The sequence below is a fragment of the Clostridium sp. AM54-37XD genome, from assembly GCF_003478225.1.
GTDB lineage: Bacteria > Bacillota > Clostridia > Lachnospirales > Lachnospiraceae > Coprococcus > Coprococcus ammoniilyticus.
Window position 1 is genome coordinate 58,268 of record NZ_QUEV01000002.1, and the last position, 115,343, is coordinate 173,610.

A 115,343-nucleotide genomic window follows, 5' to 3' on the forward strand; every position below is an offset into this window, starting at 1 on the left:
TAGGCACATATAACGTAAGCGAAGAGCAAACCGGAACAGCAGTTGCAAACTATGGCTTAGCAGTCAGTGGGGAAGGTAATGTCACCGTCACCAAGGATGCGACAGCAACAGCAACCGTAACGAACACTTATACACAGGATAAGGGAAGCCTGACGGTAGCCAAGGCAGTTGTAGGATATGACTTTGGAGCAGCAGGTAAGAACTTTACAATTTATGTAACAAACGCAAGTGGTGAATATGTTCTTGCAGATGGAAGCATAAGCGCAACCAAGACAGGAATCAGCGTACCGGCAAACGGAAACGTAACGATCAATGACATCCCGGTAGGCACATATAACGTAAGCGAAGAGCAAACCGGAACAGCAGTTGCAAACTATGGCTTAGCAGTCAGTGGGGAAGGTAATGTCACCGTCACCAAGGATGCGACAGCAACCGCAACTGTAACGAACACTTATACCCAGGATAAGGGAAGCTTAACTGTAGCAAAAGCAGTTGCGGGATATACCTTTGATTCCAGCAAGACATTCATGATCTACGTAACAAACGCAAGTGGAGAATATGTCAAAGAGGATGGAAGCATAACAGCAACCAAGACAGGAATCAGCGTGCCGGCAAACGGAAGCGTAACAATCAATGACATCCCGGTAGGCACATACAACGTAAGCGAAGCTCCAACCGGAACAGCAATTACGAATTATGATCTGACAGTCAGTGGCGAAGGTGATGTAAATGTAACAAAGGATACAGTTGTCAATGCAACCGTAACAAATACATATACATATCTGACCACATCCGTAACTGTTAAGAAAGCATGGAACGATAATAACAACAAGGCCAATAAGAGACCTGGATTTGTAACGGTACAGCTTTATGCCGGAACAACTATATCAGGAATTCCGGTACAGCTTGATGAAAGCAATGGTTGGACAAAGACTTGGGATAATCTTCCGAAATATGATGCAAACGGATTAATCCAGTATACGGTCAAGGAAGTAAATGTACCTAAGGAATATACCGACAGCATAACAACAGATCCTGCAACAGGTGAGATTACAATTACAAATACAAGAACCAGCACAAGGGGTAAACTTGTATTAACAAAGACCGTTGTTGGTGATGTCGATAAGGCAGAAGCTGAAAATGTGATCAAGTTCAAGATTACAGACGAAGCGGGTAATTCCGAGACATATGCACTGACCGATTTCCAGTATGATGTATCGACAAAGAAATATACATTAGAACTGGATAAGCCGGCTGGAACTTATACCATTGAAGAAATACAGTATGATATTGATGGATATGAAACAAGCAGCATCAAATACGTAGTAGGAACAGGCCTTCAGAAGATGGTAAGTCAGCAGAAGCAACAGTAGTTGTAGATGAAACAGTAAATGTTGCATTTGTCGATACATATGATAAGACAACTACAACAGAGAATACGACAGAAGTTACAACTACAACGGAAGATACAACAGAGATTACAACCACAACGGAAGATACAACAGAGGTCACAACTGAAACAGAAGATACAACTGAGACAGAAGACACTACGGAGATCACGACAACGGAAGACAAACCTTCCACTCCACCGGATACACCAAAAACCGGCGATGATGCTCCACTTATGCCACTTGTAATCCTGTTTATGCTCAGTGCAGCAGGAGTTGTAACAGTGATTGTTGTAAAAAAGAAAAATGATCGTGCAGATCGTAAATAAAACGAATCTATAAAAACAACAAGTAAAGGTCAGGCACTCTGGTATGCAGAAATGCATATCAGGGTGCTTTTCTCTGTTGCTTATGTCGAAATATAGTGAATGAATTCTAACTGAAAAAAGAAATAGTTGCACAATGTCGAAATATCGGTTATAGTAATTGCAATGCTAGAGAGATCTTGATGGAAGAAAACCAGATAAGGTCTTTCGAAAAACGGAAAAAAGAAAAAGGGGGGACGGTCTCGAAGGTGAGACTATAAACGTATGAGTAAGATAACATATGTCAGAACGCAACGGGATAAAAAAGTTGCATTTCTATTATTTCTATTTAGTGCTATTCTGATAGCGCTTATTATCTGGGGTGGGAATGTATTTTCCAAATTTGAACAATATGTTGATATATCCAGTAAGAATACGATCGCAGCAATGATGGAACAGGTAGAACATTCCTATCAAATGCAGATTAATTCAATGTATGAAGAAACAGAACGTCTTGAGAACTATCTGTTTGATGGCAAAACGAGGTCTGTTGTACTGGCAGATTATGAAGATTATTTTATAGCTATGGAGAATGATTCTGTACGGGATATCGTATTCGTTGATCATACCGGAAAATATATCTGTGATGATGGCAAAACAGGAACATTGGATTTGGGTGATACAAAGGGCACTCTGTTTGATGTTGGCGGTCAGTCTGTCCAATATTGTACCTGGAGAAACGGAGAAGAAATATTTGTTGTAGCAAAAAAATATGAAGCGTTCTATGTAAATGAAAATGAATATGAAGTCATAGCGTTTATTTATAATACAAATAGGGTAAATGATCTGTTTATTGATTCCGCATACGGGGGACAGGCAAAACTCTATGTGACAAATGCAGACAGCATGGTAACATATGCGGATCTGGATAATAACGAGGGTATTGTGCGCAATTATAATATCCTTGATCACTATCTGGATGAGTCGGTGATCGGAGAGGAACAATATGCACAGATCACAGAGGATTTCAGCGAAGGCAGACAGAATTGTGTTACCCTATATAAAGGAAAAAATGCAGAATATTTCTATTACCAGCCATTAGAAGGAACGGAGTTCTTTCTCGTATTTCAGGCGCCGTGTGCAGTGGTACAGAGTGTATTGACGGATTATCAGAAGAAGGTGTCACGTTCATGGATGGTTACGGTTGTGATCATTGCATGTATCATGTTAGTGCTGGCAGTAGGTACGGTCGGAGCGATCCATATGAGGACCTGGTATGAATATGAGCGACAGACGGCTGATATGCACCGGGAAAATAATGTACAGTTGCGGCGTATGAATGCAGTGATGGAGGAAACCGTCCGGGAGTACCGGTTAGCACAGGAAGGGGCTTTGGAAGAAGAAACCGAAGAGGAAGCGGCTGAAAGAGCGGCGGAGGAAGAACGGGAAAAAGAAAGACAGATCCGTGAAGCACTTCCAAGGGTCGCATTCGTAGGCGAACGTTTTCTGCTGGTCGATGATAATGATATGGAAGGACTGCTTTTGCAGGAGGCATTGACCAAAAGAGGAGCGGAATGTACCATAGCAAAGAGCGGAGAGCAGGCATTGAAGATGTTTAAACGTTCAAAGCATGAAAAGTTCCAGTATATATTGATGGACGCTGATATGCCGGATATGGATGGCTATCAGGCAGCCAGAAGAATCCGGCTGATGGATCATCCGCAGGCAAAAACGATACCGATTCTGGCAATGACTTATCACGCAACACCAGAGGCTATGCGGATGGCAGCTATAACAGGTATGTCCGGTCAGGTTGAGAAGCCGGTTAAAATGCAGACGCTTGCTCTGATCATAACTAAACTGAAGAGTAAGAACAGGGTTCATCCAGGATATGATTATGACAGAAAATAGCAAGAAACCGAAAAAACAGTATTTGTATTTTCTGTTGAAGTGTAATGAAAAAACTATTATTTACATTTTCTATTGAGATGTTATACTAATGCTATATGCAGTTAGAGATGGATGATGTTTTACAGGACATATGATATTACGCTGCATATATTGATATTAGGAAACGAAATGGAGTAAGACTGGAATGGAATTTGAAAATGATGTAAAAGCAGTCGTTGCAGAAATGGCTGAGGCATTAAATAAGAATTATTCGGAGCAGAAATTATTTGATCTGTCACTCGGAGAGCGACTTCCGCAAAAGGATGAGATCATTGATTTTGTGGATGAATTGCGGAAAGTAACATTTCCGGGTTTCTTCGGGAGAGAGAATATGGCATATGCTAATAAGGAGTATTTTGCAGGGCATAAGCTGTCATTGATATATGATAAATTATTCCGTCAGATCAAGGTGGCATTGAGCTATAAAAATGATGCTAAGAGCTATCAGGAGATTACAGAGGAAGCACAGGAGAAAGCTCTGGGCTTTATCCGTTGTATACCGGAGGTTCAGGCACTTCTTTGCAAAGACGTAGAAGCAGAATATAACGGAGATCCGGCCGCAAACAGCCGTGAAGAGATCATCTTCTCCTATCCGGGGTTATTTGCGATATTTGTATACCGATATGCACATGTGCTCTATCAGATGAAGGTGCCGTTTATTCCAAGGATCATGACAGAATATGCACATGGTGAGACAGGAATTGATATCAATCCGGGTGCCAATATTGGTGAATATTTCTTTATTGACCATGGAACCGGAATCGTTATCGGTGAAACAACCGATATTGGAAATAATGTAAAAATCTATCAGGGGGTTACCCTTGGTGCGCTGTCGACCAGAAAGGGCCAGCAGTTGTCCGGTGTCAAACGTCATCCAACTATAGAGGACAATGTAGTTATCTATGCGAACACAACCATTCTTGGTGGCGAGACCATTATTGGTGCAAATTCCGTAGTAGCGGGAAATACTTTCGTGACGAAGTCCATCCCTGCAAACACCAAGGTTGCCTCCACTATGCCGGAACTCGAAATCAAGACCTCAAACTAGGCGGACAAAACAGGTGGATTATCTCTAATAGCCTGACCATAATTGACTCGCTGCGATTTCTATTCGCTGCACATGCCTGATTCGTAAATACTCCTGTGCCAACTCGTCCTTCGGACTCAAACGGGCACCCGTATTTACTGGCACTGTGCATCTCATTACGAAATTCTCGCTAATGTCAATGTATAGTCAGGCTATTGTAGATAGTCCACCTGTTTTTGTCTTGCATACAGATATAAAGTCTGCGTATCTGGCTGCTATATAATAAACAATGACATTCATGTAGTTTCGTGATGAGATACACTCTAGCTGTCAGCACCAAGCCCATGTCTGAACCCGTAAGGGTGAGTTTGGGCGACTGCTGACAAATGGACGAGTGTATCGAGTAGAAACGAAATGAGTCATGTGTTTATATAGCAACCGGGTATGCAGACTTTATATCGTCATGAAAGACATTACAAATAGCGGAACATTTCTTTGGCATCCTCTTTTTTAGTGGAGTCGGCAATCATCGTTACCTCGACTTTGACGGTTTTGTTGCCGAAGCTAATCTCGATAACGTCGCCTACCTTCACATCAGTGGATGCTTGGCAACCTTGTCGTTTATCATAACACGTCCGGCGTCGCAGGCTTCATTTGCGATGGTTCTTCTTTTGATCAGTCGTGAAACCTTTAAATATTTGTCTAATCTCATTTGTATATCTCCTTTTGTATTTTAAATGATAGTGTTCCATATAGTCGTAAGAGTATTTTGTTGGAAGGCTTATGCCATTCCATTTACTGTTTTGTATTTGAAGAGCATTTCGGCGTGATTCTGCTCTTCGACCTGGATGTCAGCTAGAAGCTTACGGATCGCACTGTCACCAAATATGAATACATCACTGTTATATTCAGAGGATGCGAGCTTTTCGCTGGTGATACAGTCTGTTGCAAGAAAGGCATCATCCTTCTTATCCTGAGACTGTCCGAGCTGACTGTAGGTAGCTTTTGGGTCGTAGTCTCTGCCATCACTGTCATTGCAGTTGCAGCTTGGTACGGTTCCAGTCAGAACCTGCTCCAGACTGTCATAGTGCTTCTGTTCATTTCCCTTCAGCGTGGTAAATAATTCCTGTAACACAGGATCCTTTGCCTGGGCTGCATATTTGTCGTATTTGTCAATGCAGGCCTGTTCCAGTGTCTGAAGATCCTTGATCGCCTGTTTTTCCTTTTCTTTTAAGACCATAGTTATTGCCTCCTGCTTATTTAATGAATTGATACATATAACAGGTATGCAGGGACAACCGGCAGTACGCTGTTTTTTGCATCTATCAGAAGTATTGCCAGAAGACAATCGGGTTATTCCGGCAAATAATCATATCATACAAGACTGCAGTCCGATTATTCTGGAAAACAGAAAAGCAAAAGGGATGCTGATTTATACGATGCAGCATCCCTTAAGTACTTGATTCGTTCTATAAAAAACTAGTTAAGTGAATCCTTTAAAGCCTTACCAGCTTTGAATTTTGGAGACTTAGAAGCAGCGATTGTCATTGTTTCGCCTGTTCTTGGGTTTCTACCTTCTCTTGCTTCTCTTTCAGCAACTTCGAATGTACCGAAACCAACTAACTGAACCTTCTCACCCTTCTTTAATTCTTCAGCTACAACGTCTGTAAAAGCCTTTAAAGCCTTCTCAGCATCTTTCTTTGATAATTCTGTCTTTTCTGCTATAGCAGCAACTAATTCAGTCTTGTTCATCGAAAAAATCCTCCTAAAATACTCATAATATATTATCCTGGTGAGCTAAACCGGATAACTTCTGGCGTAGATCACGCCCCAACATGTATATTTATACCTAAAATGCCAGTATTTGTCAAGGTTAGAACGCCATTTTGCCTTGAAAAACCTTGATTTTTCGCCATTTCTCAAGGCAAATGACATAGAATTAGTTCTCCATCTGTTTTCCGAGAAAATTAGCAGCAATGATCGCGGTTTTCTGTTCAGTTTCCCCGAAACGCATTTTGTCATCTTTGCTCAATACAATGACCGCTCCGATCGCGTCACCTTCACAGATGATCGTCTGGATCACCTGTCCGGCATAGTCAGTGTCATCGGAAGTGATGTTGACATATTTTGTATCACCGCGGCGGGCAATTACAGCTTCCCGGTCATTGATGACATCCTCCAGATCCTTGTGGATGGATTTGCCGACCAACTCTTTCTTTGGCATGCCGGCTACTGCAATGATCTGATCGCGGTCAGTGACGCATACCGGACAGCCGAGGATCTGTGAAATGGAATCTACATATTGCTGTGCAAAGGTTCCGAGCTCGCCGAGCGGGGAATATTTTTTTATGATAACTTCGCCGTCTTTTCCGGTAAAGATCTCAAGGGGATCACCTTCCCGGATCCGAAGCACACGCCGGATCTCTTTCGGAACAACGATCCTGCCCAGATCGTCGATACGTCTGACAATTCCTGTGGGTCTCATACTTAATTTTCCTCCAATACCCATATTTTGTAAGAATGATTTTTTGTTGTAATAAAAATACATCCTTTTTTGCTAGGTTTTAGCTTTAGAGTTAGTATGTGGCAAATGTGGGGAATTATACTCTTACAAATACGAATGGATATAAATTTATGGCTAAGAGATGGTAAAGAACAAAAAATAAAAATCAGTCAAAACTGATCAATATCGGCAAGCTGGAAGAATTGTTTGTTGAGATATGGGATTGAGAATAGGTTCTACTGCAGGTATAAGCTTCATATACTGTTCTAACAGACTTAAGAAAGCTTCTGAAGGCTTTTTGGAAAAGGGGAATACATGGAGAAGGTACAGAGCACAGGAAATTCCGATGGACATAAACTGATCATGGATGACAGAAAGGAAGCAAAGATAACCGGAGTGGAAAAGGTAATCTCGTTTGAACCGGATCTGGTATATCTTCTCACAAAGGCCGGAAAGATGAAGCTGACCGGAAAAGATATGCATATGACGAATCTGGATATTGACAAGGGCGTTCTTGACATGAATGGAAAGGTTGACTGTATTTGTTATATGACAGATAAAGAGGACGGAACATTTTCGCTTAAGAGGTTGTTTAAATAATGACGGAAATGATGGAACAACAGTCAACCGCATTTGCCGTATGTGTGCTATGCGGCGTAATCATTGGTTTTCTGATAAGTTGTTTTTATGCTTTGAAAAAAGCGATAAAGATGCATGACGTCTGGATCGGTATTTTTGATCTGACGTTTTGGCTTGCATTATGTGCAATGGTTATTCTGGTGATGTTTTATTATAATAGCGGAGAGATTCGGCTGTATATTTTTTTAGGATTTTTTTCGGGAGCCGGGGTGTATTTTGCTACTATAAATTGGGTTGTTTCCAGACTGCTGGACTACATATTGTATGGGATAAAAATGGGGTTGAGAAAAGTGATTTTAAAGGCAAAAATGCTTGTTGACATAATTTGTTCGAGAAGGTAAAATTATGTCAATACACTTCGAAAGAACTGTTTTTATAGCAGAACAGGTCTGTTCGAAAAGAAGCAGGAAACAGGGGAAATGGACCATGGGTAGAAGCAATACCGGAAGAAAACAATCGAAGATCAGTACCGCTATTATTCTGATCACTCTTCTTTTACTGGTTGTTGTCGTGTTGGTGAAGTCGATTCAGTTAAGGGAGAAGAAGGCAGAGCTGCAGGTACAGGCAGCAGAGATTACTGCCCAGATTGAAGATGCACAGAACGAGCATAAGAAACTGGAAGAAAAAGAAGACTATATGAAGACGAAGAAATACGTTGAGGATGTTGCAAGAAATCAGCTTGGGCTGGTATATCCTGACGAAATAGTGATTCGCCCTGAAGAATAAACACAGAATTAAGAAAGAAATATAAAAAAGAGTCAAAGAAAAGTGATAGCTGTTTTCAGCTTTCGCTTTTTTTTTACGTTCAGTCTCCGTATAATGTCTGACACTTAAGGCAAAAAGGGAGGACATATATATGAAAGAAAAAAAGGTGAATCGGGTTTTGTTGTATCTGCTGGGCTTTCTGTGTGGCCATTCTGCGGTTGTTGGAATGCATCCGTTTATGGTTCCGATGCTGGCAGCGGTTTACAGCATCAGACAAAGTACGTTTGGGTTGTTTGCAGCTATGCTCTTTGGCGGAGCAGTTATGTATGGGATCGGCGGTTGGAATGCAGGAAACGTTTTTCAGATGGGACCGTATGTAATGGGGGAACAGCAGCTTCCGGTTACATATTTTCTGTTAAAATATAGTTTGATACTGATCGGTGTTCTGGTCGGTCTGAACCTGACGGAGGGAGTTCGGAGAAATCTGTCCGAACACACAGACAGAAGTGGAAAAAAGACAAAACGAAAAGGTGTGAAACAATCATATGGAACCAATATCCGGTGGATTCTGGCTGGCATATGTGCCATACTTGTCTTTGGAATCAGTACGGTCTGTGGTCTGATGGTCGAACCGGTGCAGAATGCCCTGCCGGCTGCCGGCTGCGAGGCGGTGATCTCGACAGGATTGATTCCTGCATTCCGCAAAGGTCTGGAGGTTATCCTGCTGCATAAGAGGGAACGGGATCATTATAATGAAGAATTGCTTGGAATACTGATAGTAGTTACAGTATGTATATGGGGAATGCCATATAAAATAGGCGGAGTTGTTACCTGGCTGCTGATGACCGGTCTGTATCTGTCCTGGTATACGTTGCATCGGTTTGGAGCCGGATATGGAATGGCGGTAACGGGTGTATGTGGTCTGATCACAGCGATCAAAAGCGGACAAGCAGAATTTGTCGGAAGTTTTTTTATCTGTGCGATCCTGGTGCTTGCGGGCAGAGCACTGTCGGATAAGAAGAAAACAGGCACTATTGTGTCAGTGCTGCTTGCATGTATATTGATCGGACTTACTTACGATCCATATTTTCTGACACCTGAGGGGATAAAAAGTGCTGGCAGTGCAGTGCTGTTATTTGCAGCGACACCAAAATGGATGCTTACCGTCAGGGATGGCTGGATCCAGTCGCAGTATAATTTTCAGACAGCAACGGAGATCAACCGGATAACGGCAGAGAAAATACGGGAATTATCCGGGGCATTTAAACGGATCGAATATACGCTTGCCGGATGTGGCCCGGCGGCTGCCAAGGTAGATCTGGGTGAGATCGGAGATATGATCGGAAGATTTTCCGATAATCTGGAAACGACAGAACCGGTTCCGTTTAACCGGGAGGAGCAGTTGCGGACGCGCTTTCTGGAACAGGGGGTGATCATGACGCACCTTTCTTCGATGAAGAATGAAATGGATCATGTACAATATTATATAACAGCCAGAACAAAGAATCAGAAAATCATGTTGTCAAAGGATGCAGCAGACATTCTTTCAGAGGTTTTTGATAAGCCAATCCGGGCATCCGAGGATACTTCAGCGATCATATCTGAAAATGACCGTGTGATCACATTTGAGGAATGTGCGAGGTATCGCTGCAGTTATTTTGTCAGAAGGATCAAGAAATATGGTTCCAATGTATCGGGAGACAATTTTTCGGTGAAGGAGCATGAGGATGGCAGACTTGTAATGATGATCTCGGATGGGATGGGAAGCGGAAGCCTTGCATCCTGCGAGAGTACGTTGATGATTGACACGATGGAAGAACTGCTGGATGCTGGCTTTGATCCTTCTTATGGAATTGCATTTTCCAATAATTGCATTTCCGAAAAAAACAGCGGACGGTGTTTTACAACCTTTGATATGGGAATCGTAGACCTGTACAACGGGGAGCTGACACAGTATAAGCAGGGGGCAGCACCGACATATATTATACATTCAGAGGGAATCGAGGTTCTTTGTGGGGCGTCACTTCCAATCGGAGTTCTGCCGGAGGCAGAATGTGATGTGATCCATCAGGAGCTGGAACCGGAGGATCGACTGGTGATGGTGAGTGATGGAGCATTTGGGGATGAAGAGGATATGCGTGAGATCCTGGAGAATCTGGATACGGAGGACTGCAAGGAAACGCTGGAGTATATCATTTCACAGGTGCTTCTGCGTTGTGAAGGCAGACTGGAGGATGATGTGACGGTGATCGTGGCAAAATTGGAAATAGCATAAACTTTCCGGTTTGTTACTTGAAATTTATAGCAGGCTTGTATTAAGATAACGAAGAAATGTATATGACAGATGTAAAATAACGAAGCTGCATATATCGGTGGATGTAGGATTTTAAAGAAACGCATATACAATATGCATACAAAGATACAGGTAATGAATATAGATGATCGAATATCCGAATCATAGAAGACGGACAGGTGTGGAAAACAGATGACAGAAAATACATTAGAAGAACAGATTTATCAATTTATAAAAGAAAAAAATTTGCTTAAAGCAGGAGATGCCTGCATCGTTGGTGTGTCCGGCGGAGCGGATTCCATATGTCTGCTGACGGTTCTGGCAGGGCTTCGGAAGAAAATGGATCTCAAGCTGTATGCTGTCCATGTTAACCATATGATCCGCGGAACAGAGGCAGATGCAGATGAATCTTATGTGGCAGAGTATTGTAAGAAGCTTGGAATACCATGTGACTGTTACCATATCGATGTGCCGCAGCTTGCAAAGGAACAGAAGCTGACGGAGGAAGAAGCGGGAAGAAATGCCCGGTATGAGGCATTTGCCCGGGCAGCGGACAAGTATGGCATCACTGATTATAAGGTGGCAGTTGCTCATAACAAAAATGATGTAGCAGAGACAGTACTGCTCAATATGGTAAGGGGAACCGGGATCGCCGGAATGGCAGGAATACCGGTAAAGCGGGACCGGATCGTGCGTCCGTTACTTTCATGTACCAGACAGGAGATTGAGGCTTATCTGGAACAGCAGGGGATACAGTACTGTACGGATTCCACAAATCTGGAAAATGATTATGCCAGAAATAAGATCCGTAATCAGGTGATTCCGGCACTTAATGAGATAAACACACAGGCAGCGGCACATATCAGTCAGGCAGCAGCCTATGCGGCTATGTATGATACCTATGTGACGAAGCAGGTAGGATATTTTCTGGATGAACATATGGAGATACGGAAACAGACTGGAAAAACAGATGCATATGTATTGGAAATCAGGAAGCTACGGGAACAGGATGAACTGATCGAGGATCTTGTGATCTTAGAATTGATTGGCAGAGTCAGCGGCGGAAGAAAGGATGTCGGTCAGAACCATGTAAGAGAAGTGAAGAAGCTGTATCAGGCAGCTGCGGGAAGCCGGATCATGCTTCCGCATGGTGGAATGGTATATCAGAATTATGGATACCTGTGTTTTGAGAAAACAGCAGAGGGCGCACGCGATGTCGACTGGCAGGAGATAGTTATAAAAGGTGCAGGTGAATATATCCTGCCCGGAATGGGAAGGATGAAGATTGAAATATTTGAGAAATCTGTTCATTTAGATTTAACAAAAAAAGAGTATACGAAGTTTGCAGATTATGATAGAATACAGAATGGCATTACTATCAGGAAATATATGGAAAATGACTATATGGTGATCGCATCAGACGGCTCAACGAAGAAGATAAACCGGTTATTTTCATCCTGCAAGATACCGGTGGCAGAGCGTTTGCAGATACCGCTTGTAGCTTCCGGACATGACATCATCTGGGCAGTAGGCGTCCGGTTGAGTGAGAAGTACAAGGTACGGCCTGATACAAAAAGAGTAATATGTTTAGAATATATACCAGAAGGAGAAAATGAAGATGAAAGAGCAGATTAAAGTCATGATATCTGAAACTGAAGTAGATAACAGAATCTCAGAGATGGCAGCAGCTATTGATAAAGCATATGCAGGAAAGACCGTTCATCTGATCGGAATATTAAAAGGAAGTGTATTCTTCATGTGTGAGCTGGCGAAGAAGATCACGGTTCCTGTAACCATGGATTTTATGTCAGTCAGCAGTTATGGAGATGATACGAAATCATCAGGAATTGTGAAGCTGAATAAGGATCTGGACGAATCAATAGAAGGAAAAGATGTGATCGTAGTTGAAGATATTCTCGATTCAGGAAGAACGCTGTCGTATCTGATCAAATTATTAAATAACAGAAAGCCGGCGAGCATGCAGGTAATAACTCTGCTTGATAAGCCGGAGAGACGTGTGATTCCGGTTGAATTATATATGACAGGATTTACGATCCCGGATCGTTTTGTAGTAGGATATGGACTTGATTGTGCACAGAAGTATAGGAACCTTCCATATATCGGAGTGATTGAACAGTAGATATCAGACTGTTTATATAAAAAGACAGACCAAGATGAAGGAGTAGACAATGAATAAGAAGAGAGCAAGAAGTGCTGTTGTGATCTATGCGATCATCCTTATTGTCGGATTCCTGCTGATCAACAAATGGCTGGGTGGCAGCAGTAATGTTGCGACCAATTACAGCTATACGGAATTTTCGGCAGATCTGAACGCGGGAAATATCGCAGCGGTAGATATTACACAGAATACAAATGTGCCGACAGCAACCGTGGATGTGGAGTTTGTTTCCGGAAAACAGCTTACATTCTATGCGGCAGATGTTAATGAGATTATTAAGATCTATAATGACTATGAAGCAGCAGTTGATAAGAAGAATGCGACAGCTTCTGCAGAGGATCAGGTAAAACTGGCAAAGTATAATCTGTATGATGTGCAGAAGGAAAGCATGCTTGGCATGTGGATCCCATATCTGATCATTATGATCATTATGGTCATTATCATGACATTCATGATCGGACGAATCCAGGGTGGTGGATCAGGCGGACAGATGATGAACTTCGGAAAGAGCCGTGCCAAGAAGAATGAAGATATCGGAAAGACGGTTACATTTAAGGATGTAGCAGGACTGGATGAGGAGAAAGAAGATCTGGAAGAGATCGTCAGCTTCCTTAAGAATCCGGGAAGATTCGTAAAGGTTGGAGCCAGAATCCCTAAGGGTGTTCTGTTAGTAGGACCTCCGGGAACCGGTAAGACATTGATGGCAAAGGCGGTTGCAGGTGAAGCCGGGGTACCGTTCTTCAGCATTTCGGGATCTGATTTCGTGGAAATGTTTGTCGGTGTCGGTGCTTCCCGTGTAAGAGATCTGTTTGACGAAGCAAAGAAGAATGCTCCATGTATTATTTTCATCGATGAGATCGATGCTGTTGCAAGACAGCGTGGTACCGGACTTGGCGGTGGACATGATGAGAGAGAGCAGACCTTGAACCAGTTACTTGTTGAGATGGATGGTTTTGGTGTAAATGAAGGAATTATCGTTCTTGCAGCAACCAACCGTGTGGATATTCTTGACCATGCGATCTTAAGACCGGGTCGTTTTGACCGTAAGGTATTCGTAAATCGTCCGGATGTCAAGGGCAGAGAAGAGATCCTGAAGGTTCATACAAAGAATAAGCCACTTGCAGAAGATGTAAATCTGAATGATATTGCAAGAACAACGGCAGGTTTTGCAGGTGCTGATTTGGAGAACCTGATGAACGAAGCTGCGATTTGTGCAGCGAAGGATAACCGTGCTTATATTGTAAAAGAAGATGTAGATAAATCATTTATCAAAGTAGGGATCGGTGGAGAGAAGAAGAGTCGTCTGGTACCGGAGAGCGAGCGCAGAATCACCGCTTATCATGAATCCGGTCATGCGATCCTGTTTCATCTGCTTCCTCATGTGGGACCGGTTTATACCGTATCTATCATCCCGACCGGAACCGGTGCAGGTGGATATACGATGCCGCTTCCTGAAAATGACAACGTATTCATGACAAAGGCAAAGATGTTAGAGGATATCAAGGTAAGCCTTGGCGGACGTATCGCGGAAGAACTGATCCTTGAGGATATTACAACAGGTGCTTCGCAGGATATCAAACAGGCAAGCCAGTATGCCAGAGCAATGGTTACCAAGTACGGTATGTCTGAGAAGCTTGGACTGATCAATTATGAAAGCGATGATCAGGAAGAAGTGTTCCTTGGACGTGATCTTGGTCACGCGAAGAATTACAGTGAGAAGGTTGCGGGAGCAATCGATAAGGAAGTTAAGCGCATCATCGATGAATGTTACGCAGATGCCAGAGCAATCCTTGAAGCACATGAAGACATCCTTCATAAATGTGCAACTCTTCTTCTCGAGAAAGAGAGAATTGACCGGGCTGAATTTGAAGCATTGTTTGAAGATGTACCAAATGCAAACTCTGCTGCAAACGCAGAGCCTTCAACAATATAGACAATAGTAACACGAACAAATTGATTGAAAACCAATAAAAAATTGTACATGTTGCACAAAAACGGCGTTTTTTGAATAATTTCAAAAAACGCCGCTCTCTGTTTTGCACAATAAAATTTTTAAAATAAAAAAATGTTTGGGCAGACTTTTAGAAGCATTTGTATATAATAATACTTGTAACCCCCCAATACATTATATAGTTTTGGCTACACCCCATAAGTAACAAAATACCTTCTCCAAAAGAGGCAGTCGTGCGTTGACTGTCTCTTTTATTTTGCTTCGGTGAAAGGACAACCCTTTTATGCGACCATCTGAATAAAAAAGCCCCACAGCATCCTCCACCGCTCCCCGGGGGTCTGCCCCTGTTATAAATACCTTGCTACGTTTTCTATTCACTGCACATGTCTGATTCGTAAATACTCCTGTGCTAACTCGCCTTCGGCTCAAACAAGCACCCGTATTTACTGACAATGTGCAGTTCATAACGAAAGCCTCGCAATGGTATTTATAACAGGGGCAGACCCCCGGGGAGCGGCGGAGGATGCTGTGGGGCTTAGTTTTGCCATTGGTTGTCAGCATAAAAAGGTTGTCTATTTATTAAAAAAGTATTAGAATGAAAAGGCATAAACGAAAGGGAGAGTTTTGAATGTCCGACAAATACACGAACGCAGAAAGAATTCATGATTATATATATGATCTGAAGCCGGTTATCAATGTAGGGGGATTGTTTTCCGATGGTTCTGAATACTACAGAATACCGCAGGAGCCTGGAATCAATGACCAGGTGAAGGTTAGATTTCGAACATGTGCAGATAATGCCGATGAAGTTTATTTGATCTACAATGGCGAGGAACTCGTCATGTCTGTTGAAGAATCCGATGATTTATTTGATTACTATACGGCGGTGATCCCCGCCGGAGAGAAATATATATCCTATTATTTTGAGGTCCATTCGGGCTGTGTGACCTGTTATTATAATAGGATCGGTGTACAGAAGAATGTGAATCCGGACTATAACTTTGAAATCTGTCCGGGCTTTGATGTACCGGATTGGGCAAAGGGAGCTGTCTTTTATCAGATCTATGTGGATCGTTTCTGTAATGGAGATCCATCGAACGATGTACTGGACAACGAATACTGCTACATCGACAGTCCTACCAGACAGGTGAAGGACTGGTATGAATATCCGGCAAATATGGATGTCGGACGTTTCTATGGCGGAGATCTTCAGGGTGTTAAGGATAAGTTAGATTATCTGCAGGATCTGGGCGTAGATGTTATCTATTTTAATCCGTTATTTGTATCACCATCCAACCACAAATACGATATTCAGGATTATGATTATATTGATCCGCATTTCGGAAAGATCGTTGTGGACGAGGGCGAATGCCTGCCGGATGGCGTAAAAGAGAATAAAAGAGCAACAAAATATATCAGCCGTGTAACCGACAAACGGAATCTGGAAGCCAGCAATCAGTTTTTTGCAGAACTGGTGGAGGAGATTCACAGCCGTGGTATGCGTGTTATCTTAGATGGTGTATTTAACCATTGCGGTTCCTTCAACAAATGGATGGATCGTGAGTGTATCTATGAGAATCAGGAAGGCTACGAGAAGGGAGCATATGTATCCTGGAGCAGTCCGTATAAGTCATTCTTTAAGTTTTATAACGAAGAGGTATGGCCGTATAATACCACCTACGATGGTTGGTGGGGGCATGATACACTTCCAAAGCTGAACTATGAAGATTCCCCAAAACTGGTGGAATATATTTTGAATATAGCAAAGAAATGGGTGTCCCCTCCATATAACGTGGATGGCTGGCGACTGGATGTTGCAGCAGATCTCGGACATTCGGAGGAATATAATCATAAGTTCTGGAGAATGTTCCGTAACGCAGTCAAAGAGGCAAATCCAAATGCAATTGTACTGGCAGAGCATTATGGAGATCCAAAGCCTTGGTTAAAGGGCGATCAGTGGGATACCGTTATGAACTATGATGCATTTATGGAGCCGATTACCTGGTTTCTGACTGGTGTTGAGAAACACAGTGATGAGTTCCGTGGTGATCTGTTGGGTAATCCGGATACATTTATGGGAGCCATGAATTATCATATGGCGAGATTCCAGCGTCCATCCCTTGAGATTGCAATGAATGAATTATCAAACCACGATCATTCCAGATTCTTAACCCGTACAAACCGGAGAGTCGGACGTACGCATACGATGGGGCCGCAGGCGGCAAATGAGGGTATCGATAAGAGTATATTCCGTCAGGGCGTTGTATTCCAGATGACCTGGCCGGGAGCTCCGACGATCTACTATGGAGATGAAGCAGGACTTTGTGGCTGGACTGACCCGGATAACCGTAGAACGTATCCGTGGGGCAGAGAAGATATGGAACTGATCCGGTTCCATAAAGACATGATCTGTATCCATAAGAACTATGAGGCTCTGATCCGTGGCTCGGTTATGTTCTTGCATGGAGCACATAAGATTATCGCATATGGACGTTTCACAGATACGGAGCAACTGGTTGTGATCCTGAATACAAATTATGAAGACATCGATGTGAAGCTGCATGTCAGACGGATCGGGGTCAAGAACCATGAGATCATGCGCAGAGTGATGCTTACAAATGAAGAAGGCTACAGTCTGGAAACCTGTGACTACAAAGTAGAGCATAATATGCTTTATATGAAGGTGCCGAAGATGTCAGCTATGGTTCTTGTAAATGTGGGAAGAGATGTTTAAAAGAGGAAACTAAAGTCTTGAAAAGTGATTTTGAGAGAAAACGGTTCATACAACGATTTGTGATCCTGGCTGTAATATTGCTGGCAGTGGTTGGAATCGGTATACGGTTCCTGTTCGGTGGCGATGAAAGGAGAATTGCAGTTATTTTGCTGATGTTAGCGGTTGGGCTTGTAATTCTGTTTTTCATCAGTTATCGGGAGATCGACCATACTTATCGGGAGATTGAGCATGTGTCGGATGAGATGCTTCGTGTGCTTCAGGGAGAAGATGAGCTACCGGAGGAAGAATACATGCAGGGCACGATCGGAATCTTATATACGAACTTTTATAAGATGGTGACATTTTTAAAAGAAAGCAAAGAGCGGGAAATGTCAGAGAAAGTATTCTTACGTGATATCATGTCAGATATCTCTCATCAGCTTAAGACACCGCTGGCATCCTTAAATGTATTCATCGATCTGCTGTTAGATGATTCCTTTACAGATGAAGAAAAACGGATGCGGGTGCTTAACGAATCAAAAAATCAGCTTACCAGAATGGAATGGATGGTATTATCTCTTTTAAAGCTTGCCCGGATCGAGGCGGGAGCAATCCAGTTTGACCGAAAAGAATGTGATCTGAAGCTGTTATTATTACAGGCAAGAGACAGCGTAACCTATCTGACGGAGAGCAGGGAACAGGAGGTTCATGTAATCTGTGAGGATGGCAGGAAGCTGGTCTGTGACGGAGACTGGCTCGTAGAGGCGATCATCAATCTTTTGAAGAATGCATCAGACTACTCACCGGAGAAGACAGAGATCACGGTTGAGGTAGAACACAATCCGGTCTTTACCAGGATCTATGTCAAGGATCATGGAATGGGAATCGCAGAGAAGGATCTCGGAAATATATTTAAACGATTCTACCGTGTACACCATGATGTGAATCCGAACAGTGTCGGAATCGGCTTATCCCTTACAAAATCTATCGTAGAAGGAATGGGCGGCAAGATCACGGTGCGGAGTGAAGAAGGAGCATATACCTGGTTTATCATTACATTTGTACATATAGATTAAGCTGATTCTAAAAAGAATTCTAAAGAAATTAATGTGAAGCAATAACAGAAAATACTATGGTGATGGGAATTGATGTAGGAAATTATCTCTTTCTTACAATATTGTAAGAAAAGAATACACAGATATTCACGGGAATGTAAGATAGAAGTGAGAAGATAGATACAACGAAGAGGTATCTATCTTTTTTTTATATATATCACGGGGAGGTAATGAATGACAGATTATAAAAAACTTGCACTTTATTATCTAAAAGCAGGTAAAAGGCGATGTATCGTTACGATCGTTGGGGTGATGATCACAGTGGCGGTGCTATATACAGCATTGAATTTTGGATATTCGTATGTGCTTCAGACACGGCAGGAAGTGAGGAAAGAAGCAGACTATGAGATCGTTTTTTTGTCAGAAGATACAGACAGATTAGCGCAGATCGCAGCAGATGACCGGGTACTTCAGGCATATAGCGGGGCGTATTCCGGTGAAGAATATGTCAGTGATGAAGAAAGATTTGTAGAAGTAAATTATAAAAATGCTTTATATGTGAATATCAGACATCCTTATCAGATGGAGTCGGTCATGGAGGCCATGAAAGCGGATTACGGAGTGGATGCAAGGCTGAATAATGAATTGGCTGTGTTATATCTTCAGGATTCAGATGGTCTGCTTGGTGTTGTATTGATCCTTGTTCTGTTGGTTGCTTATATCTTTGCAATCTTTGCTGTCGGAATGATCAGAAATACGGTTCAGATGTTCACGTTAGAGCAGGTAAAGGATTATGGAATCCTGCGGTGCATCGGAGCAACCAAAGGACAGTTGAACCGGATCATATACAGGATGGGAGCGGGCATGGAACTGACAGGCATTGCAGCCGGTGTACTGCTCGGAACATTCGTCAGTGTGATCCTTGGCTTTTTAAAGAATGTAGATGTTGGATTCCATATCGGCCCGGTTATTCCGATACTGATCGCATATCTTGGGGATCTGTATTTTGTAATGCAGGAGTGTTCAAAGATTGTAACGAAGATGTCACCGGTCAGTGCAGTCCGTGGAGAGTACCGGATCAAAAAGGAGAAGATCAAGATCCGTGGCAATGGTCTGATGGGACGGCTGTTCGGTATTGAAGGAGCCTATGCAAGGAAAAGCGTATTGCGGAACAGCGGGCGGTTTGCAAAGACGGTAACTGCTATGATGCTCAGCATAACTGCGACTGTTATATGTCTGAGTACCTGGGGTATGGTTCGTGATACGAAAAAGAATATTGATGATATGTATGGCAGGTATCTGGAAGAAAACCAATACCAATCGCCTGCCAGCATATTTAGTGATGTGGAATCGATACAGGGTGAATATTTGCCCTCTGTTGAAGAGATCAAAGAGAATTCTTTGCATTACTATGTAACAGAAACAAAAATGGTATATAGTGCCAGAGGAAATCTGGTAGATCCCGAAACCTATTATGGCAAGCTTAACAAAGATTATGCAGAACAGACGAGTTTGGGAAGTGGCATCGAAGCAATGATGCAGAGATGGAGAGAGCGGAATACAAAGGAATACAGCGAGAAAGATGATGTAGAATATGAAAAGGCTGTTGACAGTCTGGATAGTTCATTTATAAGCATTGAAGGTTGTGATCAGAATGATCTGGACTATCTGTCCGGGTTTATAGAGAGTGGAACTGCGGCGCTGGATGACGATGGTATTCTGGTTGTTGGCGGAGGAAGCGTAATGGATTATTCCGGAAGCTATGATGACGGAGTGACGTTGTATGATCTGGGAAAGCATTTTGATACATATGATCTGCAGGTAGGTGATACGATCCAACTGGTCGATTACAGGGAGTATAAAAAACGATATCAGGACGCTTATGAAAAAATGATGGCGGAAAGTGTTTTGGTCAGTTCTGAGAAAGATGCAGATGGCGAATATGTTTCGGAAGAACGGGCAACAAAAGAGGGAAGATCGACCGGACTGGAACAGTATGTGATCGCTGAACGCATCCGGCAGGAACTCATTGTGGAAGGATATTATCGGACTTATACGGTTCAGGGTGTTCTGGATTTTGGAGATCAGATAATTCCGGAATGGGCTGATATCTATATGAAAAGAGATTCTTATTTCGATCTGACCGGATTTGATGAACAGGATATGACGGGAGTAAAGTATGCGATCGATCTTGACAGTGTGCCGATATCCTATTTTGACATGCTATCGTCTGATCTTACGGATGTTTTGTATGGATATGCCTATGCCAGAAATGTAATGCGGTATGCGTTGGCGTTTGCTGCCTTTATATTTATATTAAGTTCAGTGAATATCATTAATACCACAGCAGGAAATCTGCATATGAGGCGAAAAGAACTGGCGCAGCTCCGGGTACTTGGAATGTCCAGAAAGAGGTTGATCCATACGGTCATGTTAGAGGGAGTGATGGCAACTGCCTTATCGAATATTCTTGGATTTTTATTCGGTACGATATTTACAATATATATCTATGAATATCTCAGCATGCTTTTATATATAAAACCGACCATTGCCTGGTGGGCATTTGGAGTCGGGTTTGCCACATCTGCATTGGTAATTTGTGGAAGCATCTATGTATCACTTAGGGATCTTCCGGTTGATATTGTGGATGACCTGAAGCTTGAGGAATAAAAAACGATAATGATGAAGAAAGGCCAAAGTTATCGGTGTGAAATAAAAAGAATAGGTGAGAAATGACAGACTATAAGAAACTTGCAGCATATTATCTGAAAGCCAGCAAAAAGCGGTGTGTGATCACGATCATCGGTGTAATGATCACAGTGATCGTATTGTATGCGGGATTGAACATTTTCTATTCTTATATGCTGCAGCAGCAAAAGAATGTAAGAAAGGAAGCGGACTATGAGATCGTGTTCCTGACGGATGATCAGAAAACTTTATCACAGATTGCGTCGGATGATCGGGTCACACAGGCATATACAGGAAAATATGCGGTGAGTGAGTGGGAGACAGTGAACGGAACGGATGGCAAATATGTAGAAAAGGTATACGACAATGCATTGTATGTAAATACCGGACATCCTTACAGGATGGCTAAGATCATGAACGAGATGATAGAAGATTATGGGGTGGATGCAGAACTTAACTGGAATCTTTCCACTTGGTATCTGCAGGACATGGAGGAAGGATTTGCCGTTATATTGATCGTGGTTCTGCTGATTGCATATATATTTGCAATCTTTGCAGTCGGAGTTATCAGAAATACGATCCAGATGTTCACATTAGAGCAGGTGAAAGACTATGGAATCTTACGATGTATCGGAGCGACGAAAGGACAGCTAAGCGGCATTATCTATCGGATGGGAGCTATGCTTGAGATAGCCGGACTGCTTGCCGGCATTGTGATGGGTGGAATTGTCAGCATGATCCTTGGATTTATATTTAAGATAAGCGCAGGCTTCCATATCATTCCGATGATACCGATCCTGATCACTTATCTGGGAGATATGTATTTTGTAATGCGTGAGAATGCCAAGCTGGTAACGAAGATGACGCCGGTCAGTGCGGTTCGTGGTGAATACAGGATCAAGAAAGAAAAGCTTCGTCGTCATGGCGGCGGACTGATGGGAAAGATATTTGGAATTGAAGGATCATATGCCAGAAAGAGTGTTCTTCGAAACAAAGGAAGATTTATAAAGACAGTAACCGCTATGGTGTTTAGCATTTCGGCGATCGTATTGATCTGCAGCTGTTGGGGACAGCTTCGGAAATACTGGAAGTCTACAGATGAAAAGTTTGGAGATTATCAGATCAATCTGACATCATATTCATCCGCTATAACGAGTCTGGAGGAAGCGCAGAGCACCTTGCCATCTGTAGAGGTATTCCGGGAATTGTCACGGAATAACAGTGTAGAAGAATCGAAGAAGGTATATGGCTGCAAGGCCGATCTGGTAGATACGGATTCTTATACAGGAAAGATCACAGATGAATTTCGAACCAAGGTTACGATGGGACATTATTACGGTGTCTATATGGATAAGTTAAATGGAACAGGAGAGGCATCTGATGATAAGGATCCGGAAGTTACCAGAAGTGTAGCGGAAACTATGGTAAACAGTACCGATGTGATCGGATGCGATGATTCAGATCTGAATCATCTTACAAAATATCTGACAGCGGGAACAACGGAGCTGTCAGAGAATGGTATTCTGGTTGTGGCGGGAGGAAGCTTTAACAGTTGGGATCTGGATGGAGATGCCTATGGGGATGAGGCTGATACCTTATATGACAAGATCTATCATTTTGAGACTTATCATTTTGAACTGGGTGATACCGTTCAGTTAGTCGATTTTGCTCTGTATCAGAAGGAATGTCTGAAAGCAAAGGAGAGGATCGAGCAGGAATTTGAAAAACTGCAGAAGGAAGCAGGAACGACACAAGACAGTGGCGAAATAGAAAATGCAGAAGGAAGAACGGCTATGCGCCAGGAGTATGTGGAATATGAGCAGATCAGAGATCAGCTGATCGCAGAGGGACACTACAAGACCTATAAGGTAGAAGGTATTCTGGATCTTGGCACACAGGTATTTGGTGAGACTGCAGACCGTCAGATCTATATGCGCCAGAATGATTATTTCGATCTGACCGGATATGGAGAAAATGACATTGCCGGAATGAAATATAAGGTCAATCTGGACAGTGTATCAGCCAGCTCTGTAACAGATATGCTTTCCTATATCGGTGATTCCTTATATGGAGAGTCTATGCAGCTCTGTGTATACCTGAAAAGCTTTGTCCGGTATGCAATCGCAGCGGTATTGTTCATCTTTGTATTAAGTTCAGTAAATATTGTGAATACGACAGCCGGAAATCTGCATCTGAGACGAAAAGAATTCGCACAGCTCCGTGTCATCGGAATGTCCAGAAAGCGCCTGTTGAAAACCGTTATGTTAGAGGGGGTTATGACGACAGTGGTAGCCAATGTACTCGGCTTTATTATAGGTATCGGGTTATCGTATGGAGTATTCATGTATCTTAATATGGTGATCGAGGCAGGAAAGTCCATTGCCTGGTGGGCATTTGGAGTCGGGCTTGTGGCATCCGGTCTGATCATCTGCGGAAGCATCTGGCTGGGGATCAGAGATCTTCCGGTAGCATGGTAGAAGATCTGAAGCTTGAAGAGTAGGCGTGAAAGGTAAGTTTGATACAGCAGATGAAAGGTGAAACGGAGTTGCTGTATTACAAGGTTAAAAAACAGAAATGCAATAAATATATAGATAAAAATTATAGATAGAAAGATCTGCGGGAAAGGCAGAGGAAAGAGGGTACGCTATGGAAATCGTAAAAATGGAACATGTAACAAAGATATACGGAGAAGGAAATACCAGAGTATGGGCGCTTGATGATGTGAACCTGACAGTGAATAAGGGCGAGATCGTGGCGGTTGTCGGTGCATCCGGTTCCGGTAAATCCACCCTGCTTCATGTTATGGGTGGTGTGGATACTCCAAATGAGGGAAATGTCATCGTAGACGGAAAGGATATTACAAGACTGACCGATGAGGAGATGTCAGTCTTCCGTAGAAGAAAGATCGGATTTGTATTTCAGGCATATCATCTGATCCCGGTACTGACAGTAGAGGAAAATATCAAGATGCCGATCCTGCTTGATCACAGAAAGCCGGATCGCGATTACATCGATCATATCATAGAGATGTTAGGTCTGAAGGACAGACGGAAGCATCTTCCAAACCAGTTATCTGGTGGACAGCAGCAGCGTGCAGCGATCGCAAGAGCACTGGCAAATCGCCCGGCATTGATTCTTGCCGATGAGCCTACCGGAGCACTTGACTCCAAAAACGGAAATGAAGTTATCACTCTGCTTCAGGATTCTGTTAAGAAGCTGGATCAGACACTGGTACTTATCACACATAATATCGATCTGGCGAGAGAGGCAGACCGTATCGTGAGGATCACGGATGGAAAGATATCAGAAGGAGAGGAGATGTAGAGATGAAACGAATACTAACAATCTGTATGGCATGTGTACTTGGATTCCTTGCTGTATTTGGATATAAGGACACGATAGCTTTTGTATCAGCAGCGGAGCCAAAGGTTATGGTAACCGATTATAAGATCAAAGAGAATGAAGTGGTGGCAGGCGGAACCTTTACACTTGAGGTTACGATCAAGAATACCGCAGATAAAAAGATCAGTAATCTGAAAATGGCAGTCGCTTCCGAGGGAGGCGAACTGATTCCGGCATCCGGAGCCGGAACCGGATATCTGGCAAGTCTGGAAGGCGGAGAGACTTATACATTTGAGTTCCCGATGCAGGCAGCAGCCAATCTGGAAGAAAAGGCTTATAAGCTGACAGTGACAGATGAGTATGAAGATCGCTATGGCAATCCATATACCGTGACAGATACGATCTATCTGCCGGTCACGATCAAACAGCGCGGTGAGATCACAGGCGTATATGCAGAGTCAGATGTGACACTCGGAGATTCTATCGAGATCATGGGAAGTGTCAGCAATCTGGGAGCATCTACCCTCTATAACGTAAAGGCAAAGATCGATACAAGATTTACATCTGAAGGTGATATCTATATCGGCAATATCGAACCGGGTAAGAATGGCTCGATCGATATACTTGCAAACACAACGAAGACGACAGGCACCGGCGGTGAGATGGGTAAGCTTATCGTTACATATGAAGATAAGTCAGGAAATGTAACAACACTGGAAGAAAATTTCTCAATCAGCGTAAATGCACCTGTCTATACAGATATTGAAAAGGTAAAGGATGTACAGAAGAAAGATTACAGTAAGATGATCATAGAGATCGTTGTTGCTGTGGTTGTTGCAGCACTTATTGTTATCTGGATTATCCGCAGAAGAAAGAGGAAGAAAGAGATATTGGAGGAGTTCTAAATGGGTTGGATCAGTCATTTATGTTTGATGAATATGAAAAGACGAAAAACCAGAACCTTTCTAACTATACTTGGAGTTGTGATTGGTGTGATCTCTGTTGTGACCCTGCTTGCAGTCGGTATCGGCGTACGACAGGTAATGATCAATACCATGGTGGATAGTGAAAGTATTTGCCGGATTCAGGTGACCGGAGCAACCGGCGGCAAGCACAAAGACCGGATGATCATGGATCAGACCGTGAAAACTTTTCAGGAGCTTGAATATGTCAGTTCCGTATATCCGACCTATGAGATGTATGTGACCATCACAAATGGAAAATATTCTTATGATGGTGCGATTACCGGTATTCCACAGTCGGAGCTTGCGAAGCTTAAGTATACAAAGATGTCAAAGCAGACAACATCGAGCGTGAAGCCGGTGCTTATTATGGGAAATAAGGTCACATCCTTATTCTATAATTCGGAAACGGAGCAGACCTATGATGTGACAGAGAAGAAAAAAGCAGAGACATGGATCGGAAAAAAAGTGGATCTGTCCTTCTGGGATTCACAGGAGATGACACCGGTAAAGATAGAAGTCGGAGCGGTTATTGACAGTGGAGAAGATACATATAACAGAGACTCACAGAGCATTTACTGCGATCTGGATGTGTTAAAGAGCTTTTTAGGCAGAGTATCCAGTGGGGGAACGCTGCCGGGACAGCCGCTTGATGCAAATGGAAATCCGTACAAGGATTTCGTATATTCCGGAGCGGTTGTGACTGTTGATAATATCGATCATGTCGATTCTATCGTGAAGAAGCTTCAGGATATGGGGTATACGACGGAAAATGAGAAAGAGTATCTGGATACGATACAGAAATATCTGAAGATGGTACAGCTTTTACTGGGTGGTATCGGAGCGATCGCACTGATCGTAGCGGTGATCGGAATCAGCAATACCATGACAACATCGGTATTTGACCGGATCAATGAGATCGGTGTATTAAAGGTTCTTGGTTGCGACCCGGATGAACTGCAGCTCCTGTTCCTTACAGAGGCAGGAATCATCGGAGCGGCGGGCGGTATCATAGGAGTGCTTTTATCGTATGGTTTTAAGGGTATCGTAGATAAGATCGCTATTAAAATGTTCGATCTGGCAAAGGGAACGCAGATTGCAATGATCCCATGGGAGCTTGCAGCCGGAGCCGTTGTCGGAGCGATTCTGCTTGCGATATGTGCCGGATATTTTCCTGCGAGATTTGCATCGAAACTGCAGCCGTTAGATGCTGTCAGAAACAGATAGAAAAAAAGGAAAAAAACGGAACAGTATTTTGTTGACTTTACTGTATCCATGCGTTATATTATAATCGTCCGCGGGGCAGTGAGATAAACATTTACTATATTTAGGAGGAATTATTAATATGTTCGATAAGGTAAAAGCTATTTTCGAAGAGCAGTTAGGAGTATCACAGGATGAGATGCAGCTTGATACTAACTTCAAAGATGATTTAGGAGTAGATTCATTAGATTTATATGAGATAGTAATGAAGATGGAAGATGAATTCGACGTTGAGATCCCTGCTGAGGAGCTTGAAGACGTTGCTACATTCGAAGACGTACTTAACTATCTTAAGAGCAAAGGTGTAGAAGAATAATTCACATCAGAAGCAGACAAGAGGCAGCGAAGATGTCTATATACCAGATTTGCCCAGCGCAGGTTGGTGGATGACAGACTGGCTGCTTCTTTTAGTATAGAGGAACAGACGATGGCGACAGTCAAAGAGTGAATGATGTTCGGCCGTTGTCAGTAAATATAAAGAATAGACAGGTGAGAAAATGGGTAAAACAGCAGTTATTTTCCCTGGCCAGGGCGCACAGTATGTAGGCATGGCTAAGGATTTCTATGACAGTTTTGAAGACAGCAAGGCAGTAATCGATACAGCAGACAGTGTGCTTGACATTGATCTGAAGAAGATCTGCTTTGAGGAAAATGAAGATATCAACAAGACAGAATATACACAGCCTGCTATGGTAGCAGCAGAACTTGCTATCTATGAGCATGTAAAGAATGCAGGTTTGAAGGCAGATGTATTCGCAGGTCTGTCACTTGGTGAGTACAGCGCACTTACAGCTTGTGGAGCTATGAAGCTTCCGGATGCGATTCGTACCGTAAGACAGCGTGGTATCCTGATGCAGAATGAAGTTCCGCTTGGTCAGGGTGCTATGGCAGCTGTAATCGCTACAGATGCAGATGTGATCGCGAAGGTTTGTGAAGAGACACCGGGTAATGTCCAGATCGCAAATTATAACTGCCCCGGACAGATCGTTATTTCCGGTGAGACAGAAGCTCTCGACAAGGCATGTGAAGCCCTTCAGGCAGCAGGAGCCAAGAGAGTGATCAAGTTAAATGTCAGCGGCCCATTCCATTCCAAGATGCTGGAACCGGCCGGTGAAAAGTTATATGCATACTTAAGAGATGTAGAGATTGCAGACGATTTCCTTCCGTATGTATGTAATGCTGATGCATGTTATGTAACAGATGCTTCAGAGGTTAAGACTTTACTGATGCGTCAGGTATATTCATCTGTCAGATGGCAGCAGAGTATCGAAGCTATGATCGCAGACGGCGTAGATACATTTGTAGAGGTTGGACCTGGAAAGACTCTGTCCGGCTTCATGAGAAAGATCAACAAGGAAATGAAATGCATCAACATCGCAACGGTTGATGATCTGAAGAAATTGGAGGAACTGAATGCTTAAGGATAAAGTAGCAGTCGTAACAGGTGCCGGACGTGGTATCGGCAGAGCCATTGCAAAGACATTTGCAGGATATGGCGCAAAGGTAGTTGTCAATTATAATGGCTCAGAGGAACGTGCAAACAGTCTCGTAGCAGAGATCAAGGAAGCTGGCGGAGAAGCAGTTGCTTATAAGGCAAATGTAGCTGATTTTGCAGAAGCAGAGGGACTTATCAAGTTCGCACTAGAGCAGTATGGCAGAGTTGATATCCTCGTAAACAATGCCGGTATTACAAAAGATAATATCATGCTCGGTATGAAGGAAGAAGATTTCGATCAGGTTATCAATATCAACCTGAAGGGTGCATTTAACTGTATCAAGCATGTATACAGACCGATGATGAAGCAGAAGTACGGCAGGATCATCAACATGTCATCCGTAGTCGGCATTGAGGGAAATGCAGGACAGATCAACTATGCTGCATCCAAAGCCGGAATCATCGGCATGACGAAGTCTGTAGCAAAGGAGCTTGGCAGCCGTGGTGTAACAGCAAATGCGATCGCACCGGGATTCATCAAGACAGATATGACAGACGCAATGTCAGATAAGATGAAGGATGCGATGCTCGACCACATCACAGTTAAGAGACTGGGTGAGGTATCAGATATCGCTGAGACAGCAGCATTCCTTGCATCCGACAAGGCATCTTACATTACAGGACAGGTTATCCGTGTAGACGGTGGCATGAGCCTGTAAGACAGAATAGAATATAGTTTAAAGAATATAAATGCCAGATACAAAGTATATATTTGTATCTGGTATTGTTTCGTTATAACATTTTTATTTTCCAAAAAATTGTATTTATTTTGAATTTTGTAATGAAATTATCATTAATATTGTTTTTTTATATTTGATATTGTAATATAAACATATAAAAGTAATACAATATATTGATATATCAATACAAATGCAATACAACAGCAAGAGTGAAGGAGGCGCTATATGGCAAGTACAATTCAGGTTAGAGTAGACGATGAATTAAAAAGAAAATCAGATAGTTTGTTCAAGGATTTGGGAACAGATACTACGACAGCGATAAGAATCTTTTTGACACAGGCAGTAGCCGCAAATGGATTTCCATTTGAGATTAAAAGAAGTAACAACATATATCAAAGTATGTCCGAAGAAGATGTACTGAAAAGACTGGAAGATGCGAGGAAACACGCAGAGCAGGGAACATGTATAGACGCAGATGCATTTGTGGCAGATATGAGGACAAAATATGGCATATAAGATTTTTATTACGATTGATGCAGCGGAGGAGTTGGAGAAGATTATTCAATATTTGATTGAAAAAAAGAGAAATCCACAGGCTGCGACAAGTTTATTAAATGATTTTGCGAAATATTGATAAATAATTATAAACTTGTTTTCCTTTCTGATATCCGTTACAATCAAACTTGGAGAGACGGAGGCAATATACAAAGCTAAAATATGCATGTTATTCTGTTTTATCGGGAAAGGAGATGAAATATGGATAACGAAATTGTATATTCCTCCAAGGCTACTGATCAGAAAGCACAGTATGATGCCAGTGCCAAGCGCTTGCTTGGACAGAAGATCATATTGGCGCATATACTGATCAGGGTAGTAGAAGAATTTAAAGGTATGGATGCAGATACGGTTGCGTCATTGATTGAAGGTGAACCGTATATCAGCCAGGTTCCGGTAGAACCGGGATTAACGAACAAAGAAACGGTGGATGCCAGAACCGGTGAACGGATTGTCGGACTGAATACAGAAAGTTCCGAAATTGATGAGGGAAAGATATATTTTGATATTATCTTCTATGTTCGGATGCGGGATGGACTGGCGAAAATGATCATCAATCTGGAAGCCCAGAAGAATGAACCGACGAAGTATCATATCTTAAATCGGGCAATCTTCTATACGGCAAGACTGGTGTCATCCCAGAAAGAGCGGGAATTTATAGGTTCTGATTATAATGAGATCAAACAGGTGTATTCCATCTGGATCTGTATGAATATGAAAGAGAACAGTCTGAGTCATATTCATATGGTAAAAGATGATTTACTTGGCGAACAGGATTGGAAAGGCAATCTGGATATCCCTAACATCGTGATGATCGGTCTGGCAAAGGAGATTCCACCAAAGGAAGAACAATATGAACTGCATCGATTGCTGGGAGCGTTACTATCGCAGACAATGACGGCAGAACAAAAGTTGAAGCTTATGAAACAGGAGTATGACATACCGGTAGACAGAAATGGTATTAGAGATGAGGTGAAAGTCATGTGTAATCTGAGTGAAGGCGTAGAAGAAATGGGATATGCAAAGGGCGAAGCCGCTGGTAGAGCTGCTGGCATGGTCGCTGGCAGGTCAGAGGGCGAAAAAATAGGCGAAGCACGGGGCAAGACTATTGGAAAATCGGAGGTTATCCTGAAAATGCATAAGAAAGGCTATTCCTTAGAGCAGATCATGGATGTAACCGATATGAGTGAGACGGAAATCAAGACAATTATAGGATAAGAGCATAGGCAGAACAGGTAATATGTATATTTTAGCAGAAGTCCGGATATGGCAGAAAGGCTGTATCTGGATTTTTTTGAAGACTATGTTAAAACTTTTTTAGGAGTCATCCTGTCTATTATAGTAGATGCATGACATTCATGATTATAAGCAAAGGAGAGATGATTATGGGAAAAATGAAAAGCAGATTAAAGCGGTTCGTTGTCTGGTGCATGGCGACAGTCATGTTATGCATGAGTGGACCGTTTACAGCAAATGCGGCAGCATTGGAAAGTGAGACACCGGAACTTGCGGCAGCAAAGACTGTAAAGATCAAAAATGCAAAAGTTGGAACAAAAGTCACGGTAGGAAATTATACCTATAGGATAACCGCACTGACCCCGAAGAAGAAAACGGTAGAGGTAACGGGATTTACAAAAAAAGCAAAAAAGAAGCGCACTGAGGTGATGGTGCCTGCTAGTATAAAGATCACGTCGAAGACGGGAAAATATAAAGGGACTTATAATTTTAAGGTTACGTCTGTTGGGAAAAAAGCGTTTTACAATAACAAGAAAATATGGAAGGTCACATTGGGAAATAACATCCGTACAGTAAAAAAACAGGCATTTTACGGATGTACCAATCTTCTGACTCTTATTTTCTATGATGCATCCAATCTGAAGGTATTTGAAGCAGGAGCATTTCAGAATTGCAGAAATCTGTATGAAACGAATCTGGACAATCAAAATCTGATAATGAAAAAGATCGGAAAAAATGCACTTAAAAACACAGAGATAAAAAACAATCCATATTTTATCAAAACGAGGAAAAAACCGAAAACAATCGATAACAATCAGATGATCATAACAGAGTCATACGAGGACGGCGGTGAAAAGATCGGCGGGCTGGATAATATGGGTGAGGGTGTTGTGAGCAAATGGAAAGGGCTTGTTGTCTATTCGAAGAAACCGGTAAATCCAAGAAAATTTATTGCGAAATATGGAGATTCATATGGATACCGAGAGGCTGATCTGCCGGTGCTTGATGGTTCCGGTGGGGCAACAACATATCTGCCAAATTACAAAAACATAAAGATTTTGTTCGGAGCAAACACCCATAAACTGGAATCGTCCATTTGGGAAGTTTTTGGAGAGATAAATATGGAATATTATAACGTTGCTCCTTATATAAATGCAGGATATAAATATATGACCTATATTTACATAGACAGCTTGGTAGAAAAACCATATGATCTTTCTATTTATTATGGAAAAGAAAAAGTAACGACACTTAAAATGGAGGGTATCACAAAGGCAGAGAAAAAAACAGCTTTGAAGAAATCGGTTTATACCTGGGGAACGCTGGCGAATACTTTAAAAGTAAACAGATTGATCAAAGAGCTGAGAGCGGGCTATGAAAAGAAGTATAACAGATCTGCAAAAAATCTTGATATGGGAGAAATGATACAGTTGCTGGATGCGTATATAGGTTCGTTTCCATATAAAGAATATAATTGCGGGGCGGTCTGGTATATGGTCGAGGCAGCAAAATACTACGGAGCATATGGAATGGTTGTATACAATGATTCGGAAAAAGAATATTATCGAAATCTGCAGCCGACCATATATGGTTCGCTCAAGAATTATAATGCGGTTCATGATGAACATACAAAGATGTATTTTCACACGATCGGAATGGTGATCTATGAAGGCGGCTATATGTTTGGAGAGCTAAATGGTAATATGGCGAATAATAAAAGTACATATTTGGAATGCCTGCCGGAGGATTATCATAAGATACAGAATTCAGAATGGATCAGACCCCTCTGACAAGTGTTGATGAACATTGTATCCAGATCGCATCGTATAAAAATGTTGCTGATTTCTGGCAAAAGAATTATAAGATAGATGTTCATACATTCGATCCGTATAATCCGGATACGTGGTATTAATTCGGAATTGTTAATATACGGCATCAGATACAGATAATAGAATTTATTTGTATCTGGTGCCTTTTTTTACGCATTGTGATGGTAAAAAATGCGGATTAATGCTACAATAAAACGAATGGGGAAACGCTTTGGCAGATACGAATGAAAAGGCTGAATGAGATTATACGAGAGGAAACGAGGAACATGAACAAACGAAACCGGTTGAAAACCATTCGGCCGCAGAATGAACGTGCGGCAAGAGCATTCCGTAAGAAGCAGAACATGAAGGTAGAGCTGAATAAAAAGTGGCTGCCTGTTGTCTATGTGGTGATGCTCGGCATCTGTATTTTACTGAATGTGACAAATGATAGTCTGGATCCGGCAAATGTGCTGATCAGTGTTTGTATGTTTGGAATTGTGGGGGCGATATTTGTCTATGCATATAAGCATCTGAAGCATATCGACCAGATGGGGGAAGATTTCCGTATAGCCATCAGCTATATCAAGGGCGACTATGCAAAAGAAAAGAAGCTTCTTTGGGATCTGTATCGTACCGAGACCCGGTATGGTATCTTTAATGAGGAACATCTGAGAAATTCCTATGTAGATTATGTAGAAGAAATGAAACGTCTGGAGCAGGATGAGGAAGGAAAATATGCCTGCGATATCGAAGATTTTATCAATTACCAGTTGATCGATGATGCAGTAGAAAAGGGTCGTCTGAGTCTGGTGCCGGGTGCCATGACCGGACTTGGTATTCTTGGTACCTTTATCGGTCTGTCAATCGGACTTCAGGCATTTAACACTGGATCAGCAGAAGAGATCACGAACAGTATCGGACCTCTGATGGATGGTATCAAGGTTGCATTCCATACCTCTATCTATGGAATGATCTTTTCCCTGACATTTAATCTGATCTTTAAGACGGTTCTGGAACAGGCATATCATAAGCTGGATGAATTTGTAGCAGAGTTCAAACGGTATGTACGTCCGGATGCGACTTACGATAACGGTAATCTGGAACTGGATTTCCAGAAGAAACAGTTGGAAGCAACGATAGCAACACAGAGGGCAATCGAAGAAACACTTGCATATCTGAAGTCCATGCATGAGGACATCGGAGATATCCGTATCCTGACAAAGGATCAGAATGATATCTTCCGTGGCAGATTGAACCGCCCGAGAGCGATCGAACAGAGCAGCAGGGAGGGATAAGGCATGAGTAAGAAACGAAGAAGACTGGAGGAAGAAGAAACCTCTTACTGGCTGTCTTATTCCGATATGATGGCAGCACTCCTTCTGATCTTTATTCTGATCATTTCTTTTACACTGATGCAGTCAAAAAGCCAGTATGAGAGTAAACAGGCGGAGCTTGATAAACAGCAGGAGATCATCAAAGAGCAGGAACAGCTCTTAAAAGACCAGCAGGCGGAGCTTGACCGTATCGCAGGCATCCGAAGTGATCTGGTGGCGGCACTCCGTGATGAGTTTGCAGACAGTTCGTTAAATGTAAAAGTTGATGAAAAAACCGGAGCGATCACATTTGATGCAAGCGTTTTGTTTGATGTAGCAGACAGTGATCTGAAGGAAGAAGGAAAGACATTCTTGAAAGAATTTCTTCCCAAATACTGTAAAGTGCTGCTGGATGAAAAATATCGTGATTATGTATCGGAGATTATTATAGAAGGTCATACAGATACGAATGGATCTTATATTTATAATCTTGAACTTTCCCAGCAGAGAGCCTTTTCTGTTGCGAAGTATTGCCTGACCGAGAGTAACGGAATCATAAGCTCCACAGATGTTGAACTGCTTCGAAGTGTGCTGACGGCAAATGGAAAGTCCTACAGCAATCCGATTTATAAGGAGGATGGATCTGTCGATCTGGAAGCATCCAGACGAGTAGAGATCCTGTTCCGGCTTCAGGATGAAGAAATGATCGCTGAGATGATGGATATTCTGAAAGAGAAATAGATATTTTGAAAGAGAAACAGACCAACACTTGCGGTTTTAAAAACGAGATGGTACAATGAGCATTGCGATGGGATGTGTTTGTACATACCAGCATAATGCGAAACCAACATTGAACCGACAGGTGAAATGGTACAATGAGCATTGCGACGGTACATATTTATATGTACTAAAATGGATAGATTGTCTTTGAAAGGAAAACGAGATGAAAAGAGTAGTTGTAACAGGAATGGGCGCTGTAACCCCGATTGGAAATAACGTAGAAGAATTCTGGGATGGCATTAAGAAGAATAAAGTAGGTATTGGCGAGATTACAAAATTTGATGTATCCGAATATAAATGCAAAATGGGTGCTGAAGTAAAAGATTTTGATCCGAAACAATATATGGATCCAAAGGCAGCCAGAAGAATGGAGCCGTTCTGCCAGTATGCAGTTGCAGCTACAGGCGAAGCAATCAAGAATGCCGGTATTGATCTTGAGAAAGAAGATCTGACAAGATTCGGAACCTGCATCGGTAACGGACTTGGCGGTGTATCTACGATCGAAAAGGAACATGCCAAGGTTATGAATGGTAAGGCAAACCGTGTCAGTGTAATGATGGTTCCTATGATGATCTCGAATATGGCAGCCGGAAATGTAGCGATTGCATATGGCTTAAAGGGCAAATGTACAGATGTTGTAACAGCATGTGCGACAGGAACAAACAGCATTGGCGAGGCATATCGTTATATTCAGGTCGGAGATGCAGATGTGATGGTAGCCGGAGGCGCTGAATCACCGATCTGTGAGACAAATGTTTCAGGATTTATCTCCATGACAGCTCTTTCAAGTGCAACGGAAGCAGATCGTGCGTCGATTCCGTTTGACAAAGACAGATGTGGATTCGTTATCGGTGAAGGAGCTGGAGTCGTAGTTCTGGAATCTCTGGAGCATGCGCAGGCAAGAGGAGCAAAGATCCTTGCCGAGGTTGTCGGATATGGTTCCACCTGTGATGCATTTCACATTACATCCCCTGCCGAGGATGGAGAGGGTGCAGCAAGAGCCATGACACTCGCGATCAACGAGGCTGGCATTACACCGGCAGACGTTGATTATATCAATGCACACGGAACAAGTACCCACCACAATGATCTCTATGAGACAAGAGCAATTAAGAAAGCATTTGGTGAAGATGCATATAATGTAAATATTAATTCTACAAAATCCATGATCGGTCATTTATTTGGCGCGGCCGGAGCAGTTGAATTTATTACATGCGTAAAATCTATCGAAGATGGATACATTCACCCAACAGTAGGTCTTCGTGAGACAGAAGGCGAGATCGACCTGAATTATACAAAGGGTGAGGGCGTTCATAAGGACATTACATATGCACTGAGCAATTCTCTTGGATTTGGTGGACACAATGCCAGCATTCTTGTAAAGAAATGGGAAGAATAAGATCCAGACAAAAACAGATATAAAAGAATTACACATCATAAATAATGTGAGCAAAAGTATTTGCACGAAAAAGTGTAAATTTACATGGAAAAGTGTAAATTTACATGGAAAAGTGTAAATTTACATGGAAAAGTGAAAATTTACATCAAAAAGTGAAAAAACGTATTGACATATTCCTTGTGTTATGGTAAAGTATCTCCCGATGAACTGCCGAAGACAGTAGGTGCCGGATGGCATAAGTTGAAAAACACCTACCGAGGAATATATCGTTAATATTATTTTAACTATATGCTCTCTGTCTTATCGACAGAGAGCTTTTCTTATTTTAGCAGAAGATGCTTTCTGTTAACTATGTGCAGTCATTAGTAAAACAAGGAGGCGCATTATGGCAAAGGTAGAGATTAAGAAGCCAGTAGTTGAAGAAATCAAAGCTAACTTAGATGGTGCTCAGACAGCAGTTGTAGTTGACTACCGTGGACTTACAGTTGAGCAGGACACACAGCTTCGTAAGCAGTTAAGAGAAGCTGGGGTTGTTTATAAGGTATACAAGAACACCATGATCAACTTCGCTATTGAAGGCACAGAGTTCGAGGGACTGAAGCCATGTCTCGAAGGACCTACCGGATTAGCTATCTGTAAGACAGATGCTACAGCAGCAGCCAGAATCCTGGCTAACTTCGCAAAGACTGCTCCGGCACTTGAGCTTAAGGGTGGCGTTGTAGAAGGTACATTCTACGATGCAGCAGGTATCGCAGTTATTGCAAACATTCCTTCAAGAGAAGTACTTATTTCCAAATTCCTTGGAAGTATCCAGTCACCTATTGCAAACTTCGCTCGTGTTATCAAGCAGATTGCAGAACAGAAGGAAGCTTAATTATTTGTGCATACAGGCACGTCGGCTTCTATTTAATAGAAGCAGCAATTATTAAACTATATTATATTAATGGAGGAAATAATAATGACAACTCAGGAAATTATTGAAGTAATCAAAGGTTTATCAGTATTAGAATTAAATGACTTAGTTAAAGCATGTGAGGAAGAATTCGGCGTATCAGCAGCAGCAGGTGTTGTTGTAGCAGCAGCAGGCGGAGACGCTCCAGCAGCAGAAGAGAAGGATTCATTCGATATCGAACTTACAGAAGTTGGTCCTAATAAGGTTAAGGTTATCAAGGTTGTTCGTGAGATCACAGGTCTTGGCTTAAAGGAAGCTAAGGACGCTGTTGATGGCGCTCCAAAGGTTATCAAAGAGGGAGCTTCAAAGGACGAGGCTGAGGAAGCTAAGACTAAGTTAGAGGCTGAAGGCGCTAAGGTTACATTAAAGTAATTTTATTCCTTGTATTTATGAATATCTTTCGACCTGGCGGGAGAATTACCTGCCAGGTCGTTTTTGTCAAAGTTCCGGCGAACTGATCATTTTTATCAATAAGAGCAGTTGAGACCGAATAAGTGATTTTAAGATTCTGAACACAGATACGACATGATATAGTCAGCGTTATGTATCTGTTCTGTAATAATACCGCTGCAGGCTGTTTCAAAAGAATGCAGAGGGGCATATAAATATGGATAAAAGTTCATATACAATTCTTTAATAAAAAATTCCAAATATTTCTTGACATATACCTTGAAAATGTGATACAGTGTAGGATGTCTATACTATGGGTTGGTTTGCGTTCAAACCAGACATATAATGACACGGCTAATATATTTCGGTTAAATGTAAGCATTTCAACAGAATATACGCTTAAAAATAAATTCCAAGGGGTGAATGTGTCGATGGAAAAAAACAGAATTAGTCCTGTTCAATCTGGTAAAGGTATCCGAATGAGTTATTCCAGACAGAAAGATGTACTGGAGATGCCTAACTTTATCGAAGTTCAGAAAAACTCATACCAGTGGTTCCTTACCGATGGTCTGAAGGAGGCATTTAAAGATATCTCTCCTATTACTGACTATACAGGACAGCTTAGTCTTGAGTTTGTAGATTTCCAGTTATGTAGAGATGATGTGAAGTACTCAATCGAAGAGTGCAAGGAAAGAGATGCAACATATGCTGCACCGCTTAAAGTAAAAGTAAGACTCCATGCAAATGACGCAAAGGAAATGTCAGAACATGAGATTTTCATGGGTGATCTTCCTCTTATGACCGAGACAGGTACATTTGTGATCAACGGTGCAGAGCGAGTTATCGTAAGCCAGTTGGTGCGTTCACCTGGTATCTACTATGATATTGCACATGATAAGATTGGTAAGAAGCTGTACTCCTGTACAGTTATCCCAAACCGTGGTGCATGGTTAGAGTACGAAACAGATTCGAATGATGTTTTCTATGTTCGTGTAGATAGAACCAGAAAGGTGCCTATCACAGTACTTATCCGTTCACTGGGAATCGGAACAAATGCAGAGATTATCGATCTGTTTGGCGAAGAACCAAAGATTTTAGCAAGTATTGAAAAGGATCCTTCTGAGACATATCAGGATGGTCTTCTTGAGCTGTACAAAAAAATAAGACCGGGTGAGCCTCTTGCAGTAGAGAGTGCAGAGAACCTGATTAATGCAATGTTCTTTGATCCAAGACGTTATGATCTTGCAAAGGTTGGACGTTATAAGTTCAATAAGAAGCTGGCATTCCAGAACAGAATCACAGGTCAGATACTTGCAGAGGATGCGATCGATCCGGCAACCGGTGAAGTGATCGCAGAAGCAGGCACGACACTTACAAGAGCACAGGCAAAGGATATCCAGGATGCTGCTGTACCATATGTTATGATCCAGACAGAAGAACGTAACGTAAAGGTGCTTTCAAATATGGTAGTAGATCTGTCCAAGTATGTTGGATTTGATCCTGCTGAAGTAGGTATCCATGAGGGTGTATACTATCCTGTCCTTGAAACCCTTTTAAATGAATATTCAGACGAAGAAGAATTAAAGGCAGCTATCGCAAGAGATGCATCTGACCTTGTTCCAAAGCATATAACAAAAGAAGACATTATCGCTTCAATTAACTACAACATTCACCTTGAATATGGTATTGGAACAAAGGATGATATCGATCACCTTGGTAACAGACGTATCCGTGCAGTCGGAGAACTTCTTCAGAATCAGTATAGAATCGGTCTTTCCAGACTGGAAAGAGTTGTAAGAGAGAGAATGACGACTCAGGACGTAGAGACGATCACTCCACAGTCTCTGATCAACATCAAGCCTGTAACAGCAGCAGTTAAGGAATTCTTCGGAAGTTCCCAGTTGTCACAGTTCATGGATCAGAACAATCCATTGTCTGAGCTGACTCATAAGAGAAGATTATCAGCCCTTGGTCCCGGTGGTCTGTCACGAGACAGAGCAGGATTCGAGGTTCGAGATGTACACTATACTCATTATGGTAGAATGTGTCCTATCGAGACTCCTGAAGGTCCTAACATCGGTCTGATCAACTCTCTGGCTACTTATGCAAGAATCAATGAGTATGGTTTTGTAGAAGCACCATACAGAAAACTGGATAAATCAGATCCTGCAAACCCTGTAGTTACAGATGAGGTTATTTATCTGACGGCAGATGAAGAAGATAATTACAGAGTTGCACAGGCAAATGAACCTCTGGATGCAGATGGTCATTTCGTAAATAACAACGTATCAGGAAGATACAGAGAGGATACAACAGAGTTCCCGAAATCAAGAGTTGATCTGATGGACGTTTCTCCTAAGATGGTATTCTCAGTTGCTACATCCATGATTCCTTTCCTTGAGAACGATGATGCAAACCGTGCTCTGATGGGATCAAACATGCAGCGTCAGGCAGTTCCGCTTATGCTTACCGAATCAGCCGTTGTAGGTACCGGTATGGAAGCAAAGGCAGCTGTTGATTCAGGTGTATGTATCGTTGCAAAGAGAGATGGTGTAGTTGAATATTCCACAAGTAAGGAAATCTGTATTAAGGCAGATGAAGATGGAACAAAGGATATCTACCACGTTATCAAGTTCGCACGAAGCAATCAGGGTAACTGTATGAACCAGAGACCTATCGTATTCAAGGGCGAGCATGTTAAGGCTGGAGAGGTTATCGCAGACGGACCATCTACTTCAGGTGGAGAGATCGCACTTGGAAAGAACCCTCTGATCGGTTTCATGACCTGGGAAGGTTACAACTACGAGGATGCTGTTCTTTTAAGTGAAAGACTTGTAAAAGATGATGTATATACATCTATTCATATTGAGGAGTACGAATGCGAAGCGAGAGATACCAAGCTCGGACCGGAAGAGATCACAAGAGATCTTGCTGGACTGTCCAATGATGCATTAAAGGATCTGGATGAGAATGGTATTATCCGTATCGGTGCTGAGGTTCGTGCCGGAGATATCCTTGTCGGTAAGGTTACTCCTAAGGGAGAGACAGAACTGACAGCAGAGGAAAGACTCCTTCGTGCCATCTTTGGTGAGAAGGCAAGAGAAGTAAGAGATACTTCCCTGAAGGTTCCTCATGGAGCATTTGGTGTCATCATGGATACCAAGATCTTCACAAGAGAAAATGGTGATGAACTTTCACCGGGTGTTAATAAATCAGTCAGAGTATACATTGCTCAGAAGAGAAAGATCCAGGTAGGAGATAAGATGGCTGGTCGTCATGGTAACAAGGGTGTAATTTCCCGTGTACTTCCGGTAGAAGATATGCCATTCCTTCCAAATGGCCGTCCGCTCGATATCGTGTTGAACCCACTGGGCGTTCCTTCGCGTATGAATATCGGACAGGTTCTTGAAATCCATCTTGGTCTTGCTTCACAGGTTCTCGGATTCAAGGTTTCAACTCCTGTGTTTGATGGTGCAGACGAGTTTGATATCATGGATACTCTTGAGATGGCGAATGATTATGCAAATACTGAGTGGGAGAACTTCTACGAGAAATATAAAGATTCTGTTTCAGAAGAAGTAATGAATTACCTCTATGAGAACAGAGATCACAGAGAAGAATGGAAGGGCGTTCCAATCGACAGAACCGGTAAGGTACAGCTTCGTGACGGTAGAACCGGTGAAGAATTTGACAGCCCTGTAACAATCGGTTACATGCATTATCTTAAGCTCCACCATCTGGTTGATGATAAGATCCATGCACGTTCAACCGGTCCGTACTCATTAGTTACACAGCAGCCTCTGGGTGGTAAAGCTCAGTTCGGTGGACAGCGTTTCGGTGAGATGGAAGTTTGGGCACTGGAAGCATACGGTGCATCATATACATTACAGGAAATCCTGACTGTTAAGTCGGATGATGTAATCGGACGTGTTAAGACATATGAAGCGATCATTAAGGGTGAGAACATTCCTACACCTGGTATCCCTGAGTCATTCAAGGTACTGCTGAAGGAATTCCAGTCACTTGGTCTCGATGTCAGAGTTGTAAAAGACGATATGACAGAGGTTGATCTCGGTGAGACGATCGAAGCGTATGACGAGAATGTTAAGAGCATGATCGATGATGATAAACGGGAAGCTGATGGACGTGAATTTGAAGAAGCGGGCTTCAGCGGAACAGATGAAAATGATGAGCTGACATCATTATCAGACGGAGAATATCTGGATGATTACAGCGATGATTATGATGACAACTCGGATGATGAATTTTAGAAAGGAGATTTTGTAAGATGCCAGAATTTAACATGGAAACTCCAGAACAGGAACAGGCTTTAAGCTTTGACGCAATTAGAATCGGACTTGCATCTCCTGAAAAAATCAGAGAATGGTCACATGGTGAGGTTAAGAAACCTGAGACTATCAACTACAGAACATTAAAACCGGAAAAAGACGGTTTGTTCTGTGAGAGAATATTTGGACCTAGCAAGGACTGGGAATGTCATTGCGGTAAATACAAGAAGATCAGATATAAAGGTATTATCTGTGATCGATGTGGTGTAGAGGTTACAAAGGCCAGCGTTCGTAGAGAGCGTATGGGTCATATCGAGCTTGCAGCACCGGTATCCCATATCTGGTATTTCAAAGGTATTCCTAGCCGTATGGGACTGATCCTTGATATTTCTCCAAGAGTACTTGAAAAGGTATTATACTTTGCATCTTATATTGTTCTTGATCCAAAGGACACACCGCTTACTTATAAGCAGGTTCTGACAGAGCAGGAATACAGAAAGGCTGAAGAGGACTTCGGATACGGCTCCTTCCGTGCAGGAATGGGTGCTGAGTCCATTCAGGAGCTCTTAAGAGCAATCGATCTGGATAAAGAAAGCGAAGAATTAAAGGCTGAGCTTAAGAATTCAAGCGGACAGAAGAGAGCCAGAATCATCAAGAGACTGGAAGTTGTTGAAGCATTCCGTAATTCTGAGAATAAGCCGGAGTGGATGATCATGGATGTTATTCCGGTTATCCCACCGGATATCAGACCTATGGTTCAGTTGGATGGCGGCAGATTTGCTACATCTGACCTGAATGACTTATATAGAAGAATTATCAACAGAAATAACCGCTTAAGAAGACTTCTTGATCTGAACGCTCCTGACATCATTGTCAGAAACGAGAAGAGAATGCTTCAGGAAGCTGTTGATGCGTTAATTGATAATGGTAGAAGAGGCCGTCCTGTAACAGGTCCGGGTAATAGAGCATTAAAGTCTCTGTCCGATATGTTAAAGGGTAAGCAGGGACGTTTCCGTCAGAACCTTCTTGGTAAGCGTGTTGACTATTCAGGACGTTCTGTTATCGTAGTAGGACCGGAACTTAAGATCTATCAGTGTGGTCTTCCAAAGGAAATGGCTATCGAATTATTCAAGCCATTTGTTATGAAAGAACTGACAGCCAGCGGCAGAGCGAATAACATTAAAGCTGCTAAGAAGATGGTAGAAAAGCTTGAGCCGGAAGTTTGGGATGTACTGGAGGATGTAATCAAAGAGCATCCGGTTATGTTGAACCGTGCTCCTACACTTCACAGACTGGGTATCCAGGCATTTGAGCCTATCCTTGTAGAAGGTAAGGCAATCAAGCTTCATCCACTGGTATGTACAGCGTTCAACGCCGATTTCGATGGTGACCAGATGGCTGTTCACCTTCCACTTACAGTTGAGGCACAGGCGGAATGTAGATTCCTGCTCCTGTCCCCGAATAACCTTCTGAAGCCTTCAGATGGTGCTCCGGTTGCCGTTCCTTCACAGGATATGGTCCTTGGTATCTACTATCTGACAATGGAGAAGGATGGCGATATCGGAGAAGGCAAGTTCTTCAAGTCAAAGAACGAAGCACTGCTTGCATATGAGAACAAGGAGATCACTCTCCACTCTAAGATAAAAGTAAGAAGAACTGTTACGACAGAAGACGGAACAGAGGTTACAGGTATCATCGATACTACACTCGGTCGTTTGCTGTTCAACGAGATCATTCCTCAGGATCTTGGATATGTTGACAGAACAAATCCTGACAATATCCTGAAACTTGAGATTGATTTCCATGTTGGTAAGAAACAGTTAAAGCCGATCCTTGACAAATGTATCAATACACATGGCGCAACCAAGACTGCTGAAGTTTTGGATGACGTAAAGGCAATCGGTTACAAGTATTCAACCAGAGGTGCTATTTCAGTATCTATTTCAGATATGAAGGTGCCGGACGAGAAGAAGCAGATCCTTGCAGATGCTCAGACTCAGGTTGACAAGATCACAAAGATGTTCAGACGTGGTCTTATGACAGAGGAGGAGAGGTACCTCGCTGTTGTTAAGGTTTGGGAAGAAGCCGATAAGGTTCTGACAAAAGCCCTTCTGGACGGACTTGATAAATATAACAACATCTTCATGATGGCAGATTCCGGTGCCCGTGGATCTAACCAGCAGATCAAACAGCTGGCTGGTATGCGTGGTCTGATGGCAGATACAACCGGTCGTACGATCGAACTTCCGATCAAGTCGAACTTCCGTGAAGGTCTTGACGTTCTGGAGTACTTCATTTCGGCACATGGTGCTCGTAAGGGTCTGTCCGATACAGCGCTTCGTACAGCCGATTCAGGATACCTGACCAGACGTCTGGTTGACGTATCACAGGATCTGATCATTCGTGAGACAGATTGTTGTGCAGGAAAAGCAATTCCTGGTATGGAAGTAGAAGCTTTCATGGAGGGAAAAGAAGTAATCGAATCCTTCCAGGAGAGAATTACAGGCCGTTACCTTGCAGAATCTGTATACGATAAAGATGGTAACCTTTTAGTTAAGGCAAACCACATGGTATCACCAAAGAGAGCAGAGCTGATCGTAAATCAGGGCGTAGATTCAAATGGTGTTCCGTTCCTTGATCCGGATACAGGTGTTACAAGACAGGATGCAAAGCTTAAGATCAGAACGATCCTGACATGTAAGTCACACCTTGGTGTATGTGCAAAATGTTACGGTGCCAACATGGCAACCGGACAGCCGGTACAGGTTGGTGAAGCTGCCGGAATTATCGCAGCTCAGTCAATCGGTGAGCCTGGTACACAGCTTACCATGAGAACATTCCATACTGGTGGTGTTGCCGGTGATGATATTACACAGGGCCTTCCTAGAGTAGAAGAGTTGTTCGAAGCAAGAAAGCCAAAGGGACTTGCGATCATCGCAGAGTTTGGCGGTAAGGTTCAGCTTCGTGATAATAAGAAGAAGAGAGAAGTCGTTATCACAAATGACGAGACAGGTGAATCAAAGGCATACTTAATTCCTTATGGTTCCCGTATCAAGGTTCTGGACGATCAGGTTCTGGAAGCCGGTGATGAATTAACAGAAGGTTCTGTTAATCCACATGATATCTTAAAGATCAAAGGTATCCGTGCAGTTCAGGATTACATGCTTCGTGAAGTACAGCGAGTATACAGACTTCAGGGTGTTGATATCAATGATAAGCATATCGAGATCATTGTTCGTCAGATGTTAAAGAAGATCAGGATCGAGGATAACGGAGATTCATCCTACCTTCCTGGAACACTGGTTGACGTTCTTGATTTTGAAGATACAAATGAGCAGCTCATCGCAGAAGGCAAACAGCCGGCAGAAGGCTCACAGGTAATGCTTGGTATTACAAAGGCATCACTTGCTACAGATTCCTTCATGTCAGCAGCATCCTTCCAGGAGACAACAAAGGTTCTTACAGATGCAGCTATTAAGAGTAAGGTAGATCCACTTAATGGTCTGAAAGAGAACGTTATTATCGGTAAGCTGATCCCAGCAGGTACAGGTATGAAGCGTTATCGTTCTGTAAAGCTTGATACAGAGATGGATGAGATCAACTTCTTTGATGATGATGACGAGATCGACTTCGGAGATGATCTGGAAAGCACAGAGTTAGAAGATGCAGTTGATACCGATGCAGATGCAGAGGATGAGGCGGAAGAAAATGCTTCAGACTTGGAAACTGTAGAGGCAGAGACAACTGATAACGAATAAATAAATTTGAAAAGTGCTTGACACGAATAATTTCAATATATATAATGGTAAGGCATGCGTGAGAACGTATGCCTTATATTATTTTTTATTTTGAAAGTAGGAGGTGAAAACATGCCAACATTTAACCAGTTAGTTAGAAAGGGAAGACAGACAGTAGAGAAGAAGTCAACTGCACCAGCTCTTCAGAGAAGTTTCAACTCATTAAAGAAGAAGCCAACTGAGACAAGCTCTCCACAGAAGAGAGGAGTTTGTACAGCAGTTAAGACAGCTACTCCTAAGAAGCCTAACTCAGCTCTGAGAAAGATCGCCAGAGTTCGTTTATCAAACGGTATCGAAGTTACAAGTTATATTCCAGGTGAAGGTCACAACCTTCAGGAGCATAGCGTAGTTCTTATCCGTGGTGGTAGAGTAAAGGACTTACCTGGTACAAGATACCATATCATCAGAGGTACTCTTGATACAGCAGGTGTTGCAAAGAGACGTCAGGCTCGTTCTAAGTACGGTGCTAAGCGTCCAAAAGATGCTAAGAAGTAATTAAAACCGTATTATTGGAAACATTCCAAAAAAATGTGCTGGTTAGGCCATGTTTTTGCTATGAGATAAGGTGTTGATGCATAAAATGCAGAAAACATCAGATAGATAGAAGAGATGGAAGTAACAGCACGAACACATTTTATAATGTGAGTACCGAAGAATTAATAAATATTAAGGAGGGAAGAACCGTGCCACGTAAAGGACATATCGCAAAGAGAGACGTATTAGCGGATCCAATTTACAATAACAAGGTGGTTACCAAGCTTATCAACAACGTAATGTTAGATGGTAAGAAGGGTGTTGCCCAGAAGATTGTTTACGGTGCATTCGACCGTATCGCAACTGAAACTGGTAAGGACGCTATCGAGGTATTTGAAGAGGCTATGAATAATATCATGCCATTACTCGAGGTTAAGGCAAGACGTATCGGTGGTGCAACATATCAGGTACCTATCGATGTAAGACCAGATAGAAGACAGGCTCTTGGACTTCGTTGGTTGACAACATTTTCACGTGCCAGAAGTGAAAAGACCATGGAAGAAAGACTTGCAAGAGAGATCATGGATGCAGCTAATAACACAGGTGCATCTGTAAAGAGAAAAGAAGATATGCACAAGATGGCAGAAGCAAACAAGGCGTTTGCTCACTACAGATTCTAATCTGTGCCGTCTACAGAATAATAAAAGGAGGACAATCCGTTGGCTGGAAGAGAATATCCATTGGACAGAACAAGAAACATTGGTATTATGGCTCATATCGATGCTGGTAAGACAACTCTTACAGAGAGAATCTTATACTATACCGGTGTTAACTATAAAATCGGTGATACTCATGATGGTACAGCTACTATGGACTGGATGGAGCAGGAGCAGGAAAGAGGTATTACAATCACTTCCGCTGCTACAACCTGTCACTGGACATTAGAGGATCATCACAAACCAAAGGCTGGTGCTTTAGAGCACAGAATCAACATCATTGATACTCCAGGTCACGTAGACTTTACTGTAGAAGTAGAGCGTTCACTTCGTGTACTTGATGGCGCCGTTGGTGTATTCGATGCAAAGGCTGGTGTAGAGCCTCAGTCAGAAAACGTATGGCGTCAGGCTGACACATACAACGTTCCACGTATGGCATTCATCAATAAGATGGATAAAATGGGTGCTGACTTTTTCTACTCAGTTCAGACAATTATTGATCGTCTGGGCAAGAATGCAATTCCAGTTCAGATTCCTATCGGTAAAGAATCCGATTTCATCGGTCTGATCGACTTATTTGAGATGGATGCATACTATTATAAAGATGATAAGGGTGAAGACATCGAGATCACAACGATCCCTGATGACTTAAAAGAGCTTGCTGACAAATGGCATGAGAACCTTGTAGAGAAGATCTGCGAGTTAGATGATGACTTAATGATGATGTACCTTGAGGGTGAAGAGCCTTCAATCGACGAAATGAAGAAAGTTCTTCGTAGAGCAACTATTGCTTGTGAAGCAGTTCCGGTATTCCTTGGTTCCGCATACAAGAATAAGGGTGTTCAGAAGATGCTTGATGGTGTTATTGAATATATGCCAGCTCCTACAGATATCCCTGATATCACAGGTGTAGATCCTGAGGGAAATGATGTAGTTCGTCATTCATCAGATGAAGAACCATTTGCTGCATTGGCATTCAAGATCATGACAGACCCATTCGTTGGTAAGTTAGCATTCTTCAGAGTATATTCAGGTACATTGAACTCAGGTTCATATGTATTAAATGCAACAAAAGACAAGAAAGAGCGTGTAGGACGTATCGTACAGATGCATGCAAATGCTCGTAAGGAAATTGATAAGGTTTACGCTGGTGATATCGCAGCTGCTGTTGGTTTCAAAGTAACAACAACTGGTGATACAATCTGTGATGAGCAGCATCCGGTTATCCTTGAGTCAATGGAATTCCCAGAGCCAGTTATCGAGCTTGCTATCGAGCCTAAGACAAAGAATGATCAGGGTAAGATGGGCGAGGCTCTTGCAAAGCTTGCTGAAGAAGATCCTACATTCAGAGCACATACAGATAAAGAAACAGGACAGACAATTATCGCCGGTATGGGTGAGCTTCACCTTGAGGTTATTGTTGACCGTCTGCTTCGTGAGTTCAAGGTTGAGGCTAACGTAGGTGCACCTCAGGTTGCTTACAAAGAGACATTTACCAAGGCTGTTGACGTTGATAGCAAATATGCTAAGCAGTCAGGTGGTCGTGGTCAGTATGGTCACTGTAAAGTTAAGTTCGAGCCAATGGATCCAAACGGCGAAGAGACATTCAAGTTCGAATCCACAGTTGTTGGTGGTGCTATTCCTAAGGAATATATCCCAGCAGTCGGTGAAGGTATCGAAGAAGCTGCTAAGGCTGGTATTCTTGGTGGATACCCGGTACTTGGTGTTCATGCAAATGTATACGATGGTTCATACCATGAAGTCGATTCATCAGAAATGGCATTCCACATCGCTGGTTCTATGGCTTTCAAGGATGCTATGGCTAAGGCAAATCCAGTTCTTCTGGAGCCTATCATGAAGGTTGAAGTTACAATGCCTGAGGAATACTTAGGTGATGTAATCGGAAGCTTAAATGCTAAGAGAGGTCAGATCGAAGGTATGGATGATATCGGCGGTGGTAAGATCGTCAGAGCATTCGTTCCACTTGCAGAGATGTTCGGTTACTCAACAGAGCTTCGTTCATCTACACAGGGACGTGGTAACTACTCAATGTTCTTTGAGAAATACGCTCAGTGTCCAAAGAGCGTTCAGGAGAAGGTTATCGCTGAAAAGTCAAAATAATAGTTTGACAACTCAGAAAGGCATTTTGCCGTGCCTTTCGACTTAAAAGAGTAAAATAAATCATATCAGCAGGTAAAAAGGTTGAAAATCCTTATGCCTGCTGGTATAAAGAGATAAAAAAAGGTTGAAAATCTTTTATATATTCTATATAATGAGTTTTAGCCAAGCATAGCCCTTAGGGGTACGAAATTTAAGGAGGATATTAAAAAATGGCAAAGGAAAAGTTTAATAGAAGTAAGCCACATTGTAACATTGGTACAATCGGTCACGTTGACCATGGTAAAACAACATTAACAGCAGCTATCACAAAAGTTCTTTCAGAGAGAGTAGCTGGTAACGCAGCTGTTGATTTCGCTAACATTGATAAGGCTCCAGAAGAGAGAGAAAGAGGTATCACTATCTCTACAGCTCACGTTGAGTACGAGACAGAGAAGAGACATTATGCTCACGTTGACTGTCCAGGACATGCTGACTACGTTAAGAACATGATCACTGGTGCAGCTCAGATGGATGGTGCTATCCTTGTTGTTGCTGCTACTGATGGTGTTATGGCTCAGACAAAGGAGCATATCTTACTTTCACGTCAGGTTGGTGTACCTTACATCGTTGTATTCTTAAATAAGTGCGATATGGTTGATGATGACGAGCTTATCGAACTTGTAGAGATGGAAGTTACAGAACAGCTTGAAGAGTACGGATTCAATGATTGCCCAATCGTTAAGGGTTCAGCTCTTAAGGCTCTTGAAGATCCAATGGGACCTTGGGGAGATAAGATCATGGAACTTATGGATACAGTAGATTCATACATTCCAGATCCTCAGAGAGATACAGATAAGCCATTCATCATGCCTGTAGAGGATGTATTCACAATCACAGGTCGTGGTACAGTTGCTACCGGTAGAGTAGAAGCTGGTGTTATCCACTTAAATGATGAAGTTGAAATCGTTGGTATTAAGCCAGAAATCCAGAAGACAACTGTAACAGGTATCGAGATGTTCAGAAAGCTCCTTGATGAAGGACAGGCTGGTGATAACATCGGTGCTCTTCTTCGTGGTATCAAGAGAGAAGATATCGTAAGAGGTCAGGTTCTTTGTAAGCCAGGTTCAATCACATGTCATACAAAGTTCACAGCTCAGGTTTACGTTCTTACTAAGGACGAGGGTGGTCGTCATACACCATTCTTCAACAACTACCGTCCACAGTTCTACTTCAGAACAACTGACGTAACAGGTGTTTGTAACCTTCCAGCAGGTACAGAGATGTGCATGCCTGGTGATAACGTAGAAATGACAATCGAACTGATTCACCCAATCGCTATGAGCCAGGGTCTTACTTTCGCTATTCGTGAGGGTGGACGTACTGTAGGATCAGGACGTGTTGCTACAATCATTGAGTAATCTTTGATTTCGTATCATAGAACTTAAATACAAGCCGTAATTCCTCATTTTATGAGGAGTTGCGGTTTTTTGCGTTTTAGCAATGAGAAATGCAAGAAAGCCGCTAAAACCAAGGGAGTGAGCTTGCTCATGACCTTTGGTATTAGTGGCTTTTCTTTTGTGCCGAATGCCACGACCGAGCCGTCAGGCGAGGCTGCATTTCTTAGAAAAGATTAACGAACATAGAAAATGCCCTTTTTAAGTTCTTTACTCAAAATGGACTTGTGATACGCGTGTGCTACACGGGTTTCTAATCTTTGGCGTGAGGCCAGTTAATCTTCCATTCAAAATACTCTTCTTTGGTAATTTTACTGGAGGCTAGGTCCTCTTTTTTCTTTTTCCAGGTATTCAGGAAATCATCCAACAAAGAATAATCAAAACCAACAGCGATATGTTTCTCGGTAGGGTCTTCGGGATTTGCAACTTCGTAGAGGGGCATATTGTAATGTTCATCCAATTCAAAGAGAGCATACATTATATCTTCCGCTGCGTAGAGGGAAGGCTCGTAGATGGAGCGGTAATTACAGTTTAGGGCTTTTGCCAGCTCTTGTATCATATCTTCCTTGGGTGTGCGGTTGCCGATTTCGTACTGACGGATTCGTACGTCGGATAAGCCAACAGCTTCGCCAAGCTGAGCTTGTGTCAGTTTACGGAAAGTTCTGATTCGTTTTATTCGTTCACCAATAGCCATCGTGTAACTCCTTCCAATTACATAGTAACAATATCGTTTCTGATAATACAATAACATAAATGTTACTGTATGGCAGTAAAAAAGTCTACAATTCAGGACAGAATGCAGAGCCGTGGATATGGGAATGTAAACTCTATAAAAAGAAGTATTTTTTATAAGTGATAAATATTTTTCGCTCATCTCTTGGCAGAAACATATATGTTACTATACAATCAAAAACAAACAGTAACAATATAGTTACTAATTAGATAACGGGAGGTGAGTGTCATGTGCAAGAGCGTACATAAGTTTTAGTGGAAAGGAGGAAGGAGTATGACGAATCGCTATTTATCTGCTAAGGAAGTCGCAGGGCTTCTGGGAATTGCAGAATCAACCGCTTACGTAGTTATCCGTGGATGGAATAAAGAACTGAAAGCACAGGGTTACTTTACCAAGGCAGGTTCCGTTCCGAGAGCCTACTTCGAAAAGAAGTGCTACGGATATGGCGAAGCGCAATAGATGAACTTTGATAACTGAATAAGCCATACCCGGAATAATGCCGGGTGTGGCGACTACAAGAAAGAGAGGTAATGAGTATGCCGGTTTATAAGGACGAGAAACGAAATACCTGGTTTTGTAAGTGCAACTATAAGGATTGGCTTGGAGAGAGTAAGTCCAAGATGAAACGTGGATTTGCTACCAAGAAGGATGCCCAGCAGTGGGAACGTGATTTCTTACAGAAGCAGAGTGCCAGCATGGATATGAAGTTTGCTTCCTTTGTGGAAGTGTACTTTGAGGATAAGGCACCGAGACTGAAGGAGCGTTTCATAATGACAAAGCGGACACTATTTGAAACTAAGATCATTCCTTACTTTGGTGAAAAGCAGATGAATGAGATTACTGCGGTGGATATTATCAAGTGGCAGAATGCACTTTTGAATCAGGATTATAAGCCAACGTATCTGAGAATGATACAGAACCAGATGACAGCACTTTTTAACCACGCAGAGAAGTTCTATGATTTGAAAGATAATCCCTGCAAGAAGGTGGATAAAATGGGGCGTCCGAATGCTAAGGAGTTGAACTTCTGGACCAAGGATGAGTACGAACAGTTTATTCAAGGTTTTAGTTCGGATGAGGAGATGTATCGGATTATCTTTCAGATGTTATTCTGGCTTGGATGCAGGGTAGGGGAGCTACTGGCACTTACCAGTCAGGATATTGATTTTGAAAACGGAACGGTGAACATCTCCAAGACTTATTACAGGAGAAATCAGACAGATTATATTACACCACCAAAGACAGAGAGTTCTAATCGCAAGATTACGATTCCGAAGTTTCTTGCAGAGGAGATGAAGGATTTTGTGGACAGGCAATATGGATTGACAACGGAGGATAGAATCTTCCCAATTACGGACAGGGCAATTCAGAAGAAGATGAAGCAAAAGACGGAGCAGGCTAAGCTAAAGCCTATCCGCGTTCATGATCTTCGTCATTCGCACATTGCTTTGTTAATAGAGAAGGGGATGCAGCCGTTGGTCATCGCCCAGCGGGTGGGACATGATTCCGTGAATACGACCATGAATATCTACGGACACCTTTATCCGAATAAGCAGAAGCAGGTGGCAGATTTACTCAATGCGGAGGCTACCGGGAAACTGGAAAGCAATCTGGTGGATATGGTTACAGAGATGCAGTTTCGAAAGGCAGGTGGCTGGTCATGAGAATGATAAGAGGATTTTACAACGAGCAGAATAATACGGTGAATGTGGTTCACTACGATACCAATCACATCATAAGTCTTGATTGTGGGAAATGGGAGCAGGGTCTTCGGACCACTCCAAACTCCCAAGGAAAGGTGGATGCACTGGCTATTGAGGACCCGGTGGAGTATGTGAGGTTAATGCTTAGTGGGGAGATGCAGGTGTGGCTGGATGCGTTGGATGATTTGAGTGTGTGGTAGAAAGATAAGCGGGGGTAGGACCGGCTGGAGAAATCCAGTCGGTTTTCTATGTGCCGAAATGGTATTTCTATATTATAAAATGACACAGGTGAATTTAGCAATGTCTTCTGACAGATACGCATTTTGGATATCCGGGGCAAAATGCTGCACTGGCTAGGGAAAAATCCCTAAAACCCTTTGGATATAACATAGGTACTCCACTTTTTGGAGCACTTTTGTAAAAATGGCTCCCCAAAGTGGAGTACCATCAGATGACAGATATTTTGATAATTTTGTAGTGGCTCCAAAATATGGAGCACCTATATGGAAACAGGGGTTTAGGGGCTTTGCACCCTGACTGAATGCACGAGGGGACCTGTGAGCACAAAGTGCGTATCTGGCGAAGGACTGGTGAGTGGCAAGAAGAATAACTGAGAAATGAGTAATAAGGAGTAGGTGGAATTTTGTTTTGCACAAGTAAGAGATTAAACAGCGGAAAATAGCGAAAATGGAGCTGAAATAATGCAGAAATTGCACGTTGGGCACCTCGCAAGGTTGTGCGAAAGTTTCTTGAAGGTATAGAATGGTTGTGATATAATGTTTAGTGGATTTTTTTAAGTTTTTGATGCATGATGGAGGACACATTATGGCTGTATCATACAACAGATTATGGAAGTTATTAGTGGATAGAAAAATGAGCAAAGCGGATTTGAGGAAACAGGCAGCAATAGCGCCTAATACAATGACGAAGCTTAGGAGAGATGAAGAAGTGACATTGGGTGTGCTTGGCAAGATTTGCAAGACGCTTGATGTGGACTATGGGGATATTATGGAGTATGTAAAGGATTGAGTACGGATTTTTGGACACCATTTTCTGTATAATAATATGTTGAATAAATAGTCTTTAATATTTTTAGACTTGGCAAGGAGGATAACCAATGGATTTGTTTGAAAATCTGTCTGATAATCAGATTGAAGCGGTAAAAACTATTGATGAGGACTTGGAAATAATTGCATGTGCAGGTGCCGGTAAAACCGGTGTTGTTACCCGTAGAATAATTAATATTTTAAAATCAAATCCAGATATTTTGCCTGAGAATATTGTCGCATTTACATTTACGGAGAAAGCAGCAGAAGAATTAAAGAGCAGGGTTTATAAATATGGTGAAGCAGTGTTGGGAAATACCAAGGGCTTTGCCAATATGTATATTGGTACAATACATGGTTTCTGCTTGAAGATATTACAGGAACATATTGTTCAGTTTCAGAAATTTACAGTTTTAGATGAAATTAAAACGAAGTTATATATTGAGAAAAATTATAACTTCTGTGGTATGCCGGATTTGGGGTTGAAAATATATACAGAGACCAATTTGTTTTTGAGTGTAATGAGCACATTAAATGAAAATTGGTTTGAAAGAGATAAGTGGGATGAAAAAACAAGAACTGCAGTTGATAAATACAAAGGAACATTCTATAGAAAGAAATATTTTGACTATTCTTTGATTATGCAGGAGATGCTTAATCAGTTGGAGAACAATAAGGATTTCGCAGATATCATCTTAAGTAAGATAAAGTATCTGACAGTAGATGAGTATCAGGACACAAATCCAATACAGGAAAGGTTGATTCACTTTATCAAACAAGGTGGATGTAACTTGTGCATAGTTGGTGATGATGATCAGACGATTTATCAGTTTAGAGGAAGTAATCCGGAGAATATACTCACTTTTAGAGAAAGATATGGAATCAATAAGTATATTGTTTTGGGAACAGATTATAGGAGTTCAGAAGCAATTGTCGATATTGGAAAGCGTGTTATTGTAAATAATGAAAAGCGATTACCGAAAGTAATGGAATCAGGAAAACTCGTAAAATATGAAGAAGGCGATACGGTTTATAGGGAGTTTGATGGGTGCGATGAAGAATATGAATTCATTGCGAAGCGTATAAAGGCATTACATGATTCGGGTGTTAAATACTCTGAGATGGCTGTCCTGCTTAGAAAACGTAAGCATGGACCGGATATTGCCAAAATGTTTGACGAGTATGAGATACCATACATTATTGAAGGCGTAAATGAGCTGTTCAGCACTGCCGAATGTCAGGCGGCAAAGGGAATATTTGATTATCTTGCCGGTACAATCGGAATGATGGAATTATTTCAGCTTTGGAAAAGTATAGATTATGAATTAGATGAAAAGGAAATAGCAGAAGCAATTGCTACGCTAAATGTAATTGATGTAAAATCCAAAAAATTCTATGGAGAGTTTGTATTACAGAAGGTATATCATGATTTTTTACGTAGAATATCAATTGTAGATGAGAGCAATTCATCAGAGATTATTTTATATAATTTAGGAAAGTTTAGTCAGGTAATTAATGATTTTGAAACGATTTATTACACCACAATACCTGCTAATAAGCTTAGTAGCTTTTGCAATTTCTTAAAATACACCGCAGATGGATATTATCCAGAAGGACATATTGCGAATACATATATTAGACCAGATGCGGTGAATATTATGACAGTGCATCAATCCAAAGGATTGGAGTTTACTGCGGTCTTTATTCCACAGATGAATCATAATAACTTTCCGTCAGCAAAGATGGGAGGAAAGAGTATTTGGCATGTGATAGAAAAGGATTGGATTCCAAATGCAGATAGATTTGCAGGAGGCGTAGAAGAGGAACGTAAATTGTTTTATGTTGCTATTACGCGCGCAAAGAAGTTTTTATTCCTAACCCGATCTCCTGGAAATGCAAGAGAAAAGAAAGTATCAGAGTTTATGGTAGAAGCGAAAGAATCTCCATATATGCTTGGCTTTGATGAAAAAATGGTATATACAGGGAACCATATTCCGCCTATGAGCGAGGATGCAGCCCCACTCAATCTTAATTTTTCTATATTACAGGATTACTTTGACTGTGCATACCGTTTTAAGTTATCCATGTTTTACGGATTTGTACAACCTATTGTACCGGCGTTAGGGTATGGAAAGACAATGCATGAGATTGTTATGAATATACATAGAAGATTCTTAAGTGGAGAAACATTGTCATCTGAGGATATTGAACAGATTGTGAATGACAGCTTTTACTTACCTTATGCAAATCCTAAGCTACAAGACAACATGTTGGAAGGTGCAAAAAAATCCATAGCTGGATATGTAACTAAAAATCAGGATGATTTTGCAAATATAACAATGGCGGAGACGGATATTGAACTGGATATGGGAGATGGAATAAAGGTAAATGGACGGATTGACTTGGTAAAACGTCGTGAAATATCCGGTGAAGAGAAAACTTATATCGTTGATTTTAAAACGGCTAGTCGAGAGGTTACAGAGTGTATAAATGCAGAACAGTTAAAAATATATGCATTGGGATATCAAAAACTAACTGGGGAAACTGCAGATTATTTGGAAATCTATAATTTGGATAATTCTGAAAGTGAACGTCAGAGAGTAACTGAAGGATTGCTTGAGAATGTAAGTCGTGATATCAGAGATGCTGCTTCAAATATTAGAAACAATGATTTGCCACGAAAATGTAGCAAGGAAAAATGTCAGAAGTGTTACTTGAACTACTTGTGTTTGAGTAAAAAGGAAAAACAGGAATATGAAGTATAGAACAGGAGAAACGTATGAGCAATTTGTCTAAAATCCGTCGGGATAAAATGATAGAGTTTTTGGAAACTTTAAAAGAACAGCATAGCGATGATGAGTCTTTGATTGCAATAAATCAGATTGAAAAAGAACTGCTATCAAAACGCTATGGACTTGTATGGGAAGAGCATGAGGAAGTTGTTGATGTAATGATGCGTGATAATATTCCGGTTTTTACGGAAGTAAAAGAACGCGAAATATGTATGGCACCGGGCGAGGACTATAATTTCCTGTTGGAAGGGGATAATTTGCATAGTTTACATTTACTTGAGAAAACGCATAGAGGAAAAGTGGATGTTATTTATATTGATCCACCATATAATACAGGAAACAAAGACTTTGTGTATGATGATGCTTTTGTGGTTAAAGAGGACACTTATTGCCATAGTAAGTGGCTATCTTTTATGTCTTTGCGACTTAATTTAGCCAGAAATTTATTAACAGACGATGGTTTAATTTTTGTTAGTATTAGTGATGTTGAACAAGCTAACTTGCGTTTGCTATGCAATGAAATATTTGGAGATAATAATTTTGTTGCGAATTTGGTCTGGGCCAATAAGGAAGGTGGCGGTAGTTCGGATAGTAAGCTATTCAGGATAAAACATGAATATATTTTGGTTTACGCCAAAGATATTACAATGATAGAGATAGCTGGAGTAAATATAAGTAATGAGGAACGTTATAAATGTAGTGATGAATATGAGAGGATCAGAGGTAAGTATTATCTACAGAAGTTGGGTATGGGTTCAATTCAGTATTCAGAATCACTAGATTATCCAATAGAAACTCCTGATCATACATATATTAATCCAAAAGATAATAATAGTGGTAAGAAAGCATGTTGGAGATGGTCAAAGGATAAATACATGTGGGGGTTAAAAAATGGATTTATAGAGATAAAAAAGGACGCAAAGGGAATTTGGACTGTCTATACGAAACAATATCTTAATTGTGATAATGAAGGGAATATTATTAAAAGAACCAATAGGCCAATGGGTATTATAGATGAATTTTCAAGTACGCAGGGGGCAAAAACTATAAAACAATTATTTGAAAATGTGGCATTTTCTTATCCCAAAGACGTTAAATTGATTAAATGGTTACTTCAAAGAATGGTTAAAAAAAATGTAACTGTGCTTGATTTTTTTGCTGGCTCAGGAACTACAGCACAAGCAGTTTTGGAGTTGAATAAGGAGGATGGAGGACATCGTAAGTTTATTCTCTGTACGAATAACGAAAACAATATTTGTGAAGATATAACATATCAAAGAATTAAAACAGTTATTAATGGTAAAAGACAGGATGGAAGTATATATTCGGAAGGTATTCCGGCAAATCTAAAGTATTACCATACAGATTTTGTATCAAAATCCGAAGAGTATTTAGCAGACGCTTTGCTAGATCATGTGACCGAAATGATTCAATTAGAACATGGTATTAAAATTGATGATAATTCTTATATCATGATTATGAGTGATGATGAGGCTGATGAATTAGAAAAAAAATGGTCTGAATATAACGAGATTAAAGCGATTTATGTATTTCAAGATGTGTTACTAACCGCATCGCAAGAGGCGCTTTTTGGAGCAGCGGATATGTATACAATACCTGACTATTATTTCGATTTTGAATTAAGAGAGGCGGGAGAATTATGGTAAAAGGGATAAAAGATTTTGAGTTTCAGAATGATTGCGTCGACTTCTTGATTCAAAAGACGGTAGAACGAGATAGCAAGAAAGTGATTACTGTCAAGGCTCCCACCGGTGCGGGAAAGACAATTATTCTGATTAAATATATTGATGAATATTTGAACAATACAGATAATAATACAGCATTTGTTTGGCTATGTCCGGGTAAAGGAGACTTGGAAGAACAAAGTAAGGAACAAATGGAACGCATTACACCACAGAGAGATACGAGAAATTTATTGTATTCCTTACTAACTGGTTTCACGCCGGGAAGCATCACTTTTATCAATTGGGAACTTGTAACTAAGCGTGGAAATAATGCACTTAAGGATGGCGAGAGACAAAATCTGTTTGATAGAATTGCAGATGCCCACAAAGAGGGAACAAACTTTGTAGTTATCATTGATGAGGAACATACTAATAATACCAGCAAGGCGAATGATATTATAAATGCTTTTGCAGCAAAGAATATTATACGTGTGTCTGCGACAGCAAATAAAGTCAGTCATCAGGAGTATTACGAAATACCGGAAGATGAGGTTATAAATGCCGGACTGATTACACGTGCGATTTATGTGAATGAAGGTGTAGATGAGGATAAACAGATAGTAAATGATTATGACTATCTGCTTGATTTGGCAGATGAGAAGCGTAAAGAAATTGCAGAAAATTATAAGTTGGTAGGAGCTAATATACGTCCGCTTGTTTTGATTCAGTTTCCTGCCGGACAACCTGAAACAATTAAAGCTGTTGAGGAAAAACTGGAGTCCATGGGGTATACATATGACAATGGAATGGTTAATATTTGGATGAGTGATGACAAGATGGTGTCAGACGATTTAACCGCTTTAGATGGTACACCTGCATTTTTGCTTATGAAGCAAGCTATATCTACCGGATGGGATTGTCCTCGGGCAAAGATACTTGTTAAGTTGCGAGAAGGCGGAAGTGAGGAATTTCAGATTCAGACAATTGGGCGTATAAGAAGAATGCCGGAACGAAAGCATTATGGGATAAATGTTTTGGATTTTTGTTATTTGTATACGCTGGATACAAAGTATAAGGAAGGGTTATTATCCTCCTTGGATAAGGCATATCAGTTGCGGCGCTTATTTTTGAAAGATGAAGTAAAGGGTTTTTCGCTTACCAAAGAATTGCGTAATTTGGATTATGATGGCCTGGGCGAACGGGAAACTCTTCTAAAAGTACATGAATACTTTAAAACTACTTATTCATTGACCGGGAATAAAGAAAATAACAAAGTTAATTTGGCAGGAGCAGGCTACAATTTTGATGAAGAAATTGATAGTCACATTTTGCGAGGAATTTTTCGTACAACGGAGGAATTGACAAAACAGGATGCACAACGACAAATTGTGATGAAAACGCAGGTGAACACTCATACGCATGGTGTATATTTACTGCATGCGATAGATGAAATAAAAAAGGTAACCGGTATGCAATCACAAAAGGTAAAGGCGATTCTGGAAAGAATGTTTCGTAAAGGAAAGAATAATAAATATAAATTTCTTGCATTAGATACGAACGCTTTTTATGCATTTATTATTAACAATACGCAGAAGTTAAAAATGGATTTTAAACATGTTACCAGTCAGATGAATGTTCAGCAATCCTTTGTTTTGGAACCTAAGACAGATAAGTTCACAATTCCGGAACAAGAGATGTATAAGTTCAGTGAAGTTAGGAAAGAACAAGAATTCCGTTTATATGCATATTGGAAATACACAACTGCATTTTGTACCGATAGAACACGATCTTTACCCGAGAGATTATTTGAGCGTTACTGCGAAAATAATCGTGAGGTGAAATGGTTTTACAAGAACGGAGATGCCGGGCAGCAGTATTTGTCAATCGTATATACAGATGCATTGCAGAAACAGTGGTTGTTTTATCCGGATTACATTGTACAAAAAGAAAACGGAGAAACATGGCTTATTGAAACAAAAGGTGGCGAGGCTTCCGGACACAGTAAGAATATTGATATGCAAATCGGTAATAAATTCTTAGCATTTAAACGATATGCTGAACAGTATGGTCTCAAATGGGGATTTGTAAGGGATGAAGATGAACAGTTGTATATTAATAATACCGAGTTTGCAGAAAGTATGGCAGATGAACATTGGGTAGCGATTGAGGAAGAGTTTTAATAATACAATATGATGTATATTAGGGTATGATGAGAGAGGGAGGTTTGTATGATGAATACAGATATATTTTTCGATAGCCCGTCTGAGCAATCAAAGATAAAAGCGAAAATTGTGTCAAGTTACTTTATGGCGTGGTCAAGAGTGATGTGTAATAATTGGTCTTCTTCTAGCGAGATAGGATATGTTGATTTGTTTAGCGGACCAGGAGTTTACCAAGATGGGAGTGAATCGGTTCCTCTACTTCTTGTTAAAGATGTGTTGAATAATCCTAGACTTTTAAATCGTATGTGGTTTTTATTCAATGACCAAAGTGAGGACAATATTAATAATCTAAGACAACATATAAAGAATGCAGACATTGATAATAAATTGGATAAACGTATACAGTATTCAACTAAAACCGTTGATGAGGCATTTGCTAGTGATATTAGAATTAATGCACAAGGACCAATTCTTTCTTTTGTGGATCCGTTTGGTTATAAGGGATTAACAATAGATTTGATATCTAAGTTAATAAATAATAATGGTTCGGATTGCATTTTCTTTTTTAATTACAATAGAATTAACATGGCATTGAGCAGTAATACAAAATTTGATGAGTATTTGGAAAGCATTTTTGGGGGTACAAAAGTATCTTCTCTCAAAGCTGAGCTAAGCGGACTGTCTGCAGAAGAACGTGAACCTATAGTACTAAATGCATTAGTTGCGTCTTTGAAGAATAATAATGCAAACTATGTGTTGCCATTTAAGTTTTATAGGACAGATATGGTAAGGACAAGCCATTTTATAATTTTTGTTTCAAAGCATAAGAGAGGTTGCAGTATAATGAAACAAATAATGTATGCTAATAATCTTATCAATATTGGTGAACGTGCTGGTAGTGGCGTGTCAAACATCTTTAACGTTTGGGCAGATGAAGGTTGGGAAGAACCGGTGATTGAGGAGAGATTTGATCCGGACAGAACGGTACTGTCGCTTTCTTTTAAGAAAAAAGTGACGAAAAAAAGTGGTGAAAAAAAGTGGCGAAAAAAAAGTGACGAAAAAAAAGTGACGAAAAAAACGCAGGAAAAATACGATGCTATTTTTAACGCTATGCAACCTGAATGGTGGTATAAGGCATCTGAATTTGAGGCTATTGCAGGTGTTAAGGAATCAAGAATTAAAGTGTTGCTTAAGGATATGTTGGAGCTAGGATTGATTGAGAGTACTGGCAGTACGAAGGGTAAGATGTACAAAAAGTTGAATAAAATATGAAAGGAATAAATATGAGAACTTCAATACTTGATGAATTGGTAAAAGCAAATCGTGTGCCTGTACTATTTATCGGTTCAGGCATTTCAAAAAGATATTTATATGGGTATCCGTCATGGGAAGAACTACTAGAAAAATCTTTTACCAAGTATGAATCGGATCCGTTTCAGTATCAAAAATACTTAGATGAATGTAGACGTAAAAAAATGTCGGATTTTGAAACTAATGTGTATATGGGAACTTTGATTGAAAAACAGTTTAATGAGGCATTTTATGATAGAAAAATCAAGTTGGGAATTGGAAATAATAAAAATCCCAGTTGGGTAAAGCGCGGTATATCTCCATATAAAATGTATCTTGCGGATTTATTTAAAAAGCAAAAATTAAATAAATCATTCAAGTTACAGGAAGAACTTGTGAAGTTCCGTGCATTAAAAAATAAAGTGTCTGCTATAATCACAACAAACTATGATACCTTTTTGGAAAATGAAGTATTTAATAAGGATTTTCAAGTGTATGTTCGACAGCACGAATTGTTTTCTGCAGATAGTTATAATATTGCTGAAATATATAAAATTCATGGAAGCGCAACGGATGCAGAGTCGATAATTATAACTGAGGATGATTATAATCACTTCAAGGACTCTAGAAAACTTATAATAGCGAAGATGCTTACACTGTTTGCAGAATCACCTATTATATTTATGGGGTACTCTATGACAGATGAGGATGTCAGAAATATCATTGAGGATTTTTTGAGCTGTTTGTCAGAAGAGCAATTGGTGGACATTAGAAAACATTTTGTTTTTATCAGTTATAAAAAAGATGAGGAAGAACTTATAGAAATAGAGAGATCCATTGTAACAAAGAATGGTGTAGAAATACCATTTGTGGAAATTCAGACGGACAATTATGTAAAAATATATGAAAAATTAGGAGAAATTACTCCGGGAATATCTCCGATAAGAGTGCGTGAGACTCGGAAAGTTGTTAAAACAATTGTTGATCAAAGTATGACATCGCTGGATGCTGAATCTATTATTGTTGGAATAGATAATCTTGATAATATAGATTTATCTACTAAACCATTAGCTATTGCTATCGGATATAAGGATAATATTTTGAATAAGTATGGATATGGTAGATTTGAAGATAAACAAATATTTGAGGATATTATCTTTGATAACAAAAATTTTGATTCAGAAGCGATGTGTGATGAACGGTTACGTGGAATTCCAATCAATAGATTGCTTCCTGTATTCAAATATGTAAAGGGACAAGATATTTCTGAGAATAGTAAATTATATAACTATATGCAGGCGCATAATACTATGGAAAAAATAATCTCAAGTACTGTTTCCAAGAGTATAAAAAATGTGCCGGAATTTGATACATATGGACAACTTGTTGGGTATATGGATACGCTTGATAATTGTAGAAAGGCAGCAATGGTCATACTGAAGAATATTGAAACGCTTAGTGTAGATGATTTGAGATTAGCATGTAAGTATTTGAATGAAAAATATCCAAATGATTATGCGACAGAAACAAATGCAAAACGTTGTATTATGTGTTTGGATTTTAAAGAAAACTATGAATAAAGAGAAATGCTAGTAAACTTTTCTTGGATAAACCAAAAACATTACTAGCATTCCTTCTTGTTATTAAAGAACATTTAATGTTCTATGTTCTCTTTTTATTATATGTCGCATTAAGTGTTTTATACACTTTGTTATCGACTTAGATATAATACAATTTTTTAGGATAGTTGTCAATGAAGAAATTGACGGGAATTTTTAGCAAAAAATCACTTACAAGAGAGCTTTTCCGTAAAAACTGATAGAGAAAGGATACAAAGGATGGAACATTTTGATCCAATACATGAAACCTCGTATTTATCTGTGCCGAATGCACCGATATATCGAAAAATCATGCGTTTGTTTTATCATGAATATGAAAAGATGCATTTTCAATTGTACAAAGAAGATGTATTCCGGTTGATTAGGCAGGATGATTTTTTTGCAGACTATACCATGGAGCAGTTAGTGTTGGATTTGGAGGTACTTGTTAAATGGAAAAATCTTACACCGATTCAAGATCCTGGACGAGTTTATACCATTGCTGAGTATAAAAATAAGCAGTATCGATATACTATGTCTGAATATGCCGTAGAGATAGAGCGATTGACAGTCAGATTGGAAAATGTTTTTCTGGAGTCGGGGAATTTATCTACAAATTTTTTCGTCCGCATGGAGAAAAGTCTTGAAGATGCTGAACGAATGGAACATGTAGGTTTGAAAGAGGTTAATGAATGGTGGAGCCTTCTTCAGGAAGATTTTAAGCGGCTCAATCAGAATTACCAGGATTATCTTCGGGATTTTTATTCGGGGAAGACGGATCATTTGATGAAATCTGTTGAATTTGTTATTCACAAAGATAAATTTATAAAATATTTGAATGAGTTTGTCCAAGCACTTCAGCAACATGCAAGGAGAATTGAACAACTTTTGGTGAAGGTTATTGCCGTTGTAGAAAATAGTGTTTTGGAGAAAGTGATACAAAGTGAATTGGATATACCACATGCGCTTTTGGAAATTCATGGCAATGCGGAGCCTAGTATAAGAGAAAATGTTATCGGTAAATGGAATTCTTTGAAAAACTGGTTTATTGATACGCCAGATCATAATTGCGAATGCAAAAAGGTTTTACAGATTACCAATGATGTCATTCGAAGTATCATTCAAAATGCAGCATTGATTGTTCAAATTCAAAATTGGGGAATCAGTAGAAAAGATGATTATAGAAAATTTTTGGAATTGTTTCTAAAATGTGAGAATCTTGATGAGGCACACAAACTGTCTGCTCATGTTTTTGGAATACAGAAAATACAACACTTTAAGACAAATGAACCTCGGGAGGAGGATGTAATTAATAATTGTGTGTATGATGAGGAACCTGCGGAATTTTTGTTAAAACCACATACAAGAAATTATAGGGAGAAAAAGGATAAGAGAGGTTTTGCAGATAAGTCATTAGAGAAATATATGCAGAGGGAATATTACTTGCAACGTGTCAGAAAGCAAAAAGAGATTGTCATGCATTACATAAAAGATAATCGGATTACCTTTTCAGAAATTAATGAAAAAGTGCCGGAAGATGTAAGAATAATATTTTTACAATGGATAGCACAGGCGAATATGAATTCCCAAAAGTTTGGAAGAACAGAATATGGACAGGAATATCAGCTTATCCGAGGAGATGGAGATTGCGTGTTACAATGCGAAGATGGTGCATTAACTATGCCGGCATATGTATTGGAGTTTAAGGAACAATGAATGAAGCAAGAATATTATTAGAAAATTTTTGGATTTGTAAAGATTGTGATAAGGAAACTTATTATAAGGTAAAACGAGACATTCCTAATTTTCAGAAATTTATCCGTGAACAATTGGGATGGAAATTGATTCACACAGAGAATCTATTAAAGTTGGAAAAAAAACCGGCGCATGCACAGAGCTTCATGGGAATAGAAGATTTTACGGACATTAGGGATTACTGTATTTTGTGTGTTGTATTAATGTATCTTGAGGATAAGGAAGAACAGGAGCAATTTCTCTTATCAGAATTGATTGATTATGTTGAAACGCAGCTAAAGACTTATATGGAGATTGACTGGACTTCTTTTACGCAGAGGAAATCTTTAGTTCGGGTCATGCAATATATGGAGAGACTACAGATGCTATGTGTATATGAGGGAAGCAGTGAGGCGTTTGGTCGAGAGGAGGGGCAGGAAGTTCTGTATGAAAATACGGGGTATTCCAAATATTTTGCAACCAGTTTTACTACTGATATTTCCTCATATGAATCATGGAAAGATTTCGAGAAAATTGACTTTGAGGAATTAAACGAAGACCGCGGAACTCTACGGATTAATCGCGTGTATAGACAATTGGCGGTTTGCCCGGCATATTATTGGGAAGAAAATGATGACGCAGATGCACTCTATTTAAAAAATCAGCGGAAATGGGTTTCAAAATATTTGAATGATAATCTGGGTGGAAACTTGGATATCTATAAAAATGCAGCATTTTTAACATTAGAAGCGGATGATTGTTACGGAATGGTACATCCAAGAGATGCTATGCTTCCGGAGGCTGTATTGCTTTTGTGTGCAAAGCTTCAGAAGAAACTTTATGATGGAAAATTACAGAAGAAAGAAAATGAGTGTATATATCTTTCAAGAAACGAATTTGCTGAAATAGTTTTTGATTGTCGTAATCAATGGAATGATGCATGGAGCAAGGAATTTCGGGAAATGGATGAGAAGAAACTGCTGGAGACAATTCTGGAGTATATGGAGCACTGGATGATGCTTGCATATGATGGAGATGAAATTACAATCTTACCGGCGGTTGGAAGGATGAAGGGCATTTATCCGAAAGATTTTGAGGGAGGTACAAAGAATTGACAAAACGATGGAAAATGAATCGAATAGGATTTGTAAATTTTTGGCTATATGATGAGGAAGATTTTGAATTTGTGGATGGAAAGCTCCTTCTCAGAGGTCAAAATGGTTCCGGTAAGTCAATTACTACACAGAGCTTTATTCCGTTTGTGCTGGATGGGGATCGTACACCGAGCCGTTTGGATCCATTTGGTTCAAGTGATCGTAGAATGGAATATTATTTCTTGGGTGAAGAAGGAAAGGACGAGTCTACAGGCTATCTTTTTTTGGAGTTTAGAAAAGAGGATACTGCCGAATACCGAACAATTGGAATTGGACAACGAGCAAAACGCGGAAAGCCAATGGATTTTTGGGGCTTTATTATTTTGGATGGTCGCAGAATTGGTTATGACATATGGTTATATAAGGAAGTTGGAACTACGAGAATTCCCTATGATAAAAGAGAAATGAAGACACAACTCGGAGAGAATAATATCTTTACGGATAGTCAGAGTGAATATAAAAAATATGTCAATCAACATATTTTTGGTTTTCGTAAGGCAGAGCAATATGAGCAGTTTATAAAGTTGCTTGTTAAAGTACGTGCTCCGAAGTTATCCAAAGAATTTAAGCCTACAAAAGTATATGATATTCTCAATGATTCTTTGCAGACACTTACGGACGAAGACTTACGTGTGATGGTTGATGCAATGGAGAAAATGGATGAGATCCAGGATAGTTTGGATATGCTTAAACGTGCATATACGGATGTTAAGGCGATTCGAAACGAATACATACGTTATAATCAGTATATGATTGCAAAAAAAGCGCAGGCGTATCTTGCAAAAAAGAAAGAGGTTGAAACGGAGCAGAGTCTGCTGGATACACAGAAACAGAAACGCTTGGATGCAGAGAATGAGCAACAGAACAAAAATGTCCAATTAGAGGAATTGAAAGAAAGCAGAAAATTGGTTGATATTGAACGAGCAGGGCTTTTGGATACGGATTTAGAGGGGGTAGATCGTAAGCTTGAAGAGGCAAGGAAAAATAAAAAGGAGTATGAAACTCAAGAAAGAAAATGGGATAAAAAGATAGAGGAAAGCAAAGAACGTATATTTGCTGGAGAAAGAAAACTGAAAGAAATAAAAAATCGTTTGGAATCAAAACAACAGGAATTGTTGGATGAAAGGCATGAGTTGGATGAACAACAGGAAATTTTACAGTGGAATCAGCATCAAATTGCAATTAAACTGATTGAATTGGAACAATATGAAGAAACTAATGAGATTGTTAATGGTTTGGATACATATAGAAAACTGATTAAGGAGTGCAAAAAAGTAATTCGGCGGTACGAAGAGATTGCTAAACAGTATGATGAAATCGAAAGCAGATTAGAGCAGATTAGACAACATAGAAGTTTATGTGAGCAAGAATTGGACATTGCGCAGGGAAATGTAATCAGTTCGATTGATCAATGGATTGTAAAGCTTTTTAATGCAAAGAAGATTTCCGAACAATGGAATCCGGAAGAGGTATTATTGAATGTAGTCGAAGAGAAAATCAGACAGTATCAATCCGTTGAAGATGCAGGAGTGGTACAGGAATTGCTGCGGACAGATTATGAAAGACAGCGTCAGACACTGACAGATGCAAGAAGTGATAGGGAGTATGAGTTAAATCATCAAAACGAGATTTTGATGAAAACAAAGGAGGAATTGTGTCAGCTTCAAAATCAAGAGGAATTGGAGCCGGAGAGAGAGGAAAGTACAAGGCAAACACGAGCTGCTTTGCAGGAAGCAGGCATTAGAGCAGTTCCGTTTTACAAAACTGTGGAATTTGCAGAGAAACTGAGTTCCGTTGCATGTGCAAGGTTAGAGGCGCAGTTGCAGAAAATGGGAATTATGGATGCTTTAATAGTTTCTCAGCAAGATTTTGAGAAAATTCGGAAGTCATGTCCACGATTTTTAGATACGGTTTTATATGTAGAGAAAAAAGGAAATTCACATTTTTCGGGGTTGGTAGTAAGTGAAACGTTAGGAAATGGACACCGGGAAATGGTCGAACGTATATTAAGTAATATTTTTGAAAAGAAGGGTTGCGGACAAGGCATCTTTCTTGGCGAGGACGGAAGTTTCCGTCAAGGTATTTTAGCCGGAAGGGCAGATAAGACAGGTGAAGCGGAGTTTGTCGGTTTACTTGCAAGAAAGAAACGAAAAGAAGAAAAGCTTCGGTTGTTACAGGAACAGGTTCGGGAATATACGAAAAATGTGGAAGATATCAATGAGGAGATTGATAAGATTAAGCAGTGTCTTGTTACTTTGCAGGAGGAGTATCTGGGATTGCCGGGATTTGCTGCTATTAATGATGCATTAGCAAAAGAGAAAGATTGTAATTTCGCATTGCAGAGAATATGTGAACAGTATAATCAGGAGGAAATACAGGAACGGAATTTTGCTCAGCAGAAAAATGAACAATATCAGATAATGTTGAAACAGTGTAAAGGATTTCCATACGCACGGACGAGAGAAGCTTATGATGAGGTAGGAGATGCACTTGAAGAGTATAATCGAATCTGGCAGAATGTGCGGGGGAACTTAGTGCAGCTTGGAACAGAACGTATGAGTTGCGGACATACTGAGGAACAGATAGCCATGGCAGAACAGGCGATGGATGATGCTTTTGTAGAGAAACGAAATTGTAGTACTCATGTAAAAGCATGCAATGTTCAGATCCAGCAGTTTGAGGATTATCTTAACAGACCGGAAAATATTGAGAGAGCAAATAGGTTAAAAGAGCTGAATACGGAGCTTGAACATTTGAATAAAGAGTATGATGATGTAAAAGAGGATTTGGCTCATTTGGATGAAAGAATTCAAGGATTACTCGAATCGGAACCGAAGCAGACGGAAAAACTTAAACAGGCAATCGCAGAAGAAACCTTTCTTAGAAAGTATTTTGAGGAGGAACTTTCTCTGAAACTTGTTGTTGAGCGAGGAAACCGTACGCTTTTCGAATGTGCTAAAGAAGCAGTGGGTGTCATTAGGGAAAATGATAAAAACAGAGAATCTTCAGATATGTTGAATGCGTTATATCAAGTATATCAGAAGTATAATGGAAGTTTAGCAAACTATGGTACATCTTTGGAAGAGTGCTTTGGAACAGTAGGTGACACATCAATAGAAACAGAGATGACCAATATGCTTCGAAAGCGTGTACAAGTTGTATCTACCTGGAATGGAAAAAAGGTTTATTTGGAGGAATTTTATGGAATCTTAAAATCAGCAATTGAAGAAACGGAATTGTTGATTCAGAAAAAAGACCGTGAATTGTTTGAGGATATTTTATCTCAGACTATCAGCCAACAGTTAACAGATCGAATTGAAGAGAGCAGAAAATGGGTTTTGGATATGTCAAAGCTTATGAAAGATATGGATACTTCTATGGGGTTGAGTTTTTCGTTGGAATGGAAGCCTCTCAAAGCAGAGAATGATACAGAGCTCGATACAGTTGAGCTGGAACAGATTTTACTTCGGGATCGATCACTTCTCACAATGGAGGATATTGAGAAGGTTGCAGCGCATTTTCGAAGTAAAATTCATACAGAAAAACAAAAACTTGAGGAAAATGGCAGTGTGATTAATTATATGGAAATGATAAGAGACGCATTGGATTATCGTAAGTGGTTTGGATTCCAAATGTATTTCCGACATGGAGAGGAAGCGAGAAAGCCATTGACAAATGCAGCTTTTAATCGATTTAGTGGTGGTGAAAAGGCAATGGCGATGTATGTTCCGCTGTTTGCAGCAGTCAACGCGCAGTACCAAAAAGCCGAAAACAAAGAACATCCTCGTTTGATTGCGTTGGATGAAGCTTTTGCAGGAGTGGATGATAAAAATATCAGTAGTATGTTTGAGCTTGTTCATAAGCTGGATTTTGATTATATTATGAATTCACAGGCATTATGGGGATGTTTTGAAACTGTAAAGGGACTTAGAATTGCTGAATTGCAAAGACCGCAGAATTCTCAAACTGTTTCCGTAATTCGTTATACATGGAATGGACATGAAAGGATACTGGATGAGCAATAATACAGAGTGTGCAAACTATTTTAAGAGTAAGAAAGAATATCATAGGTGTATGGAGGCATGTCGAGAAAAATGGAAATCCCTCGGGAGAGTAGGTGGAAGTATCACATTAAGTAACACAAATGACGAAGAACGTCGAGCAATAGGGGGAATTCTTGGAAAAAATTTTCAGGATAAGGATATCCGCTTTGATTTTAACAAATTTGAACAGGGATTGCAGAAGACGTGCTTTGCTCCGATAGATATGAAAGAAGTATTGGAAGCATATTTTGATGAACCGATGTATACCAATCAGGGAGAGAAAAAGGCGCAGGAGGAACAGAAAAGCGCTTTTTTTCAAGAGCTATCTGATAATTTGATTCATAGCATAGATGGTGAGTCAGTCGCAATTTTATGGGTTCAAGGGATGCTTTCAGATAAAAAATATGGCTATCAGCAGTTGGTGAGGGAATATAAAAAAGACAGCCATCAAGCAGCAATATTAGCAAAAAATGTAGGAAATGCACTCGTGCAACTGGAGAATACAAAGGAGAGCGATGCTGAGTCACCATTATCGGTATTTGCTGCAAAGATATCTGGAAATCCGCATTACTTTGATCGTGGTTCTACTCCTGGACAACTTTTACAACACGCAATATGTTTTTGGAAAAAATCGGAATTACCTAAGAACGCACATCAGTGGCGTGAATTGTTGTTCGAAGTGGGAATTGTACCCGATAATGTTTCTTCGATTTTGCATGCGTATGGGTTGCATCTTCAGACTAAGGAAGGTTGGCATCCGGCATATGAGGCATTTTGCAGACTACATGAACCCTATGTTATTACTATGGAAAATCTAAAAGGAATTATCGGAGCTATGACAGATGGGGATGAGGTGTATGTAGTTGAGAATGAGATGGTTTTTTGCTATCTGTTGGAACATGCAGAGGAGGAGATAAAGAAAAGACCTGTCAGTGTAAATAAACCTAATAATAAAAATTTGACATTACTTTGTACATCCGGACAATTTCGTACGATAGCACTGGAACTGGTTCCACTCATTCTTAACAGTGGATCTGAAATCTATTACAGTGGGGATATTGATCCGGATGGAATAAGAATAGCAGATCGGTTATGGCAGAAGTTTGGAAATGGAATTCATATATGGCGTATGTCACCGGAAGATTATGATATAAGCATTTCGAAAGAGTACATTGATAATAACGGATTGGTAAAATTGGAGAATATCCAGCATCCATTGTTAAAACAGACCGCAGAAAATGTGAAAGGAAAAAAGCGAGCAGCTTATCAAGAGAATCTGTTGAAAGAATTACTTGATGATATTTGTCATAGTTTTAAGTAAGTGTCTTAATTTTGTATGAACATGACGGGATTACGAGGAAATAGCGTATTGATAAGACGATAATGTTTATTGGTATCAAATCGGTATCACAACCACCGAAATTCATATCACAGAATGAAATATTGGCATAATTTCCAATTTACATTGTTTTTCGCCCATGCTATATTATGGCTTAGGTGGACGAAAAAGCGTGATACGTTTTTGATACTTTCCCCCGGAAAAAGATAAAATAATAGGTAAAATACCCATAAAAAGAGTCACAAAACGGCAAAAACCGTAACAAATAAGTTTCTAAACATAGTCAAATCAGACCGTGAAGGTGGTAGAACTGTAGGTTCAAGAAGAGTTGCAACTATCATCGAGTAATCGCTGATAAACCGCATAAATAAGGGATTTTCAGACCTTCGAGGGTTCGCCCTCGGAGGTCTTTTTTTCTGCTTAAAAATGGGTTTTGACCCTATTTTGACCCTAATTTAGAGCAAAAAATGAGCTTTGACCCTACAAATGACATAAAAATCTCAGAGGGAAGATTTAAGGATAGGAGATTTACAGATAGGATATTAAGGGTACAGGGGATAAAATACTTTAACATACACGTAGATGCGTGTTAGTCTGAATACAGAAAAAGGTGCTACCGATAGACGGTTAGCCCACATATTTTTTGATTACAAGAGTAACCGTTCAGTTTGTGAGTCTGGGGCGGTTACTTTTGTGGTTTATTACTATCTTTACCGAATATGTATCCGGTACAAAAGCAGGTGATGCCAAAGCCCACGACTGCACTCTTCCGGGTATTTTTTTGTTTATCGATTAGCAGCAATATTGACAATGAAATTACCGGTATGTTACTTTGTAGATGCAAACAATTGGGTGGGCTTATAAGCAAGCCCTGTGCAGCAGAAAAGGAGATATCAATGAAGAAAATCTTGATTACCGGTGGAACCACATTTGTCAGTAAGTATGCAGCAAAGTATTTTGTAGAGCATGGATATGATGTCTATGTAGTGAACCGTAATTCAAAACCGCAGGTTAAGGGCGTTACGCTGATTGAAAGCGACAGACATAATTTAGGGGATAAGCTGAAGAATCTGCATTTTGATGTTGTTGCCGACATAACCGCTTATGATGCACAAGACATAATTGATTTACATAATTCGCTGGACTCTTTTGATCAATATATAATGATTAGTTCCAGTGCGGTATATCCGGAGTATGGTGTACAGCCATTTCCTGAGAATTCTGAAAGAGCAGTAAATAAATTCTGGGGAAAATATGGAACAGATAAGATCGAAGCAGAAAATGCACTGTTGGAGAGAGTCCCGGATGGTTATATTTTAAGACCGCCATATTTATATGGTTCTATGGACAACGTCTATCGGGAGGCGTTTGTATTTGACTGTGCAATGGCAAACAGAAAATTTTATTTGCCGGAAGCCGGTGAGATGAAATTACAGTTTTTCCATGTGGAAGATTTGTGCAGGCTGATGGAAATAATAATTACAAAGTGCCCAACGGATCATATTTTGAATGTCGGAAATGAAAATGCAATATCGATAAGAGACTGGGTTATCAAATGTTATGCCTGCTTTGATAAAGTACCGGAATTCGTATCGGTACCGGAAACAGTAGAGCAGAGAAATTATTTCAGCTTTTATAATTATGAATACTGTCTTGATGTGACCCGGCAGAAGAAGATATATCCGGAGACGATGTCAATGGATGCCGGGTTACAGGAGGCTGCAAATTGGTATATAGAGCATGAAGGTGAGGTAAACAAGAAGCCATATTGGAAGTATATCGATGCCAATTTGGTATAAAGGTAATTGACATAATAAGATGACAAGCGTGTGTATCAGGAAGGAATTATGATGGAGATAATAGAAGTAGCGGATCTGAATCGATCGGAGCTGGTGGTTTATGCGGAGCTCTCGGAACGGCAGCTTGCAACAATCTATGAACCGGCGGAAGGGCTGTTTATTGCTGAGAGTCCGAAGGTGATCGGGCGGGCGTTAGATGGTGGATATGAACCGGTGTCTTTTCTGGCAGAAAAGGGACAGCTTGCAGAGGCCGAGGAGATTCTGAATCGGATGGAGGATGTTCCAATCTATGTTGCACCGGATGAGATATTGACGAAGCTTACCGGTTATCATCTGACAAGAGGACTCTGGTGTGCGATGCGCCGCAGGACATTGCCAACGATAGAGGAGGTATGTCAGGGAGCGAAGCGGATCGCTATTTTGGAAGAAGTGGTCAATCCGACAAATGTGGGAGCGTTGTTTCGCTGTGCCGCAGCACTTGGAATGGATGCGGTGATATTGACCGGTGGCTGCAGTGATCCTCTTTACAGGCGTGCAAGCCGTGTGAGTATGGGAACGGTATTCCAGATTCCGTGGACAATGTTGTCAAAGAAGGATGGTATCTGGCCGGAGCAGGCAATGAAGACATTGAAAGAAATGGGCTTTAAGACGGCGGCAATGGCACTTCGGGAAGATAGTGTAGGAATTGATGATCCGCAGTTAAATCGTGAGGAAAAGCTGGCGGTTGTGCTTGGTACAGAGGGCGATGGGCTGGCCGGAGATACGATAGCTGACTGCGATTATACGGTTATGATTCCGATGGCACATGGTGTGGATTCACTTAACGTAGCGGCGGCAGGAGCGGTAGCTTTCTGGCAGCTGGGACATCAGCGGCAGGAGTAGTATCCGTTTGTAAAGATTGTGCGTCGACGACAGGAAAGGGTGGTCTTCTGGCAGGTGAGATACCGCTGACAGGAATAAATAGTATTCATCTGGAAAGTTATAGCATCAGTCGCAGAAGGGAGCAGCCCGCAAGAAAACATGCTGGGAATATATTGATGCCGATTTGGTAAAATAATAAATTGACAAATAATAAGATGGCAGTATAATGATTGGTAGCACTGAATTGGTGCTACCAATTTCTTTTATATGAAAAAGTATAGTTCAAACGAAAAAGGATAAAAAATGTAGAGAGGATATTTGAATGAAGTATATTAGACAATTTTTAATCATTCTTGCAATTTCATTTATCGGGGAACTGCTCAAATATGTATTACCGTTGCCGATTCCTGCAAGCATCTATGGAATGGCGATTTTATTTGTATGCCTGATGACGGGTTGGATTAAGTTAGAAGCAGTGAAGGAGACAGGAAAATTCTTAATTGAGATCATGCCATTGATGTTCATTCCTGCCGGTGTTGGTCTGATGGTTAGCTGGGGAACGCTGAAGCCGGTGCTGATTCCGGTATGTGTGATCACGGTCGTTACGATCATTACGGTTATGGCGATGACAGGCAGACTGTCACAGTGGATCATCAGAAAAGACAGGAAGAAAGAGGAACAAGAGGATGCATGATTTTTTTGAAAACTCCCTGTTTGCGGGAGTTACACTTAGCCTGATCTCATATTTGATCGGGTCAATATTAAAGAAAAAATTCAAACTGGGAATATTTAATCCGTTACTGATCTCGATTGTAGTTACCATCCTGGTACTGGTTGTGAGCAAGGTGGATTATGATACTTATAATGAAGGCGCCAAATATTTAAGCTGGCTGTTGACCCCTGCAACTGTATGCCTGGCGATCCCACTCTATGAACAGTGGGAACTGCTGAAGCATAACTGTAAGGCGGTTATGGCAGGTCTTGTTGCCGGTGTGGTGACAAGTCTTTGTACGGTGTTTGTATTGTCAAAGATCATGGAACTTACACATGAGGAGTATGTAACGATGCTTCCGAAGTCTATCACGACTGCGATCGGTATGGGTGTTTCAGAAGAACTGGGTGGATATGTAACGATTACGGTTGCGGTTATTATCGTAACGGGTGTTCTTGGAAATATATTTGGTGAATTAGTGTGCAAGATTTTTCGAATCACCGAACCGATATCTAAAGGGCTGGCATTTGGCTCTGCATCTCATGCGATCGGAACAGCAAAGGCGATCGAGATCGGTGAAGTGGAGGGGGCAATGAGCAGTCTGGCGATTGCGGTTTCCGGTATTCTTACGGTTGTGCTTTCGTCGTTATTTGCGCATTTTATGTAAATATATATGCTGCTTATAAAATGCAAGGATTTATTTCGAATTTACAGATCGGATATAGAAATAATGAAGTTAGTTGATAGTCTCATAGGCGGGTATCCGCTGGTAGCAGATATCAAAATATAGAAATAACGAAATTTATTGATAGTCAGGGAGACGGGTATGGAAAAACAACATGCTACATCAGAATATGAAAAAGCAATTCAATATATTTACAGCCTGATGCAGGACGGAACCTTGCAGATCGGAAGCAAGCTTCCGACCGAACGTACGATAGCGGAGACGTTGGGAATCGGAAGAAATTCGACCAGAGAGGCACTCAGTATCCTGCATGGCATGGGAATGATCGAACGCGTACAGGGATCGGGAAATTATATATCAAAAAATGCCGGAGAGTCGATCCGTCAAATGCTTATGATGATGCTGGCACTTGGCAGTATCACGAAATCCGAGGTCTGTGAGTTCCGTTGTACAATGGAAAAGTCTGTATGCAGTATGCTGATCGAGAAAGGAATACCATTTGAGTGTCAGGTGCTTCTGGAGGATAATCTGGCAAGGATGGAGCAGGCGGATGGTTCCGAACTGGTTAGCGTGGATAAGGAATTTCATGAACTGCTGATCCGGGCGACAGAGAATGAACTGTTTTCAATGATCATGGAGGCGGTTATGATCGTTTACCGGGAATGGATCGATCTGGTGCTGCGTCGTGTGAATATAAAAGAAAAGGCAAACTTGCTTAATTATCACAAGCAGATCTATAATAGTGTATTGGAACGTGATGAAGTATCCATGAAAGCGGCGGTAGACGGGCATTATCATCTGATCAGCCAGATGCTTGCATTGTAGATGAGTAGAGATAATATATAAGAAGGAGGTAAGAGCGTATGATCGTAACACTTGGAAGACAGTGTGGATGTGCGGGAGATGAGATCGGAAGAAAATTATCAGAGCTGTTAGGGATTCCGTTTTATACAAAGCCTGAACTGATCGCACTTGCAAAAGAAAAAAAGATTTATGAGAAATATCCGATGTATTTTGGGGAACAGCCGGTAAATGCGATGATCAGTTCTGTCGCCGATGATTTCTGTTCAAATCAGTATGATACGCCGAAGAAGGCGCTGGCAGCATTGTTTGGAAAAGAAAGCTTCATTATCATAGGAAGAGCCTCAAACTATGCTTATCGGGAGGATCAGAATGCGATTCGCGTATTTTTATGTGGGGACAAGAGGTTACGGGCTCAACATATCGCGGAAAAGCATAAGATTTCAGATCGAAAGGCAATGGCTCTGGTAGAAAAGACGGATGAGAAGCGGCGTGGCTATCACAGATATTATACCGGAGAAGAATGGGGCTATGCAGAAAATTATGACCTGTGTATGGATGCGGTCCGTCTGGGCGTGGATAAGACAGCAGAGATGATCGCAGACTATGTAAAGCAGGTTGGAGGAAAATAAATGACAACAAGGGAAGAAGCATTGGCATATGGACTGTCTTTTCCTGATACATATCAGCAGGCGCCATTTCATGATCCGAACTGGCAACTGGTGCGTGTGAAAGGAAGCAAGAAGGTATTTCTGTGGACATATGAGAGAGACGGATATATTAATCTGAACGTAAAGGTCGATCCGGAATGGCGGGATTTCTGGCGGAGTGCGTTTGACTCGGTGATACCGGGCTGGCATCAGAATAAGGAGCATTGGAATACGATCATTCTGGATGGAAGCATTCCGGATCAGGATGTGAAACGGATGATCGCAGAGAGTTATGATCTGGTTACAACCAGTCCGTCAAAGAGAATTTATGAGGCTGTGAAAAAGATTCCAGCCGGAAAGGTTGCAACCTATGGTCAGATCGCGGAGCTTGCCGGAGATAAGAAGATGGCGCGTGCGGTAGGAAATGCGCTTCATAAGAATCCGGATCCGGAGCACATTCCCTGCTTTCGTGTGGTAAATGCAAAGGGTGAATTATCCGGGGCATTTGCATTTGGCGGAAAGAATGTACAGGCAGATCGATTGACGGCAGATGGAGTTACAGTTGTCGATGGACGGGTGGATATGGAGAGATTTGGAATAAAGATCTTAGATGGAGAAATCATATAAAAATATAAAGTGAAAAATGATTTATATGCAGGAAATGACCGTTCAAATACAAAGGTTATTTGAAACAGAAAACAAGTCATTTTTGCGGATGCATATTTTACGGAGTGGAAGTTAATTATTTTGTAATTCCGTTTGGATGTGTAAGATTTGCAGGCAATTCTTTATTTGAAAGGAAATAAAAATGTCAGAATATCAGTATGTAGAGCATGAAATTGCTCCGGTATATAATGAAGAATCACAGGTGCTGGTTCTTGGCAGTCTGCCATCGGTGAAATCCAGAGAGCAGGGCTTCTACTACGGACATCCGAGAAACCGTTTTTGGAAGGTAGTGGCAGCTGTACTTGGTGTACCGGAACCCTTGACGATAGAAGAGAAAAAACGGATGCTGCTTGCCGGTCATGTGGCGGTCTATGATGTGATCCGGGCTTGTGAGATCATCGGTTCCAGTGACAGCAGTATCCGAAATGTTGTTCCTGCAGATATTAAAAGCATTGTAGCACATACATCGATCCGGGCAGTTTTTACAAATGGAAAGACTGCCGGCAGATTATATAAAAAATATCAGGCGGAACATATCAGGCTTCCGATGATTACACTTCCATCAACAAGTCCGGCAAATGCAGCATTTTCGCTGGAACAATTGGAAGAAATATGGAAGCAGGAGTTAGGAAGATATTTGTAAAAGCATTTTACAATATAGGTTGACTGATATAAAAAAGAATAAAATTTTACATTGATTATACACACTTGACAACATCAACCGTATCGCAGAAAACTGTGTAAGTATTGCAGAAGAGGCTCTCGACAATACAGCATTTGTTGAGATCAGGGAGGATGCAAAGAAAGCAGAAATAGAAGCTTCCGATAATGTAGTCCTTGCATAAAAGCATGTTACATGGCGGTTTTATCTGTTTGTAACATCATATGAAACAGTTCCTTCTGTAGGGCTTTTTTCACACCCTGAATGATATAGATTGTTTTTTCGTTTGACCGGTCTCTGTATGTTACAGTTGACCGGCCGTTTTTTGTATGATATACCACATCCAGACCAGAATTTTGCGTGTAAAATATAAGATGATGGCATGAGGAATTTTCTCATGCCATTAGCTTATTTTTAATTTTACAAAATTCTGGTGGGTATGGTATAGTAAGGATAACTTTTTTTCTGATGAACAATAGACGCGGAGGTTACAAGGAAATGTCTCAGATAACGAAACGTGCGTTGGAAGCATCACTGAAGAAGCTTCTTACAAAGAAACCGCTTGACAAGATCACAATAACCGATATTACAGAAGATTGTGGTATTAACCGGATGACATTTTACTACCATTTTAAAGATATCTATGATCTGGTAGAGTGGGTGTGTGTGGAGGATGCAACGAGGATACTGGGTGAGAATAAAACCTATGATACCTGGCAGGAAGGCTTCCTTCGTATCTTTGAAGCGGTGAGCGAGAATAAGACATTTATGATGAATGCATATCATTCGATCAGCAGAGATCAGGTAGAAAAATATCTGTACAGTCTGACGTATGATCTGATGATCAAGGTCATCGAAGATAAGGCGAAGAATATGCAGGTGCGGGATGAAGATAAGAAGTTCATTGCTGATTTTTACAAATGCTCCTTTGTCGGTGTGTTGCTTGAATGGATTGAGAATGGCATGAAGCAGGATCCACATGTGATCGTGGATAAGATGGGACTGGTGATGCATGATAATATTACCAGAGCACTGGAAGCATTTCGGACGGATGCCTTTCACAAAAAAACAGAGAGCTGACAGATACATTGAAAAAACAATGTGTCTTATTTTTCAGACCGGTTATCCCATCAAAACAGGGGAAATGATAAAATTTTAGACAGAACAAGTACCGTGAATATATTTTTATCACGGTACTTTTTTTGTTTATTGAGGGCAAAAACGGGGAATCTTATAATAAAGACAGTTTTTGAGATAACCGGTCTGTTTGCGGGCAGGCTGTATAGATTGGAGGTAATTCGTATGTATTACACAAGTGGAAATTATGAAGCATTTGCCAGACCGAAGAAGCCGGCGGGTGTGGATCAGAAATCGGCATATATTATAGGTTCGGGACTTGGTGCATTGGCGGCAGCCTGTTTTCTGGTAAGAGATGGACAGATGAAAGGCTCGCATGTGCACATTCTGGAGAAAGACCCGATTCCGGGCGGTGCATGTGATGGTTATCAGTACAGCGATATCGGCTATGTTATGCGTGGCGGACGTGAGATGGATAACCATTTTGAGTGTATGTGGGATCTGTTCCGTTCGATTCCGTCCATCGAGACAGAGGGTGTCAGTGTACTGGATGAGTATTACTGGCTGAATAAGGCAGATCCAAACTATTCTTTGTGTCGGGCAACTGAGAATCGGGGGCAGGATGCACATACCGATAAGAAGTTCGGATTGTCCGATAAGGGTGCAATGGAGATCATGAAGCTGTTCTTTACCCCGGATGAAGAATTATATAATAAACGGATCGATGAGTATTTTGATGAAGAAGTGCTTAATTCTAATTTCTGGATGTACTGGCGGACGATGTTTGCATTTGAGAACTGGCATTCTGCACTTGAGATGAAGCTCTATATTAAGCGTTTTATCCATCATGTCGGAGGACTGCCGGATTTCACGGCACTTCGTTTTACCAAATATAACCAGTATGAGTCCATGATTCTTCCGATGGTAAAATATCTGGAATCATTCGGTGTGGTGTTCCATTATAATACCAAGGTTATAAATGTGGAATTCGAGATCGAAGCAGGAAGAAAGCTGGCAAAGAAGATTGATATTATCCGTGACGGTGAAGCAGATGCGATCGATCTGACCGAGAATGATCTGGTATTTATCACAAATGGCGGCTGCGTGGAGAATTCTTCATACGGAAGTCAGAACAAACCGGCTGAATTCAAGACCGAGATCCGTGAGGGTGGCGGATGGGATATGTGGAGGAAGATCGCAGCACAGGATCCATCCTTTGGACATCCGGACAAATTCTGCTACGATCCGGAGCAGTCAAACTGGATGAGCGCAACGGTGACGACATTAGATGAAAAGATTCTCCCGTATATTAAGAAGATCTGTAAGAGAGATCCGCTCTCAGGCAAGGTAGTTACAGGTGGTATTGTGACTGCGAGAGATTCCGAATGGCTGCTTTCCTGGACGATCAATCGTCAGCCGCAGTTCCGTAATCAGCCAAAGGGACAGGTGCTTGTATGGGTATATGGCTTATTCTCGAATAAACCGGGTGATTATGTAAAGAAGACCATGCGGGAATGCACCGGTAAGGAGATCTGCGAGGAATGGCTCTATCATATCGGGGTACCGGAGGAGGAAATACCGGAGCTTGCCGAACACAGCGCAAATACGGTGCCGGTTATGATGCCATATATCACGCATTTTTCATGCCGCGTGAGAAGGGCGACCGTCCGGATGTCGTACCGGAGGGAGCGGTCAATTTTGCATTCCTTGGACAGTTTGCCGAGACAGCAAGAGATACGATATTTACAACCGAGTATTCGATCCGGACAGGTATGGAAGCAGTATATACTTTGTTGAATATCGATCGTGGTGTGCCGGAGGTCTGGGGCAGTGTCTATGATGTCCGCGACCTGTTAAATGCGACAGTGGCGATCCGGGATGGAAGAAAGATCACAGATATGAAGCTTGGTCTGAAAGAAAAGATCGCGATGAAAGAGCTTTTAAAGGCGGTAGAAGGAACCGATGTCGAGAAACTGCTGCGGGAGCATGGAGCGATATAAATACAAGATCTGTATATAAAGAAAGTCTTACGATATAATATAGTGAAAGAAAACAAAGCATCTGCTGATGTATGGACTTTATATAGTTTATGGATCAGCAGATGTTTTTTATATGGACAATGCAGACCATGACGGATAAACTGTCATGCATGACAAATTTATATATTTATTTTTTATATGCAGTGATATAATACAGGTATCTGCAAAATCTGCAGAAGGAAGGAATAAAAAATCAGGAGGAAAATGAATGAAAAGACATTTAAAAAAAGTAGTATTGGCAATGATCGCATTTGTACTGTGTGGAGTAATGAATGTGACAGGTTCCAATGTAAGTCTGGCAGCAACAGACGTTGAGACGGAGCAGACGGCGGAACTGGAAGCAGCATCAACCGTAAAGCATGTATCAGCGAGAAAACTGTATCATGCAGGTGACTATCTCTACATAGAAACCTCAAAGGGTGTACTTGCGTATAATATGAAAAAACAGACTGCAAAGTATGTTGTAGAGAGTGATGGTGTCAGTGGAGTTTTGGTACACAAAGGATATCTGTATTACAACCTTTATCAGGACAGCCAGATGAGTATCTATAAGATCAAGGCTGATGGAAGTTCAAAGCCAAAACAGATCTGTAAAATGGAAGACTTGGTTTTATGAAAAACAACCGACTTTATTATGGTCATTCCGGTTTATGTTCTATGAAACTGGACGGAACTGATAAGAAGCGTCACATGAGGGTAAAAGATGATGCAAATGGAAAGGTATTCTATTATAAGGGCAAATATTTCTACAGTGTATTTCCGTATATGACAGAATCCTATTCCGTTGACACAAAATATAAGCATAAAAAGAAATACCCGGCAGGAAATCAAACGGTTTGCAATGCATTTGTCAGAGCTTTTGATGATATGCAGTTTAATGAGAGCCTGACTGTAAGAGGATATCAGTATGGTACTTTGATCAAAAATGGAAAAAGCTCAAATTCCATTTATAAATTTGGAGATTCTTATTATGGAAAGAGTACGGGCAGAACTTCCAAGAAAAGGATCTACCAGTCATCCAAGAAGAAGGTACATGTTCTGGCAGCATGTCCGGGATATATTATGTTTGCAGAAAGCAATCAAAAAGCAAGTTATGAAGATGGAACTGTAAAGATCATCAATGTAAAAGGCAAGGTTGTTGCAACATTAAAGAAGAGTCAGAAATAGAACATATAAAAACAGAAACTATAAATATAATAAATGCTCTGGCAGAGGTGTGGTTTGCCAGAGCATTTGTTGGATTGTACGATAATGTACAAGCGGAAGGACTGCCACATGGCAGATTCCTGTATTTTGGTTGTGTTTAGAGATGTGTATTATTATTTATTAAACAAGTGCTTCGCCAAGTGCAGTACAATCAGCAAGACCTGCTTCATCCGGTGTTTCATGGCAGATCAGTGGAGCTGCTGCAAATACAGCACCGTCAGCCTGGCACTGAGCTTCCCATGTATCCATCCATTCGCCGCTTCCCCAGCCATATGAACCGAAGATGGCGATCTTCTTACCGTTTAATGCCGGTTCACATTCAGCGAACATTGGCTCAAACTCGCTTTCTTCTAAGACTTCAGCACCCATAGCAGGGCAGCCAAATGCGATCGCATCATAGTTATCTACCATATCTGCAGTAAATTCTGCGGATGTTAAAAGATCACATTCTGCACCTTTTGCTTTGGCACCTTCTGCAACAGCCTGTGCCATTAATGCTGTATTACCTGTGCCACTCCAATATACAACTGCAACCTTACTCATAGTAGGTTCCTCCTTATAATTCATGTATTTTATATTTAGAGATCTCTGCATTGGAAATATATGCAGAAATCTCCTATATTCATTTTTGTTATGTGAACGTCGTTTGCATAAATAATTATTTTACTATGCGGATGCAATTTTCTAAATACTTATACAGCAACTGTCAGCTGCCAGATCGTTCGTCCCTGATGCCAGAGATCTGCATAGATCTCCCGGCATTTTTTAAATTTTGCAAATGTTTTCTGAGCCTCACCCAGATCACCATATACCTTCCAGTCTCCCATGCCCTTACAGTTGCTTCCGTGGTTCTTGATAAATCCAAGAACATCCTGTAACGGATAACCGAGAAATACACCGATCTCATGAGGAAATTCCGTTGATGCCTGAAGCCTTATACGTAGCTCGGCGAGTAGCTGGTCGACCGTGCCGGACGGATATCCGATGTTCAAAAGAAAGACATTGATCTCCGGTCTTGACAGTTCACGGATCATGGCTTCCGGTCTGTAGACATAGATCAGAGCAGTGTCAGTATTTTCCCGCAGGATCGTTATGCGGATTCCTTTTTTCTGAAATTGTGCATCCCAGACAGCCACACTTTCGTATAATTCTTCTTCGGAAGAAAAACGATAAAGAAACAGGCTGGCAGGTTTTAAGGACGCCAATGTAGGCGAACAATGTGTGATCAAATATTCTTCAAACATAATCACAAACTCCTTTTTGCATCGATTCCGACAAATATTCTGCAATATTCAAAAAACCTAAAGCTATATGCAGTGCTGGTACGCTCGCATCAAAGCAACGTTGCATATCAAATTTTAGTATGCACCGTAACTCTGTAAATCATTCAATCTACTGGTTAGACACATCTAACTCATGGGTGCATTATACGGTCTGATCCTGTAAAAATCAAGCGAAAAATGTGATAGAAATTCTCAATAAATTCGACCGTTTTTTGTTGACGGAAAAGGCTTCTGCATGGTATTTTTATAAATAGTTAGCAGAAACTAACCAAAAATCTTGTGAATAAATCGTGTGACTCCATTCTATATGCATCCCTGACTGCTGAAAACAGGGTATGCACCCGGATGCAATGACGGATCCGGGACAGAAGCTGTCACCAGAAAGAAGGATCAAAGCATGATGAATTATTTAGAAATCGAAAAAGTAATCGGAAGAGAAATTATCGACTCCAGAGGAAATCCTACAGTAGAAGCAGAAGTTATTCTTGCAGATGGTACAGTTGGACGTGGCGCAGCTCCAAGTGGTGCATCAACAGGTGAGTTTGAAGCATTGGAGCTTCGTGATGGCGACAAGAACCGTTTTGGCGGCAAGGGCGTCCAAAAGGCAGTAGAGAATATCAATACAACGATCAATGATATGTTAGTTGGAATGGATGCATCAGATACATATGCTGTTGACCAGGCAATGATCAAGGCAGACGGAACAAAGGACAAGTCAAATCTTGGTGCAAATGCAATCCTTGCTGTATCAATTGCAGCAGCAAGAGCAGCAGCTATTTCACTGGATGTACCTTTATATCGTTTCTTAGGCGGTGTAAGCGGCAACAGACTTCCGGTTCCTATGATGAATATTATCAATGGTGGATGCCATGCATTATCATCCGGTCTGGATGTTCAGGAATTTATGATCATGCCGGTTGGTGCTCCTTCATTCAAAGAGTGTCTCAGATGGTGTGCAGAAGTATTCCATGCACTTCAGGCCATCTTAAAAGAAAGAGGACTTGCTACGTCTGTTGGTGATGAAGGTGGATTTGCACCTGCACTTGCATCCGACGAAGAAGCAATCGAGACAATTCTTGAGGCAGTAAAGAAAGCCGGATATGAGCCGGGCAAGGACTTCAAGATTGCGATGGATGCAGCTTCATCCGAGTGGAAGACAGGCACGGTTGGCGAGTACAAGCTGCCAAAGGCTGGTACAGTATATACATCAGAAGAGTTGATCGCTCACTGGAAGAGACTGGTTGAGAAGTACCCGATCATCTCCATCGAAGATGGTCTGGACGAAGAAGACTGGGAAGGCTGGAAGAAGCTTACAGCAGAGCTTGGCGATAAGGTACAGTTAGTTGGTGACGACCTTTTCGTTACAAATACAGAGAGACTTGCAAAGGGTATCGAGCTTGGCTGTGGTAACAGTATCCTGATCAAGTTAAACCAGATCGGTTCTGTATCAGAGACATTGGAAGCAATCAAGATGGCTCACAAGGCCGGATACACAGCTATCTCATCGCACAGATCCGGTGAGACGGCAGATACAACGATTGCAGATCTTGCAGTTGCTTTAAATACCTGCCAGATCAAGACCGGCGCACCATCCAGATCCGAGCGTGTAGCTAAGTACAACCAGCTCTTAAGAATTGAAGAAGAGCTTGGTGCTTCAGCCGTATATCCGGGTATGAAAGCCTTCAATGTAAAATAATTATTGTCATATATTTTCCTCAAAAAAATATGAATAAATGCTATGGGAGACGTAAGCTTTGCGTCTCCCATATTTTATATGTAAAATAAGACCTGTAAGTAGAGTTTTTCATTGCTGGGTGGTATAATTTTAAACAAGTCATATTATGTTGAAAAGATTCGATGGTTGTGATTACAGTCATCGGATCAGGATTATGGGAGGTCATATGAGTCGAATACTGATCATAATAGCAGTCTTGCCGGCATTGGTCCTGCTTGGCTTTATATATATGAGAGACCGGAAAGAGAAGCCGCCGGTCAAATTAATGGTATTGCTTCTGGCACTTGGTGCAGGTACGATCATTCCGGCAGCGATTGCAGAATTTATCGGGCAGTTAATCGTTGCACAGACAGATACGGATCATCAGACGATGCTGTTGGTGCTCTGCTTTCTGGTGATCGGAATTGTGGAGGAGCTTGGAAAATATCTGGTAACGGTCTGCACTACATGGAAAAGCAGAGAATTTCAGCACAGCTATGATGGAGTTATTTATATGGTCTGTGCATCGCTTGGCTTTGCTATATTGGAAAATATCTTATATGTTGCTTCCGGCGGAATCGGAACGGGCATACTCAGGGCATTTACCGCTATTCCACTTCATTGTACGGTAGGTGTTATCATGGGTGCACTTTATGCGAAGGGCAGAGAAGCGGCATATGCAGGTGACCGTGCGGGTATGATCGGATTTATGGCATGGGCATATATCGTGCCGGTATTTATTCATGGCTTATATGACTATCTTGTGATGGCGGCATCGTATGGATATATTTCGGAGGCATGGGTATTCCTGATCCTTGGAGTGATGTATGTACTTTCAATTTTTCTGATCTTTTACTGTTCAGCGCATGACCGCAGAATTGACGGCAGACCGGAGACTGCAGATTATGGGATGTACCGGATGGATTTTCGCAGACCGGGCAGAGGATATTATTATCCAGATCAACCGGATTACCGGGCGGGTTATCCGGGCTATCCGGGTGGTGATGCATATGGTCAGGCCGGAGGATATATGCAGAATACAAATTACAACCCATACAATGGTGGTTATACACAGGGGATGAATGCCAATGCAGGTCAATCAGCCTACGGCACAAATTCCGGGTATGAGGTAAAGGATGATTATAATCGAGGCAGCGCATATCCGACTAATATGGAGTACATGCAAAATACTGGTTATAACCCTCAAAACGGTTATATTGTGAATAGAGCATATATGCAAAATGGCGGCTACATGGGAAATGTAACATATCCGCAAACTGGAGTGAATCCATATCGGCAGCAGGAGAATCCCGGATCACAGAATTATTCTCAGAGTTATACGTCGAATGGCACTGGTACGGATTATGGCATGACAGGGTACAATGGACAAGGGCAGAAATAAGACGGGAATTGTGGCAGAAACGCTGAATATGCCGCACGTTTTGATGGAAGATACATATGATGAATATATAGGAATCCATATAGCAGGAACATTTGCCAGGGGGTGAAATGATGAGATTTCACAACATACCGGTTCGCGATATCATGCAGGAAGCAGTCCGCTATGGCGGGGTGATCGTGGACGTTCGTACCGAAGAAGAATTCCTGAGAGGACACATACCGATGGCAGTCAATGTACCATTGTCGGATATCCAGTATGGTAATTATAATCTTCCTAAAAATAAAGTACTGCTCACATATTGTCAGTATGGAGGCGGCAGTGCATTGGCAGCGAGACTGCTATCGCAGGCAGGATATAAGGTGATCAATACCGTTGGGGGAATCGTACAGTATAAAGGAGCATTGACGAAAAACCGCTGACAGAGGGTGTAACTAGCCATTATGAAAGAGAAGAAAATGTGGTTTGAAAATGAGAATAACAGAATAGATCGATCCCGGACATGACAGAACCTGTTAAGGAAGTGCATGACCGGGATTTTTTTGTTTAATTTACTTGTGGTGGCAGGGGGAAGTATGTATAATATGGACAGGGTAATTGGCGGGTATCACAGGATATTCCGGAGGTACTTATTTTTTTAGAAAAGAAAGGATATAGGGTAAATGAGAAAAAGAATTTTAGGAACGATCATTGCGGCAGGTTTTTTTGCAGTAGCAGCATTTGCAGGGGCAAATGGACTGGCAGAGACACAGGCGGCATGTGAACATTCACAGGTGAAGGATGGAGCCTGTGTGGATTGTAATGATCCGGTAGAATGCATCGAGGTAGAGGATGCAAGTGGAACAGCAAAGGGCACTTATTCTAAACTGGAAGATGCAGCGGCGGCTGCCGGAAACGGTGATATACTGAAGCTTCTATATAATTGTGAGAGTACATCAACATATATTGATGCGGGGAATAAGAATCTTACGATTGATCTGAATAAGAAGGAGTTAAAGGCTGTTCATTTCGATATCATGGGCTCGCTTGTGATAGAAAATGGAGAATATAGTGGCTATATCAGGAATGCAGCGACAGGGAATGAACATACATTAACATTTGAAAATGTGAGAGCAGATCTTACGCAGCTTGGATGGTATGCAAAGGGTGGCATTAAACTGGTAAACAGTAATATAGAACAGCAACATGATGGTGCAGCATTTACAGAATGGTGGCTTGAAAAGTTGCAGATGGATCAGACATCTGTTTATAAGATTACAAATTCGCCAAGCGGACTAAGCAATTATGGGTTGCTTTCATTAGATGAAGCTGTGGGCGGTATTGAGGAATTTCTTCCGGCCGGATACACATTGGATGGACAGCCGAATTCCTATAATACGATATTAGATGAAACAGGCACAAAGGCGAGAAGCGTAGAGCTTCGTTATCGCCGGCTGACAGATGCGACAGTTTCTGTATCCATTGCCCCGACTTCTTATGTATATGATGGAAAAGCAAAAGAGCCAACAGTGACTGTCACATACGATGGAAGAGATCTGACAGAAGGAACGGATTATACCTGTACATTTACAGATAATATCAATGCAGGAACAGCAATCGTAAAAATAACAGCAAAGGGTAAGACTTATCACGGAGAAACCGTAAAAAATTATACGATCGATAAAGCACCACAGACAGCACCAACCGGTCTTACGACAGAAAATGAAAGTGCAAAAGGGAAAAAGGACGGTTCCATTAAAAATGTTGATGTATCCATGGAATATTCTGTTGACCAGAATGTATGGAAGCCGATCACAGCAAATACGATCACAGGCATTTCTGCCGGTGATTATTACGTCAGATATAAGGAAACAGCAAATTATTATGCATCGGGAGCAACAAAAGTAACGGTTAAAATGTCTGTCCCGGATGGTGGAACAACAGAAAATGTGACAACAGAAGATGTGACAACGGAAGCTTCTACAGATGCAACGACAGAGGATACAACGGAAGCTACAACTACGACAGAAGATCGTACCGATGATACAACGGAAGATGTAACGACAGAGTCAACGGATGATACTCAGGATGAAACGGAAGATGTGACAACAGAATCCGAAGAAGTTGTATCAACGGAGGACCAAACAACAGAGAAAACAGATGCCGATAAGCCGGATGACCAGAAGAACACCGGAGTAAAGACAGGAGATGATTTTGCTATGAAGACAGCAGTTGCAGGTATGATCATTTCACTGGGGCTTGCCGGAATCGTTGTTATAAATAAACGCAGAAAATAAAATCAGGAACAAAGATATAAGAGAAAAGGAGTGCTGGATTTGGACAGAAATGTCTGAATCTGGCACTTGTGATTGAAAGGAAGCATATGAGCAGAATCGAATTGATCGCTCCATGTCATTTTGGATTGGAGTCAGTATTGAAAAAAGAAATCCTGGATCTTGGATATGAGATCGTTCAGGTAGAAGACGGAAGAATTACATTTGCAGGAGAAGAAGATGCGGTTGCAAGAGCAAATATGTTTATTCGTACAGCTGAACGTATCATGATCAAGTGCGGAAGCTTTAAGGCTGTAACATTTGATGAATTATTTGAAGGAACCAAGAGTATTCCATGGGAGCGGTATCTGACCCGTGATGCAAAATTCTGGGTATCCAAGGCTACATCAAACAAGAGTGCGTTGTTTAGTCCATCTGATATCCAGTCTATCGTGAAGAAAGCTATGGTAGAGCGTATGAAACAGACCTACCATGTATCATGGTTCACAGAGGATGGAGCAGAATATCCGGTTCGTGTATTTATATTTAAGGATATTGTTACAATAGGGTTAGATACATCAGGAGTATCTCTTCATAAACGTGGCTACAGAAAACTGGTTGGTAAGGCCCCGATATCAGAAACCCTGGCATCGGCACTGATCATGCTGACACCGTGGAACAAGGATCGTGTACTGGTCGACCCATTCTGTGGAAGCGGAACATTTCCAATCGAGGCTGCTATGATCGGAGCAAGGATCGCACCGGGCATCGACCGGGATTTCCTGGCTTCCGAGTGGGCGAAGGTCGGAGATAAGAAGATGTGGTACAATGCGATCGATGAAGCAAATGACATGATCGACCATGATGTGAAGATGAATATTCAGGGCTACGATCTGGATAATGAAATGGTGAAGTGTGCGATGGAGAATGCCAGAGCAGCGGGAGTGGATGAACATATCCATTTCCAACAGAGAGATGTAAAGGATCTCAGGCATCCGAAAAAATATGGCTTTATCATCACGAATCCGCCATATGGTGAACGTCTCGAGGATCGGGAGGATCTTCCTGAATTATATAAGACAATCGGGGAAAGCTTCAGACGGCTGGATGACTGGTCGATGTTCCTGATCACGTCATACAGTGAGGCGGAGAAATATATAGGAAGAAAGGCGGATAAGAATCGTAAGATCTACAATGGTATGATCAAATCATATTTCTATCAGTTCATGGGACCAAAGCCGCCAAAGAGAAAGTGAGACTAAATTGAAAAAGTTTTTGATAGCGGTAGCAGTTGCAATCTTGAGTGTATTGCTCTATCTGGGCTTCTTCCGGCATCCGGATGTGAGCGTGGAAAAGACCGACGGTTCGGAGGCTGCGGCCGAGGCAATGATGAAAGAGATCGTAACAAGTGCAAATGAAAAGGGTGTTACGTTATATATCAATGACAATAAGATCACAGAGGCGGAATATCAGGCATATTTCAGTGATCGGTTACAGTTGATGATCCCAATCGCAGCATTTACCGATAAACTGGATTGTCTGGTAAATGTATATGAAAACGGAACGATCACACTGGCAAAAGGTGACAGCCTTGTTAAAGTTTATGGTGATTCGGATGTGGTAAATATCAATGGAAATGCAATACAGGCAATCGACAAGCCGGAGAAAAAGGATGATATCATCTATGTGCCGGTGAATGAGATCTGCGAGGCATTAAACTACAGCTGTAATATCAATCTGGAGACAAATGTTGCGGTGTTAAAAAAGATTGCCGAGGAAGAAAAGCTTCCGGCTGCATATGACATGAGAGAACATGATCGTGTATCTCTTGTAAGAGATCAGGGTATCTATGGAACCTGCTGGGCATTTGCATCACTTGCGGCACTGGAAAGTACGATCCGTCCGGCTGAAAATCTGGTATTTTCTGTTGATCATATGGCAATGAATAACAGCTTTAATGTCAGCCCATTTGACGGTGGCGAATATTATATGAGTATAGCCTATCTTGCGGCATGGCAGGGACCGGTGCTTGAGGAAGATGATCCGTATGGTGATAACCAGACGGTAAATGGATTGTCGGCGGTAAAGCATCTGGAAGAAGCCATTATCCTGAAGGACAAGAATTACGAGGCGATCAAATCATCCGTATACAAATATGGCGGTGTGGAAACGGTTATTTACTGTGATATGAGGAATGCAACGAGTAGTTCTTATTACTATAACAGAAACCGCAGTTCCTATTATTATGATGGAGATCAGACGCCGAATCATGACGTGGTGATCGTTGGCTGGGATGACAACTATCCGAAGGAATATTTTAATACAGAACCGGCGGGAGACGGCGCATTTATCTGCAAGAATAGCTGGGGGCAGGATTTTGGTGACGAGGGATTCTTTTATATCTCTTATTATGATACCAATATCGGTATGAACAGCGTAGTATATACGAAGCTTGGAAATAGTGACAACTACGACAAGATCTATCAGTCAGATCTGATGGGCGAGGTCGGAACGATGGGATTTGACGACAGGCCGGAGGCCTATTTTGCAAATGTCTATACGGCTGGAAAGAACGAGACATTAAAGGCAGTTTCTTTCTATGCGACAGGCCCGAAAACGACATATGATGTGTATGTTGTGACGGATTTTACCGATGTATCCGACTTGCAGCAGCGGACAAAGGTGGCATCCGGTGAAATGCAGTACGAGGGTTATTATACGATCAATCTAAATGAGGCAGTACCGCTTCCGGATGATCGGAAATTTGCGGTGGTTGTGCATGTGAACACACAGGATTCCACGATGCCGATCGCAATCGAATATAATAATGATGAGAAAACGGCGAACTTTGATATCACGGATGGCGAGGGCTATATCAGCCTGTATGGCACGAAGTGGTCGAGTGCGGAGCAGGAGAATGACTGTAATGTCTGTTTGAAAGCCTTCACGGATGTGGGGGATTGAATAGAAAAGGAGAAGACAAGATGAAGAAATTGATTTTTGCTACGGGTAATGAGAATAAGATGAAAGAAATCCGCATGATCCTTGCGGATTGTGGATATGAGATCCTGTCGATGAAGGAAGCCGGAATTCAGGCTGACATCGTAGAAGATGGAAAAACATTTGAAGAAAATGCCATCATCAAGGCAGAGGCGATCCGTAAGATGACAAATTGTCTGGTGCTTGCGGACGATTCTGGTCTGGAGGTAGACTATCTCGATAAAGCACCGGGAATCTACTCTGCAAGATTTATGGGTGAAGACACCTCATACCGGATCAAGAATAAGGCGATCATTGATAAGCTTGCCGGTGTTCCGGATGAGAAGCGTACTGCAAGATTCGTATGTGCAATCGCGGCTGCATTCCCGGATGGAAAGACCATTACCAGACGTGGCACGATTGAAGGAATCATTGGATATGAAGAACGCGGCGAGAATGGATTTGGATATGATCCTATCTTCTTCCTGCCGGAGTATGGAAAGTCCACAGCAGAGCTGTCACCGGAAGAAAAGAATACGATCAGCCACAGAGGAAACGCACTTCGCTTGATAAAGGAAGTTATAAATGAGAATACTGATAATTAGTGATACACATGGAAGAACCAATACGATTCGGGATGTCTTAGATACGGTGGGTGACATCGATATGTTTATCCATTTGGGAGATGTCTGCGGAGATGAAGAATATATTTATGATAACGTAACCTGTCCGATCCACATGGTTGCCGGGAATAACGATTGGGATTCCGATCTTCCGATGCAGGAGGAATTCATGATCGGCCGGTATAAGGTATTTATCACGCACGGACACCGATACAGTGTCCATTATGGAACGGACCGCTTACAGGAGTTGATCAAATATGATGGTTACGATATTGTGATGTATGGACACACGCATGTCCAGAATCTGGAACGATATGGCGGAGCTTATATCGTAAATCCGGGCAGTCTGGCATATCCGCGTGATGGCATGAATGGCAAATACATGCTGCTGGAATTTGATCAGCATGGAACACCATTTTTTGCAGAAAATGAACTGAAACCGAAACGTCGGATGCGCAGCATATTTGAAGATATGTGGGGCGACCGGGAAGAGTAGAGATTATTAGAGACAAGAAAGAGGTCGGCTGTGAAGAAACGAGAGATTATAGAAGGTGTTATAAAAGACTATGATTTCCCAAATAAGGGAAGCTTTGAACTGGATGGCAAAAAAGTGATCGTGAAGGGAGCGCTGCCCGGACAAAAGGTGTCCTGCATGGTATCCAAGGTGCGTAAGGATAAGGCAGAGGCACGTCTGTTGGATGTGCTGGAACGTTCTGAGATCGAAGATGCAGTACCACCATGTCCACAGTTTGGTATTTGCGGCGGCTGTGCATACCAGACCATGAGCTATGAGCATCAGTTGGAGTTAAAGGCCGGACAGGTGAAGAAGCTGTTAGATGGTGTGATCGATTCGGAGGCACATCCATATGAATGGGAGGGCATCATCGGCTCGCCAGTTACAACTGCATACCGGAATAAGATGGAGTATTCATTTGGCGACGAATATAAGGATGGCCCGTTGGTGCTGGGGCTTCATAAGAAAAACAGCATGTATGATATCGTTCCTGTCTGTAATTGCGTGATCGTAAGCGAAGATTATAACAGGATCGTTTCTTATACGATGGAATTCGCAAGGGCGCATGGACTGTCCTATCATAAGAAAATGCAGCATGTAGGACTGCTTCGTCATCTGGTGCTTCGCCAGTCCAAGACAAATGGCGGACTTCTGGTAAATCTTGTAACCAGCACGGACGGATTAGAGAATCTGGATCTGAATGCATATGTAGAAGGGCTTCTGGCACTTCCGCTTGACGGAACGATCATTGGTATTCTCCATACGGCAAATGATTCTCTGGCGGATGCTGTTGTGCCGGAGAAGGTAACGCTGTTATACGGAAGAGATTATATCGAGGAAGAGGTGCTGGGACTGCATTTCCAGATCTCACCATTCTCATTTTTCCAGACAAATACAAAGAGTGCGGAACGACTGTACAGCAAAGCCCGTGAATATGCCGGAGATACCAAGAACAAGCTGATCTTCGACTTATATAGCGGAACCGGAACGATCGCCCAGATGTTATCACCGGTTGCCTCCAAGGTTATCGGCGTAGAGATCGTGGAAGAAGCCGTCGAAGCTGCAAGAGAAAATGCAAAGAGCAATGGACTTGATAACTGCGAATTCATCGCAGGCGATGTCTTAAAGGTCATCGACACCATCGAGGAAAAACCGGATCTCATCATCCTCGATCCACCGAGAGATGGCATCAATCCAAAGGCGCTCCTTAAGATCATCAACTACGGTGTAGATGAGATCGTCTATATCAGTTGCAAGCCAACCTCTCTCGCAAGAGATCTTGTGACCTTGCAGGAGCATGGATATTATGTGAAAAAGGCATGTGCGGTGGATCAGTTTGTGAATACGGGGCATGTGGAGACGGTTGTTCTTTTGTCCCAACAAAAGGCTGATGATTACATTGAAGTGGAATTAGAGTTGGATGAGCTGGATTTGACTTCAGCAGAGAGTAAGGCAACTTATAAGGAAATTCAGAAATATGTGCTGAAGGAGCATGGGTTGAAGGTTTCTAACCTATATATTTCACAGGTAAAAAGAAAGTGTGGAATAGAAGTTGGGGAGAATTATAATCTTCCGAAATCAGAGGATAGCAGACAACCTCAGTGTCCGGAGGAGAAGGAAAAAGCGATAAAGGATGCGCTGGAGCATTTTGGGATGGTTTAGATATTAAGAAATTATGTTGCAAAAATTGGTCATGCAAAGGAGGAAATATCATGCTTGCTTTTAATGAAAATGGTAAATTGACAGAGTATGAAGAAACAAATTTTTTAAAAGTATGTGATTCATGTCACCATATTTACAAGCAAAGGGTTGAACAACAACTAGAAGGAATGCGTGAAAGAGAATATGATATTTGTCCTTTGTGTGGTGAAGAAAATGATAGTAGTATGCAAGTTGATTTCTATAATTCTCGATTAACGGAAGTAGAATTATCAAAGTTAAGAAAAAAAGCATTGATAAAAACTATAATAGGATACTGCGACAAGCAATACAAACAAACAGATTGTTTTGTTTGTGATCATCAAAATGGTTGTCCAGGAGAATGCGAAGGTAACTGCAAAAATTGTTTGGAGGAGGTACATTACCCAGGGAGATATCCAAATGGAAAGAAAGATTACGACTGTAGTAGAATGCTTAATTTTTACGTGTGTGATTACTCGGCCAAATATGCTTCTGAACTTTTGTATCTGATGAGAAAGAGCCAAGCACTTGAAGAAATTAATGATTACCATGTTTTGTCTATTGGTTGCGGTGGTTGTCCAGATTTAATGGCATTTGAACGATATTGCCATGAAAAATCATATGATAAATCTGTAAGTTATATCGGTATAGATGTTAATGAAAAATGGAAACCAATACATGAGCAAATTAAATCATATAAAACAAAAACTTTAAGAAGAACCCAATTTAAATATATGGATGCCGTAACGGAAGAATATAACATTTCAAATGCAAACGTTATTGTATTGCAATATGTTATATCACATTTCTATAATTCAGGGCAAATAGGTGAGATAGAGAGTTTTTTTGAAAAATTGGTTCAGAATATTATTTTACATAAGGAACAAGGAAAGCCATTAGTGGTTCTCATTAATGATGTAAATAGCAATAATAGAGGTCGCGATTATTTTGAGAAATTGGTTGAAAAGTTAGATGGTGAGGGTCTGATAGAAAATAGTCAAGGATATTATTTTGATTACAATATAAGGAACGAATTTCAGAGGTATGGTATAAAACACGAATCAAATCGTATTGTATATAATATTCCTGATAGACTTTCTACATATCAGCCATGGGAAGTGTGTTCAAGTGCGCAGCTTTTGATTGAAGTATTATAGCAGGAGATGATAGAAATGATTATTAGTGCAAGTAGACGTACAGATATACCGTCTTACTATTCGGAATGGTTGGTTAATAGATTAAAAGAGAAATATGTATTGGTTAGAAATCCGATGAATATACATCAGGTAAGTAAGATAGATTTATCTCCAGATGTTGTTGATGCAATCGTATTTTGGACAAAAAATTCAACTCCAATGTTGTCATACTTGGATCAAATTAATGATTATACATATTATTTTCAATTTACATTAAGTGCGTATGGTCCTGATGTAGAAAGGAATTTACCATCAAAAAATAAAATTATTATTCCGACATTTCAACAGTTATCCAAAGAAATTGGAAAAGAAAAGGTTATATGGAGATATGATCCGATATTCTTTAATGAGCAGTACTCAATAGAGTATCATTGTAAGTATTTTGAAGTATTAGCTTCAAAATTGGGTGATTATACGGAGAAGTGTACTGTGAGCTTTATGGATATGTATAGAAATACAGAGCGAAATGTAAAGCTCTTAAGTATTGTCAAAGATACATATGAAATGCAGGTAGAATTATTGCAAAGATTTGTAGAAATAGCAAAGGAGTATGGTTTGTATATTGATACCTGTGCTGAAATTGGAGATTTTCATAATATAGGAGTTGAGCATGCTCATTGTATTGATAGGGAACGAATAGAGAGAATTGGCGGATTTAAACTTAATGTTGATAAAGACACAAATCAAAGAGCAGAATGTGGATGTGTGGCAAGTATTGATATAGGAGCCTATAATACATGCAAAAATGGATGTTTGTATTGTTATGCAAATTATAGTTCAAATACTGTAGAAAAGAATTTTGGTATGCACAATCCCAAATCACCTTTGTTGTTTGGTGAAATAGATAGCACAGATGTAATCAAGGAAAGAAAGGTAAAGTCACTTATTAATAATCAGATGAATTTGTTTGATCTTTAGGGAAAAAGAGGGATTATATGAAATATAATTTGTACTTTTATGATGATACCAGAAATGCAGTGATTATGACAGATATGGATGGCAAGCAACTTGTGATTGACTGTGATAAAGTAGAGGAGCAGGTCGTATTTGATGAGCCGGCGGATGCGGGGATTCTTGCCAGACTTGCAAGGAAAGAACCGGCAAATTATGTGAGTATTGCAATGCGTCCGGGCGGATTGCAGGATTATGTGGATGTGTGGAATGAGTTGAATTAGTATATTCCTTTGTTGACAAAGGAAAGTCGGAGTGTTAGAATGGCTTTATCTTAAGGAGAGAGGTGAAAAGATGAGAAGATAATTTACTTTTGATTACATGAATGTTTATGCAGTATGAGCGATATCGCCCATACTACTTGTCATGTTGCCAAAAGTGGATTATGTTCTCATAACCTCTCTTTTTGTGTGCATAAAAATGATTACAATGTTGGGTGTATTTCCTTCTTTTGATGAACCATATGAGGTTATAGTATGTAATGGAACTGTTTGGCAACGAATGGTTCTTTTTTTATTGTAACCATGAGAGGAGGAATGTATATGGCACAAATTAGTATAAATAATCTCACCTTTGGATATGAAGGGAGTTTTGATTATGTTTTTGAGAATGTTTCATTTTCGATTGATACAAATTGGAAACTAGGTTTTATTGGTAGAAATGGAAAAGGGAAGACAACTTTTTTAAATTTATTACTTGGAAAATATCAGTTTACAGGTTCCATAAGTGCATCAACGAAGTTTGATTATTTTCCTTATGAAATTGCAGAATACCAAAAGCAAATGCCTGTGGCAGAATTTATGGAAGATTTGAAGCCGGGGTGTGAAATATGGAGAGTAATTTGTGAGTTGGAAGAGCTATCGGAAAGTTCAGAGATTTTGTATAGACCTTATTGTACCTTAAGTCCCGGAGAGTGTACAAAGATATTACTTGCAGTTTTGTTTTCACAGGAAAATGAGTTTTTATTAATTGATGAACCGACGAATCATCTTGACCAAAATGCAAGGGAGTGTGTGAAGGTGTATTTAGCTTCTAAAAAGGGTTTTATACTGGTTTCTCATGACAGAGATTTGTTGGATGCATGCACAGATCATTGTCTGGTATTGAATCGTTGCAGTATCGAAGTACAAAATGGTAATTTTTCGGTCTGGTGGGAGAATAAGCAACGTAAAGATAAATTTGCGATAGCACAAAATGAGAAACACCGAAAGGAGATTCAAAAGTTGAACCATGCGGCAGAACAGGTTGCTAAGTGGGCAGATAAAAATGAACGCACCAAAATAGGATTTGATCCGATAAAAGAACATGACAGATGCTTAAGCACAAGAAGTTTTATAGGAGCCAAAACAAAAAAGATGCAGAGGCGTGTAAAGCAGATGGAAAAACGAATTGAAAGAGAGATTGAGGAAAAGGAGGGTCTTTTAGAAGATATAGAATATCTTAAAGATTTAAAGTTGTTTCAGCTTGTTCATTACAAAAATAGTCTTGTTAATGTAAAAGAGTATAGTTTGCAATATAAAGACTCAGATAAACCAGTGTTTCAAGGGCTGTCTTTTGACATTAAAAAGGGTGATCGTGTTGTATTATCCGGAAAAAATGGAAGTGGAAAGACAACAATTATTAGAAAAATCCTAGAAAAATGTAATTCCAATATAGGTGTTTGTATAATTGAAGAAGGACTATGTGAGGTGGCAAGTGGTCTTGTTATTTCATATGTTGGTCAGGAGACAATTGGAATTAAAGGTAATGTTACAAATTATTGTAAAACGCATGATTTGGATAGGAGTTTATTTTGTGCCATACTTCGGCAGCTTGATTTTGGACGAGAGCAGTTTACTAAAAATATGGAAACTTACTCGGAAGGCCAGAAAAAGAAAGTTTTGTTGGCGACTAGTTTACTTACACCGGCACACCTTTATATTTGGGATGAACCATTAAATTACATTGATATTTTTTCGCGGATGCAGTTAGAAAGATTAATTTTAAAGTATGAGCCAACCATGCTATTTGTTGAACATGACAGGAAATTTTGCGAAAAAATAGCAACTAAGGTAATTGAATTATAATTTGAAAGGAGATTTGCTTTATGAAAAATATATTTGTAGAAGGTATTCAAGGATCAGGAAAAAGCACGCTGATAAATAATATTGTGAAGTTTAATCCTGAGTTACATGTATGTAGGGAAGGAGATTATTCTCCGATAGAATTGGCTTGGTGTGCTTTAATGTCGAAGAAGGAATATGAGGCTGTTTTGCAAAAATACAATTCGATAAGGGATGAAATTATAAAAAATACAGTTAGGGAACAAGAGAATTATATCATTACTTACACTAAGATAATTACGGATATTCCGGGATTTTATAAAGATTTGGAGAATTATGAAGTCTATAATGGGCGAAAAACTTTGGCGGAGCTAAAGGAAATTATAGTAACAAGGTTTAAAAATTTTACAGATACAGGATATTTATTTGAATGTTCTTTCTTTCAAAATGTAATAGAGGATTTAATTTTGTTTCATATGCTTAGTGATGAAGAAATTATAGAGTTCTATCGCAATTTGTTTAGGTGCATTGATGCAAAGAAGTTTATATTATTTTATCTCTATAGTGATAAGTTGGAAGAGAATATTAAAATAATTCAAAAAGAACGCTGTGATGAGAATGGAAATGAGTTATGGTATCAGATGATGTTAGAATATTTGGTGAACTCTCCTTATGGGAGGAAACATGAATGTAGTGCTTTTGAGGATATGATCAGTCATTTTAAACACAGGCAAGAGTTAGAATTACGTATAGTAAAAGAAATAATAGGTAAAAATGCAGTTATTCTTCCAGCTAAAGAATATGATGTAAATCAAATTAGAACTTTGATTGGTTTTCATAATAAAATCAGTTATAATATAAGGCATATGAATAACAAGGAAATAGCATTGCTGGATGATTTCCTGTATGAAGCAATTTTCATTCCAGAAGGTGTAGATGCACCGCCAAAAGAGATTATAAATGCACCAGAATTACAGATTTATGTGCAGGATTTTGGCAAGCAGGAAGGAGATATTTGTTTTGTTGCTGAAGTTGACAAAAAGATAGTCGGCGCTGTCTGGGTTCGTAATATGGATGATTATGGACATGTAGAAGATGGTGTTCCGTCTTTTGCCATATCGTTATATAAAGAGTATCGAGGTCTTGGGATTGGAACTATGCTGATGAAACGGATGTTGGAAGAGTTAAAAGAAAGAGGGTATCAGAAAACTTCCTTGGCAGTACAGAAAGCAAACTATGCAGTGAAGATGTACAAAAATGTTGGCTTCGAGATTATTGATGAAAACGAAGAAGAATATATTATGATGTACGTGTTTCGGTAATACATACAGTAGAAATATTTTCAAAATGTGGAAAAGAAAATTGTTTCGGAAGAACGATAGTTGAAGAAATTACTGGATTAAAGCCATCAGGAGCTTCCAAGTTAATAAAACTGTTGGTTGATAGTGAGGTAATCGTACCTGTAACAGGACATGGAAAAGGAAAATATAGGTTTCAATAAAAGTGAACATTGAAAGGGTGTTAATGCCATTCGCAAAAATGCCCAAAACAAATCGGCGTACTGATATATTACCAAATTTGGTAGCAGTATTTAGAATAATTTTGTATTATAAAAGTGTTACAAAATATCGGCGTACCCGCCACACGTTTACAAAGTCAAACGGTCTGTACGCCATGTCCTAACCTTATGATTGCAGATATTAGCAACCTGTCAAAGAGTGTAAAAACTCAGTAACTATGCGGGTTCGCGTACTGTTAAAGCGGTGAAAAACGATTCCGCATGTGGAGACTGTGGTAGGACTACACAGAAAGAATATATAGAAATCCTTGAATTTACGCACTTTTGCAGAGCTTTTCAGCTTCAACAGGATTGCTGAAAATCACAAGGAAAAAGAGCTTGTGAGGAAGGTAACGGTTGTTGTGGCATTAGACCTCGGTTGTGGGAACACAAATAATTCTGAATATGAAAGTAAATAGAGAACTATCAGATATGATGATAGAACGTAGGGATACTTGAAAGAGTGTCCCTATTTTTTATATTAGGGCATTCCATTAGGAGTGCCTTTTTCAATTCAATTTAAAAGGAGGTTCACTATGAACAACACAGCGTTAGGAGCAGAAAACAAAAAGGAACAGATAATCAATTTTATCAGCGAAGCACATGAAAAATTCTACTATGAAAAATTAAAAGAGGTACGCTATCAGGATGTGTACCACAAGGCACTTTGCTATTGCCTTGGTATCAGCGATGATACGAGAAGAAATATCAATAGCATCTATGATTTTAAGACGGGATGTGTAAAAACTGAGTGCTTGCATGAAGGCTGGCAGACCAGTGGTAGTATGAAGGTGGTGAGAATGGCACTTAACCTGTATTGCAACGGCACACCTATGAGAAAAAAGAATATGGAACTTTAAGGAGCATTTGTTATCCATGACTGGAGAGACAGATGCTTTTTTATTGTCCGGAAAAGGATACGATTCGTCAGGGATTGGAACGGTTTATGGTACATGGCTATACCGCTGTCCCGGTACTGAATGATCAGGAACAGTATATTGGAAGCGTGGCGGAGGGAGATTTCCTCCGCCACCTTCTTGTTTGCCAGACAACAGACTTGAAAGTACAGGAGGGATACCAACTTGGCAGCATTGTTCGCAGAGATTTTTGCCCTGCGTTACAAATAGATGCAGATTCCGAGCAGGTTGTAACTTCAATGCTGAATCAGAATTTTGTCCCCATCGTTGATGGCCGGAATGCTCTATGCGGGATTCTGACAAGGAAACGGCTGATTGAATTTCTGGCACAAGCTCGTGATAAAAAAGAATAAGTCCTGCATCTTTAGACGGTCTTAATACAGATGCGCATTCTCTTTTACTTTCTTTACTCCCTTTGATTTATAATTAAGGGCACATAAAGGGGTATAAAGGAGGATTGCAGTTATGGGAGTAGTGTTGTTAAAAAGGAAGTTGACTTCGTTTCAAATTATCATCCTCGGGTTTTCCGGTGTGATCCTTTTCGGCACCTTCCTTTTAATGTTGCCGTTTTCCAGCCGAAGCGGACTGGCAACGCCTTTCTCGGATGCATTGTTTACTTCTACCTCAGCAGTTTGTGTAACTGGACTCATTATACATGATACGGCAACATATTGGTCGACCTTCGGCCAGTTTGTAATTTTACTGCTGATTCAGATTGGAGGCATGGGGGTTATTACCATAGCCGCATCTTTTGCAATGATTTCCGGTCGGAAGATTTCTTTGATGCAGCGCTGTACCATGCAGGAGGCGATTTCAGCGCCAAAGGTAGGGGGAATCGTTCGCTTGACTGGCTTTATCGTCAGGGTGACACTGGTGATGGAACTGCTGTGTGCAGCCGTGATGGCGCCGGTGTTTTGCCGTGATTTCGGGAAAAAGGGACTTTGGATGGCACTGTTTCATTCCGTGTCCGCTTTTTGTAACGCAGGCTTTGATCTATTGGGTGTGCGCACTCCCTTTTCCTCCCTGACCAGCTATGCAGCAAATCCAGTCATAAACTTTACTATTATGTTCTTAATTGTGTTTGGAGGTATTGGCTTTCTGACTTGGGATGATATTCGGACAAATCGATTGCATTTGCACAAATATCGGATGCAGAGTAAGGTGATTCTTTGTACCACAGCGGTTTTATTGATCGTTCCGGCAATGTACTTTTATTTTTTTGAGTTTGCTGATCTTACCCGAAAGGAACGGCTTTTATCTTCTCTTTTTCAAGCTGTAACACCACGAACAGCTGGCTTTAATACGGTGGAATTAACTGATTTGAGTGAGGCGGGACAATTTATCACCATTGCGCTGATGCTGATCGGCGGTAGTCCCGGGTCTACCGCAGGCGGTTTGAAAACAACAACCATTGCTGTTTTGCTTACTACTGCGATTTCTACCTTTCGGCGCAGAGAAAATGCCAACCTCTTTGGACGTCGCATTGATGATGATGTCGTAAAAAATGCAGCGACAATTTCGCTTATGTATATCACGCTATGTTGTACCGGTGGCCTTATCATCAGCGTTTCCGAAGGACTTCCCATGCTTACCTGCCTTTTTGAAACTGCCTCAGCTGTTGGCACAGTCGGCCTGTCCCTGGGAATTACGCCGGAACTGAATCTGCTCTCACGGAGTGTTTTGATTCTGCTGATGTTTTTTGGACGAGTCGGTGGCCTTACATTAATTTTTGCGGCCTTGTCCAGTGCACAAAAGAAAGTTTCAAAACTACCAAAGGAAAAAATAACAGTAGGATAAAGGAGACATTATGAAATCAATTCTTCTAATTGGTCTGGGGCGATTTGGAAAGCATATTGCCCTGCACTTAAATCATTTGGGCCATCAGGTGATGGCGGTAGATACTTCGGAGGAACGTGTAGAGGCTGTTCTGCCCCTTGTTACCAACGCACAGATTGGAGACAGTACGAATGCCGATTTCTTGGAATCTCTCGGTGTTCGCAACTATGATGTATGCATTGTGGCCATCGGCAACAACTTTCAAAGTTCATTGGAAACAACTTCTCTGCTCAGTGAATTAGGAGCGAGGTTTGTAGTTTCCAGAGCTGCAACTGATGTTCAGGAAAAATTTTTGTTGCGTAACGGTGCAAATGAAGTAGTCTACCCGGAAAAACAGCTCGCAAAGTGGACAGCAATCCGTTACAGTGCGGATCACATTCTCGATTACATAGAACTGGATGAAAATCATGCCATGTTTGAGATTCCCATTCCCAAAGATTGGGCGGACCATTCGATTGGAGAGCTTGATATTCGTAAAAAATTCAATATTAACATTATGGGAATCAAGAAAAGCGGCAAGCTGGAGTTATCTATTACTTCAGACACAGTGCTGAAAGCAGGAGATACCATGTTGGCGTTGGGAAGTAACAGAAATTTGCAAAAGTGCTTTCATACTTGATTTTAAGAAAAATCAAAGGAATTGGGGGTGAATCTATGCAGGATGTTATTTTACTTGTAAGTACATCAGCCATATTTATTTTTGGGTATTTTCTGATGAATAAACTGGATGTTTTTCTGGAAAACAATTTTGAGCCGATTACCCAGAATCAAATCACACAAATAGCACTATGGAGGGATTCCAAAAAATCACCTGTCGTCGATTTTTTCATTGGATGCCTGAACAAATTTGCCGTGGATCAGTCGCAGATGTAGGTTTTGACGTTGTGTGTTATAATATTGAAAAATGGAATCGCTTTTACTTGAGTGACAGATAGGAGGGTTAAAATGGAACTGCCAAGACAAGATCCGGATCAGTTTCTTCGTGCGATCCGTAACGATGCATCCACTAAGAAAAGCGGAAAACTCAAAATCTTTTTCGGTTATGCCGCAGGTGTCGGAAAGACCTATGCCATGCTTCAGGCGGCTCATCAGGCTAAGGAGCGTGGCATCGATGTGGTTGCTGGATACATAGAACCCCATGCCCGACCCCAGACGATGGCACTTCTGGACGGCTTGGAGCAGCTTCCGGTGAAACAAGTTGCTTACGAAGGAATGACCCTTCGTGAATTTGATATTGATGCTGCGCTCAAGCGAAATCCCCAGCTCATACTGGTGGATGAGTTGGCCCATACCAACGCCGAAAGCAGTCGGCACACGAAGCGGTATCAGGATGTTCAGGAACTGCTAAATACTGGAATTGATGTCTATACGACTGTAAATGTCCAACATATTGAGAGTCTCAACGATACAGTAGCCTCTATCACCGGAATTCTTGTGCGGGAGCGCATTCCGGATTCCACCTTTGATCAAGCAGATCAGGTAGAACTGGTGGATATTGAGCCTGCGGAGTTGCTGGAACGACTGGCAAGTGGAAATGTGTACCGGGAAGATCAGGCGCAGCGGGCAACAGTTAATTTTTTCACGCTGGAAAATCTCACCGCATTGCGGGAAATCGCCCTCCGTCGGTGCGCTGACCGGGTGAACTTGCTGACGGAAAGCGCCAGAGTACAGAGCCGAGGCGATTACCATACAGACGAGCGCATTCTGGCATGTCTTTCCTCGTCGCCATCCAACGCAAAAATTATTCGGACTGCTGCAAGGATGGCAAGAGCCTTTCGGGGAACATTTACCGCTCTTTATGTGGAAACGTCAAATACAGCGGCGATGAGTGACGATGATAAAAAGCGTTTGCAGGATAATAAGCGTCTGGCCCAGCAACTTGGCGCTGCGATTGAGACAAGTTATGGCGATGACGTGCCTTATCAGATTGCGGAATTTGCCCGTCTTTCCGGCATCTCAAAAATCGTAATTGGACGAAGTACCATTGCACGAAAGAATATTTTCAGCAAGCCCACCTTGACGGAACGCCTGATTTCCAGCGTACCTAATCTGGATATTCATGTGATACCGGATGCCAGCACAGGAACCAGCTATCAGGAAAAAAAGAGTAAGGCGCAGGTAGATGCGATGCCCCTGCGTGATGTTCTGAAGAGTATAGCTGTATTGCTGGTAGCTACACTAATTGGCTGTGGCTTTGACGCTCTTGGGTTCACGGAGAGTAATATTATCGCAGTTTATATATTAGGCGTACTTGTGACCGCTGTAATCACAACCAACCGACTGTGCGGGATTCTGACCTCGGTTGTCAGTGTGCTGGTTTTCAATTTCTTTTTTACCACTCCGAGACTGACATTCCATTTTGACGATCCGAACTATATTATTACCTTTACCATTATGTTTATAGTAACACTGCTTTCCGGATCTCTCGCTACCCGGCTGAAAGAAAATGCGAAACAATCTGCCCATACAGCTTACCGTACAAAGATTCTTTTTGAAACCAACCAGCTTCTGCAAAAAGAGCAGGATGAGAATGCGGTAATCACCGCTACGGCAGGGCAGCTCATGAAGCTGCTGAAAAAAGATATTGTCGTCTACCTGTCTGATGGTAAAGAACTTGCCACCCCTAACGTTTTTCGTGCTGTTAATAGCATTCAGGAAGATTTAATTTCTGAGAACGAGAAAGCAGTCGCCGATTGGGCCTTCCGAAACAATAAACACGCCGGTGCCACAACAGATACATTATCCAGTGCAAAGTGTTTATACCTTGCGATTCGGGTTAACCAGAATGTATATGGAGTAGCTGGTATTGCTGTGAACGGTACTCCATTGGACTCTTTTGAAAATAGCGTGCTTCTTTCCATTCTTGGCGAGTGCGCATTGGCGCTGGAAAACATCAAAAATGCCAAGGAGAAGGAGGAAGCGGCTGTCCTGGCACAAAATGAACAACTTCGTGCCAACCTGCTGCGGGCAATCTCCCATGATCTTCGGACGCCTTTGACAGCGATTTCCGGCAGCGCAGACAATTTGCTTGCAAATTATAAAAAAATGGACGATGCACTACGGGAGCAGACCTTTACTGATATTTATGACGATTCCATGTGGCTAATCAATCTGGTTGAAAATTTGTTAGCAGTCACACGAATTGAGGGCGGACAGGTCAATCTAACTCGGAGTATCGAACTCATGGATGAGGTCGTTTCTGAAGCGCTGAAGCACATCAACAGAAAAAGTAAAGAACACACCATTCGTGTGACCAGCGGTAAAGACTTTATCCTTGCCCACATTGACGCGAAGCTGATCGTTCAGGTGATTATCAATTTGGTTGACAACGCCATCAAATATACCCCTGTCGGTTCAGTAATTGAAATACACACCGATCAAAAAGAGCAATGGGTCACGGTTTCCGTTTCCGACAACGGCCCTGGGATTCCCGATGAGCAGAAACCCCGTATTTTCGATATGTTTTATAGTGGGGCCAATAAAGTGGTCGACAGCCGCAGAAGCCTTGGATTGGGGCTGTCCCTCTGTAAGTCCATTGTGACCGCCCACGGCGGCACGATTTCCGTATCAGACAATCAGCCAAATGGCACTGTTTTTAAATTTACATTACCTGCAGAGGAGGTAGAACTTCATGAATAAACCTTTGATATTAGTGGTTGAGGATGACCCGTCTGTACGAAATCTCATTACGACCACTTTAAAAACAAATGATTATCGTTATGTGGTAGCACCTAATGGCTCGGCAGCCATTATGGAGGCCACATCGCACAATCCTGAAATCATCTTACTGGATTTGGGCTTGCCGGATATGGATGGCATTCAAGTCATTCAAACGGTTCGCTCTTGGTCCAATGTTCCGATTATTGTAATCAGCGCCCGAAGCGAGGATAACGATAAAATCAAGGCGCTGGATGCCGGAGCGGACGATTATTTGACAAAGCCCTTTTCGGTAGAAGAACTGCTGGCACGACTTCGGGTGACGCAGCGAAGACTCTCTCTGATGACGGCAGAGATGTTTACTGCCAGTTCTGTATTTGTGAATGGTAAGTTGAAAGTGGATTATGCCGGGGGATGCGCTTATCTGGATGAAAACGAACTTCACCTGACACCCATTGAGTATAAGCTGTTGTGCCTGCTGTCCAAGAATGTCGGCAAGGTACTGACCCATACCTTTATCACACAAAATATCTGGGGCCGCAGTTGGGATAACGATGTGGCTTCGCTGCGGGTATTTATGGCAACATTGCGAAAAAAACTGGAGCCAACAGAGGAGTCTCCACAATATATTCAAACACATATTGGTGTGGGCTACCGCATGATGAAAATAGAATAACGCTATGAGGACGGCCAGTGTTCTCTATGAAAAATAGACGATTGAGTTTCGGATTGCCCTAATCATTTTTTGTTATTTGGAAAGAGCCAGACGCAAAGACGCAGAGCCGATAATCGATGAGATATTCTCACGGTTATCGGCTCTTTCTTTTTTGATTTTTAGGAATAAGCACTCCAAACACAAAACCGTTGCTATTTAACAGCGATGATTTGCGCTTGAGATGTCGCGGCGGTTGAAACCAAACATTTCTGCCGCCCTCCTCCATTCGATTCACCCGTCAATCACCCGTGAATCGAAATGGAGGTACATAATGAAGAAAATTAACCTTCGGGAACTTTATCCTGAAGTTTATACAAGTAGGAGAAGAAGTTTGTATCAGTATGATAAATAAAGCTGAAAAATATTGTTGGTTTATGACTCCATATCTAATCATAACAGATGAAATGACGCATGAAAAATAAATTTTGTTGAGGTTAAATTGAGATTGACTTTGTATTGTATAAGTATGGAATAAAAAGGAATCAGGTGATGTACAATGATAAAGCATAAAATATGTAAAATCCTTCTTGTTATACTGGCAATTTTTTTATGTGTGGCTTTTTATGAATTGCTCGGAATCTGCGTTGCATATAAAAAGCAGCCGGAAGTGTCCAATACAACCAAAAAAGAAACAAAAAATGGGTCATGGAACGAATGCAGTGAAAATACAGAACGGGCAGTAATCATAGAAAAGAATCCAGAAGCGCTTTTACAAAGAGTGCGTTTGATCAAGAATGCAAAAAAGGAAATTATTCTTTCTACTTTTGCATTTCAATCCGATGAAAGTGGAAAATTGATTTTAGGAGCACTGCATGATGCGGCAGACAGAGGTGTACATATTCGTCTGTTAGTAGATGGAATGGAGAGCTGGATTGATATGGAAGGAAATCCGTATTTCTATGGATTATCTTCCCATGAGAATGTTGAAATTAAACTGTATAATAAGGCCAATCCATTGAAACCGTGGAAAATGATGGGTAGAATGCATGATAAATATTTGATTGCAGATGGAAAGAGATATATTCTTGGGGGAAGAAATATACACAATTATTTCCTGGGTGATTTCCCGGGACATAAGAACTATGACAGAGACGTGTTAGTGGTTTGCGATGAACCTGAGAAAGAAAATTCAGTTAACCAGTTGTCAGAGTATTTTGAAACCATATGGAATCAGGAAGACAGTGGTTATTTTCATAACAATAAAAAACTGGCAAATAGAAAATCTGTAAAGAACGCAGTTTTAGAGCTGCAGAACAGCTATCAGAAATATTTTGAGGAGAATAAGGAAAGAATCTGCGAGACCGATTATACGGACGAAACTTTTGAGACAGAAAAGATTACATTAGTGTCAAATCCTATTCACACAGGTTCCAAAGAACCAGTAGTGTGGTATCAGTTGGGAGAATTGATGAAAAATGCAAAAAATCGTGTGAAGATCCACACGCCATATATTATCTGTAATGATATGATGTATAATACATGGGAGGAGATTGCAGAGAACGTTTCAGATTTTTCTATCATGACAAATTCAGTTGCGAATAATAGGAATCCATTTGGGTCTGCCGATTATGCGAAAAACAGAAATAGAATCTTAAGTACAGGAATTAATATCTGGGAATATGAAGGCGGTTATTCATATCACGGAAAAAGTATTCTGATTGACGATGATCTGTCTGTAATCGGTTCCTTTAATATGGACATGAGAAGTGTATATCTGGATACGGAACTGATGCTTGTAATACGCAGTAAAGATATTAATAAACAGTTGGAAGAGGGCATGATGGAATATGAAAAGGTGTCCCGCCAGATATTAGAAGGTGGAACTTATAATGATCCATATCATGTAGAGCCAATCGAATTAACAAAGAAACGTCAGAGAAAAATATTTTTGGTACAGCATCTGCTTGGATGGGCAAGGTATCTGTTTTAATAAGGAGGAAGGAAAACGTGTTTCAAATATTGATTGTAGAAGATGATAAAGAATTAAGCCAGCTATTCCAAAAAGTGCTTGAGAAGAATGGATATCAAGTCAAAAGTGCATCGGATGGAGCACAGGCATTAGAAGTATTGGATAAGGAATATATTGATCTGATCATTTCTGATATTATGATGCCGGTTATGGATGGCTATGAACTGGTGTCAGAACTTCGTTCAGCAGGATATCAGATACCAGTGCTTATGATCACTGCGAAAGGTTCCTTTGATGATATGCGTCAGGGATTTTTTTCGGGAAGTGATGATTATATGGTAAAACCGGTAAATGTGAATGAAATGGTTTTAAGAGTCGGAGCACTGCTTCGCCGTGCACAGATATTGAATGAACACAAAATTGTGATCGGTTCAACAGAGTTTGATTATGATGCAATGACGGTTACAACTGATAAGGAAAGTCTTGTTTTACCTAAAAAACAATTCCTGCTTTTATATAAGCTTGCAGCTTCGCCAGGCAGAACATTTACAAAACAACAGTTGATGGATGAAGTATGGGGGTACGAGACGGAGGCAGACCCACATACAATAGAGGTACATATAGGAAGACTCAGAGAGCGTTTTAAAGATAACCCGGATTTTGAAATCGTAACAATGCGTGGAATTGGATACAAGGTGGTGAAAAAATAATGGAACAAAAGAAAAAAAAAGGATTGCGGATCCGATCCTGTCTGACTGGTGCAATCTGGCTGGCACTTGTATTTTCAACAGTCATATCTGCTTTATTATTTGCTTTTTTGAATCATTTTTTTAATCTGCCGGGCAGCATACCTGTGCTTGGCTGGCTTTTGATTTTCAATACATTGATTGCAGGGCTGATCACTTCCTTTATCAATGCAAAGTTACTGGAACCAATTACCAGACTTAGTAAAGCAATGAAGGAAGTTTCTCAGGGAGATTTTGAACAGCATTTGGAAACGAACAGCCGTATAGCAGAAGTTGGAGAATCTTATCAAAGTTTTAACGTTATGACAAAAGAACTTCGTGCAACAGAGGTGCTGCAGATGGATTTTGTATCTAATGTTTCTCATGAGTTTAAGACCCCGATTAATGCCATTGAAGGATATACAATGCTGCTTCAGGGAGAAGAACTGTCTCCGGATCAAGAGGAATATGTAGAAAAAATCTTATTTAACACCCAAAGGCTTTCCGGATTGGTTGGTAATATTTTGCTGTTATCCAAGTTAGAGAATCAGAATATACCAATGAAAAAAACAGAATATCGTCTGGATGAACAGATCCGCCAGGCATTTCTTTCATTGGAAACAAAATGGACAGAAAAAGAAATTGGTTTTCAGGTAGAATTGGAGGAAGTTAAATATACTGGGAATGAAGGACTTTTTATGCATATCTGGATAAATCTTTTGGATAATGCGATTAAGTTCAGCCCTTCAAAGGGGACAATTACGATGTTTCTGAAACAAGAACAGGATTCTGTTAAGTTCATTTTGGAAGATGAAGGACCAGGAATAGAGGATGATGTAAAATCCAGAATATTTGACAAGTTCTATCAGGTAGATGGATCTCATAAAGCAGAAGGAAATGGCCTAGGTCTCGCACTTGTAAAACGGATTGTAGATAGTGCCGGAGGAACAATCAAAGCAGAAAATCGTGAATATGGTGGATGCAGATTTGTTATAGAGCTGCCAAAGCAGAAAGATGAGATTATATAGTTTTAAGATAAATTAGAAGATAGGAGGATTTATATGACATTTTATCAGGAGTTGCAGTTAAATCAGGCAGGTTCTAAAAAACTGTTGAAAAAGAGTGAAACACTAAAAGAAAAATTATATCATATGTGGGTATATCTGGTGAAGATAGCTGTTACAATGGCATTTTGTTTTTTCTTTGTTAGTATTTTCAGCACCCTATTTGGAAATGAGAACAGCATTGTAGGTGTAGTAGTCTTATTATGTCTCATGGTGTTTAGAAATGCGGATTTGGGGATCCACACCGGACAATCTACGATGCTTTTGGCTTTGTTCTTTGTAATTATGACTGTATGTCCGCATTTAGCAAATCAGTTTTCACCGGTATTGGGAATGCTGTTAAATATTGCGGCACTGGCTGTGTTGATTCTGTTCGGATGCCATAATCCACTCATGTTTAATCAATCTACATTGGTTCTTGGGTATCTGCTGCTATATGGTTATGATGTTACGGGAAAAAGCTATCAGATGCGATTAGTCGGAATGGCTTTAGGTGCAGCACTTACCTGCTTCGTATTTTATCGAAATCATAAAAACAGAACTTATAAAAGAAATCTGAAAGATCTGATACAAGAATTTGATATCACTTCTTCCAGAACAAAATGGCAGATATGTCAGATTTTATGCGTACCGATTGTCCTTTGCATTGCAGAATTTTGTAATATGCCACGTGCAATGTGGGCTGGTATTGCGGCCATGTCCGTGATTTTGCCGTTTATGGAAGATATGCACTACAGAGTCCGTAAAAGGATTGTCGGAAATATTGCAGGTGTTATATGTTTTACAGTATTATATTTTCTGCTTCCTTCGTCAATCTATGCATATATAGGAATTCTTGGTGGAATCGGTGTAGGATTTTCAGCACAATATGGCTGGCAGGCAGTATTTAACACATTTGGTGCCTTAGCCATTGCTGCAGAGACTTATGGACTACAAGGAGCGGTTAGTCTTAGAGTGATTCAAAATGTTTTTGGTGTTGTGTTTGCTTTAGCATTTTGTGTTATATTTTATTGGTTTATGTCTAAAAAAAAGGAAAGTGAGGTGACCGTACATGCAGAGTGAAGTGAATCAGGCAGAAAATTTGAATAGAATTATTACGGTTCCTAATCTTCTTTCTTTTTTTCGGCTTTGTCTGATTCCGGTAATTATATGGAGTTATTGTGTAAAGAATGCCCTTAAAGGTGTGAATGGACAGATCAAGTCCACCCAGTCGAAGCTGAAGGATGTTAACAAACTGCTGAAACTGGATCCGGGCAATACGGAACTTCTGGCACAAAAACATAAACTGCTTGCTGAGGCCGTTGGTGAAACAAAAGAAAAACTGGCAACCTTAAAGATGGCAGCAGAACAGGCAAATACAGCACTTGCCAATGGAGAAATCTCACAGGAACAGTATGATGCCCTTCAAAGGGAAATCGTAGAGACGGAGCAGGATTTGAAGAACCTTGAAACACAGGCAAATCAGTCAGCTATGGCAGTCCAGAAGATAGCCACAGCCGGAGAAAAGTTAAAGACCATAGGAGATAACATTTCCTCTGCCGGACAGAAACTATTACCCGTTACAGCAGGGGTGACTGCTCTTAGAACAGCATCGGTTACTACGGCTGCCAATTTTGAATCTTCCATGTCACAGGTGCAGGCAATAATGGGAATCACAAAAGATTCCATGTCTAAGGTAAACGGACAGTCAGTAAATACAATGGATACACTTTCCAAACTGGCAAAGAAGATGGGTGCAGAAACTGCATTCTCTGCATCAGAGTGTGCAGAGGCTCTTAATTATCTGGCTCTTGTAGGATATGACACACAGCAGATCTAGAAGGTTGGTTAGGTTTCCAACATTGACCTTGTGGTAACTTTGGACAGGAAAAGGAAACATAACAAGTAAAAATATCTGTTAATATAAAGGATAATACAGAATAAATTTAAACAGGTTTTATCGACAATGAAATGTTGGTAGAACCTGTTTTCAGTTTTGAGATGACCTGTGTTATAATGAATATTAATTTATTTATAGTTGCAAAAGAAAAAGGAGATGCATAACATGTGGTCTGTGACCAGAATAGATGAAGCAGATTATGGCTGCGAGGAGCGGATGCCCGGGGAACCGCTTCTGGTGCTGGTAACAATCGAAAGTGACGATGGTAGAATGTGCCGGTTTGAGTGTGCGGAGAACTGGCTCCTGCAACAGGGCATAGATGAGGGTGATGAATGGCCGGAGGATATTGAGCAGGTGGAAGCGGACAGAGAACAAATTGACCGGATGAGCGAGTGGATGAACAAATACTATGAAGCCGTAGAGGAAATGGAAGACCTGTTTGATGCAGAGTGAATAAGTAAACGAAGAAAGACAGAAAAGAGAGGACTTACCATGCAGATAATGAATGCAACAGAAGAAGATAAAGATGAACTGCTGGCTTTATACCATGCGATGATCGGGGGACCATGTGAGTGGAGCGAGACATACCCGGATGAGAACACGATCGCATTTGACCTTAAGAATGAAGACCTGTTTGTGATGAAGAACGATGCAGGAGAGATCATTGCGACGATCTCAATCGACCATGACGATGCCGTGGAGTCACTGACCTGCTGGCATGAAGATCAGGCACCGTCGGGAGAATTGTCCAGACTCTGTGTAAGAAAGGATATGCAGGGACAGGGAATCGCAAAGCAGATGATGAATTATGCCGGTGATGTGTTGAAGAACAGGGGCATGAAAGGAATCCATATTCTGGTTCGGGAAGGCCATGTGGTAGCACTTTCGACATATGCAAAGATCGGATTTAGAACTGTCGGGGAATGTGATCTGTTTGACAAACATTTTATCTGTATGGAGAAGAAATTTTAAAGAAATAAGCTTGACTTTTATAAAATAACAGCGTTATAATAACGCTGTTATTTTATATTGCATATAAATGACGATGAGTGATCAAGGTGTGGTTTATGAGAAAAGAATCAGAAGGTGTAACAGAAAATTTATTGGATAGTGCCAGAAAGGAATTCTTACAATATGGATTCCATGATGCCAGCCTGCGGAGAATATCGGCAGACAGTGGAGTCAGCACGAATTCAATCTATACAAGATTTGGCGACAAGAGTGGCTTATTTACGGCGATTGTAAAAGAAGCCGCAGATGAGTTAATGGCGATTTATTCTGACAGCATAAAGAAAGCAGGAGAAGCGACAGATATCAGTCGGGCGGAGGATGCCGGAGATGAAGGAACGGATCTTGTACTGGAATATATTTACAGACATCAGGAAGAATTCAAACTGATCTTCTGCTGTTCGGCGGGAACAGAATATGAGACATATTTTGACAGGCTTGCGGCAAAGGAAGAATACTATTATAAACAGTTTGCGAAGCAGTTTTCGGATGGAGGACATTCGATAGATGATTTTTTTATCCATGTATATTGCAGGAACGGATGGCAGTATGTGTATGAACTTATCACACATGATAAAAGCTATGAAGAGGCAAAAGAATTT

95 protein-coding genes, 4 pseudogenes and 1 other annotated feature (1 of these 100 cut by a window edge) are annotated in these 115,343 nt (G+C 40.9%); of the genes and pseudogenes, 91 read left to right on the top strand and 8 right to left on the bottom strand.

Annotated elements, in window-relative coordinates; genetic code table 11:
* The 3 genes from DXA07_RS12970 to epsC form a co-directional block, all read left to right on the top strand.
* The coding region (locus DXA07_RS12970) for a Cna B-type domain-containing protein (RefSeq protein WP_118483158.1) at positions 1–1,373 on the top strand (1,373 nt) is incomplete at its 5' end.
* A gap of 605 nt (positions 1,374–1,978) precedes the next feature.
* Positions 1,979–3,604, top strand: coding sequence for a response regulator (locus tag DXA07_RS02030; RefSeq protein ID WP_117822305.1), 1,626 nt, complete (start codon positions 1,979–1,981; stop codon positions 3,602–3,604).
* Positions 3,605–3,788: 184 nt separating this feature from the next.
* Positions 3,789–4,691, top strand: coding sequence for a serine O-acetyltransferase EpsC (gene epsC / locus DXA07_RS02035; protein ID WP_118483161.1), 903 nt, complete (start codon positions 3,789–3,791; stop codon positions 4,689–4,691).
* Between the two features lie 452 nt (positions 4,692–5,143).
* On the opposite strand, the pseudogene DXA07_RS02040 reads toward epsC, so the two are convergent.
* The 5 genes and pseudogenes from DXA07_RS02040 to spoVT all read right to left on the bottom strand — a co-directional run bounded on the left by DXA07_RS02040 (position 5,144) and on the right by spoVT (position 7,155).
* Positions 5,144–5,382, bottom strand: a pseudogene (locus tag DXA07_RS02040) (RNA-binding S4 domain-containing protein).
* 69 nt (positions 5,383–5,451) lie between these two features.
* Positions 5,452–5,910: a ferritin-like domain-containing protein gene (locus tag DXA07_RS02045; RefSeq protein ID WP_117808143.1), complete on the bottom strand. Its 459-nt coding sequence runs from the start codon at positions 5,908–5,910 to the stop codon at positions 5,452–5,454.
* 239 nt (positions 5,911–6,149) lie between these two features.
* Entirely contained in the window at positions 6,150–6,422 is a 273-nt protein-coding gene (locus DXA07_RS02050; protein ID WP_117808144.1) for an HU family DNA-binding protein, read from the bottom strand.
* Positions 6,423–6,467: 45 nt separating this feature from the next.
* Entirely contained in the window at positions 6,468–6,605 is a 138-nt protein-coding gene (locus tag DXA07_RS12975; RefSeq protein WP_182427487.1) for a hypothetical protein, read from the bottom strand.
* 4 nt (positions 6,606–6,609) lie between these two features.
* A complete protein-coding gene (gene spoVT / locus DXA07_RS02055; protein ID WP_021943528.1) occupies positions 6,610–7,155 on the bottom strand; it encodes a stage V sporulation protein T in 546 nt (181 codons plus the stop codon).
* Between the two features lie 333 nt (positions 7,156–7,488).
* Here spoVT and DXA07_RS02060 point away from each other — a divergent pair, with 333 nt between their 5' ends.
* The 33 genes from DXA07_RS02060 (at position 7,489) to tuf (ending at position 50,368) form a co-directional block, all read left to right on the top strand.
* Entirely contained in the window at positions 7,489–7,773 is a 285-nt protein-coding gene (locus tag DXA07_RS02060) for a YabP/YqfC family sporulation protein (protein ID WP_117808145.1), read from the top strand.
* Positions 7,773–8,153: a spore cortex biosynthesis protein YabQ gene (gene yabQ / locus DXA07_RS02065; protein WP_117822302.1), complete on the top strand. Its 381-nt coding sequence runs from the start codon at positions 7,773–7,775 to the stop codon at positions 8,151–8,153. Before DXA07_RS02060 ends, yabQ begins: the two co-directional genes overlap by 1 nt.
* Before the next feature lie 85 nt (positions 8,154–8,238).
* Positions 8,239–8,538, top strand: a complete 300-nt coding sequence (locus DXA07_RS02070) for a septum formation initiator family protein (RefSeq protein WP_117808147.1) — start codon at positions 8,239–8,241, stop codon at positions 8,536–8,538.
* A 130-nt stretch (positions 8,539–8,668) separates the two neighbouring features.
* Positions 8,669–10,792: a SpoIIE family protein phosphatase gene (locus DXA07_RS02075; RefSeq protein ID WP_118483163.1), complete on the top strand. Its 2,124-nt coding sequence runs from the start codon at positions 8,669–8,671 to the stop codon at positions 10,790–10,792.
* Positions 10,793–11,002: 210 nt separating this feature from the next.
* Complete coding sequence (gene tilS, locus DXA07_RS02080) at positions 11,003–12,445, top strand: tRNA lysidine(34) synthetase TilS (RefSeq protein WP_118483165.1); 1,443 nt, start codon at positions 11,003–11,005, stop codon at positions 12,443–12,445.
* Positions 12,429–12,950, top strand: coding sequence for a hypoxanthine phosphoribosyltransferase (gene hpt, locus DXA07_RS02085; RefSeq protein WP_117808150.1), 522 nt, complete (start codon positions 12,429–12,431; stop codon positions 12,948–12,950). Before tilS ends, hpt begins: the two co-directional genes overlap by 17 nt.
* Positions 12,951–12,999: 49 nt before the next feature.
* A complete protein-coding gene (gene ftsH, locus DXA07_RS02090; RefSeq protein WP_118483167.1) occupies positions 13,000–14,922 on the top strand; it encodes an ATP-dependent zinc metalloprotease FtsH in 1,923 nt (640 codons plus the stop codon).
* A 646-nt stretch (positions 14,923–15,568) separates the two neighbouring features.
* Positions 15,569–17,674, top strand: coding sequence for a glycoside hydrolase family 13 protein (locus DXA07_RS02100; RefSeq protein WP_021944614.1), 2,106 nt, complete (start codon positions 15,569–15,571; stop codon positions 17,672–17,674).
* A 17-nt stretch (positions 17,675–17,691) separates the two neighbouring features.
* Positions 17,692–18,729: a HAMP domain-containing sensor histidine kinase gene (locus DXA07_RS02105; protein WP_118483170.1), complete on the top strand. Its 1,038-nt coding sequence runs from the start codon at positions 17,692–17,694 to the stop codon at positions 18,727–18,729.
* A gap of 213 nt (positions 18,730–18,942) precedes the next feature.
* Positions 18,943–21,378 (top strand): ABC transporter permease, encoded by a 2,436-nt coding sequence (locus DXA07_RS02110; RefSeq protein ID WP_118483172.1) that lies wholly within the window; start codon positions 18,943–18,945, stop codon positions 21,376–21,378.
* Between the two features lie 62 nt (positions 21,379–21,440).
* Complete coding sequence (locus DXA07_RS02115) at positions 21,441–23,873, top strand: ABC transporter permease (RefSeq protein WP_243015399.1); 2,433 nt, start codon at positions 21,441–21,443, stop codon at positions 23,871–23,873.
* A gap of 169 nt (positions 23,874–24,042) precedes the next feature.
* Positions 24,043–24,720: an ABC transporter ATP-binding protein gene (locus tag DXA07_RS02120; RefSeq protein ID WP_008402588.1), complete on the top strand. Its 678-nt coding sequence runs from the start codon at positions 24,043–24,045 to the stop codon at positions 24,718–24,720.
* Positions 24,721–24,722: 2 nt separating this feature from the next.
* Positions 24,723–25,643 (top strand): hypothetical protein, encoded by a 921-nt coding sequence (locus DXA07_RS02125; protein WP_243013850.1) that lies wholly within the window; start codon positions 24,723–24,725, stop codon positions 25,641–25,643.
* Positions 25,644–26,927: an FtsX-like permease family protein gene (locus DXA07_RS02130; RefSeq protein WP_118483174.1), complete on the top strand. Its 1,284-nt coding sequence runs from the start codon at positions 25,644–25,646 to the stop codon at positions 26,925–26,927. It abuts the gene before it with no gap.
* A 118-nt stretch (positions 26,928–27,045) separates the two neighbouring features.
* Positions 27,046–27,279, top strand: a complete 234-nt coding sequence (gene acpP / locus DXA07_RS02135) for an acyl carrier protein (RefSeq protein ID WP_008402591.1) — start codon at positions 27,046–27,048, stop codon at positions 27,277–27,279.
* Between the two features lie 181 nt (positions 27,280–27,460).
* Positions 27,461–28,384 carry an ACP S-malonyltransferase gene (fabD, locus tag DXA07_RS02140; RefSeq protein WP_118483176.1) on the top strand — a complete coding sequence of 308 codons (924 nt, stop codon included), beginning with the start codon at positions 27,461–27,463 and terminating at the stop codon, positions 28,382–28,384.
* Positions 28,377–29,117 (top strand): 3-oxoacyl-[acyl-carrier-protein] reductase, encoded by a 741-nt coding sequence (gene fabG / locus DXA07_RS02145; protein ID WP_118483178.1) that lies wholly within the window; start codon positions 28,377–28,379, stop codon positions 29,115–29,117. Before fabD ends, fabG begins: the two co-directional genes overlap by 8 nt.
* 246 nt (positions 29,118–29,363) lie before the next feature.
* On the top strand, positions 29,364–29,654 hold the full coding sequence (locus DXA07_RS02150) for a type II toxin-antitoxin system RelB/DinJ family antitoxin (protein ID WP_118483180.1): 291 nt from the start codon (positions 29,364–29,366) through the stop codon (positions 29,652–29,654).
* Entirely contained in the window at positions 29,644–29,772 is a 129-nt protein-coding gene (locus DXA07_RS13660) for a hypothetical protein (protein WP_264293251.1), read from the top strand. Before DXA07_RS02150 ends, DXA07_RS13660 begins: the two co-directional genes overlap by 11 nt.
* Positions 29,773–29,894: 122 nt before the next feature.
* Positions 29,895–30,911 carry an Rpn family recombination-promoting nuclease/putative transposase gene (locus DXA07_RS02155; protein WP_243015400.1) on the top strand — a complete coding sequence of 339 codons (1,017 nt, stop codon included), beginning with the start codon at positions 29,895–29,897 and terminating at the stop codon, positions 30,909–30,911.
* A 167-nt stretch (positions 30,912–31,078) separates the two neighbouring features.
* Positions 31,079–32,719: a leucine-rich repeat domain-containing protein gene (locus DXA07_RS02160; protein WP_182429556.1), complete on the top strand. Its 1,641-nt coding sequence runs from the start codon at positions 31,079–31,081 to the stop codon at positions 32,717–32,719.
* Positions 32,701–32,841, top strand: a complete 141-nt coding sequence (locus tag DXA07_RS12980) for a hypothetical protein (RefSeq protein WP_182429558.1) — start codon at positions 32,701–32,703, stop codon at positions 32,839–32,841. Before DXA07_RS02160 ends, DXA07_RS12980 begins: the two co-directional genes overlap by 19 nt.
* 183 nt (positions 32,842–33,024) lie before the next feature.
* Positions 33,025–34,035, top strand: coding sequence for a MotA/TolQ/ExbB proton channel family protein (locus tag DXA07_RS02165; RefSeq protein WP_118483184.1), 1,011 nt, complete (start codon positions 33,025–33,027; stop codon positions 34,033–34,035).
* A 3-nt stretch (positions 34,036–34,038) separates the two neighbouring features.
* Entirely contained in the window at positions 34,039–34,794 is a 756-nt protein-coding gene (locus DXA07_RS02170; protein ID WP_118483186.1) for an OmpA family protein, read from the top strand.
* A 202-nt stretch (positions 34,795–34,996) separates the two neighbouring features.
* Entirely contained in the window at positions 34,997–36,232 is a 1,236-nt protein-coding gene (gene fabF / locus DXA07_RS02175; RefSeq protein ID WP_118483188.1) for a beta-ketoacyl-ACP synthase II, read from the top strand.
* 192 nt (positions 36,233–36,424) lie between these two features.
* Positions 36,425–36,562 (top strand) — a sequence feature (ribosomal protein L10 leader region).
* Positions 36,563–36,617: 55 nt separating this feature from the next.
* Positions 36,618–37,106: a 50S ribosomal protein L10 gene (rplJ, locus tag DXA07_RS02180; protein WP_008402032.1), complete on the top strand. Its 489-nt coding sequence runs from the start codon at positions 36,618–36,620 to the stop codon at positions 37,104–37,106.
* 84 nt (positions 37,107–37,190) lie between these two features.
* Entirely contained in the window at positions 37,191–37,556 is a 366-nt protein-coding gene (gene rplL / locus DXA07_RS02185) for a 50S ribosomal protein L7/L12 (RefSeq protein ID WP_021944598.1), read from the top strand.
* Positions 37,557–38,005: 449 nt separating this feature from the next.
* Positions 38,006–41,845 (top strand): DNA-directed RNA polymerase subunit beta, encoded by a 3,840-nt coding sequence (locus DXA07_RS02190; RefSeq protein ID WP_118483189.1) that lies wholly within the window; start codon positions 38,006–38,008, stop codon positions 41,843–41,845.
* A 17-nt stretch (positions 41,846–41,862) separates the two neighbouring features.
* Entirely contained in the window at positions 41,863–45,621 is a 3,759-nt protein-coding gene (gene rpoC, locus DXA07_RS02195) for a DNA-directed RNA polymerase subunit beta' (RefSeq protein ID WP_118483191.1), read from the top strand.
* Positions 45,622–45,732: 111 nt separating this feature from the next.
* Complete coding sequence (rpsL, locus tag DXA07_RS02200; protein WP_044945751.1) at positions 45,733–46,155, top strand: 30S ribosomal protein S12; 423 nt, start codon at positions 45,733–45,735, stop codon at positions 46,153–46,155.
* A gap of 188 nt (positions 46,156–46,343) precedes the next feature.
* Positions 46,344–46,814, top strand: a complete 471-nt coding sequence (rpsG, locus tag DXA07_RS02205; protein ID WP_044945754.1) for a 30S ribosomal protein S7 — start codon at positions 46,344–46,346, stop codon at positions 46,812–46,814.
* Between the two features lie 39 nt (positions 46,815–46,853).
* On the top strand, positions 46,854–48,971 hold the full coding sequence (gene fusA, locus DXA07_RS02210) for an elongation factor G (RefSeq protein WP_118483193.1): 2,118 nt from the start codon (positions 46,854–46,856) through the stop codon (positions 48,969–48,971).
* 209 nt (positions 48,972–49,180) lie between these two features.
* Positions 49,181–50,368, top strand: coding sequence for an elongation factor Tu (tuf, locus tag DXA07_RS02215; protein ID WP_118483195.1), 1,188 nt, complete (start codon positions 49,181–49,183; stop codon positions 50,366–50,368).
* 289 nt (positions 50,369–50,657) lie between these two features.
* Here tuf and DXA07_RS02220 read toward each other — a convergent pair whose 3' ends face one another.
* A complete protein-coding gene (locus DXA07_RS02220) occupies positions 50,658–51,098 on the bottom strand; it encodes a helix-turn-helix transcriptional regulator (RefSeq protein WP_118483198.1) in 441 nt (146 codons plus the stop codon).
* A 312-nt stretch (positions 51,099–51,410) separates the two neighbouring features.
* On the opposite strand from DXA07_RS02220, the gene DXA07_RS02225 reads away from it, so the two are divergent.
* The 25 genes and pseudogenes from DXA07_RS02225 to DXA07_RS02345 all read left to right on the top strand — a co-directional run bounded on the left by DXA07_RS02225 (position 51,411) and on the right by DXA07_RS02345 (position 82,801).
* On the top strand, positions 51,411–51,596 hold the full coding sequence (locus DXA07_RS02225) for a hypothetical protein (RefSeq protein WP_118483200.1): 186 nt from the start codon (positions 51,411–51,413) through the stop codon (positions 51,594–51,596).
* Positions 51,597–51,673: 77 nt separating this feature from the next.
* Complete coding sequence (locus DXA07_RS02230) at positions 51,674–52,801, top strand: site-specific integrase (RefSeq protein ID WP_118483202.1); 1,128 nt, start codon at positions 51,674–51,676, stop codon at positions 52,799–52,801.
* Positions 52,798–53,040 carry a DUF6061 family protein gene (locus tag DXA07_RS02235; RefSeq protein WP_118483204.1) on the top strand — a complete coding sequence of 81 codons (243 nt, stop codon included), beginning with the start codon at positions 52,798–52,800 and terminating at the stop codon, positions 53,038–53,040. The genes DXA07_RS02230 and DXA07_RS02235 overlap by 4 nt, the downstream gene beginning before the upstream one ends.
* 625 nt (positions 53,041–53,665) lie before the next feature.
* On the top strand, positions 53,666–53,869 hold the full coding sequence (locus DXA07_RS02240; RefSeq protein WP_118483206.1) for a helix-turn-helix transcriptional regulator: 204 nt from the start codon (positions 53,666–53,668) through the stop codon (positions 53,867–53,869).
* A gap of 88 nt (positions 53,870–53,957) precedes the next feature.
* A complete protein-coding gene (locus DXA07_RS02245) occupies positions 53,958–56,651 on the top strand; it encodes an ATP-dependent DNA helicase (RefSeq protein WP_118483208.1) in 2,694 nt (897 codons plus the stop codon).
* A gap of 14 nt (positions 56,652–56,665) precedes the next feature.
* Positions 56,666–58,345, top strand: a complete 1,680-nt coding sequence (locus DXA07_RS02250; RefSeq protein ID WP_118483210.1) for a site-specific DNA-methyltransferase — start codon at positions 56,666–56,668, stop codon at positions 58,343–58,345.
* Positions 58,339–60,543, top strand: coding sequence for a DEAD/DEAH box helicase family protein (locus tag DXA07_RS02255; RefSeq protein WP_118483212.1), 2,205 nt, complete (start codon positions 58,339–58,341; stop codon positions 60,541–60,543). Before DXA07_RS02250 ends, DXA07_RS02255 begins: the two co-directional genes overlap by 7 nt.
* A gap of 48 nt (positions 60,544–60,591) precedes the next feature.
* Positions 60,592–61,797: a three-Cys-motif partner protein TcmP gene (tcmP, locus tag DXA07_RS02260; RefSeq protein WP_118483214.1), complete on the top strand. Its 1,206-nt coding sequence runs from the start codon at positions 60,592–60,594 to the stop codon at positions 61,795–61,797.
* Positions 61,794–63,395: an SIR2 family protein gene (locus tag DXA07_RS02265; RefSeq protein ID WP_118483216.1), complete on the top strand. Its 1,602-nt coding sequence runs from the start codon at positions 61,794–61,796 to the stop codon at positions 63,393–63,395. The genes tcmP and DXA07_RS02265 overlap by 4 nt, the downstream gene beginning before the upstream one ends.
* A gap of 258 nt (positions 63,396–63,653) precedes the next feature.
* Positions 63,654–65,129: a TIGR02677 family protein gene (locus tag DXA07_RS02270; RefSeq protein ID WP_118483218.1), complete on the top strand. Its 1,476-nt coding sequence runs from the start codon at positions 63,654–63,656 to the stop codon at positions 65,127–65,129.
* Positions 65,126–66,262: a TIGR02678 family protein gene (locus DXA07_RS02275; protein WP_118483220.1), complete on the top strand. Its 1,137-nt coding sequence runs from the start codon at positions 65,126–65,128 to the stop codon at positions 66,260–66,262. The genes DXA07_RS02270 and DXA07_RS02275 overlap by 4 nt, the downstream gene beginning before the upstream one ends.
* Positions 66,259–70,326 (top strand): TIGR02680 family protein, encoded by a 4,068-nt coding sequence (locus tag DXA07_RS02280; RefSeq protein WP_118483222.1) that lies wholly within the window; start codon positions 66,259–66,261, stop codon positions 70,324–70,326. The genes DXA07_RS02275 and DXA07_RS02280 overlap by 4 nt, the downstream gene beginning before the upstream one ends.
* Positions 70,316–71,665 carry a TIGR02679 domain-containing protein gene (locus DXA07_RS02285; protein WP_118483224.1) on the top strand — a complete coding sequence of 450 codons (1,350 nt, stop codon included), beginning with the start codon at positions 70,316–70,318 and terminating at the stop codon, positions 71,663–71,665. Before DXA07_RS02280 ends, DXA07_RS02285 begins: the two co-directional genes overlap by 11 nt.
* 914 nt (positions 71,666–72,579) lie before the next feature.
* Positions 72,580–73,482, top strand: a complete 903-nt coding sequence (locus DXA07_RS02290; protein ID WP_118483226.1) for an NAD-dependent epimerase/dehydratase family protein — start codon at positions 72,580–72,582, stop codon at positions 73,480–73,482.
* 48 nt (positions 73,483–73,530) lie between these two features.
* Complete coding sequence (locus DXA07_RS02295) at positions 73,531–74,364, top strand: RNA methyltransferase (protein ID WP_117822276.1); 834 nt, start codon at positions 73,531–73,533, stop codon at positions 74,362–74,364.
* Positions 74,365–74,665: 301 nt separating this feature from the next.
* Complete coding sequence (locus DXA07_RS02300; protein ID WP_008402058.1) at positions 74,666–75,037, top strand: CidA/LrgA family protein; 372 nt, start codon at positions 74,666–74,668, stop codon at positions 75,035–75,037.
* Positions 75,030–75,722 carry an LrgB family protein gene (locus DXA07_RS02305; RefSeq protein ID WP_118483228.1) on the top strand — a complete coding sequence of 231 codons (693 nt, stop codon included), beginning with the start codon at positions 75,030–75,032 and terminating at the stop codon, positions 75,720–75,722. Before DXA07_RS02300 ends, DXA07_RS02305 begins: the two co-directional genes overlap by 8 nt.
* 159 nt (positions 75,723–75,881) lie before the next feature.
* Positions 75,882–76,565, top strand: coding sequence for a GntR family transcriptional regulator (locus DXA07_RS02310; RefSeq protein ID WP_118483230.1), 684 nt, complete (start codon positions 75,882–75,884; stop codon positions 76,563–76,565).
* A gap of 38 nt (positions 76,566–76,603) precedes the next feature.
* Complete coding sequence (locus DXA07_RS02315; protein ID WP_118483232.1) at positions 76,604–77,173, top strand: cytidylate kinase-like family protein; 570 nt, start codon at positions 76,604–76,606, stop codon at positions 77,171–77,173.
* On the top strand, positions 77,174–77,818 hold the full coding sequence (locus tag DXA07_RS02320; protein WP_117822273.1) for a methylated-DNA--[protein]-cysteine S-methyltransferase: 645 nt from the start codon (positions 77,174–77,176) through the stop codon (positions 77,816–77,818). It abuts the gene before it with no gap.
* A gap of 181 nt (positions 77,819–77,999) precedes the next feature.
* On the top strand, positions 78,000–78,500 hold the full coding sequence (locus DXA07_RS02325) for a DNA-deoxyinosine glycosylase (RefSeq protein ID WP_118483234.1): 501 nt from the start codon (positions 78,000–78,002) through the stop codon (positions 78,498–78,500).
* A 516-nt stretch (positions 78,501–79,016) separates the two neighbouring features.
* Entirely contained in the window at positions 79,017–79,598 is a 582-nt protein-coding gene (locus tag DXA07_RS02330; RefSeq protein WP_165853015.1) for a TetR-like C-terminal domain-containing protein, read from the top strand.
* A gap of 222 nt (positions 79,599–79,820) precedes the next feature.
* Positions 79,821–81,595, top strand: a pseudogene (locus DXA07_RS02335) (oleate hydratase).
* A 247-nt stretch (positions 81,596–81,842) separates the two neighbouring features.
* Complete coding sequence (locus tag DXA07_RS02340) at positions 81,843–82,250, top strand: hypothetical protein (protein WP_118483236.1); 408 nt, start codon at positions 81,843–81,845, stop codon at positions 82,248–82,250.
* Complete coding sequence (locus DXA07_RS02345; protein WP_118483238.1) at positions 82,247–82,801, top strand: hypothetical protein; 555 nt, start codon at positions 82,247–82,249, stop codon at positions 82,799–82,801. Before DXA07_RS02340 ends, DXA07_RS02345 begins: the two co-directional genes overlap by 4 nt.
* A 159-nt stretch (positions 82,802–82,960) precedes the next feature.
* Here DXA07_RS02345 and DXA07_RS02350 read toward each other — a convergent pair whose 3' ends face one another.
* Positions 82,961–83,383 (bottom strand): flavodoxin, encoded by a 423-nt coding sequence (locus tag DXA07_RS02350; RefSeq protein ID WP_021943657.1) that lies wholly within the window; start codon positions 83,381–83,383, stop codon positions 82,961–82,963.
* Positions 83,384–83,532: 149 nt separating this feature from the next.
* The gene (locus DXA07_RS02355) at positions 83,533–84,084 is read right to left on the bottom strand and encodes a DUF3793 family protein (RefSeq protein ID WP_117808187.1); all 552 of its coding nucleotides are present in this window, start codon (positions 84,082–84,084) and stop codon (positions 83,533–83,535) included.
* A gap of 439 nt (positions 84,085–84,523) precedes the next feature.
* On the opposite strand from DXA07_RS02355, the gene eno reads away from it, so the two are divergent.
* The 30 genes and pseudogenes from eno to DXA07_RS02505 all read left to right on the top strand — a co-directional run.
* A complete protein-coding gene (gene eno, locus DXA07_RS02360; RefSeq protein ID WP_117808345.1) occupies positions 84,524–85,819 on the top strand; it encodes a phosphopyruvate hydratase in 1,296 nt (431 codons plus the stop codon).
* Positions 85,820–86,024: 205 nt separating this feature from the next.
* Positions 86,025–87,239: a PrsW family glutamic-type intramembrane protease gene (locus tag DXA07_RS02365; protein ID WP_182427489.1), complete on the top strand. Its 1,215-nt coding sequence runs from the start codon at positions 86,025–86,027 to the stop codon at positions 87,237–87,239.
* Positions 87,220–87,345: a hypothetical protein gene (locus tag DXA07_RS13665; RefSeq protein WP_284467255.1), complete on the top strand. Its 126-nt coding sequence runs from the start codon at positions 87,220–87,222 to the stop codon at positions 87,343–87,345. Before DXA07_RS02365 ends, DXA07_RS13665 begins: the two co-directional genes overlap by 20 nt.
* Before the next feature lie 4 nt (positions 87,346–87,349).
* A complete protein-coding gene (locus DXA07_RS02370; protein ID WP_021943660.1) occupies positions 87,350–87,658 on the top strand; it encodes a rhodanese-like domain-containing protein in 309 nt (102 codons plus the stop codon).
* 240 nt (positions 87,659–87,898) lie between these two features.
* Positions 87,899–89,512: a hypothetical protein gene (locus DXA07_RS02375; RefSeq protein WP_118483241.1), complete on the top strand. Its 1,614-nt coding sequence runs from the start codon at positions 87,899–87,901 to the stop codon at positions 89,510–89,512.
* A gap of 86 nt (positions 89,513–89,598) precedes the next feature.
* The gene (locus DXA07_RS02380; RefSeq protein WP_118483243.1) at positions 89,599–90,744 is read left to right on the top strand and encodes a class I SAM-dependent RNA methyltransferase; all 1,146 of its coding nucleotides are present in this window, start codon (positions 89,599–89,601) and stop codon (positions 90,742–90,744) included.
* A 7-nt stretch (positions 90,745–90,751) separates the two neighbouring features.
* A complete protein-coding gene (locus DXA07_RS02385) occupies positions 90,752–92,452 on the top strand; it encodes a lectin like domain-containing protein (protein ID WP_182427490.1) in 1,701 nt (566 codons plus the stop codon).
* 20 nt (positions 92,453–92,472) lie between these two features.
* Positions 92,473–93,072: an XTP/dITP diphosphatase gene (locus tag DXA07_RS02390; RefSeq protein WP_117785740.1), complete on the top strand. Its 600-nt coding sequence runs from the start codon at positions 92,473–92,475 to the stop codon at positions 93,070–93,072.
* Positions 93,053–93,586: a metallophosphoesterase gene (locus DXA07_RS02395; protein WP_008402084.1), complete on the top strand. Its 534-nt coding sequence runs from the start codon at positions 93,053–93,055 to the stop codon at positions 93,584–93,586. Before DXA07_RS02390 ends, DXA07_RS02395 begins: the two co-directional genes overlap by 20 nt.
* Positions 93,587–93,616: 30 nt before the next feature.
* A complete protein-coding gene (rlmD, locus tag DXA07_RS02400; RefSeq protein ID WP_118483245.1) occupies positions 93,617–95,266 on the top strand; it encodes a 23S rRNA (uracil(1939)-C(5))-methyltransferase RlmD in 1,650 nt (549 codons plus the stop codon).
* A complete protein-coding gene (locus tag DXA07_RS02405; RefSeq protein WP_147352422.1) occupies positions 95,206–96,441 on the top strand; it encodes a hypothetical protein in 1,236 nt (411 codons plus the stop codon). The genes rlmD and DXA07_RS02405 overlap by 61 nt, the downstream gene beginning before the upstream one ends.
* A 15-nt stretch (positions 96,442–96,456) precedes the next feature.
* Positions 96,457–97,398 (top strand): DUF1848 domain-containing protein, encoded by a 942-nt coding sequence (locus tag DXA07_RS02410; RefSeq protein WP_118483249.1) that lies wholly within the window; start codon positions 96,457–96,459, stop codon positions 97,396–97,398.
* A gap of 17 nt (positions 97,399–97,415) precedes the next feature.
* Entirely contained in the window at positions 97,416–97,655 is a 240-nt protein-coding gene (locus tag DXA07_RS02415; RefSeq protein ID WP_021941110.1) for a DUF6061 family protein, read from the top strand.
* Positions 97,656–97,973: 318 nt separating this feature from the next.
* On the top strand, positions 97,974–99,497 hold the full coding sequence (abc-f, locus tag DXA07_RS02420) for a ribosomal protection-like ABC-F family protein (RefSeq protein WP_118483251.1): 1,524 nt from the start codon (positions 97,974–97,976) through the stop codon (positions 99,495–99,497).
* A gap of 821 nt (positions 99,498–100,318) precedes the next feature.
* Positions 100,319–100,795 (top strand): GNAT family N-acetyltransferase, encoded by a 477-nt coding sequence (locus DXA07_RS02425; RefSeq protein ID WP_118483368.1) that lies wholly within the window; start codon positions 100,319–100,321, stop codon positions 100,793–100,795.
* Between the two features lie 772 nt (positions 100,796–101,567).
* Positions 101,568–101,864, top strand: a pseudogene (locus DXA07_RS02435) (DUF6075 family protein); the annotation flags it as partial.
* A gap of 59 nt (positions 101,865–101,923) precedes the next feature.
* Complete coding sequence (locus DXA07_RS02440; RefSeq protein ID WP_118483253.1) at positions 101,924–102,301, top strand: CBS domain-containing protein; 378 nt, start codon at positions 101,924–101,926, stop codon at positions 102,299–102,301.
* A 112-nt stretch (positions 102,302–102,413) separates the two neighbouring features.
* Complete coding sequence (locus tag DXA07_RS02445) at positions 102,414–103,745, top strand: TrkH family potassium uptake protein (protein ID WP_118483255.1); 1,332 nt, start codon at positions 102,414–102,416, stop codon at positions 103,743–103,745.
* Positions 103,746–103,755: 10 nt separating this feature from the next.
* Positions 103,756–104,403, top strand: coding sequence for a TrkA family potassium uptake protein (locus DXA07_RS02450; protein WP_008402106.1), 648 nt, complete (start codon positions 103,756–103,758; stop codon positions 104,401–104,403).
* A gap of 326 nt (positions 104,404–104,729) precedes the next feature.
* Complete coding sequence (locus tag DXA07_RS02460; protein WP_117808203.1) at positions 104,730–107,423, top strand: sensor histidine kinase KdpD; 2,694 nt, start codon at positions 104,730–104,732, stop codon at positions 107,421–107,423.
* A complete protein-coding gene (locus DXA07_RS02465) occupies positions 107,416–108,117 on the top strand; it encodes a response regulator transcription factor (protein ID WP_008402109.1) in 702 nt (233 codons plus the stop codon). The genes DXA07_RS02460 and DXA07_RS02465 overlap by 8 nt, the downstream gene beginning before the upstream one ends.
* Positions 108,118–108,652: 535 nt before the next feature.
* Positions 108,653–110,086, top strand: coding sequence for a phospholipase D family protein (locus DXA07_RS02470; protein ID WP_117808205.1), 1,434 nt, complete (start codon positions 108,653–108,655; stop codon positions 110,084–110,086).
* Positions 110,065–110,775, top strand: a complete 711-nt coding sequence (locus DXA07_RS02475; RefSeq protein ID WP_005421560.1) for a response regulator transcription factor — start codon at positions 110,065–110,067, stop codon at positions 110,773–110,775. Before DXA07_RS02470 ends, DXA07_RS02475 begins: the two co-directional genes overlap by 22 nt.
* Positions 110,775–111,818, top strand: a complete 1,044-nt coding sequence (locus DXA07_RS02480; RefSeq protein WP_005421561.1) for a HAMP domain-containing sensor histidine kinase — start codon at positions 110,775–110,777, stop codon at positions 111,816–111,818. The genes DXA07_RS02475 and DXA07_RS02480 overlap by 1 nt, the downstream gene beginning before the upstream one ends.
* Positions 111,819–111,851: 33 nt before the next feature.
* A complete protein-coding gene (locus DXA07_RS02485; protein WP_117808207.1) occupies positions 111,852–112,916 on the top strand; it encodes an FUSC family protein in 1,065 nt (354 codons plus the stop codon).
* Positions 112,906–113,022, top strand: a pseudogene (locus DXA07_RS13255) (CDP-alcohol phosphatidyltransferase family protein); the annotation flags it as partial. The gene DXA07_RS02485 and the pseudogene DXA07_RS13255, both read left to right, overlap by 11 nt.
* A gap of 303 nt (positions 113,023–113,325) precedes the next feature.
* Complete coding sequence (locus tag DXA07_RS13870; RefSeq protein WP_348980730.1) at positions 113,326–113,673, top strand: phage tail tape measure protein; 348 nt, start codon at positions 113,326–113,328, stop codon at positions 113,671–113,673.
* A 225-nt stretch (positions 113,674–113,898) separates the two neighbouring features.
* Positions 113,899–114,186: a hypothetical protein gene (locus DXA07_RS02495; protein WP_021943411.1), complete on the top strand. Its 288-nt coding sequence runs from the start codon at positions 113,899–113,901 to the stop codon at positions 114,184–114,186.
* 39 nt (positions 114,187–114,225) lie between these two features.
* Complete coding sequence (locus DXA07_RS02500) at positions 114,226–114,705, top strand: GNAT family N-acetyltransferase (RefSeq protein ID WP_008402123.1); 480 nt, start codon at positions 114,226–114,228, stop codon at positions 114,703–114,705.
* 95 nt (positions 114,706–114,800) lie between these two features.
* Positions 114,801–115,343, top strand: the 5' portion of a protein-coding gene (locus tag DXA07_RS02505) for a TetR/AcrR family transcriptional regulator (protein WP_117808210.1). 63 nt of this gene lie beyond the right edge of the window; only the first 543 of its 606 coding nucleotides appear in the window; the start codon lies at positions 114,801–114,803; its stop codon lies beyond the right edge, outside the window.

Excerpts from the sequence above, each read along its gene's own strand:
- DXA07_RS02045 (WP_117808143.1), bottom strand. The coding sequence starts at position 5,910 with ATGGTCTTAAAAGAAAAGGAAAAACAGGCGATCAAGGATCTTCAGACA.
- DXA07_RS02250 (WP_118483210.1), top strand. The coding sequence starts at position 56,666 with ATGAGCAATTTGTCTAAAATCCGTCGGGATAAAATGATAGAGTTTTTG.
- DXA07_RS02245 (WP_118483208.1), top strand. The coding sequence starts at position 53,958 with ATGGATTTGTTTGAAAATCTGTCTGATAATCAGATTGAAGCGGTAAAA.
- DXA07_RS02320 (WP_117822273.1), top strand. The coding sequence starts at position 77,174 with ATGACAACAAGGGAAGAAGCATTGGCATATGGACTGTCTTTTCCTGAT.
- DXA07_RS02270 (WP_118483218.1), top strand. The coding sequence starts at position 63,654 with ATGGAACATTTTGATCCAATACATGAAACCTCGTATTTATCTGTGCCG.
- DXA07_RS02220 (WP_118483198.1), bottom strand. The coding sequence starts at position 51,098 with ATGGCTATTGGTGAACGAATAAAACGAATCAGAACTTTCCGTAAACTG.
- fabF (WP_118483188.1), top strand. The coding sequence starts at position 34,997 with ATGAAAAGAGTAGTTGTAACAGGAATGGGCGCTGTAACCCCGATTGGA.
- DXA07_RS02235 (WP_118483204.1), top strand. The coding sequence starts at position 52,798 with ATGAGAATGATAAGAGGATTTTACAACGAGCAGAATAATACGGTGAAT.
- DXA07_RS02170 (WP_118483186.1), top strand. The coding sequence starts at position 34,039 with ATGAGTAAGAAACGAAGAAGACTGGAGGAAGAAGAAACCTCTTACTGG.
- DXA07_RS02125 (WP_243013850.1), top strand. The coding sequence starts at position 24,723 with ATGAAACGAATACTAACAATCTGTATGGCATGTGTACTTGGATTCCTT.
- DXA07_RS02300 (WP_008402058.1), top strand. The coding sequence starts at position 74,666 with ATGAAGTATATTAGACAATTTTTAATCATTCTTGCAATTTCATTTATC.
- DXA07_RS02325 (WP_118483234.1), top strand. The coding sequence starts at position 78,000 with ATGTCAGAATATCAGTATGTAGAGCATGAAATTGCTCCGGTATATAAT.
- DXA07_RS02100 (WP_021944614.1), top strand. The coding sequence starts at position 15,569 with ATGTCCGACAAATACACGAACGCAGAAAGAATTCATGATTATATATAT.
- DXA07_RS02460 (WP_117808203.1), top strand. The coding sequence starts at position 104,730 with ATGGAACTGCCAAGACAAGATCCGGATCAGTTTCTTCGTGCGATCCGT.
- DXA07_RS02440 (WP_118483253.1), top strand. The coding sequence starts at position 101,924 with ATGCTTTTTTATTGTCCGGAAAAGGATACGATTCGTCAGGGATTGGAA.
- DXA07_RS02310 (WP_118483230.1), top strand. The coding sequence starts at position 75,882 with ATGGAAAAACAACATGCTACATCAGAATATGAAAAAGCAATTCAATAT.
- DXA07_RS13665 (WP_284467255.1), top strand. The coding sequence starts at position 87,220 with ATGGACAAGGGCAGAAATAAGACGGGAATTGTGGCAGAAACGCTGAAT.
- DXA07_RS02110 (WP_118483172.1), top strand. The coding sequence starts at position 18,943 with ATGACAGATTATAAAAAACTTGCACTTTATTATCTAAAAGCAGGTAAA.
- yabQ (WP_117822302.1), top strand. The coding sequence starts at position 7,773 with ATGACGGAAATGATGGAACAACAGTCAACCGCATTTGCCGTATGTGTG.
- DXA07_RS02380 (WP_118483243.1), top strand. The coding sequence starts at position 89,599 with ATGAGCAGAATCGAATTGATCGCTCCATGTCATTTTGGATTGGAGTCA.
- DXA07_RS02365 (WP_182427489.1), top strand. The coding sequence starts at position 86,025 with ATGAGTCGAATACTGATCATAATAGCAGTCTTGCCGGCATTGGTCCTG.
- DXA07_RS02150 (WP_118483180.1), top strand. The coding sequence starts at position 29,364 with ATGGCAAGTACAATTCAGGTTAGAGTAGACGATGAATTAAAAAGAAAA.
- DXA07_RS02375 (WP_118483241.1), top strand. The coding sequence starts at position 87,899 with ATGAGAAAAAGAATTTTAGGAACGATCATTGCGGCAGGTTTTTTTGCA.
- rpoC (WP_118483191.1), top strand. The coding sequence starts at position 41,863 with ATGCCAGAATTTAACATGGAAACTCCAGAACAGGAACAGGCTTTAAGC.
- DXA07_RS02470 (WP_117808205.1), top strand. The coding sequence starts at position 108,653 with ATGATAAAGCATAAAATATGTAAAATCCTTCTTGTTATACTGGCAATT.
- DXA07_RS02495 (WP_021943411.1), top strand. The coding sequence starts at position 113,899 with ATGTGGTCTGTGACCAGAATAGATGAAGCAGATTATGGCTGCGAGGAG.
- DXA07_RS02285 (WP_118483224.1), top strand. The coding sequence starts at position 70,316 with ATGAGCAATAATACAGAGTGTGCAAACTATTTTAAGAGTAAGAAAGAA.
- DXA07_RS02190 (WP_118483189.1), top strand. The coding sequence starts at position 38,006 with ATGGAAAAAAACAGAATTAGTCCTGTTCAATCTGGTAAAGGTATCCGA.
- DXA07_RS02240 (WP_118483206.1), top strand. The coding sequence starts at position 53,666 with ATGGCTGTATCATACAACAGATTATGGAAGTTATTAGTGGATAGAAAA.
- tuf (WP_118483195.1), top strand. The coding sequence starts at position 49,181 with ATGGCAAAGGAAAAGTTTAATAGAAGTAAGCCACATTGTAACATTGGT.
- abc-f (WP_118483251.1), top strand. The coding sequence starts at position 97,974 with ATGGCACAAATTAGTATAAATAATCTCACCTTTGGATATGAAGGGAGT.
- DXA07_RS02465 (WP_008402109.1), top strand. The coding sequence starts at position 107,416 with ATGAATAAACCTTTGATATTAGTGGTTGAGGATGACCCGTCTGTACGA.
- DXA07_RS02485 (WP_117808207.1), top strand. The coding sequence starts at position 111,852 with ATGACATTTTATCAGGAGTTGCAGTTAAATCAGGCAGGTTCTAAAAAA.
- DXA07_RS02290 (WP_118483226.1), top strand. The coding sequence starts at position 72,580 with ATGAAGAAAATCTTGATTACCGGTGGAACCACATTTGTCAGTAAGTAT.
- DXA07_RS02255 (WP_118483212.1), top strand. The coding sequence starts at position 58,339 with ATGGTAAAAGGGATAAAAGATTTTGAGTTTCAGAATGATTGCGTCGAC.
- DXA07_RS02390 (WP_117785740.1), top strand. The coding sequence starts at position 92,473 with ATGAAGAAATTGATTTTTGCTACGGGTAATGAGAATAAGATGAAAGAA.
- fabG (WP_118483178.1), top strand. The coding sequence starts at position 28,377 with ATGCTTAAGGATAAAGTAGCAGTCGTAACAGGTGCCGGACGTGGTATC.
- DXA07_RS13660 (WP_264293251.1), top strand. The coding sequence starts at position 29,644 with ATGGCATATAAGATTTTTATTACGATTGATGCAGCGGAGGAGTTGGAG.
- DXA07_RS13870 (WP_348980730.1), top strand. The coding sequence starts at position 113,326 with ATGGCAGTCCAGAAGATAGCCACAGCCGGAGAAAAGTTAAAGACCATA.
- DXA07_RS02275 (WP_118483220.1), top strand. The coding sequence starts at position 65,126 with ATGAATGAAGCAAGAATATTATTAGAAAATTTTTGGATTTGTAAAGAT.
- rplL (WP_021944598.1), top strand. The coding sequence starts at position 37,191 with ATGACAACTCAGGAAATTATTGAAGTAATCAAAGGTTTATCAGTATTA.
- DXA07_RS12980 (WP_182429558.1), top strand. The coding sequence starts at position 32,701 with ATGGATCAGACCCCTCTGACAAGTGTTGATGAACATTGTATCCAGATC.
- DXA07_RS02155 (WP_243015400.1), top strand. The coding sequence starts at position 29,895 with ATGGATAACGAAATTGTATATTCCTCCAAGGCTACTGATCAGAAAGCA.
- DXA07_RS02225 (WP_118483200.1), top strand. The coding sequence starts at position 51,411 with ATGACGAATCGCTATTTATCTGCTAAGGAAGTCGCAGGGCTTCTGGGA.
- ftsH (WP_118483167.1), top strand. The coding sequence starts at position 13,000 with ATGAATAAGAAGAGAGCAAGAAGTGCTGTTGTGATCTATGCGATCATC.
- DXA07_RS02370 (WP_021943660.1), top strand. The coding sequence starts at position 87,350 with ATGAGATTTCACAACATACCGGTTCGCGATATCATGCAGGAAGCAGTC.
- DXA07_RS02305 (WP_118483228.1), top strand. The coding sequence starts at position 75,030 with ATGCATGATTTTTTTGAAAACTCCCTGTTTGCGGGAGTTACACTTAGC.
- rpsL (WP_044945751.1), top strand. The coding sequence starts at position 45,733 with ATGCCAACATTTAACCAGTTAGTTAGAAAGGGAAGACAGACAGTAGAG.
- DXA07_RS02345 (WP_118483238.1), top strand. The coding sequence starts at position 82,247 with ATGAAAAACAACCGACTTTATTATGGTCATTCCGGTTTATGTTCTATG.
- DXA07_RS02050 (WP_117808144.1), bottom strand. The coding sequence starts at position 6,422 with ATGAACAAGACTGAATTAGTTGCTGCTATAGCAGAAAAGACAGAATTA.
- epsC (WP_118483161.1), top strand. The coding sequence starts at position 3,789 with ATGGAATTTGAAAATGATGTAAAAGCAGTCGTTGCAGAAATGGCTGAG.
- spoVT (WP_021943528.1), bottom strand. The coding sequence starts at position 7,155 with ATGAGACCCACAGGAATTGTCAGACGTATCGACGATCTGGGCAGGATC.
- DXA07_RS02340 (WP_118483236.1), top strand. The coding sequence starts at position 81,843 with ATGAAAAGACATTTAAAAAAAGTAGTATTGGCAATGATCGCATTTGTA.
- acpP (WP_008402591.1), top strand. The coding sequence starts at position 27,046 with ATGTTCGATAAGGTAAAAGCTATTTTCGAAGAGCAGTTAGGAGTATCA.
- tcmP (WP_118483214.1), top strand. The coding sequence starts at position 60,592 with ATGATGAATACAGATATATTTTTCGATAGCCCGTCTGAGCAATCAAAG.
- DXA07_RS02330 (WP_165853015.1), top strand. The coding sequence starts at position 79,017 with ATGTCTCAGATAACGAAACGTGCGTTGGAAGCATCACTGAAGAAGCTT.
- DXA07_RS02450 (WP_008402106.1), top strand. The coding sequence starts at position 103,756 with ATGAAATCAATTCTTCTAATTGGTCTGGGGCGATTTGGAAAGCATATT.
- eno (WP_117808345.1), top strand. The coding sequence starts at position 84,524 with ATGAATTATTTAGAAATCGAAAAAGTAATCGGAAGAGAAATTATCGAC.
- DXA07_RS02165 (WP_118483184.1), top strand. The coding sequence starts at position 33,025 with ATGAACAAACGAAACCGGTTGAAAACCATTCGGCCGCAGAATGAACGT.
- DXA07_RS02350 (WP_021943657.1), bottom strand. The coding sequence starts at position 83,383 with ATGAGTAAGGTTGCAGTTGTATATTGGAGTGGCACAGGTAATACAGCA.
- DXA07_RS02130 (WP_118483174.1), top strand. The coding sequence starts at position 25,644 with ATGGGTTGGATCAGTCATTTATGTTTGATGAATATGAAAAGACGAAAA.
- DXA07_RS02295 (WP_117822276.1), top strand. The coding sequence starts at position 73,531 with ATGATGGAGATAATAGAAGTAGCGGATCTGAATCGATCGGAGCTGGTG.
- DXA07_RS02070 (WP_117808147.1), top strand. The coding sequence starts at position 8,239 with ATGGGTAGAAGCAATACCGGAAGAAAACAATCGAAGATCAGTACCGCT.
- DXA07_RS02445 (WP_118483255.1), top strand. The coding sequence starts at position 102,414 with ATGGGAGTAGTGTTGTTAAAAAGGAAGTTGACTTCGTTTCAAATTATC.
- DXA07_RS02415 (WP_021941110.1), top strand. The coding sequence starts at position 97,416 with ATGAAATATAATTTGTACTTTTATGATGATACCAGAAATGCAGTGATT.
- fabD (WP_118483176.1), top strand. The coding sequence starts at position 27,461 with ATGGGTAAAACAGCAGTTATTTTCCCTGGCCAGGGCGCACAGTATGTA.
- DXA07_RS02060 (WP_117808145.1), top strand. The coding sequence starts at position 7,489 with ATGGAGAAGGTACAGAGCACAGGAAATTCCGATGGACATAAACTGATC.
- DXA07_RS02115 (WP_243015399.1), top strand. The coding sequence starts at position 21,441 with ATGACAGACTATAAGAAACTTGCAGCATATTATCTGAAAGCCAGCAAA.
- DXA07_RS02265 (WP_118483216.1), top strand. The coding sequence starts at position 61,794 with ATGAAAGGAATAAATATGAGAACTTCAATACTTGATGAATTGGTAAAA.
- DXA07_RS02355 (WP_117808187.1), bottom strand. The coding sequence starts at position 84,084 with ATGTTTGAAGAATATTTGATCACACATTGTTCGCCTACATTGGCGTCC.
- DXA07_RS02500 (WP_008402123.1), top strand. The coding sequence starts at position 114,226 with ATGCAGATAATGAATGCAACAGAAGAAGATAAAGATGAACTGCTGGCT.
- DXA07_RS02230 (WP_118483202.1), top strand. The coding sequence starts at position 51,674 with ATGCCGGTTTATAAGGACGAGAAACGAAATACCTGGTTTTGTAAGTGC.
- DXA07_RS02120 (WP_008402588.1), top strand. The coding sequence starts at position 24,043 with ATGGAAATCGTAAAAATGGAACATGTAACAAAGATATACGGAGAAGGA.
- DXA07_RS02075 (WP_118483163.1), top strand. The coding sequence starts at position 8,669 with ATGAAAGAAAAAAAGGTGAATCGGGTTTTGTTGTATCTGCTGGGCTTT.
- DXA07_RS02475 (WP_005421560.1), top strand. The coding sequence starts at position 110,065 with ATGGGCAAGGTATCTGTTTTAATAAGGAGGAAGGAAAACGTGTTTCAA.
- DXA07_RS02030 (WP_117822305.1), top strand. The coding sequence starts at position 1,979 with ATGAGTAAGATAACATATGTCAGAACGCAACGGGATAAAAAAGTTGCA.
- tilS (WP_118483165.1), top strand. The coding sequence starts at position 11,003 with ATGACAGAAAATACATTAGAAGAACAGATTTATCAATTTATAAAAGAA.
- DXA07_RS02315 (WP_118483232.1), top strand. The coding sequence starts at position 76,604 with ATGATCGTAACACTTGGAAGACAGTGTGGATGTGCGGGAGATGAGATC.
- DXA07_RS02480 (WP_005421561.1), top strand. The coding sequence starts at position 110,775 with ATGGAACAAAAGAAAAAAAAAGGATTGCGGATCCGATCCTGTCTGACT.
- hpt (WP_117808150.1), top strand. The coding sequence starts at position 12,429 with ATGAAAGAGCAGATTAAAGTCATGATATCTGAAACTGAAGTAGATAAC.
- DXA07_RS02410 (WP_118483249.1), top strand. The coding sequence starts at position 96,457 with ATGATTATTAGTGCAAGTAGACGTACAGATATACCGTCTTACTATTCG.
- DXA07_RS12975 (WP_182427487.1), bottom strand. The coding sequence starts at position 6,605 with ATGTCATTTGCCTTGAGAAATGGCGAAAAATCAAGGTTTTTCAAGGCA.
- DXA07_RS02160 (WP_182429556.1), top strand. The coding sequence starts at position 31,079 with ATGGGAAAAATGAAAAGCAGATTAAAGCGGTTCGTTGTCTGGTGCATG.
- rplJ (WP_008402032.1), top strand. The coding sequence starts at position 36,618 with ATGGCAAAGGTAGAGATTAAGAAGCCAGTAGTTGAAGAAATCAAAGCT.
- DXA07_RS02395 (WP_008402084.1), top strand. The coding sequence starts at position 93,053 with ATGAGAATACTGATAATTAGTGATACACATGGAAGAACCAATACGATT.